This window comes from Psychrobium sp. MM17-31 (genome assembly GCF_022347785.1).
GTDB lineage: Bacteria > Pseudomonadota > Gammaproteobacteria > Enterobacterales > Psychrobiaceae > Psychrobium.
Map to the genome: position 1 here is coordinate 115,344 of NZ_JAKRGA010000006.1, position 86,661 is coordinate 202,004.

Here is an 86,661-nt window from a genome sequence, read left to right on the forward strand (position 1 = left end):
CAGCGATATGTCGTTAGGGCGTGGTGCCAATCTGCCATTACCAATGAGTGTTTATCAGCGATTGCAAAATGGTGATGAGTTAGGTCCTTTGATGGATGAATTGTTTAATACCAATAATATTAAACAAAAAGGTGGCGCGATTGGCTTGCTTACTAATGGCCATGCAACCCGTGAAGCGAATTACACTCATGCGGCCATATTAGCGATGGCTCGTTTTGCTCACGCAGAGTTTTACGCATAAATCGCCAGATAGAAAAATGCCACTCGTTGAGTGGCATTTTTAGTATTTAGCTTGTTTTATCTGTGTTAGAACAGGCGATTTAGTCCATTCATCGCAGCAACGCGATAGGCTTCTGCCATTGTTGGGTAGTTAAAGGTGGTATTAACAAAATACTCAATATTATTACCTTCGCCTTTTTGTTCCATAATTGCTTGGCCGATGTGTACGATCTCCGAGCTGCGCTCACCAAAACAGTGAATGCCTAATAGCTCTTTGGTCTCTCGATGGAATAGTAATTTCAAGAATCCGACATTGATACCACCAATTTGGGCGCGAGCTAGGTGCTTAAACTGTGCACGACCAACTTCGTAAGGCACTTTCTTCTCTGTGAGTTCTTGCTCGGTTTTACCAACAGAGCTGATTTCTGGGATGGTGTAGATGCCTGTTGGAATGTCGTGAATTAATTCCCCTTCATTATTACCGCTAATCATTGCTTTAGCAGCAATACGCCCTTGATCATAAGCAGCACTTGCCAGTGATGGATAACCGATTACATCACCAACCGCATAAACGTTTTCAACTGCTGTTTGGTAGTGCTCATTCACTTTTAATTGGCCACGTGAATCAGTTTCAATTCCGATCTTATCTAGGCCTAAATCGTGCGTATTACCGGTTCTGCCGTTAGCGAATAGTAAGCAATCGGCGCGCATTTTTTTACCAGACTCTAAATGCAGAACAACGCCGTTGTCTGTCTCTTCGATTTTTTCGTAAGACTCACTGTGGCGAATAACTACGCCGCTGTTCCAAAAGTGATAAGACAGTGATTCACTCACTTCGGTATCGAGGAATGAGAGTAAACGGTCACGTGTGTTAATAAGGTCAACACGTACGCCTAATCCGCGGAAAATCGAGGCGTATTCTGAACCGATAACGCCGGCACCATAGATGATGATGCTTTTAGGATCTTTATCGAGTGAAAGAATGGTGTCGCTATCAAAAATATAAGGACTGTTAAAATCGACATCGGCTGGACGATAAGGACGCGAACCGGTAGCGATAACGATTTTTTCTGCGCTTAAGTATTCTTTCTCGCCGCCTTCTTTTGTTATTTCAATGACATTGGCTGTCATAAATTGTGCGTGACCAGTGTAGATAGGACAGTCGTTGCGCATGTAAAAACCCTGACGCAACTGCACTTGATCGTTAATTACCCGTTCGGTGTGTTTTAAAATCGACTTAAACGAAAACTGCTTACTAAAGTCACCTTCAACGTCATAGCCACTGCGACGAAATTCAACAATGCGCGAAACAGAGTGACGTAGTGCTTTTGATGGAATAGTTCCCCAGTGAGTACAGCCGCCGCCAACACGTGGCGCACGCTCAATGACTGCAACAGACTTGCCTTGCTTGGCTAAGCCCATAGCGGCACCTTCTCCGCCTGGTCCGGTACCTATTACGATGGCGTCGTAATGATTAGAAATATTAAATTGCTCGCTCTTGGCTACTGGCGACGATTTCTTGGCTTTCGGCACGTGTCGATCCTTATTATTAGAGTATTTGGCTACAAATATTAACGTTTGTAGATGCAAATCGCTACGCCTAAAGCTGGCTCTTTAGTCGAACGTTAGTTCGCATCTGGCGGAATAAGCGCTTGACATCATCGCGTGATGTTATAACATCTTTTGCGTTATGTTGTAACGTTACAATTTTGGAAACCACAATGAATACTAAAAAAACGCTACTTGCGACACTCATTTGTATGTCGTGTGTACCTGCTTATGCTAACGAGAAGGCTCCGCAAAAGGCTGATAAAAAAGAAAAAGCTGAAACAATCACTGTCCGCGGTGATATTCACTTATTGCGTAGCGATCTTGATTCGTTAATTTCTTCAACCTTAATTGAGCGCGAGCAGCTCGATATGATGCAGGGCAGCAGTTTAGGTGAAACATTAAAGTTTACACCGGGTATTCACGCCAACTATTACGGACCGAGCTCTTCGCGTCCTGTAATCCGCGGCTTAGATGGTCCGCGCGTTAAAATTCTACAAAATGGTCTATCGGCAGGCGATGCTTCTGCTAGTGCGCCAGATCATCAAGTAAGTAGCGAAGTGAGCACGGCCAGCCAAATCGAAATTTTACGCGGCCCTGCAACATTGCTTCATGGTAGTGGTGCAATCGGTGGTGTTGTTAACGTGATTGATGAGCGCATTCCAAGCAAACTATCTGATGAAATCTCTGGTGAGGTTGTTGGCGCGTTTTCGACAGTCGACGACGCAAAAGACGCTGCTTTCTCGGTTACGGGTTCTAAAGGCAATTGGGCGTTCTATGCCGATGGTTTTGCTAAAGATGCCAATGAAACCAATATTCCAGTGTACGCCATGCATGATGATCACGACGAACATGAAGAAGAGCATGAGGAGCACGAAGAGGAAGGCCATGAAGAAGGTCATGAGGAAGAAGGCCACGACGAGCACGAAGCCTCTAAGCGTAAAGTGATTGAAAATAGCCAAAATCGCAGTGATGGTTTCACTCTTGGTACTAGCTATATTACCGATAGCTTTATGATGGGTATCGCTTATGGCTCTACCAGCTCGAAATATGGCTTAGTTGGTCACTCTCATGAAGCGCATGGCGAACATGAAGGTGAAGAGCACGAGGAACATGAAGAAGAAGGTCATGATGAAGAACACGAAGAACATGCACACGAAGCTATGCCTTTCGTTCTTACAGAACAAGACCGCACTCAGTTTAATGCCAAGTGGTTTGATTTAGGTAACGGCATCGACACCATTTCACTTAAAGCGGTGCATGTTGATTACAAACTGCAAGAAGTTGAAGAAGGCGCTGTTGGCACGCAAATCACTAATAAAACTGACGAAGTTAAGCTGCAGCTGCATCACAATTGGATTGAACAATGGCAAGGTATTGTTGGTGTTCATGTGCAAAATGACTCAACTACGCCTGTAGGCGCAGAAGCGAATTCGCCAGCGACTAAAACGGATGCAACTGCAATTTATGCAACGCAGCGCCGTCAAACTGGCAATGCCGAATGGCATTTAGGTGCGCGCATCGAAAAAGTTAAAATCAATCCAACGCTAACGCAAAATAATGCGTTATCTAGCATCGATTTTACCCCAGTGAGTTGGGCTGCAGGTGTTGATTGGAAAGTGAGTGATAACCAGCAACTATTATTGAATTTGAGCCACAGTCAACGCGCGTTGAGTGCAAGTGAGTTATTTGCCTTTGGTGAGCATTTAGGTACTCAGACTTTTGATGTTGGCGCCTATTTCAATATGGAAGTGGTTGAAGGTAAAGCGACTCATCAACCAACAGCGCAGTTTAATAAATTAGAAACTGAAGATGCCAATACATTGGATATCGGCTGGCGCGTTGAAGGTAACGATTATGTATTCGCCGCATCGGCGTTTTATAGCCGTGTGAATAATTATGCTTATCGCGAGCGCGTTGTGGAAGATAGCGGTGAACTACCGGTTTATCAATATCGTCAAAACGATGCCAAATTATACGGTGGTGAAGTGCAATTGAGTTACTTCATTAACGACCAACTAACGTTTAGCTCTTTTGTTGATTACTCACGCGTTCAATTAACTTCTGGCGAAGATCTGCCACGTATTCCGCCTTTGCGTATTAAAAACACGCTTAATTGGGAACACATGGACTGGCATTACAACCTAGGTGTTACTACCTACGCTAAACAAGATAAAGTGGGTCAGTTTGAAGAAGAAACTGATGGTTACACATTGGTAGATGTTGGCGTTTACAAACACCAGAAAGTGTCTTTTGGCGATATTAAATATTTCTTAAAAGTGAATAATTTATTCGACAAAGAAGCACGAGTTCACAGCTCATTCTTGAAAGAGCAAGCGCCATTACCTGGCGTCAATGTGAAACTGGGCGTGCGCTGGACGTTCTAATAAATCGCTAGAATGAAAAAGGCCAACTTCGTTTTCAAGTTGGCCTTTTTTGTGATGGGTAGTTAGGAACTAGTTAACAGTGACTACCGTCAGATCTTTTGTCTCGGATTTTCCGACGTATGCATAGTCAGTAATTGTGATGTTTCCACGTCTAAAGCGGTTAATGTGCTTGGCGGTTTTATCTGCGCCGTATTTCGCTGCGAAGTTAGCAATATTTTCCCCGTTGCATTGTGTATTTTTAGCAACATGGCGATCGCTAAGACCTGAGCTATCAACCCGCTGGTTGTAATTCATTAGATTATTGTTGGCTGCGGCGACGCAAAATTGTGTGTAGGGACTATCGTTGCCAGCAACGAATTTAAATTGACCTGCGTGTGCTGCTGTAGAAGTTAATAATAGGCCTGATGCTAAGGTAAGTAATAAGGTTTTCATGGTGTTCTCCAGATTTATTCATCATGTTATTCGATAGAACCATCACCAATTAATGAGAGAGCTCGGTAATCTTGTCCTGTCATCTTATTAAGTGCCCATACCGACTTGTTTCTTACAGCATGTTTTTTCTCCAAATGTAAATGAATGTATTTCGAAACATTTGTTAATTACCTCATTACATTCTCGCTAATAATTTGTTTTTAAAGTTATTTAAGCGTATGGCTTATTATTCTTAATACCAACGAATGCTTAATTTTGGAAATGCCTTGTAACATGGTGCCAACTCTCTTGACGGAGATTTACACTTTTTCGTGCAATAGTGGATTTATTGTAAGTAGGAGATGGAATTATGAAACGAGCAAGTAGAGACACTCATCAATTGGCTACTTTGTGTAACAGCATTGGTTGTGGAGATCGCACGGCGGAAGCGCAGTTAACGGCGATATTGTTACCTTTTATAGCTATGCACATTAGCAAGAAAGTCGATGCGCATAGAGCTGCAGATATCGCGCAGGAAACGCTGATCGCGGTCATTGTTAATCTGCGAGTTGGATTAATAAATAATCCAATGACGATAAGGCAATACGCATTATCCATCGCCAATCGCCATCTGATAAATCACTTTAAACAATGCAAAAGATGGCAACAAAGTGAGCTGTCTTGTGAAGAGATCACAGCGGATGAAATGTCTTCCCAAGCGGCGCTCGAATTACAGCGAAATAAGTTAAAACTGGTGCAAGCAATAGCAGCACTGCCACAGCTGCGTGATCGCATGGTTCTGACCTCCCTGCTTAATTCACAAGACAAACAAAGCGCATGTCAGCAACTGTCAATCAAGCCGGATGATTTCGATCGCATTGTTTGCCGAGCCAAAACGCGGCTGGCGAAAAGTGTAAGCCGTTAGCTTTGCCAGTATTTAGCAAATAAGTTTGGATAACTGGTCTTTAAATACTTATTGGTGTCTTTAAAGCGCTTGCCAAATGGCTGGCTTTGTCCTGAGGGCACATATGGCAATTCGTGTTCGTTACGTGCTTCAAACAGCTGTCCTGCAATAAGATCATACTCTTCAAGATAAGGTAAGGGATCGCCTTCATCATCTTTTAAAACATCGAGTTCAGCGAGGGTGTCAGGCTTTTTTAGGGCTTGCTCGAAAATGTCTTGGCCACGAGATATTAACCAACAGCGAAACTCCGCAAATGCATATTCACTATTACAGCCACCGATAATATAGGCGGCCCCCCACAGACGCCAGGTGTAGCTGTCGCGCATTTTGAGGCTAAAGTGCTTATCAAAAGCTGCTAGTTGCTCATCGGTCAGTGGATTGAGTTTATCGGTCAGTTGTTGCGCTAGTTCGTCGGAAGTAGCGAGGGGGTCTTGGGCAGTTACGAGCTGCCAAAATTCTGTTTCTGTCATGAAATGTAGCGCCAAATTATCTTGGCGCTAATGTTACCCTAGTTCGCCTTAACATTCATGTGCAGCTTCTAGTACCTTTTGTCTAAACCAAATATGACTGGCGTCATGATGAAGCAATGGTGACCAAATCATTTTTAGCTCAATTTTCGGAATTTCAAATGGCGGATCAAGCAGTGTAAAACGCGGCGCATTAACAAAGCGCGCTGCCGCTTTACTTGGTAAGGTCGCGATTAATTGGTCTTCCAACGCTAATTGAATGGCCACATTGTAATTACGTGTGAATACGCGAATATCGCGTTTTTCGCCAATTTTCGCGAGTGCTTCATCCACCCAACCGAGTTTTTGTACGTCTTTGGGATCCATACCGACACCAACGCCAAAGCCTGTTTTTGAAACCCAAATGTGTTTGCCGCGTAAGTAGCTCTGTAGGCCAAAACGCTTGCTGGTTGGATTATCTGACGCCATCAAACAGGTAAAACTGTCGTGCCACAGTGTTTTTTGATGGAAGGATTGCGGTAACTCTTCAAAGCGATTAATCGCCATATCCACTTTGCCTGCTTCCACGTCGTGAAAGTTAATATCACTTGGCGTCATAATATCGATGCTGACGTTTGGCGCTATCTTACTGAGATTGCTCAGCAGTTTAGGAACCAATGTTGAAGCAGCGTAGTCGCTGGCCATTAACCTAAATACACGGTCACTGGTTGCAGGGTTAAAGTTATCTTCACTTTGCAGGGCTTCTTCTAACTCCAATAAAATTTTGCGAATGACAGGTGCCAGCGCTTGTGATCGCTCAGTTGGCACCATGCCATCTGAAGTACGAACTAGTATTGGATCATTAAACAGATTTCTCAGACGTTTAAGGCCGTTACTCATCGCCGGTTGAGTAATGTTGAGCTGATTTGCCGCTCGCGTTACGTTCTTTTCGCGTAACAATACGTCGAGGTAAATCAGCAAATTAAGGTCGATTTTATTAATATTCATATGACTAATGCTCGCGATAAAATTTATAAACTACCTTAATAATCATTCAGTGAAAAGCTAAATTTTCAAATGGTTGTTTAAAAATAATTTTAATTTAGACGAAAGTATAACCATATGGAATTTAACTTAATGTCTGGGCTATTCAAATAAGAAACAGTCTAAAAGACCATGCTACCAAAGGATATTTTGAGGAAAGTATCTTGATGAAGAGTGTTATTAACTTACTAGACGTTTAATAGTTAAATACACCGTGTGAATGTTCGTAATAATAATTATAAAGTATTTTTATGTTTGTGTGCTCGGCTAGTATTTAATCAAACGGCGCTACTTATACGTCGATGATAAAAACTCTAGATACGAAGGAAGAATGCTATGTCTACTTACAATACTGAAATCGATAAAGCTGCTAACTTATGCGGACAACAAGGCGAAGCATGGAGTGCAATCAATCCTGAATCTGTTGCACGCATGAAATTGCAAAATCAATTTAAAACGGGTTTGGATATCGCGCGTTACACCGCTGGCATCATGCGCCGCGACATGGAAAACTACGATAAAGATCCAAGTAAGTACACTCAATCTCTAGGTTGTTGGCACGGTTTTATCGGTCAACAAAAAATGATCTCAATTAAAAAGCATTTCGAAAACACCGACCGTCGTTATCTATACCTATCTGGTTGGATGGTTGCAGCACTGCGCTCAGACTTTGGTCCATTACCAGATCAATCAATGCACGAGAAAACCTCTGTTGCTAGCCTAATCGAAGAGTTATACACCTTCCTACGTCAAGCAGATGCTCGTGAACTAGGTGGCTACTTCCGCGAACTAGATGCTGCACGTGAAGCTGGCGATGAAGTTGAAGCTCAACGTGTTCAAGCTAAAATCGACGGTCACGTTACTCACATCGTTCCTATTATTGCTGATATCGATGCTGGTTTTGGTAACGCAGAAGCAACTTACCTACTTGCTAAGAAAATGATTGAAGCTGGAGCATGTTGTATCCAACTAGAAAACCAAGTATCTGACGAAAAACAATGTGGTCACCAAGACGGTAAAGTAACAGTGCCTCATTCTGATTTCCTAGCGAAAATCAACGCTGTACGTTACGCATTCTTAGAGCTTGGTGTTGATGACGGTGTTATCGTTGCTCGTACTGACTCACTAGGTGCTGGCCTCACGAAACAAATCGCGGTAACTAACGAGCCTGGTGATCTAGGTGACCAATATAACTCATTCCTAGACGTTGAAGAAATTGAAGCGGCGGATGTACAAAACGGCGATGTGGTATTAAATCGCAATGGTAAACTAGTTCGTCCTAAGCGTTTAGCGAGTAACTTATTCCAATTTAGACAAGGTACGGGTGAAGAGCGTTGTGTACTTGACTGTATTACATCTCTACAAAACGGTGCTGACTTACTGTGGATTGAAACAGAGAAGCCACACGTTGCGCAAATCGGCGGCATGGTAAACGAAATCCGTAAAGTAATTCCAAACGCTAAGCTGGTTTACAACAACTCACCATCGTTTAACTGGACGCTAAACTTCCGCCAACAAGTATTCGATGCCATGGTTGAAGCGGGTGAAGATGTAAGTGCCTACGATCGCGACAAGTTAATGAGTGTTGATTACGATGAGACTGAACTAGCAACACGCGCCGATGAAAAAATCCGTACCTTCCAAGCTGACGCTGCACGTGAAGCGGGTATCTTCCATCACCTTATTACATTACCAACTTATCATACAGCTGCTCTTTCAACTGATAACTTGGCTAAAGAATACTTCGGTGACCAAGGTATGCTGGGCTACGTACAAGGTGTACAACGCAAGGAAATCCGTCAAGGTATCGCTTGTGTGAAACACCAAAACATGGCGGGTTCAGACATGGGTGATGATCACAAAGAATACTTCGCTGGCGACGCAGCACTAAAAGCTGCTGGTAAAGACAACACCATGAATCAGTTCGCTTAATTAGCAACTTGATTTAGCAAAAGCCTCGAGGAAACTCGGGGCTTTTTTATGTCTATAGAAGTGCTATGCTAATGCCATTAATTTCAAGCACTTTGATTAATCCATGTCTGCATCTCAAAACATAAAACCACAAATCTTAGTTGTCGAAGACGAGCAATCTATCGCCGATACTGTTATTCACGTATTAAAGAATGAAGGCTTTGCCGTTGATTGGGTTTCCTTAGGTAGTGAGGCAATAGCAAGACTTGAGCAAACAGCGTATTCATTGATGATTTTAGATGTTGGATTGCCAGATATCACAGGCTTTGATGTTTGTAAAAAAATCAGGCTCTCGCATGATTTGCCAATAATATTTCTAACTGCACGCAGTGAGGAAATCGATCGCGTGGTGGGTCTTGAAATCGGTGGTGATGATTATGTGACTAAGCCTTTTAGTCCACGTGAACTCGCGGCTAGGGTTAAAGTCATTCTTAAGCGTATTGCTAAGCCTGCGGTGAATGAGCAACCTTTATTGCAATTACAACCTGCTGCTTGTGGTTGTGATTTTGTCCTAAATAGTAGGGCATTAGCTCTGACTTCCATTGAATTTAAATTGCTTGAACACATGAACCGTCATATTGGCAAGGTGATGAGTCGCGAGCAGCTGCTCGATGCTGGTGGTTTTTCGCTAGATGCTGGTTATGAGCGAAATATTGATAATCATATTAAATCGTTGCGCGCCAAGTTGAGAGTGGTTGATCCCGATACCCAATACATCAAAACACATCGCGGTTTTGGATATTCACTGCAAGGTCAATAATCATGCTTAACTGGCCAAAAATTCCTTTTGGATTGCGGATGTTTCTGCTTTATGCAGTATTTGTCGGCTTTTGTGCCTATTTGGTACTGCGAACATTAACAGCCGAGATTAAGCCAGGAGTTAGGCAAACCATGGAGGAGACATTAGTGGATATGTCTAATTTTATTGCGCTGGTAGTGGCGGATGATGTTAGGCATGGCACGTTGCAACAGAGTCGTTACCCGCAATTGTTTCGGCGCTTTGGCGAGCATGAATCGCAAGCATCAATTTGGGGGATGGAAAAGCTTAATGCTGCTAAACGGATTTATATTACCGATGCTAACGGCATCGTTATTTTGGACTCTGATGGCACCGATGTCGGTAAAGATTATTCTCGTTGGAATGATGTTTATTTAACATTGCGCGGACAGTACGGCGCTCGCTCTACCAAGCTTGATGATAATGATGAGTCATCGACGGTTATGTATATTGCCGCGCCGATAAAGGATGGCGATGAGATTATTGGCTCGGTAACCGTCGCTAAGGCAAACAGCGCCATGCAGCCGTTTATCGAGCGGGCTAAAAGTCGATTAATCATGTGGGGAATAGCGCTGGGGCTGTTGGCTCTTTTAATTGGCGCGTTAATTTCATGGCGTATTACCAAGGCGCTAGATCGCTTAACGGACTATGCGGAGCGTGCAATAGACGGTGATAAAGTCGCGCCGCCGCAGTTTCGAGTCTTTTATGAATATGGCGATTTAGCACAAGTTATTGATCGGATGCGCCATCAGCTTGAAGGTAAAAACTATGCCGAGCGTTATGTGCAAAGTCTGACTCACGAGTTAAAAAGTCCGATTGCTGCCATTCGCGGTGCCAGCGAGATTTTGCAGACTAAACCCAAACCGGATAGTCAGCAACGTTTTTTAGCGAACATCGAGCACGAAACTACGCGATTACATTTACTCATCGAGCGAATGTTAAATCTGTCGGCAGTTGAAAAGCAGCAGGTCATCGAAAACAGTCAGTTGTTTTCAATGAATGATGCCTGCAAACAAGCGCTACGGGTGTTTGAAGGTGAATGCATAAAACGAAATATCGCATTGACCGCTGAACTAGCTACTAGCTATCAAATACGCGGCGATGAACTCTTGATGCAACAAGCCATTATTAATTTGCTGCAAAACGCCATCGAGTTTTCAGAAGAAGGCGGGGAAATTTCCTTGTCTTGTGAGGCCATGGATAACAAGTTAGCGGTTAAAGTATTTAATCGCGGCGCTGCCATTCCGGAATTTGCACTAGATAAACTTAATCAGCGTTTCTTCTCTTTGCCAAGGCCAAGCACAGGTAAAAAGAGCACAGGATTAGGACTTAACTTTGTGAATGAAGTCGCTCAGTTACACGGCGCAACGCTTGATATTGCTAATTTTAATGACGGCGTGTTGGCAACAATTCTGCTTAGCAAATTACATACAAAAAACACTTAATCTACACATAAGTCCTACATCAGCTTCATAAACTAGTTGTCATAATTAAATGGAGAACTAGTTATGCAACTTAAATTTAAATTACTCGCCATCGGCATACTGATTTTAGTGCTTACCATAGCGCTTATGATGATCAACGGTTTGGTGAGTGAACGTCAATCACTACAGCATGAAGTGCAGCAAGAAATAGCTCGCAGTAGCAGTGGCCCGCAACAAATTATTGGCCCTTTTTTAGTGGCGAAATTTAAAAGAGAGGTATTAGAAACAACTGCTGATGGTAAAGCACAGCGGCTAGTAACTCGTTATAGCTATAAAAACTTGTTGCCTAAAAAATATAATTTTAACGGTAACTTAGATACGCAGTATCGTGCATTAGGCATTTATAAAGCGCTGCTTTATCAGGCCAGTAATGATATTCAAGGTGAGTTTATCGTGCCGCCTAACTGGGCTGAGAAGGAAGATGCTACTTTGATGAATATTGTTATGGTAACTGCCATTAGTGATGTACGAGGCATCCAAAACGGATTGGCTTTAACGTTAAATGACAAGGCATTTGAACTGTTGCCAAGTACAGGTAATAAGCGCTTTAAAAATGGTGTGCACAGTGCGATAGATCCTCAATGGCTTACACAGCAGCACAAGCTGAAATTTAAGCTTACCCTCAACCTACTTGGTATGGAGTCGCTAGATATTGCGCCAATTGGCCAAGAGACTACAGTGAACCTTGCTGCGTCGTGGCCGCACCCGAGTTTTATCGGTAACTATCTGCCTATCGAATCAACCATTGATGAAAATTCTTTTACGGCGCATTGGCAAACGACCTTTTTTGCTACCAACATGGCAAAGAAAATGAATAGCTGTATAACTAGTGCTGTCTGTGACGACATCTACCATTCCGTACTTGGTGTATCGTTAGTAGATCCTGTAAATCAATATCTAAAAACCGATCGCGCAATTAAATACGCGGAGCTATTTATCTTGCTAATACTCTTTGGCTTTATGGCATTTGAAATTTTTAAAGGGTATTCGGTACATCCAGTGCAATATACTTTGGTGGGTGTTGCTATGGCTCTGTTCTATTTATTGCTGTTGTCTTTATCTGAGCACATTGATTTTAATACCGCTTATATCATTGCTAGCGTCAGCTGCGCTGCTGTACTGGGAATTTATATCTCAGGTGTATTAGGAGAGATTAAGCACGGCTTGTTATTTAGCGCTGGTGTTTTAGTGTTGTATGCCATTTTATTTGGTCTACTGGCGGCAGAAGATTTTGCGCTACTAATGGGGTCGATTTTCGTATTCGCACTGGTTGGCACAGTGATGATAGTGACGCGCCATGTTGATTGGTATCAATTGGGAAAATCTAAAGCTAGCGATGAGTCGACTGAGATTGCTCAATGCGATTGATGATATGGCTGATGCGATAGGCAAGAATGCCGAGCCAACCAATGAGTGCGAGGAGTAGGGCGATGGTAATCAGGATAACAGCACCGTAACCCTGCCATGAATCTTCACTGGGGTTGTGCCAAAGAATTGCTAGTCCCGCACCAAACAACACAAGGCCACTAAAAAACAAAGCGACGCTCTGTTTTATATAGTGGCCTAGCGGATATAAAAAGCGTTTAAGGCGCTCTTTCATTATCTAATACCAAATATGATTTAGTAGTAAGAGTGGTCGCCCGCTTGGTGTTCTGTCATATCTTTCACGCCGTTTAATTCACCAGCGAAGATTTCTAACATCTCTTTCTCGATGCCTTCTTTTAACGTCACATCAACCATTGAACAACCGTTACAACCACCGCCAAATTGCAGTACAGCGATGCCATCATCGGTGATTTCCATTAGCGTTACTTGGCCGCCGTGGCTGGCAAGTTTTGGATTGATTTCAGATTGGATAAAGTAATCAACACGGTCGACTAATGGTGCGTCATCGCTCACTTTACGCATTTTCGCATTTGGTGCTTTTAGTGTTAATTGCGAGCCCATTTTGTCGGTCACGTAATCGATTTCAGCTTCTTCAAGATAAGGAATGCTTTGTTCGTCAACGACGGCAGAAAAACCGTTGTATTCAAATTTTTTGTCGCTTTCTTCTAACGCTTCTGGTGGGCAATAAGATACGCCACATTCTGCGTTTGGAGTGCCAGGGTTAACAACGAATACGCGAATGGCAGTATTCTCTGGCTGATTGCTTAACAGTTCGCTGAAGTGCGCCTGTGCTGGATCTGAAATTGAAATCATTGCTACCTCGACCTTTGAGCTCTATTTGCTACAGAGTTTAATTCTGACTAATTTAGTCAGGTTTATTGTGTATTGTATCTTGTTAATGGGGATGCTGGTAGGGAAATTAAATAGCTGTGATGGATAAATTATATCAATCAGTGATCAGTGTCCGCGCAATAGCCCAGTGTTGAATTTCGATATCTTGTTGAGTGAGTATCGTCGCGCTGATTTCGCGCATGGTGGCGCCTGTGGTGTACACATCATCGACTAGTGCAATAGAGTCATAGGGAATTTCATGCTTTAGCGCAAAGGCATTATCGAGGTTGTGCTGGCGTTCTTTGGCATCGAGCTGTGCTTGAGATTGTGTTGAGCGTTGTCTTTTAAGATGGTCGATTACAGGAATATGCAGATATAAACTTAATTCATTGGCAATGAGCAATGCTTGATTAAAACCACGTTTATTTTGGCGCAGCCAATGTAGTGGCACGGGCTGAATTGCTTGCGGCATTTCAATAATGCCTTGGTTAATGAGCTTATAAATTCTGCGGGCTAGGAAATGGGCTAACTCGCGAGCCAATTGAATTTGATGCTTGTATTTAAAGTCACTTAATAATTGTTTTACAGGTGTTCGATAATAGCTAGCTGTGACTAGCGCAAACTCTGGTATTGACTGTTGACACTGCCCGCACCAACTCACCACTGCATTTAGTTGCTTCGAGCAGCCAATACACAGCTGGTCGGGAAAAGGTAAATCACTGCGACAAGTCTCGCAAAGACGGTTGCGATAATTAGCGGTTTCTTCATGGCACAGGTGACAACCGTGGGGTAACGCATTGCGAAATTCACGCAGCGATTGGGTTATCCACCGAGTAAATTTGAATGATACAATGCGAATTCGACTAGTCATAATATTGAGTATAGGCATTTCAAATTGATTCACGTAGAAAAGAGCGGTAACGGACCAGCGTTAGTATTAGTTCATGGTTGGGGCTTAAACAGTGGTGTTTGGGCGCAAGTTGTCGAACCTTTATCAGCTAACTTTACGATCTATCGCGTTGATTTACCTGGCTTTGGATTTAGCGAACGCTGCTCTGAGTCTAATGTTGAGGCATGGGCAAAAATGGTTGTAGATGCGGTAGATGAACCTGCGGTATGGCTTGGCTGGTCATTAGGTGGATTAGTGGCCACGCAAATTGCGATTGATTATCCAGAAAAAGTTAATGGGTTGATAACTGTTGCTAGCTCGCCGTCATTTGCTGAAAGTGAAGAGTGGCCAGGGATCAAATCAAATGTGATGAATATGTTTACCCAGCAACTTTCCCACGACTTTGCGCTGACATTAGAGCGATTTTTGGCTATTCAAGCTATGGGAAGTGATAGCGCCAAGCGCGATATAAAAGCACTAAAAGCAGTGCTCGAACAACGCCCTTTACCCAATAAGCAATCATTGCACGATGGTTTACAGCTCCTTAACGATGTGGACTTACGCACAAAGTTACATCAAATTGAGCAACCATTTTTGCGAATTTACGGCCGCTTAGATTCGTTGGTGCCACAAAAAGTCATTACCTTAGTTGATGATTTAACACCGAAAAGTAGCAAGGTTATTTTTGCAAAGGCTTCACACGCTCCATTTATTTCTCACACTGAGGAATTTATCTCGGTAATCCGAGAGTTTTTAGAGTCTGTGAAAGCGTAAATATCCCTTTCAATTTACGGCGGTTTGGTTAATAATTGAACTAACCGCCAGCAAAAATAGAGGGCTGTAAAATGAATATACAATCAGCATTTGATTCCGGCGTAGCAGGTTTTAATAAAGCAAATGAACGAGCTGCCGAAGCGGCTCGTGAAATTAACCAGCAACAAGTGACGCCAGTGCAGGGCCAACCCGAGGTGCAACAAGCTGAATCACAAGAAGCAGTTGAGCCAAATACGCCAATCACAGAGAGTTTGATTAATCTGCGCCTCGCTGAAAATCAGGCGCAAGCGTCTGCAAAAGTAATAGAAACTGCCGACAATATGTTGGGCAGCTTAATCGACACCAAGGTATAGCGAATACTCATGAACGTAATAACTAACTATCCTCATGTTAGCTTAGTTACCACCAATCCGGCGACGGATAGGCTGGCGCGTGATAACGCGTTGCGTCCAGTTGTCCCCCCTGTTACTCAACCAAATAGTGCTTCCGCAGAGCCGGCTGTGGCAGGCGATAAAGAAAAAGCACAACCAAACCTTTCAAGTGCGCCGAATAATAATCCTACTTACGAGCACCTTCAGCACAACACTGCTCAACAAGAAGAGTTAAGTGACAAGCAAGATCAATCAGGTCAGCAACAAGATAAAGAAGGTGAGAAAAATCAAAGTGGCGATGAGCGCTTTACTGAACAAGAACAAGCAAAAATAGAAGAGCTTAAAGAACGTGATCGCGAAGTTGTCGCACACGAATTAGCTCATGCTAATGCTGGTGGTCAATATGCTGGTTCGCCAAGCTATACTTATGAGACTGGCCCTGATGGCGTTAAATATGCGGTGGCAGGCGAAGTACCTATCGATACTTCTAAAGTGGCTGGTGATCCACAAGCGACCATAGCGAAAGCTGCACAAATTAAACGTGCTGCACTAGCGCCCGCAGAGCCTTCTGGCCAAGATCGCAAGGTTGCTGCGCAGGCAGATCGCATGGCTGCTGAAGCGCGTCAGGAGTTATTGAAAGAAGCTGGCCCAGCAGGTTCTGAAAATGACGAAGAGCAAAGTGATTATCGCGTTAACAATGCCGTTGAATCAGATGCTTTCAACAAACGAGCGACCTTAGCGCAGGACGAAGACTTTCAGCAAACAATCGCCAACAGAAGTTTGCATATTAACGCGTTCTATCAACAATCTAGTCAAGCCGCAAATAGTCAATTCCATTCGCAGGCTTAGCCCATTAATCCCGACTTTAATTACTGATTTTTAATTCTTACGTGCCGACTTAAAGGCATCTGCCATTGAGCCATGCCGTTGTTGCGATTTGACTGGCTGTTTAGTCTTTACTGTATGGTTATTACCACTCTTCATTGTTAGCGCGATGCGTTTACGGGCTACGTCGACTTCAGTGACTTTCACCTTAACCACTTGCCCAACTTTCACGATTTTACGCGGATCGCTAACAAAGCTATCACTAAGTTGGGAGATATGAACTAAACCATCTTGATGGACACCGATATCGACAAAGGCACCGAAGTTAGCGACATTGGTTACTGTGCCTTCAAGCTCCATATCGATTTCAAGATCGTTAATGGTGTCTATACCGTCAAGTAACTTCGCGGCTTTAAAGTCACCACGTGGATCGCGTGCTGGGCGCTTGAGTTCATTAATAACGTCAATCACCGTTGGTAGACCAACTTGTGCGTTAGTGAAATCATGGGCATTGAGATTATTGAGCTTAGCTTCGTTGCCCATCAATTCAGTGATTGACTCACCACAATACTTAACGATGTTATTGGCTAGCGAATAAGATTCTGGATGCACAGCACTGGCATCGAGTGGCTCTTGGCCATCGCGAATACGCAAGAATCCGGCGGCTTGTTCGAACGCCTTAGGACCTAGTCTTGGCACCTTTAACAACTGTTTGCGATTACTAAATTTTCCTATGCTTTCACGATAGCTAACGATATTGGCGGCTAATGTGCTATTGAGGCCACTAACGCGTTGCAGTAGCGGAGCAGAAGCCGTATTTAGTTCAACGCCAACACCATTTACACAATCTTCGACGATTTCATCGAGTCGCGTATTAAGTTGGGATTCGTTAACATCGTGCTGATACTGGCCAACACCGATAGCTTTAGGCTCAATTTTTACTAGCTCTGCTAATGGATCTTGCAGACGACGGGCGATAGATACCGCGCCGCGAAGCGATACGTCTAGCGTTGGAAATTCATGGGCAGCCAACTCAGATGCCGAATAGACAGAAGCGCCAGCTTCACTAACGATGATGGTCGTAATGGCAAGTTGATGCTGTTTTTTACAATCGAGCACCAGTTTTTCTGTTTCACGCGAGCCTGTGCCATTACCGATACTTACCAAGGTTATATGGTGGCGCTTAATTAGAGTTGCTAAGGTATCGATGGATTGTTGCCATTGACTACGCGGCGCATGTGGATAAATGGTATCTGTGATGAGTAGCTTACTTTGTTGATCGACCACCGCGACTTTAACGCCTGTGCGAATACCGGGATCTAAGCCCAACGTCACCTGATTACCAGCTGGCGCCGCCATCAATAAATCCGATAGATTGTTGGCAAAGACTTCGATGGCTTGTGTTTCTGCACTTTCTTTGGCTTTGCTAATTAGCTCATTGCTCACACTAGGTAAGACCTTCAATTTCCAGCACTGCTGGGCAACATCCGACAGCCAAGTGGCAAGCTCTCTATTACGCTGGTTAATTTTAAGCGATTGGTTAATCAGCTCTAAACACGGATGAACAACAGGCTCATGGGCAAGCCCTAAATTCACTTGTAGTGCGCCAGCGTTCTTACCACGCAATAGTGCCATCATACGGTGTGATGGGATCTTATTAATCGGCTCTTGATGAGAAAAATAATCGCTAAACTTGGCGATGATTTGTGGATCTACTGGCGGTGTTTTCTTGCGGGCTTGTTTGGCGCTAATCACGCCCTGACGCCACATCAACTGGCGAATATTGGCAATAAGCTCGATATCTTGCGGGATTTGTTCGCTAATGATAGCCGCTGCACCTTCTAGCGCCTGCGTTGAGTTTTTAATATCGCCGTTGATAAATTTGGCGGCTAGTTGTTGAGGACTTGCGTTATTGGCTGATAACAATTGTTGGGCAAGCGGTGCTAATCCTGCTTCGATAGATTGCTGCCCTTTGGTTTTGCGGCTGCTTTTAAACGGCTTATAAATCTCTTCTAATTCCGTTTTACTTTGACAGTGCTCAATGGACTTTTTAAGTGCTGCATTTAATTTACCGCTTTCCGATAGCGTCGTGAGAATACTGTTTTTTCGATCGGTAAGCTCTCTGGTATAGGTGAGTTCACGCGCCAGCTGTCTAAGTTGTGTATCGTCGAGTCCCTTTGTCGCTTCTTTGCGATAGCGCGCAATAAAGGGGACTGTGGCGCCTTCGTCTAACAGAGTGATTGCGGCATTGGCTTGTTCGGAAGAGATGCTTATTTTTTTGGCGATTATTGAGGAAAGTTTATTCACGAATATCTCGAAACAATATCTAACAAGTTGTTGGAATGAAAAGTTTTCTATCTAGTGAGAATATACTATAGTGCGGTCGAGGTGAATAAATATAATTCAAATTAAATACAAGGAATTAATCATGAGAATGCTAACTAAGAGTTTGATTACTCTTATTTTGTTAATGGGAGTTTGGACGCAGGTGTATGCTGCGAATAAGCAAATTCCTGTTAAGGATTTTTTTAAGAATCCTGGATATAGTCAGTTACAACTATCACCCGATGGTAAATATTTGGCTGCGTTAATTGATGTATTAGATCGTCGAAATCTAATGGTAATGGAAACAGCTGATCTGTCAAAATTCGAAGTATTGACTGGTTTTAAAAAGCAAGACATCGCAAGCTTTTTTTGGGCAAACAATAAGCGACTTGTTTTTACAATGGATACCAGTAATGGTATGGAAGCGCTAAGTATTTTTACAGTTGAGCGCGGTGAGAAAAAACCAAAAATTGTAAAACTTTTAGGTGCTGAACCGACTACTCGCGGCGTTGTGACGGCAAGTATCGTATCGACATTACCAGATGACCCGGAGCATATTATTGTTTCATATAACAGACGTTATATTAAAGCTCCAGATTTGTATAAAGTTGCTGTAGATAGTAAATGGAATGGCAGAAAGAAGCGTAATCATTCAATGAAGTTGATTGCTGAGAATCCTGGTAACGTAGAGGGATGGATTGTTGATCACGATGGTGATGTTCGAGGTGCTATCTCCGTTGATGAGCTAACGGGTAAATTCTTATATAAAGATAAAGGCGCCAAAGAATTTAAAACATTGGCTACTTATAACATTTTTGATGAACATATTATTCCACTTGGATTCGCGTTTGATAATCAGAAAATGTATGTCGGTTCGAATATTGGACGTGATAGGTTTGCTATTTTTGAGTATGACCCACAGTCGGCCAAGCTAGGAAAAATGATTTTCGAACATGATGAAGTTGATGTTACTGGCCTTATGATGTCAAGACACAAAAAGAAAATCATAGGTGTTGCGTATAATGCAGACTACCCAGAGCGTGTCTATTTTGATGCTAAGGAGAAGCAATTTAACGACTCTTTAGTGAAAATTTTTAAGGGCAAAAAGGTCAATATTGTAAGCCAAACAGATGATGAAAAAATAAAAGTTATTATCGCGCATGATGATAATGATCCTGGCTCATACTTTCTTTATGATGGAGTCAAAAATAAGCTAAGTTTTTTAGCTAAAGTTATGGATTGGATAGATCCAAATCAATTGTCAAAAATGAAGCCATTTCGTTTTAAGAGTCGTGATGGATTGACCATGCGCGGTTATCTCACGGTACCGAAGGGAAGCGATGGTAAAAATTTACCATTGATCATCAATCCACATGGTGGTCCATTTGGAGTGCGTGACAGCTGGGGCTATAACCCTGAAGTACAGTTCTTAGCAAACCGCGGCTATGCTGTGGCACAAGTGAATTTCCGCGGTTCAGGTGGCTATGGCCGAGAATTTGAACAAGCAGGTTACGGCGGTAAATGGGGGGCAGAGATGCAGCACGATATTACTGATACCGTTAAGTATCTCGTAGATCAAGGGATAGCAAATCCTGATCGTGTATGTATCTATGGGGCAAGTTATGGCGGCTACGCAACTATGGCTGGTTTAACCTTTACTCCAGAATTATACAAATGTGGTATTAATAATGTTGGTGTAACTGACGTAGGTTTGTTATTTGATACTTTACCAAAGCATTGGGAAAATGGACGCAAAGCATTGGAGCACCGAGTTGGTGATCCTAAAGATGCAAAACTAATGGAGCGTATGTCTCCTTTAGCGCATGTTAAAAATATTAAAGCACCCGTATTCATTATTCATGGTCGCCGTGATATCCGCGTTAAAATGAAGCATGCAGACTTACTAAAAGCTGAGCTTGATGAACTAGGTAAACCATATGAATGGCTTGTGAAAAACAAAGAAGGTCATGGTTTTAGAAAAGTTGAAAACAAAGTAGAAATGTATGAAAAAGTCGAGAAGTTCTTAAAACAACATCTCTAGAACTTAATCACCGATAGGCCAGTGAAATCACTGGCCTTTTTTATTTCTACTTACCAAATACCGCATTTTCGTGCGCTAGTTGTGCAATCACCTCAGGGCGCTGCATAAAGCTTTCTTTAAACTGAGCTAAGGCTGGCCAGCGCGTTGAATCAACATCAAATTTGGTGTGATGCAGACTAAGCATGTGGCTACCGATGGCTAAATCGGCAACGCTAAATTGATTGCCGACGAACAAAGTGTTGCCCGCTAGTTGTGCTTCTAGGTAATTTAGTTGTTCTGGAATTAGGTTGTTAACTAAGTCATCAACACGGGCTTGATCGGTTTCTTGTTGGAAGAACATCGGGCCGATAATGCGCTGGAAATATAGCGCTGAGACTACTTCTGAGAATTTAGTATCGCTGTATTCTTCTAACCACAGGGCGCGTGCGTAGTCTACGGCATCTTCAGGATACAGTGGGTTGGTGCTATTAGTGCGTTCAAGGTAGGCAATAATCACAGAAGAATCGGCAAAGGCGGTGTTGTCGTCGATGCGATAGCCAGGGATCTTACCTAGCGGTGATGCGGCGCGAAACTCGCTATCATCGCTACCAGGCATCGTTGGTTTTAATTCCGCGCTAATGCCTTTAATTGCGTGTGCTAGCAGTGTTTTACGTACGTAAGGTGATGGTGGAACACCATAGATAATAGCCATATTATTTTTCCTTATATTGGACCAATTGGTCTGTTTTTAATTGTGCCAAACCTGATCAAAGATTTGCCTTTAAGTCAGCAATTGGCGTGTAAATTTATGCCAGCGATTGAGAGAATCGCCATTATTAAGTGCTTTCATGCGCAAAATAGCACCTTCCCAGCTTTCGACAATGAAATTAGCTGTTTGCTCGGTATCGATATCAGGGTTAATTTCACCAGTCTTTTGCCCTTGTTTTATCACTTCAGCAAAGGCTAGCGACATGCTGTTGAGGCTAGTGTTGAGTTTTGCAGCAAACACTGGGCAAAGATCGGTCAATTCTTGTGTCAGGTTGCCGATAGGGCAGCCAAATGCAAAATTTGCATTCTCGAACTGTTGATAATAAAAATGGTGAAAGGCGCTAATTTTATCCAAACTACCCAACGTTGGATGCTGCAAATGCAATGGCAGGCTTTGCTTGAACTGTTGTCGATAATGATCAACCACGGCATGACCCAATTCATCCTTATCTTTAAAATGAAAATAGAATGAGCCTTTGGATACGCCAGCAGTTTTTAAAACTTGGGCCATCCCTGTGTGATTAAAGCCTTGTTGATAGATGAGCTTCGCCGCAGCTTGAATAATCTGCAACTTGGTTTGCTCGCCTTTTGATAGTGTGGTTTTGTTCATAATTGCGATAGTAGACCGATTGGTTTGTTATCGCAATTATTATTTTAGTCGAACTAAGATTATATAAATGACGTTTATTGTGCCTGTAACCACCAGCTTTGTTGATACTGCTGTGCGTTATCAAGACTTAAATCATCAAAACTGATGGCTTGACCAAAGATTGGCGAGAGCATTTTTGTATTGTGTTGAATGCTGGCACTTAGCGCTCGCTCTAGTGGTTCGAACCAGTCGTGCAGTGCTAAATCGAATGTCGAGTTGTGGATAGGCAGCATGTATTTTCCTTGCAAATCGACATGCGCTTGCACACTTTCTTCTGGGCTCATGTGAATTTCGCTCCATAAGTCATTGTAAGCACCAGTCTCTACCATGGTGATATCAAATGGTCCGTAGCGATCGCCAATTTGTTTAAAGCCTGGGAAGTAGCCGGAATCGCCACTGAAAAATACTTTGCGTTGCTTGCTGTTTATTACCCAGCTTGCCCATAGCGTTTCATCACGATCGAATAATCCTCGTCCCGAAAAGTGTTGCGCTGGCGTAGCGACATATTCGATGTCATCCAGCACTATGGATTGCCACCAATCACGTTCAATGATTTTTTCGTTATCTACGATGTCGCTAAGGTGCTTGCTCAGTCCTAGTGGAACGACAAAGTAGCTGGTTTTTTCATTTAATGCTTCAAGCGTTTGGCGGTCGAGATGGTCGTAATGATCGTGGCTTAATACGACGGCGCTAATTTTTGGTAAAGCGTCTAATGTTAATGGCATTGGATGGAACCGCTTCGGGCCTGCCCACTGCACTAGTGACGCTCTTTCGCTGAAAACAGGATCGGTTAATACGTATTTGCCGTCGAGACGCAGCAGTTGTGAAGAATGGCCTAGGCGAAATATTGCATCGTGAGTCTGTGCCAATACGTCGCTCGTAATATCAGTCATTGGAATGTGACGTGGCGTGGCCGCAAGACGCTTGGTGGTTGCATACGCTTTGGTAATGTCCCAAATATTTCCCATGCTAGTGGAATAGGTGATGTATTGATTGAGGTATTTACCATCCGCTTTACGTGATGTATCAAAGGCTGGTTGTTGGGCAATGGCACTACAATTCATAACGACTCCGACTAAGGTGGTTAAACAACTTAATAACAAGGTTTGGGCTTTCATTTTTGCGTCTCAAAATGTAAACTGTACGGTGTAGTTTATTTTTTGTTTGTTGATATGTAAACGCCATCAGTTAAAATAATCGAAAATTTGTGACGCAAGTAGATCGGTATGACAGAAACAAAACAGACAAGAAGCGAGTTGAAACGCAGCGCTATTTTAAGTGCGGCGAATATTGCGTTTCGACAAGATGGTGTAAAAGCCACTAGCATGGACAAAATTGCAGAGTTAGCTCAGGTGTCCAAGCGTACCGTTTATAATCACTTTGCCACCAAAGAAACATTGGTGTTTCATCTCATTTCTCAATTATGGGATGACGCAGTAATGACGACGGGGTTGTCATACCAAGCAGATTTGCCAATTAAGCAGCAGCTTACCGATATTTTACTCACCGAAATGAAAACCATGGCGAGCGAAGGATACATCGAACTAGTGCGTGTTGCCTTGGGGCACTTTTTGTTTGAAGCCTCAGATTTACAAGAAGAAATGTGTAAAATTCACAACACTGAAACAGATTTAGAACGCTGGTTAAAAAGTGCTGTTGCCGATGAAAAACTGCGTATCGATGATGTAAAAATCGCGATGGAACAGTTACACAGCTTGCTAAAAGGGGTTTGTTTTTGGCCGCAGCTTATCCGTGTTTGCGATGTATTGACGGAAGCTGAAAGCGAAGCTTTAGTGAATCGCAGTGTCGATATGTTCCTCAATCAGTATGCCGTTAATGAAGAAAACTAATTTAGTCACACCCGGCGGCTGGAATAAGCTCGATCAAGAATTAAAATATTTGTGGAAAGAAAAGCGGCCACAGGTTACGCGTGCGGTTTCTGAGGCTGCGGCCTTAGGTGATCGTAGTGAGAATGCGGAATATAAAGAGGGCAAGCGAGAGCTACGCTCCATCGATCGCAGGCTACGATTTTTAATGAAGCGTTTAGAAGAGTTAGAAATCGTTCATTACGCGCCATCACAAGAAGGCAAGGTTTACTTTGGGGCTTATGTCGAGCTTGAAAATGACAATGAAGAGCAAGCCACTTACCGCGTGGTTGGCCCCGATGAAATTGACGTTGAAAATAATCATATCACCATAGATTCACCGATGGCGCGCGCCTTAATCGGCAAAGAAATCGATGACGAAGTGGTGGTAAAAACACCTTCTGGCGATAAGATTTGGTATATCAATAATATCTTTTATAAGAAATAGCCTTCCCTCATCATTAACACTTTAAGTCACTAAAACATACTTTGTAACAAAGCTCGGACAAAATACACATTTGAGCTTTTGCTTTACGGGCACTTAGATTTTATATTAGTGTTTAATTGCTAACGACTTTCCAGAGATTCAATCATGAGTAATGAAACCACCAAGATTTTAGTTGTCGATGACGATGCTCGTCTGCGTAGCTTGTTAGAGCGCTATTTAGTCGAACAAGGGTTTCAGGTGCGTACCGCCAACGACGGTGAGCAAATGGACCGCCTAATGGAGCGCGAAAACTTCCACATGATGGTGTTAGATCTCATGTTACCGGGTGAAGATGGCTTGACGATTTGTCAGCGCCTACGCAAGAAAAATAACGACATCCCTATTTTAATGCTGACGGCAAAAGGCGATGAAGTTGACCGCATTATCGGCTTAGAGCTCGGTGCTGATGATTACCTGCCTAAGCCATTTAACCCACGTGAATTACTGGCCCGAGTTAATGCCGTTCTGCGTCGTCGCAGTAGCGAAGTGCCGGGCGCACCGTCGCAAAATGAAGAAGAAATTACCTTTGGTGACTTCAAGCTCAATTTGGCAACCCGTGAAATGCATCATGGCGATGAAGTGACTTCACTCACCTCTGGTGAATTTGCGGTGCTTAAATCACTAGTGACCCACCCTCGCGAACCGCTGTCACGCGATAAGCTAATGAATATGGCACGTGGCCGCGATTACAGCGCGCTAGAGCGCAGTATCGATGTTCAAGTTTCACGTCTGCGCCGAATGATTGAAGAAGATCCAACTAATCCGCGTTACATCCAAACAGTTTGGGGCTTAGGCTATGTCTTCGTTCCTGATGGCCGCGCCCACTAATGAAGCGCTGGTTTCCTAAGAGCGCCTTTGGTCAAACGGCGCTCTTAATTGGTTTTTTATTACTGATCAATCAAGTGGTGTCATACACCATAGTCACAAAACACTACGTTGAACCAAGCCTAAGGCAAATTACTAATTTACTCGCTAAGCAAGTAAAGCTGGTATTTATGAATATGCCAGAGCAAGGGCGTGAACAGCTTCCCACCGATGAAATTCTTACCGAGCAGTTTAAAGAAGTCACTGGGCTACGAGTGTACCCCGCTTATTTAGCGTCTCGCTATGGCCTTGATGAGACGATTCCATATCGCTATATCTCCGAACAAATGAGTGAGCAGTTAGGTGGGGAAACCGAAGTTAGAGTCGCCAAAGGCGAATTGTTTATGGTGTGGATCCGTCCGCCACAAGACCCCTATGTCTGGATAAAAATCCCGCTGGAAAAGTTCGATGATAGCGAGTTTTCGCCGCTGACGTTTTACTTGATTGTCATAGGCAGTTTATCGATTGTTGGTGGTTGGTTATTTGCGCGACATCTCACCAAGCCACTGCGAAATTTACAGCTCGCTGCTAATCAAGTGGCAAAAGGTGAATATCCTGAGCGCTTAAAATTCGAAGGCTCTTCTGAGGTGATTGATTTAACCCGTGCCTTTAACTCGATGGCATCGGGCATCAAGCAGCTTGAGGATGATCGCGCGCTACTAATGGCGGGTATTTCTCATGATTTACGCACGCCTCTCACCCGAATTCGATTGGCCACTGAAATGCTTGATGACAAAGAAGCGTTTTTTAAAGAGGGTATCGAGCAAGATATCGATGATATGAATGAAATCATCGATCAGTTTATTACCTACATTAAGCTAGATCGCGAAGAAGTGGCAGAGCTTAATGATCTCAACGAGATTATTAGCCAAGAAGTGAAAGCTGAAGCTAATCGCGGACGAAATATTACTGCTAATCTTGGCAAGCTCCCGCCGATGATGTTGCGTACCCATGCCTTAAAACGAGTGCTCGCCAATTTAATTAGTAATGCTATTCGCTACGGTGGCGGTCAAATTGAAATTCATTCTGGCATGTCTGGGCGTGGTGTCGCTTATTTCAAGGTAGAAGATAACGGCCCGGGAATTCCGAGCGATAAAATTAAGCAGCTATTTAAGCCTTTTGTGCAAGGGGATAACGCGCGAGGTGGTCAAGGCAGTGGCTTGGGATTGGCAATAGTGCATCGCTTTGTGAATAATCACGGTGGGCGAGTCCTAATTACAAACCGCGAGCAGGGCGGTTTGTGCGTCCGCATCGAATTGCCAGTTTATAAGTAACTATTGATTTTTTGAATTCGATAGTTATAACCTATCGCTGTAATTGATAGTTTCGCTTGGCAAATGACATCGATTTTCTTCATACTGGTTTTATACCAAGTCAGCAATGACGTATAAAATCACTATGGAGAAGATCATGTTAGAGAACAAAGAAGGCCAAGCAATTCCAAATGTTACTTTTAGAACCCGCGCAAATAATGAATGGGTTGATGTAACTACACAATCGCTTTTTGAAAACAAAACCGTGGTTGTATTTTCACTGCCGGGTGCTTTTACCCCAACGTGTTCTTCTACTCACCTTCCGCGTTTTAATGAACTTGCTGGCGTATTTAAAGACAACGGTGTTGATGACATCATTTGTATGTCAGTTAACGATACCTTTGTTATGAATGCATGGTTGGCAGATCAAGACGCTGAAAATATCACAGTTATTCCTGACGGCAACGGTGAATTCACCGAAGGCATGGGCATGCTTGTTGACAAGCAAGATTTAGGTTTTGGTAAACGCAGCTGGCGTTATTCTATGCTGGTTAAAAATGGCGTTATCGAAAAAATGTTTATTGAGCCGAACAAGCCAGGCGACCCGTTTGAAGTTTCTGACGCAGATACTATGCTTAACTATATAAACAGTGACGCGAAAGCACCACTTGATGTGGCATTATTTAGTAAAGCAGGTTGCCCACATTGCGCTCGAGCCAAAGAGTTGTTAACTAGCAAGGGAATGGCATTTGAAGAAATTGTGATTGGTTCAGACGCGAGTTTATTGTCATTGCGTGCAATGACAGGAAGAACCACAGTACCACAAGTATTTATCGCCGGAGAACACATCGGCGGCGCCGACGAGTTAACTGCTCACTTGGCTTAACCATAAACTTGGAACAATGAGGACGAGACCATGATTGATTTGAAAGTGAAGGATTTTATTACCCAAAACGCTCCTGTGATTACGTCTTCGACATTGTTGTCTGATGCCGTTGACCAAATTGAAAAAAGCCCCCAAGACAGTGCTGTGGTGGTTGAAAATGAGCGTGTAGTTGGCATTTTAAGTGAACGAGATTGTTTACGCACGCTGGTATCTAGCAGCTATTACTGTGATGGTGCGCCTACAGTTAGCGATATTATTAAAACCAATGTAGTGACTATTGATGCCGAAGATAATATTCACGATGTCGCATCGAAAGTTATTTCAGATACTGCGGGATTTTGCGATCAGACGTGTTTTCCGGTGATGCAAAATAACGTTTATGTCGGGCTTATCGGTGTTAAAGGATTGGTTGAAGCTTTAAATCAACACTTTAAATCTTGTCAGACTCATTAGTCTCCGGTTCGTTTAGTAAAAAGCCAATATCGATTGATATTGGCTTTTTTGTTATTTAGTGATGCAAACCCATTAAAACCGTAGGTCTATTGGCTGGCTTGCTGTACACTAGCCCGCTTTTTGAGCTTGCGACTTTTTTAAGCCGCCCAACAATGAGTCTAGCTATGAAATTTACTGAATTGGGTTTATGCCCTGAGATCCTTGAAGCTGTTGCTAATCAAGGTTATGAAACACCTTCTCCGATTCAGGCGCAGGCGATCCCTGCTGTGTTAGCTGGTAAAGATGTCATGGCTGCAGCGCAAACTGGTACAGGTAAAACGGCAGGCTTTACCTTGCCTATTTTAGAACGTCTTCGCACGGGTAAACCAGCTCGCGGTAACCAAGTTCGAGCATTAGTGCTAACGCCAACACGTGAGTTAGCGGCACAAGTGGCGGAAAACGTAACAACCTACAGTCGCAAGCTACCACTAAAATCTACTGTTGTTTTCGGCGGTGTAAAGATTAATCCGCAGATGCAGCGTTTACGTGGCGGTACCGATATCTTGGTGGCTACACCGGGACGTTTGTTAGATTTATACAGTCAAAATGCGGTGCGTTTTGACCATCTAGAAACCTTGGTGCTTGATGAAGCCGATCGCATGTTAGACATGGGCTTTATTCACGATATTAAGCGCATCATTAAGTTGTTGCCTAAGAAACGTCAGAATTTATTATTCTCGGCAACTTTCTCGCCGGAGATTCGTCAATTGGCCAAAGGCTTAATTCACGATCCTGTTGAAATCTCAGTAACGCCAGAAAACTCTACTGTAGATCGCATCGACCAATGGTTATGTCCGCTCGATAAAAGCCGTAAGACAGCCGCATTAATTTTCTTAATTGAAGACAATGATTGGCAACAGGTGTTGGTCTTTTCACGTACTAAGCACGGCGCAAATCGCATTGCCAAGCAATTAGAGTCTAAAGGTCATAGCGCAGCAGCAATTCATGGTAATAAGAGTCAAGGCGCTAGAACACGTGCGTTAGCAGGTTTTAAGAGCGGTGAAATTAAAGTGTTAGTTGCAACCGATATTGCAGCACGTGGGCTGGATATTGAACAATTACCACAGGTAGTGAATTTTGATTTGCCAAATGTGGCGGAAGATTACGTTCACCGTATTGGTCGTACCGCACGTGCTGGTGCGACAGGCGAGGCGGTATCTCTTGTGAGTAATGATGAGATGCAGCAACTTAAAGACGTTGAGCGCTTAATTCAAATGCTGATCCCGCGTAAAGAAATTCCAGGCTTTGAAGCGGTTCATCGCGTGCCTGAGACAGAATTGGACACACGTCCGATTAAGCCGAAAAAACCTAAAAAGCCAAAGAAACCAAAACCGCGCTCGGAGCATAAAGACGGTCAGCGCTCAGGTGAAAATGCTCGCGGACACAAGCCAAAGAGTGCTAATCCACGTCATAAACAGGGCAACAATGGTAATCGTCGTAAGCAAGAAGGTAGTGGTCAAAAGAAACCTGCGAACACTGATCGTCGAACAGGACGTTCACGTCCACAGGTCTAGTTAGGATTAAGCCGGAGGAGCTAACAACTGAATAATTGAGAAAGTTGCTCCTTGCGGATCGTTGATCACCGAGAAGCGCCCAACATCGGGAATATCAGTTGGCGGTACACAAATCATCGCGCCTAACTCTTGTGCTTTATTGGCCATAGCTTCGCAGTCATCAACTGCAAAATAATTCATCCAATGGGGCGGGGTGTCTCCCCATTCTTCGGTCATTTCCATCATGCCGCCTTCTTGATGATTCCCAGCTTTTAACTCCGTGTAAGTTAAACCCATCATGTCTTTATCGTCATACTCCCAGCCCAGAATTTGGTGGTAAAAGGCTTTGCTGTCTTCGCGATTAAGCGTGGCTAATTCGCTCCAACACAATGTCCCTTCGCAGTCTCGAAGTTCGATACCTGCATGTTGATTAGCTTGCCAAATCGCAAATACAGCGCCGTTTGGCTCTTGTAATATCGCCATGCGCCCAGCGTCCATGACATTATGAGGACCTGCGATAACTGCAGCGCCAAGCGGCTCTGCAATGGCAAGGGTTGCATCGACATCATCGACGGCGATATAAGTTAGCCAGTTGGTCATCACGCCGTTGGCTTCTTGTTCTGGCATCCGTTGAAACATGGCTGCGACGACTTTATCGTCAACCGTCATCTTGGTGTAATACATGCCATCGCCAATGTCTTCGTCATCGGCGTGCCAGCCAAAGAGATCACAATAAAAAGTTTTCGCTACTTGCCAGTCTTGAGCCGTCAATTCTAGCCAGCAGAATTGTCCCTGTTGTTTTTTAGTCATTGTATTATCACTCGTTGCGAAAGGGTTTAATTAACCTAACGCTAATCATCAAGGATTACAAATTAAGCCAGCTCAACGGGAAAAGAGATACTAAACACTGTTCCTTGGTTCAGCTCACTCGCGCAGTTAATACTGCCATCGAGTTGATTAGTGACTATGTTATATACAATGTTGAGCCCTAGTCCACTGCCGCCATTGTCGCGGTTGGTAGTGTAAAAGGGTTCAAATATCTTGCTGAGGTTTTCTTGCTTAATGCCTATACCATCATCCATCACCATTAAATTGAGATGTTCGCCTTGTTCATTGACTTTAATGGTTATGACACCTTGTTTGTTAGGGAAAGCGTGAATGCTGGCATTGAGCACTAAATTTGAAATGATTTGTGAAAATGTACCCGGACAGCCGTTGATAGACAGTGTTGGCTCACATTCAACCTCAATAGTGATTTGCGTGTGTTTGATAACATGGTGAATGCTGGTAAGAATTTCTTCGATGTATTCTGCAATATTAAACACGCGTGATTGTGACGAGCTTTGGTCAACTGAAACTTGCTTAAAACTGCGTACTAGCTCGGCAGTACGTTCTAGGTTGCGCATTAATAATTCAGCAATTTCCTTAGATGCACCTAAGTAACTATCGAAGTCGCTTTTTTTCATTTTTTGCGCGACGTATTTCTCTTCGATTGACTGATTGAGCTCTAAAAAGTGAGTGGCCGCGGTTAATCCTATGCCTACTGGCGTGTTGATTTCATGGGCGACGCCGGCAACAAGGCCCCCAAGACTCGCCATTTTTTCCGATTCGATAAGTTGTTGCTGAGCATCTTTGAGATCTTTTAGCGATTGCTCTAAATCTCTATTAGCATCGATCAGTTGGGCGTTGTGATTAATTTGCGCCTGCTCTAATGCTTTTTTATCGCTGATATCGCGCCATACAACGTGCACCGTATTCTCATTGTTTCTGACGATTTCAGTCAATACGATCTCTACCCAAAATTCTTGACCATCGACTTTTTGAAATACCCACTCGAAACGTTGGGTGCCATCGCTGGCGCAGCGTTGGTCTATTTCTTCTCGCTGTTGTGCTGAAAGTTGGCCATCGGGTTGTTTGGATGGTGAAATATCGACAGGCGTTAAGCCGATGATTTGCTGTTTATCGGTCATTCCTAACATCTTTAAAGCGGCATTATTGCAATCGGTATAGATGCCATCTTTCATTAATAACAGCCCATCTGAGGTGTCGTAAAACAGCGTTTCAAAAATTTCCTTTTGCTCGTTGAGGGCAGCCATGCTTTTGGACAGCTCTTTGTGAGATCGTGATACTTGGCGTTGGGCAGATTTAACGCGACGAAAGCTCACTATGAAAACGATAGAAATGATGCTAAAGCAGAAAAGTATCCAATAAATTATCTCGTAATCTACTGCGGTGCTGACGTTGCGTTGCACCCAACGTTGGCGAATTTCCCGATGGGTAGCGTCGTCGATCGAAGCCAGTACTTTGTTGATGATAGACAATAATATTTGTTGATCGTCATGCACCATGATGCGATGAGAGAAGCCGGCATCAAGTTGCCCGACAATTTTTAAGCGTCGATAGCGGGTTTCTAACTGATAAATGGCAACTGCCATGTGGCCAATGTATGCGTCGGCCTTTTGATTTTCCACCAGCTCTAAAGCCTTTTCCATTGATGAGGTTTCGATTATCTTGGCGTCAGGATATTGTTTTTTAATAAAATAAAAAACGGGATCGCCTTTGGGAAGGGCAATTGTTTTGCCTTGTAAATCACTTAAGGTATCGACAAATGAAGCATTTTCGTCCATCACAATGCCAAAATGAAAAAACGAAAACTCTTCGGAAATGATGCCAGAAGTAGCGTTTTGCTCAATGTCTGTTATCCCAGGAATAAGGTCGATACGATGTTCTTCGAAGGCTTGAATCACACCCGGCCAAGTGCTTTCTTTGATCAGTGTAAATTCAATGCCTGTTTTAGCGCTAATGATGTCGAGATAATCCGCCATTAAGCCACTGAATTTACCATCCTCGACTATCGACAGAGGTCGCCAATCAACTTCAGAAAAGCGAATGACGGGGTGTGAGTCCAAGTAACGTTGCTCTTGATTAGTGAACGCCAATTCGTTGTTTTGATAGTTCAATCGATGATAAATAGCTGAGATATAGCTAAAGCGAGGTTGGCTCTTAAAGTGTTGAATGTCGGGGATTAAGCTAGTTCCCTTAAGGTGATTGGCAATGTAATTATCATCAAAATAGATATTGAGATAGCCCTGCGGTGAAGCGACTTTATCGAAGATATTAATGATGTCTTGTTGATTAAAATATTTGTTGCTGCTGCTCTGTTCGATAGCTTGCTCGATGAGATTTTGTTGGTTATCAAAGACGTCCACTCTTTCTATGTAGGGTAAAGAAATCAGCGCGTTAAGTAGGTTCTTTAACGGCGTAGTATCCGTTGAATACATGTGATTGGCGATTATGGCGGAAAATAATTGTGCCGCTTCAATTTTGTGCTGCATTACATTGTTGGTGTATTGCTTGATGATGTAATCGTATTCGCCGCTGTTTTTGATATTAACGAGGCCTTGGTTAAAACGATCGCGTAAATATTTGTCTCTAAAACCGACCATAGTGGCATTTTTTTGAGAAAACGGCGTATGGTAGGTGAAGTCATTTACCTCGTGACTTGGCGTGTGATTGACCTGCCATTCGAATATATTCTTATCGATGACTAGAACATCGCCCTCGCCACGCAGAAAAGACACCACTTGTTGTTGCTGAAACTTATATTCGCGATAGTCTTTGGGTCTCGTTTGCGGATTAAATAACCCATAATAATCGTCGCCGAGATATTTATAGGCGTCGGTAAAAGCCAAAGTGGTTAATCCTGCGAGGTCGCTGGCCGTCGTTATCTTTCGATTGTCTTTCGCTCTAGAGATAACGATGTTTTCGAAATTAATAAAAGGTCGAGAATAAAAGTAGCCATCATCTTTGGGATTTACGGCTACCTTAGCATCGATATTTGAATTGCTGGCTAAGGCTTGATGAAGCAGTGGCGTCGACAAGTTAACCGAGCTGTATATTTCCATGCCTTGATTGCGTAGCGCGCGATACATTAAATCGTATTCAATGCCGCGGATCTTCGGGTGATCTAAGGTAAATGGCTCTTTGCCAAGCCCAAAGGCGAGATTGAGTCCTGTTTTATGATGTTGAGCGCTAAGCCAATCGTTGGTAATTATCTTTTTACGCGACTGGCTTATTAGCATCAATGATTTACTCAGAATGCTCTTAAGCAACGGCTGATCGTCTTGTATGCGCATTACGAGTTGTTGAGCTACATCACTGTGCAGTGGCAGTGATCGTATGCCGTGAATGAAATTACTCTCTATAAATTGTGATACTGAATAGCTATCTCCCCATATAGCGTCAGCACCGTTGGTATTAATTAGTTCAAGTGCCGTTGCGTAGTTATCGACTTTGGTGACTGAAATACCGCGCTGCAAGCTGTTGATAAGATCGTGGTGACGTGAACCTTGAATAACGACTAGTGTTTTGCCGACTAAGTCGCTTAAGCCACTGATATCGTGACGAGTCTCTTCAATGAATAGTGAAGAAGTCAGAGAGAGATAGTCCACCGAAGCATTGTCATGGTTATTAAGGGATGCGTGAAAAGAGGCAGGCATAATATCAATTACACCTTGTTTGAACTGTTGCTCTAATTGCTGCTTATGGCCAGTGACTGCTTGAAATGAAAACCCCGATGTTTTGGCAACATCGGCCAAAATGTCTCCGACAATGCCATTAATTGCGTGTTGTTGGTTGGAAAATAGATAGGGTTTCCATTCGTCTACGCCGACATTGAGCACGGGATTCTGTTTGATATAGTCCAACTCTTCATCGGTGAATAATCTATTATCTTTGGCCATGTTGAACCATTTGTCAGTTAGATCTGCCAACTGTTGCTTGGATATTGAAGCCACGCCCTTACTGAGGATTTTCGTGAGTAATGGCTGGCTCTTATGCGTTGCAATAGCGAGATTGCCGGTGTCGTTGATTAGTGCCGCTGCTATCTTAAGCCCCATTTCTTTAACTTTATTGCCATTGGCATGTGTAATTACAGCGGCGTCTACTTGGCCAGAAGCTACGCTTTCAAGTCCTTCTAATGTTGATTCAATATAATGAATTTTCGACGGTGCAACCTGCTGCTTAATATAGTCACCGATAATGTGATTTTTGAATATCGCAATGCGCTTGCCAGTGAGATCTTCTAATTTTTCGATATCGTTGCGATTGTTACGGGTCAGAATGTGTTGCGCGGTAAAGTAGTAAACTGGTGAAAAAGACAGAAGTTGTTTACGAGCTTCTGTCGGAGTGACAGATGTTAGTGCCCAGATTTTTCCATCGATGAGTTTGTCATAGGCTGCTGCCCAAGAGTGATCGCGTTTTAAAGTGAATTCGGTGCTGAGGTTGTGATTAATGAGCGCAATTAAATCTTTATTAAAACCATCGACTTGCCCTTGTTGGTTGATGAAAACAAAGGGATACCAATTTTGATCGGTAGTTATTTCAATATGTGGATTGGCTTCTAACCACTGCTTTTCTTTGAGGGTAAGTAGGTGAGGGCTACTTAGGGCAGAGTTTTGGTTGTCGCTTAATACAAAAGCGTTGGCATGCATGCAGCACGCGACAATCAATAATAGAAACGCCGAAAAGGAAGTTTTCATGGACAGCCTAAAAAGGTTAACGACAGTACGGGGTAGATTTAAGTATAGTCGTTAACCAGTTTTACGCTGTTTAGTCGCGAAATTTTAATCCATTAAATGTTCTAAACCGTAAACAAGTTGCTGACGTTCAACAACTTTTTTACAGGCTAAAACTACGCCCGGCATGAAAGACTCACGGTGCTGTGAGTTGTGCTCGATCTTTAGGGTTTCGCTCAAACCGCCAAAGAATACAGTTTGTTGTGCAACAACACCCGGTAGACGAATTGAGTGTAGTTTGACGCCGTGCAGCTCTGCACCGCGAGCGCCTTCAATAAGCTCTTTATCGCTGGTGGTTTGCGGCGCGGCAGTGCGAGCGGCACTAATCATTTCTGCGGTGCGTAAACCAGTACCCGACGGGCTTTCTTCTTTCTGTGGGCTATGGGCTTCAATCACTTCAACGTCTGGCAGGTATTTAGCAGCTTCGGCTGAGAACTTCATCATTAACACCGCGCCTACGCTAAAGTTAGGGGCGATCAAGCCACCTAAGCCTTTTTCTTGCGACAGTGCTTGCAGCTCTTGCACTTGCGATTCTACAAAACCACTGGTGCCAATTACTGGGCGAGCGCCGTGCTCAAGAATAGTTTTGGTATTGTTGAAACCCGCTGATGCAGCGGTAAAATCTACTACCACATCAGGTTTTAAGCTATCGATAGTGGCTGCTAAATCGTCTTGGTAGTCAATTTCGCCGACTAGATTTAGCGCGTCATCGTTGTTAATCGCGTTAACCGCTTCTTTTCCCATGCGCCCGTTGGCGCCGTTAACTAATACGTTAATCATTGTTGTGTTATTTACCTAATGCAGATTTTAGCGCGGCTAAACACAGGGCAACGTTTTCGTTGCGCGCTGCATAGCCCATGAGACCGATGCGCCACGCTTTGCCCGCGAGTGCGCCTAAGCCTGCGCCAATTTCTAAGTTGTAATCGTTTAATAAAGTGCTGCGAATGGCAGCGTCGTCAGCCCCAGCAGGGATTACGACAGTGTTAAGTTGCGGCAGGCGATGCGCTTCATCGACAATAAATTCGATGCCAAGCTCGGTTAAGCCTGCCTTGAGTTTTTCGTGCTGCGTGCGGTGACGTGCCCAAGCATTTTCTAAGCCTTCTTCTTGCAGCATGACTAGTGACTCGTGCAGTGCGTACAGCGAATTAACTGGCGCCGTGTGGTGGTAGCTACGCTTGCCTTTACCGCTCCAGTAACTCATAACCAATGTTTGATCTAAGAACCAGCTTGGCACCTTGCCGTGACGTTGCTCCAGTTTAGCGATGGCGCGTGGGCCAAAGCTCACAGGAGAAATCCCCGGTACACAAGATAAACATTTTTGACTACCTGAATAAATGGCATCGATGCCCCATTCATCAACGCGCAATTCAACGCCGCCAAGCGAGGTTACGGCATCGACAATAGTTAACGCGTCGTGCTGCTGTGCTAGTGCACACAGCGCTTTGGCGTCAGATAATGCACCTGTTGAAGTTTCGGCGTGGACAAAAGCGAGGAACTTGGCATCGGTGTGTTCGTTTAGCGCTTGTTCTACCTTATCTAAAGAAACTGGTTTACCCCATTCATCTTCGACAACAATCGCGGTAGCGCCAAGGCGTTCAACGTTTTCCACCATGCGAGTACCAAAGACACCGTTAACACAAACGATCACTTTGTCTTGTGGTTCAACGAGATTAACGAAACAAGTTTCCATGCCTGCACTGCCAGGAGCGGATACCGCAATGGTGAACTCATTTTTAGTTTGAAAGGCATATTGTAGTAGGCTTTTAACTTCGTCCATCATACCAACGAATTCAGGATCTAAATGACCAATTGTCGGGCGACCTAGGGCTTGCAAGACACGTGGTGAAACATCGCTTGGGCCCGGACCCATCAAAGTGCGCGGTGTTGGATGAAATGAAGTAATAGCCATGAATAAAATCCTTTAATGAGTTAAAAATAAGCTGTAAACAGGGTTGTCACTCTCGTCTTTGTATTGATAGCCAAGTTGTTCTAGGTGATGAACAAAGTCATCATAACCGTCTTCACTTAGCTCAAATCCCGCCAGCACGCGACCGAAGGCCGCGCCGTGGTTACGATAATGGAATAGGGTAATATTCCAGCTTTCTCCCAAGGTTGCCAAGAAGTTGGTTAGTGCACCTGGGCACTCAGGAAACTCAAAACTAAACAGTTTTTCGTTAACCGCTTCTTGTGGGCGGCCGCCCACCATATAACGAACGTGAAGCTTTGCCAATTCATTTTGTGACAAGTCTTGGGCTGGATAATCGTGTTGCTGCAGGTGTTCAATCATTGAGTTGAGTTCTGTTTCACCGTTGGCAAGACGCAGTCCCACGAAAATACTGGCACAATCGCGATTGGCAAAACGGTAGTTAAACTCGGTAATGGCGCGCCCACCGATTAATTGACAGAAACGGCGGAAACTGCCTTTTCTTTCAGGAATAGTTACTGCCATGACGCCTTCTTTCTGCTCGCCGAGTTCACAGCGCTCAGAGACGTAACGGAGGCCGTGAAAATTAACATTGGCGCCGGATAGCACAGCAATTAAGTGTTCATTCTCTAATCGATGTTCGCTGCTGTATTTCTTTAGCCCCGCCAGCGCCAATGCGCCAGAAGGTTCAGCAATGGCGCGGGTATCTTCGAAAATATCTTTAACCGCTGCACAAATCTCATCGCTTGATACCGTTACCATGGCATCGACATAATCTTTGGCGAGGCGAAATGGCTCTTCGCCAATGCGTTTTACCGCAACGCCGTCGGCAAACAAACCTACGCGATCTAAATCGACTGGCTCACCAGCTTCAAGGGCGGCGCATAAACAAGCTGAGTCTTTCGATTCGACACCGATGATTTCAATATCAGGGCGTACCATTTTCAAATACACCGCCATTCCAGCAATCAGGCCACCACCACCGACAGGGACAAAGACTTTGTTGATTTTGCGATGTTGTTGCAGCAGCTCCATCGCGACTGTGCCTTGACCTGCAATGACTTCTTCATCGTCAAATGGCGGAATAAACTCCATGCCTTTTTCGTGCGAGAGTGATTTAGCATGGGCATTGGCTTGATCGAAATTATCGCCGTGCAGTACCACATTACCGCCGTGCAATCGTACCGATTCCACTTTGATATCTGGCGTGGTGCGCGGCATAACAATAGTTGCCGTGGTGCGTTTGCGTTTGGCTGACATGGCCACGCCTTGGGCGTGATTACCTGCCGAGGCGGTAACGACGCCACGGGCGAGTTGCTCGTCGCTTAGGCTGGCTATCTTGTTGTAAGCGCCGCGTAGTTTAAAACTAAACACTGGCTGCTTGTCTTCACGCTTGAGTAATACGGTGTTATTCAAGCGCGCCGACATTTTATTTAGTGGGTCGAGTGGCGTCACTATCGCGGCGTCATAGACTGGTGCCTGCAATATTTTGGTGAGGTAATCGAGACCGCTTAGCTGAGTGCTCATTAATCTTCCTTGTTGAGCAGGGCGACATTGCGCACTGCGCCTTTGTCGGCACTGGTGGCTAACATAGCGTAAGCTTTTAACGCCGTTGAAATATGACGCTCGCGATCGGCTGGCTGCCAAGCATTTTTACCTTTGGCGTCCATCGCGCTGCGGCGTTGAGCAAGTTCTTCATCGCTAATTCGAATGCTAATGGCGCGTTTAGGAATATCGATATCGATGATGTCGCCTTCTTCCACTAAACCAATAGCGCCGCCGTTAGCGGCTTCTGGCGAAACGTGACCGATAGACAAGCCCGAGGTACCGCCAGAGAAGCGACCATCGGTAATTAGTGCACACTCTTTGCCTAGGCCCATCGATTTAAGATAGGTGGTTGGATAGAGCATTTCCTGCATACCCGGACCACCTTTAGGACCTTCATAGCGAATAATAACCACATCACCTTTAACAATTTTGCCGCCTAAGATACCTTCAACCGCATCGTCTTGGCTTTCGAAAATACGCGCCGGGCCGGTGAAGGTAAGGTTATCGTCATCAACACCTGCGGTTTTTACGATACAGCCATCGAGTGCCATATTACCCGATAACACAGCAAGGCCACCTTCAAGACTAAAGGCGTTGTCGATACTACGGATACAGCCGTTTTCGCGATCGTCATCTAACGTATCCCAGCGACACGATTGGCTAAAGGCTTTGGTGGTGCGAATGCCAGCTGGGCCTGCGCGATAAAATTCTTTTACCGCTTGATTGTCGGTCACCTTAACGTCGTATTGCTCGATAATCTCGCTTAGCGATAAGCCGAGCATGCTGCGCACATCGGTGTGTAGTAAGCCTGCACGCGCTAGCTCGCCTAAGATGCCGACGATGCCGCCAGCGCGATGCACATCTTCCATGTGATAGTCAGGAGTTGATGGCGCGACTTTACACAGTTGCGGTACTTGACGTGATAAACGATCGATATCGTCCATCGTGAAATCGACACCGCCTTCTTGAGCGATGGCCAGTAGATGCAATACGGTATTGGTTGAGCCGCCCATGGCGATATCTAGCGTCATGGCGTTTTCAAAGGCTTGCTTGGTGGCGATGCCACGAGGCAGAGCTAGAGGATCGTCGTTTTTATAGTAGGCTTCACACATCTCCATGATGCGCTTACCGGCGTTAAGGAACAATTGTTCGCGATCGCTATGTGTTGCGAGCAGTGAACCATTACCCGGTTGCGCTAAGCCTAGCGCTTCAGCTAAACAGTTCATGGAATTTGCGGTAAACATGCCTGAACAGGAACCACAAGTTGGACAGGCGCTGCGCTCGATTTGATCGCTTTGCTTATCAGATACCGTAGGGTCGGCGCCTTGAATCATCGCATCAACTAAATCGAGTTTAATGATTTGTTCTGAAAGCTTGGTTTTACCCGCTTCCATCGGCCCACCAGACACAAAAATTACCGGAATATTAAGGCGCATCGCTGCCATTAACATGCCCGGAGTGATTTTGTCACAGTTAGAAATACACACTAGCGCATCAGCACAATGGGCATTTACCATGTATTCCACAGAATCAGCAATTAGCTCGCGCGATGGCAAGCTGTAAAGCATGCCTGAGTGGCCCATGGCGATACCGTCATCAACGGCAATGGTATTAAACTCTTTGGCCACACCGCCTGCTTGTTCGATAGCACCAGCCACTAGTTGTCCCATGTCTTTAAGATGAACATGACCGGGTACAAATTGGGTAAAGGAGTTGGCAACCGCGATAATAGGCTTGCCAAAATCGTTATCTGTCATCCCCGTTGCTCGCCACAGAGCGCGGGCTCCAGCCATATTACGCCCTTGAGTACTGGTTGCTGATCTTAATTTTGGCATGCTCGTTCCTTTCTATTCTTTCGCTTGTTCTGATTACTATTGTTCTGATTACTAATGTTGTGAGTGTTAGGCTGATTTACTTGCTTGAGTCGCGCTGAGTTCGACAATTTCTTTTACATCAACCAACTTAGCTAATTGGTTAATGAGCAAGAAAATAGCGCGCTGGCTCGATACGGTGAGTAATAGTTCACCCGATTCGTGTTGCCAATCGAGTTGCTCTACTTTGAAACCACGATGGCGAGCGACGCGCAATACGCGCTCTAATACTTCGGGTGATTGATTGAGTGTTAACTTTAATTGTTGATTGCTTGATGACATTACACTTTCTCCATCATATCGGCGTTAGACGCGCCTGGTGGTACTAGCGGCCATACATTGTCTGCTTCGTTGATGCGCACGTGTAGTAAAAATGCGCCATTGCTGTTAATCATTTCATCGAGCGCTCCTTCAACATCCGCCTGCATGGTAATGGTGCGCGCTTGAATATTGAATGCTGAAGCAAGCGTGACGAAATCAGGGTTATCCGTCAGTATAGTCTCACTGTAGCGCTCTTCGAAGAATAGCTGTTGCCACTGACGTACCATGCCTAAGCGCTGATTATCGATGAGGACGATTTTCACGTTTAACTGTTCACGTTTGATGGTTCCTAGCTCTTGTACGTTCATCATGAATGAACCATCACCTGATACCACGACGATAGGATCTTGGCGACCACGGGCATAGCGAGCGCCGATGCCTGTTGGTAAACCAAAGCCCATAGTGCCTAAACCGGCACTGGATAAATGATTTTCTGGACGGGTGAAGTTCATGTGCTGTGCCACCCACATTTGGTGCTGGCCAACATCACAGGTAACAACTGCGTTTTCTGGTAATTTTTGCGATAGTGAATTCAATAGCTTTGGCGCGTAGATGCTGCGATACGGTGCGTCGTAATTCCAGCTGTATTGCACCTTTAAATCGCGACAGTTTTGTTGCCAAGGTGCGATGTTCATTTGGGTGTGAAGTGCAGGCAAGATATCTTTTAAATCACCGCACAGCGAAACATCAGATTGGCGTAGTTTGTTGATTTCAGCAGGATCGATGTCGATGTGTAACACGCGGGCATTGGAAGCAAAGCTCTCAAGACGACCTGTTACTCGATCGTCGAAGCGTGCACCAATTACAACGAGTAAATCACAATCGTGAACACATAAATTGGCTGCTTTGGTGCCATGCATGCCTAGCATACCCAAATGATATGGCTTGGTACTAGGAATAGCGCCGATGCCTTTAAGGGTTGTTACCGATGGAATACCTGTCGCGTCAACAAAGCTTTGTAGTTCATCAACCGCATTAGCCATTCCGACCCCGCCACCAACGTAAAGAATTGGCTGCTTGGCGTTGGCGAGTAATTGCTGAGCAGCGGCAAGACGCTCACTGTCGTATTCAACGATAGGATCTTTTTGTGATTTTCCGAGTACTGCTTCTACTTCGGCTAATTGAATGTCTTTAGGAATATCAACAAGAACGGGGCCAGGGCGACCCGATTTTGCGACGGTGAATGCTTGTTGCAGTACATCAGCGAGTTCGTCTTTGTGCTGCACCATAAAGCTGTGTTTAGTACAGGCAAGCGATAAACCTAGCACGTCCATTTCTTGGAAAGCGTCAGTACCGATAACCGCGCTGGTTACCTGACCTGTAATAGCAACGATAGGCACTGAGTCCATGTAAGCGTCAGCAAGGCCGGTGATAAGGTTAGTCGCTCCTGGGCCTGAGGTAGCGATACACACACCAACTTTGCCACTAGCACGAGCATAGCCGACTGCTGCGAAGGCCGCGCCTTGCTCGTGGCGACATAAGACGTGTTTTAGACCGCCGTCATAGAGTGCATCGTAAACGGGCATAATGGCGCCGCCGGGATAACCAAATACGGTGTTTACCCCTTCTTGTTTCAAATAACTAACTAATAAATCCGCACCGCGCATCTTATGTCATCCATTGCTATTGATATAAAAAAACCCCCGAAACTTTCGCATCGGGGGTTTTATGTAATTTGCTTTGCTTTGTTTAAGCACTAGCACCCCGACGCTGTGGCTTAATCACCACGACGATAATGTTAATAATCAGGACTAGTTTGCTTAATAAGCTCATTTGTAAACTTTCTCTTACGGCCAAGTATTGGCTTGTTACAAGGTTAAGTGTTGACAAGTTGTATCACGGAGGATTTGTAAACACAACCGCCCAACCGCAACTATTTTTTAACACAGGTAAGTTGGCGTAAGCTTATGTCCAGCTAATGCTTATTAAACAAAGATATAGCTAATAAATATACTTTGGTATTGATGTTATTTATTTTGATTATGAGCTATTACAAAAAGGGCGAAAGCATAGCTGATGTTCTATTCTTGTTACTTATCAGGTTACAAAGGATGGTCAAAATGTCGCTAGCCGTTGTTTTCAGTCGTGCCAAGGTGGGGGTTGAAGCGCCATTAGTTAATGTTGAGGTTCATTTAAGCAATGGGTTGCCTGCATTTTCTATCGTCGGACTTCCGGAGGCGTCGGTGCGTGAATCCCGCGATCGGGTGCGCAGCGCGTTAATTAACGCTGGATTTGAGTTTCCTGATAAACGGATAACGGTAAATCTCGCCCCCGCGGATCTTCCCAAAGAGGGTGGCCGATTTGATTTGGCTATTGCTATAGGTATTTTAGCTGCTAGTGAACAAGTACCATCGCAGCACATTGCAAGCTATGAATTTTATGGCGAACTCGCGCTTTCGGGAGCAATGCGACGTGTGCTTGGCATCTTACCGGCAGCGCTCGCTGCCAATAAAGTGAATCGTTTGGTTATTGCGGCTGCGCAAAATCAACATGAGTTGGCGTTACTGGAGAATCCCGACAATAAAATTGCCAGTCAGCTTTTGGAAGTAACGGCCTTTTTACATGGTCAGCACGCGCTAGAAATTCCGCAGCCAATGACTGAGCAAGCTGTGCAGGAGTCATTAGATCTACAAGATGTCGTGGGGCAATCATTTGCCAAGCGCGCGTTAGAAATAGCGGCGGCAGGCGGGCATAATTTGTTATTTGTTGGGCCTCCTGGCACTGGCAAAACCATGTTGGCGAGCCGCTTGCCGACGATTTTGCCGCAATTAACCATGACCGAGGCGTTAGAAGTTGCGGCAGTGCATTCTACCTGTGGCATGACTGTTTCCATTCAAGATTGGCGCACGCCACCGTATAGAGCCCCGCACCATTCGAGTTCGTCTGTTGCATTAGTAGGAGGCGGCAGTAATCCGCGTCCTGGTGATATTTCATTGGCGCATCGCGGAGTGTTGTTTCTAGACGAAATGACGGAATTTGAGCGCAAGGTGCTCGACTCGCTACGTGAGCCTATGGAGTCCGGCAATATTTCTATTTCTCGGGCTGCGGGCAAAGTAACTTTTCCCGCCAATTTTCAATTAGTAGGGGCGCTAAATCCTAGCCCTTGCGGAGAAGTCGGTGAGCACAGCCGTAGTACGCCAGATCAAATCTTAAAGTATTTATCAAAAGTTTCAGGACCTTTTCTCGATCGCTTTGATTTAACCATCGATGTGCCTAGATTGCCGCAGGGGGAAATGTCACAAGGAGAGCGCGGTGAGTCTAGCGATGTGGTGAGAGAGCGAGTTAATCGAGCGCGCGCTGTTATGCAGCAGCGACAGCAATGTCCTAATGCTCAACTTAGTGGCAAGCTGTTATCAAAATATTGTGGTTTATCGGCGTCTGATAATGCGTTTTTGGAATCGGCAATTGAAAAGCTTCATTTATCGATGCGCGCTTATCACCGAATTTTAAAAGTGGCGCGCACTATTGCCGATCTTGCTGGCTGTGAAGTAGTCAACCGACAACATATCGCTGAAGCACTGGGCTATCGAGCAATGGACAAACTGTTAAATAATCTGCGGCATTAAAGCGCTATTTATTGTTACACTAAGCTCAATCTAACTTTTTAGGACCAATTATGATTGAGCGTATTGAAACTAAACAACGCATGAGCCGTATTGTAAAACACAACGGGACCATCTATTTATGCGGCCAAGTCTGTGCCGATGCCACCCAAGATATCACTCATCAAACGCAAACCATGTTAGACAAGGTCGATGAACTGCTATTTAAAGCTGGCAGTGACCGCCACCATATTCTATCTGCCACTATTTATATCAAAGATATGAAAGATTTCGCTGCCATGAACGACGTGTGGGATGCTTGGCTACCAGAAGGTTCTGCTCCAGCACGTGCTTGTGTACAAGCGAGCATGGCACGCGAAGCATTGCTCGTTGAAATCTCGGTTGTTGCTGCTGAAATTCAATAGGTGGTTTGATGATTACTGATAGTAAGATGCTCGATGGCGTAGTGATTTTTTCGCAAGTCGTTAGCAATGGCAGTTTTACCAAAACGGCTGATAAGACGGGGCATTCGACGTCTTACATCAGTAAGGAAGTCAATAAACTGGAATCGCGGTTGGGGGTTCGTTTACTTAATCGTACTACTCGCACCTTAAAACTTACGCCAGAGGGTGAGCTGTATTATCAGCAATGTTTACGGGTGTTGGAAGATTTATCTGATGTCGAGCAAGCATTAGATGGCGCGAAGAAAGAGCCGCAAGGAACGTTAAAGATTAGCTGCCCCGTGAGTTTTGGTGCGTCGAAATTCGGTCCTATTTTCACTCAGTTTTTGTTGAAGTATCCGCAAGTTAATTTAGATATTGAACTCTCTGACACCAAGGTTGATGTAATTGAAGATGGTTATGACTTGGTGATTCGCGCTTCTGGTAGCCTCGAAGATTCTAATTTGATTTGTAAGCGAGTGATGAGCTCTACCGATATTACTATCGCCTCCCCTGAGTATATCAAGCGCAGAGGGATGCCCAAGCACCCTAGCGAATTAGTCGATCACGAGATTATCGGTTATAAGAACGCGCCACAGCCGAAGGTGTGGGATTATGTTGGGCTCGACGGTGAGAAAATCGTGGTTAAGCTAGAGCCTCGCATTTTGTCTAACTTGTCGGAGATGAAAACGACTTTTTGTTTAGCGGGTTTAGGCATTACTCGTTTACCGATAATCAATGTTACCGAAGAGCTAGCAAGTGGTCGTTTGGTGGAAGTATTTCCCGATTATGAAAACTATAAAATAGACTGTTTTCTGGTGTATCCAAGCCGCAAATATATGTCGGCCAAGGTGCGTTGTTTTATCGACTTTTTCACAGAATCCTTACAGGAATAAACAGTTGTTTGATTACAGGTGAATCGGTATATTAGCCATCTTCAATTAAGGAGCTAATATGTCGTTTATCAATGGAGTTCTGTCTGGACTCGGTTATGTGGTTAACACTATTTTTTGGTTTGTCCCTATTTTCATTTTAGGACTGTTAAAACTCATTCCGGTTAAGCCACTACAGCAACTGCTGAGTTATTTGATCGACGGCTGTGCTAGCGGTTGGATTAAAGTTAACAGCTTTAATCAAATGCTGTTTAGTCGTACTAAAATGAACACCAATACGCTGCCTCAGCTGTCGACTAAACAATGGTATATGGTGATCGCCAATCATCAATCGTGGGTCGATATTTTAGTATTGCAGCGTGTGCTTGACGGTAAGGTTCCTTTTTTAAAATTTTTCTTAAAACAACAACTCATCTTTGTGCCGGTGATTGGTTTGGCATGGTGGGCGTTGGACTTTCCATTTATGAAGCGCTATAGCCGCTCGTTTCTCTTAAAGAACCCTCATTTGCGTGGTAAAGATGTTGAAGCGACAAAACGCTCGTGTGAAAAATTTCAGCTTAAGCCAGTTAGTGTAGTGAACTTTGTTGAAGGAACCCGTTTTACCAATGAGAAGAGTGAGCAACAAGGGAAGCCATTTCCATCGTTGTTGCGACCTAAAGCTGGCGGCATGGCTTTCGCGCTGGATGCAATGTCTGGACGCTTAAATCAGCTGGTGGACGTTACTATTTCTTATCCCCATGGCATTCCTTCGTTTTGGGACTTTGTCTGCGGGCGAGTGAAACAAGTCGATATCAATATCGAGCTATCTGATATTGCGCCTGAATTGATTGGCGACTATCAGAATGACAAACAGTACAAATCGCGATTTCAGCAGTGGCTCAATGGCAAGTGGCAAGCGAAACAAGACAGATTAGAAGAGATGAAAAAAAACGCTCCGTAATGGAGCGTTTTTTAAATGTGAGGAGAAATTTAGTCTTTCTTCTGAACTAGGAAGTTAACCAGTTCGTTGAACTTTTGCTCGCTATCGATAGCTTTGTTATTTACTTGGTATTTACCGTTGATGATAAATGTAGGTACACCAGTAATGCGGAATTGTTTAGTGTTTTGACGCATTTGCTGAGCAACGCGTTTTAACTTAAAGCTTTTAGTACCTGAGTTGAATTTCTTTTCGCTAACACCTGCGTCCATGAATAGTGGCTTGATGTCGTCCATTGAAGCGATTGGCATACGCGTAACGTGCACAGCTTGGAAGATTTTTGGCACCATTACATCTTCGTTTTTCAATAGTTTTGATAAACCGTAGGCCTTAGCCATCACAACACCAACGTTGCCGCCAAGTGTTTCGGTGTGGTTCTTACGAAAATCAACGTCTGTTGGTAGCGTTTTCTTTAGGTTATCTACTAAAGGTTCAAAGCGGTAACAGGCTGGACATAAAAATGAAAAGTATTCGACAACTTCCGGCTTTTTAGAAGCAACCTTACTTACTACAAAATAATCAGTGCCTTCTTTAAAGTCAGCTGCGTGAGCAAAGGTGCTCATGACAAAGGTAAAACATAATAGTGCGAATTTTTTCATTGTATTTAATTCCTAAAAATTTTTGCGATAGGTTATCACTTACCCAATAAATTACCACTGATGTTAGTGATAAGTTATGTATCAAAGATTAACAAACTAGGTTTTAGTTCCATCTTTTGACCACGGTTAGTAGTTAAAGCTTGGCAATGTCAGCGGTGGCTCTTGCAACTGCGCTATTTGTTCTTTGATGGCTAATACTTGCTGTTCCCAATATTGCGGGGTGTTAAACCACGGGAAATTGTGCGGAAATGCGGGATCGTCCCAACGTTTCGCCAGCCAGTACATGTAGTTAACCATTCTCATCGCCCGCAGTGGTTCTATAAGCTTGAGCTCATTGGTATCAAACTCGCAAAACTCGCCATAGCCTTCTAACAACACCTCTAATTGCATCATTTGCGCGTTGCGATCGCCGCTAAGCATCATCCATAAATCTTGAATTGCTGGGCCGTTGACGCTGTCGTCGAGATCGACAAAATGTGGCCCATCATCTGTCCACAAAATATTACCGGGATGACAGTCACCAAACAGACGCTGTTGCGCCACTGTACCTATGTCTGATAATTGTTGTTGAGTAAGTTCCACCAGCATATTCAATGCGGTATCAAAGGCTTGGCGCAAATAATCTGGTACTTCAGCGTATTGTAGTAAGAATTGCTGCGGTTTGACTAAGTAGTTATCGCTGTTGAGTGTTAGGCGATGTGTAAACTTCTTGGCTTGACCGACTTTGTGAATGCGCCCCATAAAGCGGCCAACCCACTCTAGGTGATCAAGGTTGTCAACTTCAAACTGACGCCCGCCGCGACATTCAAAAAGCGCGAATAGAAAGCCGTTGTATTGATGTAGTGTTTGCCCATCCAATACAAGCGGCGGAATAACAGGGATCTCTGCCTGAGCCAACTCAATGCTAAATTGATGTTCTTCGATAATTTGCTCGGTGGTCCAGCGCGCAGGGCGATAGAATTTGACGACATATCGGAGCTCGTCATCGGCGGTAAATTGATACACTCTATTTTCGTAGCTATTGAGGGCCATTAATCCAGAAGTAGGATAGATGCCGATAGATTCAATAGCGTCGAGCATAAAATCTGGTGTTAGATTGGCGTAGTCCGCCACTATTTGGTTAGGCATAAGTTTGTAATAATTGGCCAATAAAGGTTAATACTTCGGTGTCATCGTTGTTATCGAGCTCTATCCAAATGCTACTACTGTTTTCTTCAAAGGTGATAAACAGACGAGTTCCTTCGAATTCAAAAGAGACTTTGTGGAGATCTGCCCCTAAATCATGGCTGTTGAATTGTCCATCAATAGTTTGAATAAGCCATTGAGAAAATGACAAAAAATTGTCCCAATCGACATTGGGTTTGATTGTTTCAATGTTCAGTTGCACCTGTGCTTGCGCTACTGTAGAGTTAATTTTAAAGGAAAATTTATTTGCTGGCATGGACGGCTTAACACGTGAATAATGAGTGGAATATGGTAGCAATTACCACTCAACCCTGTCTATGGATGCAAACTTATAACGCTGTAGCTAGTTTGGAAATTGCCTAAATAATGAATGAAAATATTTTGAATGAACTGCCATTGGGAGCGGGCGGTGACACTGACGTATTGAAACAATTGTTGTCGTTGAACGAAGCTGTATTAGACAGCCAACTCGTTATTCATCACGCATCAGAATCCTTTTCGGCAATTTTAAATGGTTCGGCAAATGATGTCATTGGTCGCGGGCTTGGTGAGTTTATCGATGCTACCGATAGCGAATATCTACTCGCTTTAATGTCCAATGGCCAGTCACAAACGATTAAAGTTAATTTTTCATTTTCCCAAGGTAACCATCCAAATACCTTGTTTTTACTTAGCTTTGAACAAATAGTTATCAACAATCAAACTTGGGTTTTACTGCGCAGCGTTAAAAAAGAGCTCGACAGCAATAGGCAACACAATGCATTTTTCGATCACTCGGTGTTGCCACAATTGGTTGTTGATCCTGCTTCTTTGACTATTCTCAAACAAAATCACGCCGCAGAAAAGTCGTTCTCTTATGTAGATTTAGCTTCACTGCCTTTATTGTCGCAGATTATTAACTTGCCCAATGCGCCGTTAGTGGCGTTGTTTGATCAGGTGGGTAACGAAGGTAGTGTTTTATCGGTGCCGGTTTTAACAGAGAGCGGTACAACAGAGCATATTAATGTCCAGCTCAATCGTTTCGAGTATCGCGGTCAGATTGCTTGGTTAATTCAATTTATTAAAGACTTGGGCCATGAGGATATGGCTCAGCAGTTTAGCGCTAGCAGAGAATTAACCGATGCATTGTTTGAAACTAAAGATTATGCGCTGTTGATGATGGATAGCTTTGGCGTTATCAGTCAAATCAATCAACCTATGTGCGATTTGTTGCACCTCGATCGCAATCAGGTAATAGGTCAGCGTGCAAAATTAGTATTGCCGCAACAAGTGAGTACTTTGATTTCTACGTCTGAAAACTCACAGCACAAAGTGTCATTAAATTCTCCTTCTCAGACTTTCAAACTTAAACAACAGCCATTACGTAACGACAAAGGTTATGTCTTGGGCTTGTTATTAGAATTAAAGTCAGAAACAGAAGACGAGCAAGGACTGATTTCTCGCGCCTATGAAGCAGCAAACAACGCGGGTAATCACGCGGTATTTATCACCGATAAAGATGGTTTTATCGTATATGTAAATACGATGTTTGAGCACCAGACGGGTTATCGTCGCGATAGCATTATCGGTGAGAGTTTTTCTATTTTAAAAGGTGATGATAGCAACGAAGATGTTATCCAAAACTTGTGGCGCACTATAAAGAACAAAGATACTTGGCGTGGTGTACTCAAACACCAACGTCAATCTGGCGCTAGTTACTGGAGCGACTTAACCATTAAGCCGTTGGTGGATCGCGAAGGTAATATCGAGTGTTTTGTTGGCTTAAGCCACGATATAACACTGCAAAAAGAAATGCAGAAGTCCGGCACTTATCTCGCCAACTACGACGTTAAAACTGGCTTGGCTAACAGTATTCTTGCCAAAGATCGCTTAGAAGGCATGATTGGTCGTGCTAGACGTCGTAAATTAATAGTGGCGGTGGTTTATCTCGATATTACTCAAATCAACGATTTAGCTAAACAGTACGGTGGTGAGTTAGCCGATAGCGTGCTGCTTATTTATTGTAATAACCTGCAACGGGCATTGCGCTCGGAAGATGCGGTGGCGCGAATGTCTAATGAGCGGTTAGCGATTTTCTTGCCTGACTTGCCTAATGTTGAATCACTTGATGTCGTTTCGGCGAAAATCGATCGCGTTAATCAACAGGCTATATCTGTTGGTGATAACAGCTTTAAGTTCGATATTCGCCAAGGGGTTTCTTATTACCCAGAGCAAGGACTCGATTGCGAATCATTACTTAAAAATGCAGAGGCATCGATTATTAAAGCGTGGTCAACGGGCGCGCCAATCGGCTGTTTCTCACAAGGACAAAATGAAAATGCGCTAATGCATTTCCAAATGCGTCGCGAAATCGATCAAATGATTCAAAACAAGGCGTTTAATCTTGTTTACCAACCAATTATTAATTTAGAAGATGACTCGCTCTACGGCTTAGAAGCTAAAATTCAGTGGCAACATCCACAATTTGGTACGATAAAAAACGATGATGTTTATGCGGTGGCTGAGGCGTCAGGCTGTGCGCAAGAGCTTGGTTTATTGGTATTAGAACAAGTGTGTATCGATGCGAATTTCTGGCAGCAGCTTCAGATAAAGCCGATGATGCTGTCGGTCAATTTGTCACACGGTCAGTTGCGTGACAATCAAATCGCCGACAAGTTTACTGACATATTAGGACGTTATAATGTCGATAATCATCGCTTATCATTGGAATTGCCATTGAGCTATATTGCGACGCAATGGCTCAAACTCGATGAAATCCTACAGCAGCTATCATTACTTGGTTTCACCTTGGAATACGACAAATTTGGCGATCGCGGCGCTTATATTTCAGATTTAAGAAATTTCCCATTTAGCGGTATTAAATTAACCGAGGATTATGTTTCTCACATCGATGAAGATGCCAGTACGGCAAGTTTAGTCGAAGGCATAGTTTCTATGGCTTCGTCGCTAAATTTAGAGGCAACGGCTGTTGGTGTGAATGAGTTTTCGCAGGTCTTGCAGCTGCAGGAAATGGGCTGTCGTCGTGCGCAAGGTGATTTCTTAGGTGGTTATACTGATCGCGATGGTGTGGTGAAATTTATAGAGCAGGGAATGGCCATTTAATTAGGGCCTGTTGATCTTTGGTGAAGGTTTTTGCAGCGAATTGTTCGGGTTTTATACAAGGCAGAGCCTGTGACGCTTAGTGGGCTAAGCTAGCAGGCGATAACGCAGTAGAAATCACGAACAAACGCTGTCCTTCGGATGCAATGACAAGACATTTTCGCGGCGTTTCTCGTCGCTCGCCTAGGTAAACTAGGCGTCGCTCCTCATGCCTTGCGAAAAAGCCTTGTCAATTGCACAAAATTCATCCTCGAAAGATCAACAGGCCCTAAGCCATTCCCTATTTTTTGAAAACTAACGACGCCAAGCTGGAATGCTGGTTTCGTATTCTTCAATTTGCTTGAGATGTTGCAGCGTCCAACCGATAGAGTCTAGTCCTTTAAGTAAGCACTCACGCTGAAAATCACTGATGTGAAACTCATAACGCTCGCCGTTTGGCGCAATAACTTGCTGTGCTTCTAAATCTACCGTTAGCTCAACACCATCACCCATTTGTTGGAATAATGATTCAACTTCGGCTTCGGTTAACTTCACTGGTACCATGCCGTTGTTAATGGCATTGCCATAGAAGATATCGGCAAAGCTTGAAGCGATAACCACGCGGAAACCAAAATCATCTAACGCCCATGGTGCGTGTTCGCGGCTCGAACCGCAGCCAAAGTTTTCACGCGTCAACAAGATGCTGCCACCTTGGTATTGCGGTTTGTTGAGATTGAACTCAGGGTTTGGCTCATTACCTGCTTCGTCTAGGTAGCGCCAGTCGTGAAATAGGTGCTGACCGAAACCTTCGCGAGTTACTTTCGATAGAAACTGCTTTGGAATAATTTGGTCGGTATCAATGTTGGCAATATCCAGTGGAATAACAATGCCAGTGTGTTGGGTAAATTCTTTCATGATTATTCCTTACTGATTGCGGATATCGACAAAGTGACCGGCACAAGCAGCAGCTGCGGCCATCGCTGGGCTCACTAAGTGAGTACGGCTCAAGCGACCTTGGCGACCAACGAAGTTTCGATTACTGGTTGATGCACAGCGCTCGTATGGCTCTAGGCGATCGTCATTCATCGCAAGACACATCGAACAACCCGGTAAACGCCATTCAAAACCTGCGTCGAGGAAAATCTTATCTAATCCTTCTTTCTCCGCCTGCGCTTTGACAAGGCCTGAGCCCGGCACGACGATAGCAACTACGTTGTCTGCGACTTTTTTGCCATCGGCAATCTTAGCAGCGGCGCGCAAATCTTCGATACGGCTGTTAGTACAAGAGCCAATAAATACCTTATCGACACTAACATCTGTTAGTGATTGGCCTGCTTCTAGCGCCATGTAATCAAGGGCTTGTTGTGCGCTGTCGGATTCAACGGCATCACTAAAGCTATCAGGTGAAGGTACAACTTCATCAATAGCAACAACTTGTCCCGGGTTGGTGCCCCAAGTAAGCTGCGGCGCAATATCTTCACCGCGTAAAGTCACTACTGCGTCAAATACGGCATCATCGTCAGACTTTAAGGTTTTCCAATAAGCGACGGCGTCTTCCCAATCTTTCCCTTTAGGGGCGTGTGGGCGACCTTCTAAGTAGTCGAAGGTTGTTTGATCTGGCGCTACCATACCTGCCTTAGCGCCACACTCGATACTCATGTTACAGATGGTCATGCGGGCTTCCATTGATAATTGCTCAATGGCTGTGCCGCAATACTCGATGATGTAACCAGTGCCGCCAGCAGCACCAGTTTTGCCGATAATGGCTAGAATAATGTCTTTCGCGCTAATGCCTTCGTTAATGGTGCCTGTAATTTCTACCTTCATTGACTTAGCTTTGTTTTGCTTAAGCGTTTGGGTCGCCATTACGTGTTCAACTTCTGAGGTGCCGATTCCAAAAGCCAATGCGCCGAATGCGCCGTGTGTGGCGGTGTGTGAATCACCACAAACGATAGTCGTGCCCGGCAATGTCATGCCTTGCTCTGGTCCCATGACGTGAACAATCCCTTGGTTAATATTGTGAATGTCATACAGTTGCACGCCGTATTTATCACAGTTATCCGTTAAGGTTTGAATTTGAATGCGCGCTTGATCGCTACAGGCATCTAGCGAGCGTGACTTCGTTGATGTGTTGTGATCCATAGTGGCAAAGGTTTTACCCACGTGACGCAGTGGTCTATCGTGGGCAGTTAAGCCTGAGAAGGCCTGTGGTGAAGTCACCTCATGCACCAAATGGCGGTCGATATAAATTAACGGCGTTTCGTTAGGCTCTTGGCGAACAATGTGATCGGCCCAGATTTTGTCGTATAGCGTGCTAGCCATTAGTTGTTCTCCAAAATTGATTGCGCGATAAAGTCGCCCATTTCACTCGTTGATTTGGCTTGTGCAGGATCGCTAGCAAGCTCACGCGTTAGGTAGTTGTTATCTAAAGCATCGATAATCGCCGCTTCGATGGCGCTAGCGGCTGATTCTTGGCCAAGGCTAAAGCGTAATAACATGGCTGCTGATAAGATTTGTGCGATAGGGTTGGCAATGTTTTGGCCAGCGATATCAGGGGCGCTGCCGCCTGCTGGTTCGTACATACCAAAACCATCTTCGTTGGTACTCGCTGATGGTAATAAGCCCATCGAACCAGTAATCATCGCACATTCATCAGATAGAATATCACCCATTAAGTTTGAACAAAGTAGCACGTCAAATTGCGATGGATCGCGGATCATCTGCATTGCCGCGTTGTCGATATAGATGTGCTCTAATTCGATTTCTGGGTAGTCTTTAGCAACTTCTTCCACCACTTCACGCCACAACACAGAACAAGCTAACACGTTTGCTTTATCAACCGAGGTGACTTTTTTACGACGCGTTTTAGCCGACTCAAAGGCGATTTTAGCGATGCGTAAAATTTCTTGGCGCGAGTAACGCATGGTGTCATAGGCGGCAACGTTTTCGCCTTCACCTTCACGGCCTTTAGGCTTGCCAAAGTAGATGCCGCCAGTGAGTTCACGCACACAAAGAATGTCAAAACCACGGGCTGAAATATCGGCGCGCAGTGGCGATAGTGCTGCTAGTTGGCTGTAGATACGAGCAGGACGTAGGTTACAGAATAGTTTGAAATGACCGCGTAACGGTAATAATGCACCGCGCTCTGGCTGCTCATCTGGCGGTAAATTTTCCCATTTTGGACCACCGACAGAGCCGAAAAGAATAGCATCTGACTCTTCACAACCTTTTAAAGTGTGAGGCGGTAATGGCTCGCCGCAGGTATCGATAGCATAGCCACCGACAGGTAATTCGTTGTAATTCAGGGTGAAACCAAATTTCTGTTGCACCGCCGCCAAAACTTTTTTAGCTTGCTCCATCACTTCGGGGCCGATGCCATCGCCGGCTAAAACCGCGATGTTATACTCGTTGTTACTCATTCCTATTGCTCTACCTTGTTATTTTAAATTTATAAATTGTCTTAAACACCAGCGATTTGTTGCTTAAATTCTTGTCGTTTGTCTGCTACCAAATCGGCGCGATGTACTAGGTTTAGTACGTGTAACATCGCGCGCACCGAGGCATGAACCACATCGGTTGCTAAGCCCATGCCATGGAAGTTTTGGCCGTTATAGGCGGCGACGATGTCCACTTGTCCTAAGGCGTTTTCGCCTTCACCTTTTGCCTTAAGCGAATAATCAATCATCTCGATATCGACGTTGGTAATTTGATTGATGGCGTTAAAGGCGGCTTCTACAGGACCATTACCTGTTGCCGCTTCGATAAACTCTTTATCATCGATTAGTAATTTAACGCTAGCTGTCGACATCATGCCTGAGCCAGAATGGGCGCTTAGATACGCTAGTTTGTAGAAATCGTTGTCGTCTTTTTGTTGATTAAAGAACAACAAAGCTTCTAAATCGTAATCGAATACCTGACCTTTCTTGTCTGCAAGTTTTAAGAATGATTCGTAGAGATCATCCAAGTTAAACTCATCATCTTGATAACCTAACTCGTTCATGCGGTGTTTAATCACATGACGACCAGAACGGGATGTCATGTTTAACGCTTTTTCCGGCTGGCCAATTGACGCTGCAGTCATGATTTCATAAGTATTTTGCGACTTAAGCATGCCGTCTTGGTGGATACCAGATGAATGAGAGAAGGCGTTGCTACCGACAATAGCTTTGTTTGGCTGCACCACCATATTACAAAGGTTACTCACTAACTGAGAGGTGCGGTAAATCTCTGTGGTATTGATGTTGGTATTAACGCCAAGAATGTCTTTGCGTAAGTTTAAGATCATGGCGATTTCTTCAAGCGATGCATTACCAGCACGCTCGCCGATACCATTGATGGTACATTCCACCTGACGAGCACCCGCTTCAACGGCGCTGATAGAGTTGGCGACTGACATGCCTAAATCATTATGACAATGTACCGAAATAATCGCTTGATCGATGTTCGGAACGCGCTCGTATAAGGTTCTGATAATGCCGCCGAATTCGCTTGGTACCGTGTAACCAACAGTATCGGGAATATTAATAGTACTAGCGCCTGCTTTAATCGCTGCTTCCACCATGCGACATAGGTTATCAATTGGTGTGCGGCCAGCGTCTTCACATGAAAACTCGACGTCATCGGTAAAGTTACGGGCGTATTTAACCGCGCCAACGGCCATATCTAATACGTCGTCGAACGATTTTTTTAACTTGCTCTCAACGTGAATGTCTGAGGTGGAAATAAAGGTGTGAATACGAAACTGCTCGGCGACTTTTAATGCATTAGTACAGGCATCGATATCTGCCTTAACAGCGCGTGATAAACCGGCACAGACGCTATTTTTAACGGTCTTTGCAATGGTTTGTACTGACTCGAAGTCACCCGGCGATGATACAGGGAAACCGACTTCCATCACATCGACGCCTAGGCGCTCGAGTGCCAGTGCGATCTGCAGCTTTTCTTTTACTGTTAAGCTGGCTGATAATGCTTGTTCACCGTCGCGCAAAGTGGTGTCGAAGATGATGACTTGATCTGACATGTCGATTTCCTTTTGGTTAAATACAAAAAAACCCGCTGGTTGAGCGGGTTTCTAGTGGTAAGCTTTATTTCACTAATGCACTAAGAGCCCGCGGAGTTAACCAGCAGGAGTAGAAGAATGTTTAGTGCGCGAGTGTGAATATTCAAGCTTATTTTCTCCGAGTGTTAATCACTCGTAATGAAACTGTTTAAAAGTGGTATATTTTTAACCCGTGTCGACTGGGCAAGTCAACAAATTTTTACGAGTGTAATTAAAATAATACATTCGATTTAATTCTATCGCTTACACTAGAGCAAAATTAGGAGTGCGGGCAATTAGCCTTAAGTAGAAATTATGAAAGATAACGCATACTGGCGCGAAAAATTAACTGATGAGCAATATTACGTTTGCCGAGAAAAGGGGACTGAACGACCTTTTACTGGCAAGTGGTTGGTAAAACAAGAGCAAGGGCAGTTTAACTGTATTTGCTGTGGCAATGTATTGTTTGAAGCAAGCGCGCAGTTTGATAGTGGCTGTGGGTGGCCGAGTTTTGATGATGTAGTGGCTAAAGACCAAGTAACCTTAGTGCGCGATACCAGTCATGGTATGGAGCGTGTAGAGGTGTGCTGTGCTAAATGCGACGCTCATTTAGGTCATGTATTTCCAGATGGCCCGACACCAACTGGTTTGCGTTATTGCATCAACTCGGTGGCTATCGATCATCAGTCTGACGCGTCTTAACTTCTTTCTGGCTACTTTTGTAGGCAAGCTGCTGCGAATAGTTGCCGTTTAAGTTAGGTTTTTTTGGCACTATGATGGGATTGAGGTTGTTGACCTTTTTCTTTACCAGCTTGGGTTTAGCTTGTGGCTTAATAGCATTAGCTGCAGCAGCCTGTTGGTAGCTGTTTGATTTATTAAGTTTTATTGTGTTTGCTTGTACTAACGGGCCTATTAGTAGAGTGACAATAAAAGCAATTGCTAGACGCATATAAATTCTCGTCGATAGAAAGAGTTGAGTTTTATAAGCGGGATTTGTGCCAAGACTGACTAGAATAAAAAAAGGCCGAGATATCATATCTCGGCCTTTCTTATTTGATGATGTGCGATGAATTATTTTTTAGGCTTAGCCTGTTTCATCGAATCGAAGAACTCATCGTTAGTCTTAGTCATGGCTAGACGGTCGATTAAGAACTCTGCCGCATCAACTTCACCCATAGGATGAACAATCTTACGTAGGATCCAGTTCTTCTGAAGTTCTGCAGAGCCAGTAAGTAGCTCTTCACGACGAGTACCAGAGCGCGTGATATCGATAGCTGGGTAAACGCGTTTTTCAGAAATCTTACGGCTTAGGTGCAGTTCCATGTTGCCTGTACCTTTAAATTCTTCGTAGATAACTTCATCCATCTTAGAACCTGTATCAACAAGTGCTGTCGCGATGATAGTTAAGCTGCCGCCTTCTTCGATGTTACGTGCTGCACCGAAGAAACGCTTTGGACGGTGGAGTGCGTTAGCGTCAACACCACCAGTTAATACTTTACCTGATGATGGAATAACAGTGTTGTAAGCTCGGGCTAGACGAGTGATTGAGTCTAATAAGATAACCACGTCTTTTTTGTGCTCGGCGATGCTTTTCGCTTTTTCGATAACCATTTCAGCTACCTGTACGTGACGGCTTGCTGGCTCGTCGAACGTCGATGCAACTACTTCACCGTTTACTAGGCGACGCATCTCGGTAACTTCTTCTGGACGCTCATCAATCAGTAGAACCATTAGGTGAGCTTCTGGGTTGTTAGTCGCAATCGATTGAGCAATCGATTGTAGTAACATGGTTTTACCCGCTTTTGGCGGAGCTACGATGAGGCCACGTTGACCTTTACCGATTGGCGCTGCTAAATCGATAATACGCGCTGTTAAATCTTCGGTACTGCCGTTACCGCGTTCTAGGCGGAAACGCTCAGATGGATGAACAGCCGTTAAGTTTTCGAATAAGATTTTGTTGCGAGAATTTTCTGGGGTGTCGAAGTTAACTTCTTTAACTTTCAATAATGCAAAGTAACGCTCACCGTCTTTTGGCGGACGGATTTTACCAGAGATGGTGTCACCAGTACGCAAGCTAAAGCGACGAATTTGACTCGGAGAAACGTAAATGTCGTCAGGACCTGCTAAGTATGAAGCGTCTGCGCTACGCAAGAAGCCAAAGCCATCTTGTAGAATTTCTAGAACACCGTCACCAAAGATGTCTTCACCGCCTTTGGCGTGAGATTTTAAAATGGCAAAAATGATGTCTTGTTTACGTGCACGGGCGATGTGATCGATGCCCATAGATTGTGCGATTTCGAAAAGCTCAGGAATTGACTTTTGCTTTAATTCAGTAAGATTCATAGTTGAGGGGTCTGTAGTAGTAAGTCGTTAAACTTTGTTTGTGTTAGTTGAAATATAAAGTGCGTAAAAATAGGGATTTTTCGACAGGTGCGATAATAAATCGCTCAATAAATTAGCACTAAAACTAAGTAGGGTAAAGCACAAAAGGCATATTTAGTTAAAAATACGCCTTTTGTTGGGGGTTACACGCATTATTGTGATGCGGTGCAGTTTAGCTGTTGCTGTCGATGAACTCAGTTAGTTGAGTTTTAGATAGCGCGCCAACTTTAGTTGCAACAACGTTACCGTCTTTAAATAGTAATAGTGTTGGAATACCACGGATACCGTATTTAGGCGCTGTTTCTGTATTTTGGTCAACGTTTAGCTTACCAATAGTTACTTTTTCGCCGTATTCAGCTGCAACTTCTTCAAGGATTGGCGCAATCATTTTACAAGGTCCGCACCATTCAGCCCAAAAATCAACAAGTACAGGACGATCTGCGTTGATTACTTCTTGCTCGAAATTAGCATCTGTTAGCTGAATAATAGTGTCGCTCATGGTTTTCTCCGTAGAATTTATCAGATGGGGACTGTCCCCTTAGTTGCAAATATGAGGGTATTGATTTGAGACTTCAACCCCTATTGTTATTTTTTTACGATCAGGACGTTTTTTTGCCAAGCATAACTGATATGCTAGCGTCATGAAAAATACACACTTAACAGAAACTAAGTTTGCCGAGTTTAATCTCGAGCAATCACTTCAAGCTGCACTTGACGATGTGGGTTATACGCAATGTACGCCAATTCAAGCCAAGTCGTTGCCGGTTTTAATGACAGGGAAAGATATCGCGGGACAAGCCCAGACTGGTACAGGTAAAACCCTTGCCTTCCTCGTTGCCACTTTCAATCACCTTCTAAAAAATCCTGAAGATGAGTCTCGCAAGCCGAGTCAGATCCGTGCCTTGATTCTCGCGCCGACTCGCGAGCTGGCGGTGCAAATTTATAATGATGCCAAGCCGCTAACTAAAAAGACCAAGCTCAAAATGGCCTTGGTTTACGGTGGTGATGGTTATGACAAGCAAATCGAGTCATTAGAAAAAGGTGCCGATATTGTTATTGCAACCACTGGTCGTCTTATTGATTTTATGAAGCAAGGTCATATCGATTTGCGCTACGTGCAAGCCTCTGTGCTTGATGAAGCAGACCGAATGTTTGATTTGGGCTTCATTAAAGACATTCGTTATATCTTCAGACGTATGCCAGAGGCAAGCTCTAGACTCAATATGCTGTTCTCAGCAACTTTGTCGTTTAAAGTACGCGAACTCGCTTATGACAATATGAATGATCCTGAGCATGTAGAAATTGAACCAGCTCAGAAAACGTCGAACAATGTGCAAGAAGAGCTTTTCTATCCATCGAATGAAGACAAGATTCCATTGTTGTTAACGCTAATGGAAGAAGAGTGGCCAGACAAAGCCATTGTCTTTGCCAATATGAAGCACAAGTGTGAAGAAGTTTGGGGTTATTTGGTGGCCGACGGTCATCGCGCTGGTTTATTGACTGGTGATGTGCCGCAGAAAAAACGCTTAAAAATTCTAGAGCAGTTCACTAAAGGTGACATCGATATCCTTGTTGCAACAGATGTTGCGGCACGTGGTTTACATATTTCTGATGTAACTTACGTCTTTAACTTTGATTTACCTGATGATGCACAAGATTATGTACACCGTATTGGTCGTACTGGCCGTGCAGGGGCAACAGGCCATTCAATTAGTTTTGCTTGTGAGCAATTCGCGCTAAACCTACCGGCAATTGAAGAGTATATTGCTCATCAAATTCCCGTGAGCAAATATGATCAAGATGCGTTATTAACTGATATTGCGCCACCAAAACGCATTCCGCGTAAACCGCGTGATGAAGGCAATAAAGGTTACACCAAGCGTCACAGTGGACCGAATAAACAACACGGTAACGATAGACATCGTCATCGTTAATTATCGTTGATAGGTAACTAAAAAGGGTCGTTATGCGGCCCTTTTCGCTAATAAAAATATAAGAAGGACTTTCCTTGCCAGTGTTAAATAATACATACGCCGTCATTGATTTAGGCTCAAATAGTTTTCACATGAAGATTGTTGAAATGGTTGCGGGAGAGCCTCGTGTCATTTCGAAAGTAAAACGCAAAGTGCGCTTGGCTTCAGGGCTAGATAACAACAATGTGTTAAGTCTTGAAGCGATGGAGCGTGGTTGGGAGTGTTTGGCATGGTTTGGCGAGCATTTATCTGAACTCGAATTATCACGTGTTAAAGTCGTGGCGACTGCGACCTTGCGTTTAGCAGTTAATGCCGATGAATTTACTGCTCGTGGTAATGAACTATTGGGTGTGCCAATTAACATCATTAGCGGTGAACGTGAAGCTGCCTTGATTTATCACGGGATGGCGGTAACGAGTAATGGTTGTGGTAAGCGACTAATTATAGATATCGGTGGTGCCAGTACCGAACTGATTTTGGGGGATGGCGTTACGCCAATTGTCCTTAATAGCTTAAATATGGGTTGCGTAACTTGGCTTGAACGCTACTTTGGCAATGGCTTGTTAACAGACAATAACTTTGATGCAGCCATTGCTGGTGCGAAAGAAGTATTAGCACCTGTGCAAGCTGATTATCTCGCTCATTCGTGGCAACTGACACTAGGCGCGTCAGGCTCTGTACAAGCTGTGCAAGAGGTATTAGTGGCACAAGGCCTTAATGAAGAAGTGACCTTGGCAAAGCTGCAACAGTTGAAAAGCCAGTGTATTGAATGTGGCTCACAAGATAGTCTGCTTATCGAAGGGCTTAAGCCCGAGCGCAGAGTGGTGTTTGTCAGTGGCTTATGCATCTTAATTGCATTGTTCGAAGAGTTGGCTATTACGACTATGCTGGCATCGGGTGGTGCGCTGCGCGAAGGGGTTATTAATCAATTAAGCGGCGGAGAACAACAAGAAGATATTTGTCTTGCCAGCTGTCAATCGGTCGCACAGCGTTTTCAGCTTAATTCACTACAATCACAGCAGGTTGCCCAAGTAGCCCTAAAATTTGCTAGTGACATTGAGCTCGCTGATACGTTATTACCCATGCTGAAATACAGCGCACTGTTGCATGAGGTTGGTGTTAGCGTTGATTATGCACAAGCGCCCAAACACGCTCGTTATTTATTATCTCATTTGCCACTTGCAGGCTTTAGTAAACAGCAACGACTTTTATTAGTCGCCTTGGTGGGAAACTATCGCGGCAATATCGATGTCGAGTTACTCAAAGCACAAGGCTGTTGCAGCTTTGATGAAGCCAATAAACTCTTGTTGTGCCTACGTCTTGCGGTTATTTGCGTTGGTCGTTATCAGGGCCAACGCTGTCAGCAATTGAAGCTTGCTCCAACTGAGCAAGGCTTTGTACTTGAGCAAACTTCGCAATTATTTGAACAAGCGCCGTTATTAAAAACGATGCTCAATCAAGAAATAGCTGATAATCCATTAATGATTAGTTAACCACTTCAGTAAGTCTGGATATTGGTAATGGTATTGCAAACGGTCAGCACTTAGCTGGCCGTTTATGGTTTTAGCAGCTTGATCCTGATTTGAAAATTGCGGTGGCGTTAATCCGAGAGTTTGAGCGGCGGTAGAATAAAACTCTTGGCGAGTCGGATGGGTTGGCGCACAAGCAATAAAGCTTTGTTGCCAACATGCTTGGCTGATGATCTGACTGATGATACCAATAACATCTTCTTTCGCGACTAAGTTTACTGGTGCATTTGGGTTGGCGACATCGCTTTTCCCCGCTAAAAATCGACCTGGATTGCGGTCATTACCAATCAGCCCCGCAAGATGAATAGTTGTTGCTTTGAACGCTGGCTCTAGTTGCAATGCTGTTTCAAACTTGACCATTGCTTGCGCCGATTGAGTCACTGGTTGACGCGGCGTATTTTCATCAACAATACCTTCATAATTTCCCCACACTGATGTTGAGCTGGTAAACAGCAATTTGGTTATTCCCTTTGTAATTGCCAATTGCTGCAAAGTGATTAGCTGCGGCAAATAATTTTCCGGTGCTTTGCGGTTTGGTGGGATTGTAATAATCATGACATCAAAATCATCACCAATACTGGCTAAACTTTCGTTATCGTCGGTGTTAAGCAATTGCATAGGCACTTCTGAAGAACCAATTTTTTCACAATTGGTCGTCGTTGCTGTCACTTTATGCCCTTGCTGTATCAGGCTTTTTGCTAATGGTAATCCGAGCCATCCACTGCCGATAATTAAAATGTTATGAGTCATTAGATTTTTCTCTAAAAATATTTATGCAGTAAAGTTGCATAAATATTTTGCTTGGTTATACTGAATGTGTTGGCAATATTGCCTTAATGAACGATGAAAGACTGGCAATGAACCAATATATCTCTCAAATGAAGTATACCCTTAACCGACGACGATAAGCAGCTTTGTTTTTCTCGTCGGTCTTTTCTGCTGACTCCCCGTTTTTACACAATCTAAATTTCGAACTTAAGTGAATCTATTGATATGATTAATATAGCAATTATTGGTGCTAGTGGTTATACAGGCGCCCAAATGTGTCAGCTTATTGCTGAACACCCGTCGTTAAACCTCACAGGCCTTTATGTGTCTGAAAATAGCTTGGACAAGGGCAAGCGCATCGATGAGTTGTATCCTCACTTGAGTCATTGCGTTAGTGAATCGCTCACCGCGCTAACTCAACAAGCATTTGAAGATATTTATGCAAATAATGATGCTGTCGCATTGGCGACTAGCCATGAAGTCAGCCACGATATTGCCGCACAGTTATTAAATGCAGGCCTTAGTGTGTTTGATTTATCTGGCGCGTTTCGTTTTAAAGAAGGTAAATACATCAACCAGTATTACGGTTTTGAACATCAATTCCCTGACCTACTGCAACAAGCAGAATATGGTCTTGCAGAATGGAACGCCTCTGCCATTAAATCATCGAAATTAATCGCGGTTCCCGGCTGTTATCCAACAGCGTCTTTATTGGCGCTAAAACCACTGCAAAGCAATAACTTTTTAGATGAACGTCAATGGCCAGTGATTAACGCGGCTAGTGGTGTTACTGGCGCTGGCCGTAAAGCAACAATGACCAATAGTTTTTGCGAAGTTAGCCTAACTCCATACGGGGTATTAGGTCATCGTCATCAGCCGGAAATTGCAACCCAACTTGGTGCTCAGGTTATCTTTACGCCGCATTTGGGGAATTTTAAGCGTGGTATTCTGGCCACTATCACTGCGAAATTAAAAGTAGGTGTCACAGAGCGTGATATAGCCGCTGCATTTGATTGCTATAAAGATGCAACTCACGTCAGATTGCGCGGCAATGTTTGGCCCAAGATTGATGACGTTGCTAATACGCCATTTTGCGACATTGCATGGAAATATGATCCTGCCAGTGGCCATATTGTGGTTGCTAGCGCTATTGATAACTTACTTAAAGGCGCCGCAGGACAGGGTCTACAATGTATAGAAATTCACTTTGGATTGGGAGCCTAATTTAAATGCAACCTTTGGTGATCAAAGTCGGTGGTGCGCTACTTGATTCCGTGGTCGAAAAAGCTAAGTTATTCGAGACTATTGCTACATTGGCTAAGCAAGATATTGCGGTAATTCTAGTGCACGGCGGCGGCTGTTTAGTCGATGAATGGATTAATGCCGTGGGATTGGAAAATCAAAAGCTGGATGGTTTAAGAGTCACGCCAAAGTCACAAATTGGTTTGGTGTCAGGCGCCTTAGCTGGCGCGGCAAATAAACAATTAGTCGCTAATGCGAAATTGGCGGCTGTCAATGCCGTTGGCCTGAGTTTATGTGATGGTAACAGCGTGAAAGCCAGTTATCTCGACCCGCAATTAGGCCAAGTTGGAACTTGCGAAATTGGTGATGCTGCACTGGTTAACACGCTATTAGCGACTGGCTTTACGCCTTTTATCGCTTCTATTGCCGATGATGGCGAAGGTCGACTACTTAACGTTAACGCCGATCAAGCGGCGCAAGTTATTGCGCAACTGGTGGGTGGCAAGCTTATTTTATTATCTGATGTGCCGGGGGTTTTGGACGCGGATAAGCAGCTGATTAAACAGCTAACGCCAACACATGCTAACGCATTGATAGCGCAAGGCGTTATTGCTGGCGGCATGAAGGTGAAAGTAGCAACAGCTTTTGAAACAGCGAAAGCTTTAGATGGCTCTATTGTGATTGCTAGCTGGAAACAACCTGATGATTTACTCGCTTTTGCCACTGGCGGCACTTGCGGCACAACGATTGAACCCTGAAATAGGACTTCGAACAAATGAACAAATTAGAACACTTTTTAACTATTAAAGATTTAACGCAGTCGCAATTTTTGGCGCTAATTGATTTGGCCAAAGATGTTAAAGCTAATCCTGCTAAATATTCACAGACGTTGGCGGGTAAAAGCATTGTTACCTTGTACGAGAAGCAAAGCCTGCGTACACGAGTGACTTTTGATATTGGTATTGCAAAGTTAGGTGGCCATAGCGTTTATTTAGATCAGAATAATGGCGCATTAGGTAAACGTGAATCTGTAGCCGATTTTGCTAAGAATATTTCGTGCTGGGCTGATGGCATTGTAGCTCGTACCTTTAGCCATCAAACTTGTGAAGAACTAGCACAGGCGGGCACTGTTCCTGTGGTTAATTCACTTAGTGATATGTATCACCCGTGCCAAGGTATGGCGGACTTTTTAAGTTTGGCAGAAAAGTTTGATGACTTGAGCAAAATCAAACTCGCTTATATCGGAGACGGTAATAATGTCACGCATTCGTTGATGTTTGCAGCGGCGTTGTGTGGCAGTGATATGGTTGTGGTTTGTCCACAAGGCTGCTTCCCAGATGGTCAAGTTGTATTAGAAGCGCAGGCCATCGCTGAGCAACATGGTGGTACGCTAACGCTGAGTTGCGATCCGCAAGCGGCAAAAGGTGCAGATGCTATCTATACTGATACCTGGATTTCGATGGGAGATGATGTAAGTTATGACGATATCAAAGATAAATTCGCGCCATATCAGGTTAATGAATCAATGATGAGCGATTTAGGTATTGGTTACTTTATGCATTGTCAGCCTGCGCATATCGATCAAGAAGTTACCCAAGCGGTATTTGATGGCGAGCAGTCTCTGGTGTTGAGACAAGCGGAAAATCGCATGCACGCACAAAACGCAGTGTTAATTACTTTACTCGGCTAACTCAACGACAACAATTATTATTTGAGAGGACTATTCATGGCGGCATTATGGGGTGGCAGATTCACCGAAGCGGCAGATGACAGATTTAAGAAGTTTAATGACTCACTACGCTTTGATTATCGCTTAGCAAAACAAGATATTATTGGCTCAATCAGCTGGTCGCGTGCCTTGGCACAAGTTGATGTATTAACGACGCAGGAGCAACAATCGCTTGAGGCGGCGTTAAACGAACTCGCTGAAGAGGTTGCTAAAGATCCCGAACAGATATTGCAAAGTGACGCCGAAGATATTCACAGTTTTGTTGAATCTAAGCTAATTGAAAAAGTCGGTGATTTAGGCAAAAAGCTGCACACAGGGCGCAGCCGTAACGACCAAGTAGCCACCGATTTAAAACTGTGGTGTAAAGAGCAGTCTATTGAACTCTGTGAATTGATTGTTCGCTTGCAACAAGCGTTGTTAGATTTAGCACAACGTGAACAGTCGACAGTTATGCCGGGTTATACCCACCTACAACGCGCGCAACCAATTAGTTTTGGTCATTGGTGCCTCGCTTACGTTGAAATGTTTGATCGCGATTTAAGCCGCTTACGCGATACGACCGAGCGCTTCGACCGTTGTCCACTAGGCTCTGGCGCTCTCGCAGGTACTGCTTATCCAATTGATCGTCATGCGCTGGCACGTGATTTAGGCTTCAAACAAGCCACTCAAAACAGCCTTGATGCGGTATCTGATCGCGACCACGTGGTTGAGCTTTTATCGGATGCCAGTATGTCGATGATGCATTTATCGCGCATGGCAGAAGATTTAATTTTCTATAACTCAGGTGAAGCGGGCTTTATTGAACTAGCAGATAATGTGACTTCTGGTTCATCGTTAATGCCACAAAAGAAAAATCCCGATGCGCTAGAGTTAATCCGCGGTAAAACAGGCCGTGTATTTGGTGCATTAAGTGGCATCATGATGACCTTAAAAGCCTTGCCGCTTGCATACAACAAAGACATGCAGGAAGACAAAGAAGGCATTTTCGACGCGCTGGATAACTGGGGCGATTGTCTGGAAATGATGGCAATGGTACTGCAAGGTCTTAAAACGAATAAGCCTCGCATGTTGGCCGCAGCGCAACAAGGTTATGCCAATGCCACAGAGCTCGCGGATTATTTGGTATCGAAAGATATTCCGTTTAGGGAAGCGCATCATATCGTCGGTGAAGTTGTTGTGTCGGCTATTTCTCGTCAGCTAGCGCTGGAAGATTTCACGCTTGAGCAGTTAAAAGAGTTTTCTGATGTTATTGAGTCAGATGTCTATCAGCATCTCACCATTGATGCTTGTTTGGCTAAGCGCGAAGTGCTTGGTGGTACTTCATTAGCCAGCGTAATGTCTGCTCTTGAAGAGCAACAAACTGACCTATCTGAAGGGGCTATTGCCGCCGAGGTTGTGGGTAGTACTAGTGGTGAGCAGGTGCAAAACGCAATGGGTACGGTGCAGTTGCGTATTAATGCGCATAAAGCTGAATTGCGTAATGTCCGCCCAGCGAAATTATCAGATGTTGACGATATTACTCGTATTGTTAATTACTGGGCTGAGCAAGGCGATAGTTTACCGCGTTCGCGTTTCGATGTGCTTAACAGCATTTTAGACTTCTCAGTGGTAAGTAATGAAGACAGTGTTGTCGGTTGTGCTTCACTTTATATTTACGGTACAGGCTTAGCAGAAATTCGCTCGACGGGTATCGATAAGGAACATCAAGGTAGTGGCTATGGCCGTGCATTAGTCGATCACATGCTATTACGCGCTCAAGAATTGGATTTAGAGCGAGTTATCGTGTTGACCCGTGTTCCAGAGTTCTTTGCTAAACATGGTTTTGCACAAATCGATAAAGAGAGCTTACCTGAAAAAGTCATTAAGGATGGTGAAGGATACTTGGTTGCTGAACCTAGCGATGAGGTGGCGATGGAGTTTCGCGGTAGCTAACCCTAGTTACGGTTAAAAATGAAAAGGCGCTATTTCACAGTTTGAAATAGCGCCTTTCTTTTTTTGAGAGATGATATTTAGAAAATATCGTCTTCGAACTGCTCTTCCACCGTGTCTTTGGTGGCTGTTGGCGATTGGGTGCTATCGATAAAGGTTGTTGGTTCAGTGCCATCGATAAAGTATTCAAAACGCGATGTATAATCTGTTTTAGTTGTCAGTAATCCAGTTGCCATATCAATACGTATTGTTTTGATATTCGCCGGAATAACCTTGCGCTGTTGCGGTTTGTCTTTAAGTGCAAAGTTCATGAAATCAACCCATGTCGGCATTGCACTTTTAGCACCAGATTCTGCGCCTTTTATTTGCTCTTTGCCTAGATTGCTATTGGTTCTTGTACGACCAAGTGCACGTGATGGATTGTCGAAACCGATCCAAGTGCTAGTAACAAAATACGGACTGATGCCAGAAAACCATGCATCTTTAGAGTCGTTGGTGGTTCCTGTTTTACCGCCTATATCCTTGCGTTTGATTGTGTTAGCAATACGCCAACCCGTTCCTGACCAGCCATTGCCATTGGCCCAGCTACCACCACCGGTGATAACACTACGCAGCATTTCACGCACTAGAAATGCGTTTTGCGCGCTTATAACTCGTGGCGCTAATTGAGTCTCGTCGGTCATACATTGATCGCTAAGTGCAAGACTGTCGACTGTATTGAATTCGTCAATAATCAGTTTTGTTGCATTTTCACAAGCTTCACAAGCTATTTTCGGTGTCGCAACTTCAACAGTGGCTTCGGTAGAATCTGTCACACGCTCGATAAAATATGGTGTAACCAGAAAGCCGCCATTGGCAAATGCGGCGTAGGCTGTCGCTGCTTCCATCGGTGTAACTGATGCTGAGCCGAGCGCCAGCGATTCACCGATAGGGAGATCATCTTTTTGGAAACCAAATTTAGTCATGTAATTGATACTGTCTCTGATCCCTAGTTTTTGAATCAATTTCACTGACATGACGTTTTTAGATTGCGATAAACCTAATCGTAATCGAGTTGGTCCATTGTAGATCGGCGGCGAATTTTTTGGACGCCAAGCTGAGCCCTGTGAGCGATCCCATTGGGTAATAGGTACGTCATTAATGATACTCGCCAGCGTGAAATTACGCTCTAACGCGTATGAGTATAATAGCGGTTTGATATTTGAACCAATTTGACGCTTAGCTTGGGTTACGCGGTTGAACTGACTTTTGTTGAAATCAAAGCCGCCAATAATAGCGCGAATGGCACCGTCATAAGGATCGAGAGAAACAAGCGCGCTGCTCACCTCTGGAATTTGCGAAAGGTGCCATGTATCACCGCGCTTAAATACGCGGATCAGATCACCAAGGGCAACGATATCGGCGCTAGTTTTAGGAGCCGCCCCTTGATTGCTATCGTCGACAAAGGCGCGTGCCCATTTCATTTGATCCCAGTTAACGGTAATCACTTCACCGGTTTTTAATACTGCTGTAAAAGCTTGCTCTTCAATTGTGTTAACAACAGCAGGCTGAAGAATTCTAATATCACGGGTGTTTTTTATTAATTCACTGATTTTTTGCTCGTTAGAGAGGGGTTGCTCTTCGGTATTTTCTGCGGTGGTGGTAAGTACTTCTTCTAAATTAAATTGTTGTTCTGCACCGCGATAACCATGGCGTAAATCGTAATTTAGAATATTAGTAGCGACTGCGTTTTGCGCAGCAATTTGCAGATCTGAAGGTACAGTGGTGTAGACATTAAAACCGTTTGAGTACGCTGCTTCTCGACCATAGGTTTCAACCATATATGAACGAACCATTTCTCCTAGATATGGCGCATACAATTCGATTTTTGCCCCGTGACGCTTGGCGGTAATTGGAGCGTTTTTAGCTTCTTGGTATTGCGCGTCGTCGATGAACTTTAAATCGTGCATCCGTTTAAGGACTAGATTACGCCGCGCCTTAGCACGCGATGGCGAACGAATTGGATTTAATGTCGATGGCGCCTTTGGCAGACCTGCGATCACAGCCACTTGAGCAAGGTTTAACTCATCAATGGTTTTTCCGTAATAAACCTGTGCCGCAGCGCCGACGCCAAACGAGCGATGGCCCAGTGGAATCTTGTTGAGATAGGCGAGTAAGATTTCGTCTTTAGTTAGCTCTTGTTCAATATTCCACGCTAAAAATACTTCGCGAATTTTTCGAATATAAGTTTTTTCTCGAGTTAGGAAGTAGTTACGAGCAACTTGCTGGGTAATAGTACTAGCGCCTTGGCCCTTTTTTCCGGTGACTGCGAGATTAATTGCAGCGCGCACAATGCCGATTGGATCTATGCCGGGATGCTGATAAAAACGTGAATCTTCAATAGCCAGAAAAGCTTGGCGCATTTGTAATGGCACTTCGTCGAAGGTTAATGGAATGCGCTTTTTTTCACCGTATTGAGAAATAAGCTTGCCGTCTTGTGAATAGACTTTAAGTGGTGTTTGTAATTTGAATTCTTTGAGCTTTTTGGCATCGGGTAAATCGGGCGATAAATACATGTATAAACCGATTAGCGAGACGATACCAAGGAGGCCTCCGATCAGGCCAGTGATTAGCGTCCATTTCAAAAATTTTAACATCGTTGTCTTATTCATCTATTAGCTGGGTAGAAATCATGCGATATTATATGATTAAAACTAACGAATAGTTAGCTAATCGCAGGTAAACGCGTAAAATATAATGAGTATATATTAGTTAAGTTAACGTTCAATTAACCAAAAACTATATATTTGTACTGTTTGTTGCTATAACTAATCTTAATGTATTAACAAATTCGACGGCGCGATTTTTATGTTAAAGGGATTATTAAAACCTAAAACAACCAAAATGATTGGGATAGATATTGGATCTAGTGCCGTCAAAGCCGTGTTGTTTTCAAAATCTAATAATGGATTTAAAGTAGAAAATATCGCGAGTTTTCCCCTTAAGCGTGGTTATGTCGTTGATAATGCTATTACCGATTTGCAAGGCGTCGGCGAAGTCATTAAGAAAGTGAAGAAAAAGTTCGCTAAATCTGGCGCTGAACACGCGTCAGCAGCGGTATCAGGTTCTGGCGTTATAATAAAAACTATTTATATGAATGCTGTTCGCAATGATGAAGAGCTGGAATCACAAATAGAAATAGAAGCCGAAAATCTTATTCCCTATCCGCTTGATGAAGTTAGTCTCGATTTTGAAGTTATTCGTGAAAATGCAGTAAATAGTGAAAAAGTCGATGTGTTATTGGTTGCCGCTCGAACAGAGTTGGTGCAGGCAAGGGCGCAAGCGTTAGAGTTTGGAAAACTACAGGCTAAAGTTATTGATGTTGAAGGCTATGCTTTAGGACGCGCGTATAAGTTAATTGAACATCAATTGTCAGAGGACGAGCAGTCAAAACCTGTCGCATTAGTGGATGTTGGTGCCTCGATGTTGACAGTGGCTGTTGTCCATAAAAAAGAGACGGTGTTTATTAAAGAGCAAGCTTTTGGTGGTGAACAATATACGCAGTCGATTGTTGCCTATTACGGAATGGATAACTATGAGGCAGAGCAAGCTAAGCTCAATGGCGAATTACCAAGAAACTATGTATTTGAAGTACTAGCACCTTTCCAGACCGCTTTGACCCAACAAATTAAACGAATTTTGCAAATGTATAGCAGTGCTAATGACAATAACCAGGTTGGAAAAATTATATTATCTGGCGGCTGTACTAATATCGAGGGACTTGATGTGGCTATTAATGAAGAAATTGGTATTTCGTGTGTGCTAGCACAGCCATTTCTTCATTGCGAAGTTCGAAAATCGATAGATTTTGATCAATTAAACAAGGAAGCCAGTCAGTACATGATGGCAAGTGGTTTGGCGTTGAGGAATTTTAAGTAATGGCTAATATTAACTTACTGCCATGGCGAGAAGAGGCTAAGGTAAAACGCCAGCACGAATTTAATATGTTTGCTGGCTTGGCTTGTTTGGTTGGCATATTCTGTACCATAGTGCTGTCGACATTACTTGATGGTGAACTTGAATTACAAGCTCGTAAAAACGCCTATTTAAAGAGTGAAATCGCTATTATCGATGGACAAATCTCGGAAATTCGCGAATTGAGAAAAACCAAAGCGGATCTCAAAAAACGGATGGACTTGATTGAACGGTTGCAAAATGCCCGTAGTCTTTCAACTCATTTGCTCGATTCTTTGGCTAAATTAATGGTGCCAGGCGTTTATTTAGAACAGGTAGAGAGAAAGGGTAATACGCTGTGGATTGAAGGGCTCACAGAATCTAATAATCATTTGGCTAACTTGTTACGTAATTTTGAAAACTCTCAATGGTATAAAGATCCATTGGTTAAGCAAATTGATTTACAGGAAGGCAGCTTGCGCCAATTGAATAAGTTTTCACTGCGCGTGGATGTTAACGCTAATATTCAGCAAGGAACTAAATAGTGAAATTGGATTTATCGGAATTACAAAATGTCGATTTAGATCTTAAGTATTCAGGGTCCTGGCCACCGCTGGTCAAAGGGATAGCTTACGTTTTCGTATTTCTAATGACGTTGATGTTGGCCTATTTTGTGGTGATTAGTGACCAATTATCCGATTTGTCGAATGGTGCCGAGCAAGATGAAAAGCTTCGTTATGATTACGAATCAAAATATCGCTTGGCTTATAATCTTGACGCTTATCAGCAACAGATGGTCGAGCTAGAAGTTCAATTGGCAGAGATGCTAAAGAAATTGCCAGCTACTCATGAAACGCCGGGAATGCTCGATGATATTACCTTTATTGCGACATCAGCTGGATTGCGTATCTCAACCATTAAATGGGGAAATGAAGTAGAGCAAGAGTTTTATACTGAATTACCCTTATATATTGATGTAACAGGCGACTATCACCAGTTTGGTAAGTTTGTCAGCGACGTAGCTAAGTTGCCACGAATTGTTAGTTTGCATGAGTTTTCCATAAAGAAAGGGACGGAAGGTCAGTTGGTGTTTCATATCGTTGCGAAAACCTACCGTTACAAGGGGAAATAATGTATCGAGTATTTGGACTTCTTATTGTGCTAATGGGTTTGCAAGGTTGCGAATCTTCAATGCAGGACGCTCAAAATTTTGTTGCCAAGGTCAAACAGTCTAAAGGGATTGCGATAGAGCCTTTGCCTGAGCCACTCACCTATCAGCATTATGAGTATAGTGCTAGTTTCAATCGCAGTCCTTTTGAGGCGCCTCAACAGGAATTGACTATCGATGTGATTAGTAAAAGTCGTGATTGCTTGCAGCCAGATGTAAACCGCCGTAAGTCATTACTTGAAGCGAATGCTCTAGACAACTTAGTGATGCGTGGCACCCTGGGTACTCCAGATGAACTCTGGGCCTTGATTCAAACAAACGATGGTGATGTGTATAAAGTGAAAAAAGGCAATTATATTGGCTTATTTCACGGTAAGATCACCCAAGTTACTGAACAACAAATAGAATTAACAGAAATTGTGCCAGATGGTTCTGGTTGTTGGGTTGAACGCCCGAATTCTTTATCATTACACAGCGATAGTTAATGTTGAGTCCGTTATCGCTTTTTATCACTGTCGCCAAGGAGAATTGTGGTGAACATTAACCAAATGTTTAGACGTGGTTTATTTTTATTGATGGCTATGCCGAGCTTAGCGTTTGCTAAGGACTTGGTCGATGTACAATACAGCGAATTACCCACCAAACAAATTAAGATCGATTTTATATTTGATGAGCAAATGTCATCTAAAAATGTACAGCTGGTTGCTCAAGATAAACAGATATTCTTAGATTTTGGCAGTGTTGATAACAAACTCGAGCTTGATTTAGTGCCTGACAATGCCCTTGGCGTGAATGGTATTAAAGCGATGTTTGAAAGTGGCCGCTTACAAGTTATGCTCTCTTTGACTGCTCCTGTAACACATCAAGTTAATGCACAAGATAAAACTTATTCAATTCTCCTTGATAAATCTGTCGCGATGCCGGTTGCAGCGATAAATACGCCTAAAGTTACGCCTGTTAAAGATAACCCGACTCCAATCGTTTCTTCATTCAATGCTGTTGATTCTCTTGATTTTAAACTAGACCAAAAAGAGCGCGGCGAGCTTATCGTGCGTCTTAAAGATCAATCTGTCACTTCGATGGTGACTCAAAACGGCAGCAGAATTGAGATTAAGCTTAAAGGCGCAACTATTGGCGAAGACAATCTTTATACAATGGATGTATTAGACTTTGCGACGCCAGTGCGCAGTTTCGAAACATTCCGCGAAGAAGATGGCGTGTTAGTGGTTGTGCAGACTCACAAAGAGTTTGAGTATGAACACAAACAAATTGGCAACGACTTTGTATTGACAGTTTTTGAACCTGTCAAAGAAACCTTTGTAGAAAAAGAGCAGAAAAAAGTTGTTTATACCGGCAAAAAATTCTCCCTTAATTTCCAAAAAGTAGCCGTGAGAACTGCGTTACAAATCATCGCGGATTTCAACAACTTCAACTTGGTTACCGGCGACAGTGTAACAGGTGATATAACGCTTCGTTTGGAAGACGTACCTTGGGATCAAGCGTTAGATATGATCCTTAAATTTAAGGGCTTAGGAAAGCGAATTGAAGGTAACATTTTGTTAGTCGCACCTGCTGAAGAATTGGCGACGCGCGAAGCTACCGAGCTTAAATCAAATCAAGAAGTTGAAAAGCTCGTACCTCTATACACTGAATTCTTACAAATCAATTACGCAAAGGCCAAGGAGATCGCTACGTTACTTGATAGTGGTAGTTCAAAGATTCTGTCTGGTAGAGGAAGTGTTGCTGTAGATGAGAGAACGAATACGTTGCTTATTCAAGACACCGCGAAGAAATTAGATGATATTAGACGACTTGTAGAAATATTAGATGTAGCTGTCAAACAAGTGGTAATTGAAGCCCGTATTGTGACTGTTACAGATAATATAAATGAAGAATTTGGTATCAAGTGGGGCGTTACAGATACTCTAAGCGATGGTGCAACCTCAGGATCTTTAGTAGGCGCGAATACTGCGAGTGGTGGCATAGTGCCTGCGCTTGATGATCGTTTAAATGTAAATTTACCGATTGCAGACTCGGCAGGAACAATTGCATTTCAAGTATCAAAACTCGCAGATGGCACTATTTTAGATTTAGAGCTTTCAGCCTTAGAGCGTGAGAATAAAGGTGAGATTATTGCGCGCCCAAGTATTACAACCGCTAATCAGAGTCCTGCGTTTATCGAACAAGGTACTGAAATTCCATATGTTTCAGCTGCTTCAAGTGGTGCAACTACAGTAACTTTTAAACCAGCGGTATTATCATTAAAAGTGACACCGCATATCACGCCAGATAATCGCGTTATTTTAGATCTCAATATCACACAAGACACTCGTGGTGATACTGTTAAAACTGCTATTGGTGAAGCTGTTGCCATTAATACTCAGCGTATTGGCACGCAAGTGTTAGTTAGCAATGGTGAAACTATTGTGTTAGGTGGAATTTATCAACAGCAGCTAATTTATGGCGTCAGTAAAGTACCTGTACTCGGTGATATCCCATTACTAGGGTGGATGTTCAGAACTTCTAAAGACTTTACCGAACGTCGCGAACTACTTATATTCGTGACCCCACGAATCGTTACCGAAGCGCAAGAACGTTAATCCTCATTTAGTACCTCGCTCAAATGTCTTTGAGTGAGGTTTTTCTATTTCCGGCGTTAGTTAATTGCGATTAATAATTCGTGATATATCTGCCAAATTATCCGATAAAACTTATTTGTTAATGCTTGCCTTTTTCTCGTGGTTATTGAGATAATGCACGGCTAAATTTGCCCCTAATTTATTGCAATTACCGATAAGACTCACGGCTTAATATTAATAATAATGTCGTTAGTGCCTTTACTGTCGGTCTTTGGATGTGGGCATCAGTGGTAGGGTGAACCTACTTTGGCTTGATTTAATTGAATGTAGTGATAATGGCTGAAAAACGAAATATATATATTGTGGGCCCTATGGGTGCTGGTAAAAGTACGATTGGACGACAAATTGCGCAGCAATTACATCTTGAGTTTGTTGATTCAGATGCAGAAATTGAGCGCCGTACTGGTGCTGAAATCGCATGGGTATTTGACGTTGAAGGTGAAGAAGGTTTCCGCAAGCGCGAAGCTGACGTCATTAGCGATTTAACTGAGCAACAGGGTGTTGTTCTGGCCACCGGTGGTGGTTCAATTATTACCAAGGAAGTTCGCAACAAATTATCTGCACGCGGTTTAGTTGTTTACTTAGAAACGACTATCGACAAGCAAGTTGCACGTACACAGCGTGATAAGCGTCGTCCGTTATTGCGTTCAGAAAATCCACGTCAAGTGTTAGAAGACTTAGCGCAAGTACGTAATCCACTATATGAAGAAATTGCTGATTTGACTGTGCAAACAGATGATCAGAGCGCAAAATTAGTGGCAAAAGAAATCATTGAAAAACTAGGTTTTTAATTAAATGAAATTGCTCAACGTACAACTGGGAGAGCGCAGCTATCCAATTTATATCGGGCAGCGCTTGCTCGCGGATAGCAACTTGATGTGTCAACACATCACCGGTAACAAAGTAATGATAGTTACTAATACTGTGGTTGCGCCATTGTACCTTGAGCAAGTTGAAGCTTCGTTAACGGCAGGAGGTAAACAAGTTGATGTTGTCACCTTGCCCGATGGCGAATCACATAAAAACTTAGTTACCCTCAATCTAATTTTTGATGAATTACTCGCGGGAAAACACGGCAGAGATACTAGCATTGTTGCATTAGGTGGCGGTGTAATTGGTGACATGGCGGGGTTTGCCGCCTCATGTTATCAACGCGGTGTCGAGTTCATTCAAATACCAACGACTGTCCTTTCTCAAGTCGATTCTAGTGTTGGTGGCAAAACCGCTGTTAACCATCCGCTTGGCAAAAATATGATTGGCGCGTTTTATCAACCTAAGGCAGTTGTTATTGATATTGACTGTCTTAACACTTTGCCGCAGCGCGAATTTGCAGCGGGGATGGCTGAGGTAATAAAATACGGCATTATTTGGGATAAGCAATTCTATCAGTGGCTCATCGAGCATAAAGCGGATATTTCGTCGTTGAATCCCGAGCATCTAATCACGATGATTGAGCGATGCTGCGCAATCAAAGCTGAAGTTGTTGCTGAAGACGAACAAGAGCGCGGTGTTCGTGCGTTACTCAATCTTGGTCATACTTTTGGCCATGCCATTGAAGCTGAACAAGGCTACGGTCAGTGGCTTCACGGCGAAGCTGTTGCAGCAGGTACAGTGATCGCAGCTAAGACTGCATTGTCTATGGATCGCTTGTCAGTGGCTGAATTTGAAAGCATTAAAAACATCTTTGAAAGCTACGATTTGCCGATCCGCAAACCTGCTGATATGACTGTTGAGCAATTTATGCAGCACATGGCTGTAGATAAGAAAGTATTGGCCGGTCAATTGCGATTCATTATTCCTCAAGGCATTGGCCACGCAGACGTTGTATCAGGCATCGATAACGGCACGTTAGCCGATGCGATTGAAAATCACTAGAACAGGAATTGATTTTTGATGGTTGATACGCCTATTAATCGTCAGGGAAGTATGGATGTTGTTCTTGATGTTCAAGAGCAATTGATTTCACGTATCGCCCTTGCCATGAAAGACAGCAACAAGCTGTCTTTTATCCACGGTCCAATTGGTGTCGGTAAATCTCATATAGCTAATCGCTTGCAGAATTTACTGTCTGCAACAACATTTACGATTAAACTATCTCCTAAGAGTGCATTAGAGCCAGAGCAACTGAAACAGCAATTAGTGTGTGAATTGGCGATTGATGAGCTTACTGATCTCAATCAGCCAATAGCGACTGCTGTATTACAAGCGGTTAATCATCATCACCAATCTATTGTGGTGTTGATTGATAATGCGGAATTAGTTGCTAACCAAGGATTAAGTGCTATTTGGCAGGCATTGCACGAGTTTTCTCGCGCCAATCAAACGGCATTTACTTTCAATGTCTTACTTATTGGCGATAGTAAATGGGCTAAACCTTTTCATCATGGTTTAAAAAGCAAGTCAGATAGTAGGGTGGCGGAGTTTTTTGTAAACACTCTTTCTAAAAAGCAAGCTGTGGACTTTATGATGAGGGTGCATGCCGATTGGTCTGATCAAAAAATTCAGCAGTTTGTAAACAAAGTCCCCGCACAATACTTAATTCCCAAGCAACTAATTTACGCTCAATTGCCACAACGCAGCAGTGCTGGGGTTAAAGCAATATTGTGGTTGAGTGTTTTAGTCGCTGTTATTTTGGTTGCTTCAGTCGGTATCGCTTATTACTTGCAATCGACCACTGAAGAAAGTGTAACCACCGACATTCCTAGTGTTATTGCAACATCTCCAACGGAAACTGCCGTTTTGGTTAATCCACCAAAGGAAACGAAAAAAGCGGATGATGAAGATATGTTGGTACAGGGTGAGGGCATAACTGAATCTGTATTGAATGATGATGTCGAGGTTCTGGATGACATATCAATCAAAGAATCTGAGACTGCTGTAATAGAACAACCAGCTAAGATTGTTGAAGAAGATTCGGTTAATCCGGTGTTGGCTTCACCTCAATCTGAGGTTGCTGATATCGAACAAGATACTCAACAGGCACCAGCTGAGGAGCAAGCACCCGTCGAAGAAGTTAGTGAAGTTGGTACAACAAAAGCGACCGCTGATAATGTGGTGCCAGCGTATAACTTTGATGAAGAGCACTTAATGACTGTTGATGCCAAGAAGTTTGCATTGATGCTCGGTGGATTTAGTCAGCGTCAAAGTTTGCAGCGAGTCCAATCGCAATTAGCTACAACAGATGATTTAAAAGTTTATCAAACAATTAGAGATAATAAGCCTTGGTATGTGTTACTTTATGGTGATTTTGAAACACGCGCTGCTGCTAATGAATTCGCAGTAAACAATCGCCAACAGTTTATCGGGATCACTCCTTGGGCTAAACCGTTTCAGTCTATTCAATCTGAAATAATTAAAAATACACGACAATTAGAAAATAACGATAATGACAGTAATTAAAAACCGAGCCTTTTTGAAATGGGCAGGTGGAAAATATGGACTAATTGAAGATATTAATCGTGTGTTGCCTCAAACACGTCGTCTAATTGAACCTTTCGTTGGTGCGGGCTCGGTGTTTCTTAATTCGGATTATGATGAATATCTCCTCAACGATGTTAATGCTGACCTAATCAATCTCTATAAGCTGCTGCAGAGCGAGCCTGACGAATATATCAAACAAGCAGGCGAGCTGTTCGTTCCCCAATATAACGACAAAGATAGATACTACGATATTCGTGCAAAATTTAATGAATCTACTGACACCTTTGAGCGTGCAGTTTATTTTCTTTATATGAATCGACATGGTTACAACGGCCTGTGTAGATATAACCTAAAAGGGGGCTATAACGTTCCTTTTGGTCGCTATAAAAAGCCTTATTTTCCAGAAAAAGAGTTATGGCTATTTGCCGAAAAGTCTCAAAAGGCGACTTTTACTAATTTGTGTTTTCGAGAAATTTTTAAACAGGCAAAATCTGGTGATGTAGTTTATTGTGATCCGCCTTATGCACCTCTTTCACCAACGGCGAGTTTTACGAGTTATTCAGGTCAAGGTTTCAAGCTTAAAGATCAGCAAGATCTTGCTTTAATGGCAGAACAAACCAGCCAATCAGGAATACCTGTGGTAATTAGTAACCACGATTTAGCACTTACCAGAGAACTGTATCAACAAGCTAAGTTAGAAGAAATTAAGGTAAAGCGCACAATAAGCCAGAAGGCAGGCAAGCGAACTAAGGTTGGAGAGCTGTTAGCGCTCTATTAAATACATCGATTTTATCGAGCTGAAATTAACTCGAGTAAATCAATAAAATGGAACTGCGCAGAAGAGCTACCTGATAACCAATCACTCCAGTTCAGAGACTTAGCAATGACTTGGCAAGTTGGTTGTTGATAACAAGATTGCAATAACGTATCTTGCTCGACGACTGAGCTAGTCGCTAGACCGGAAAGTAACACAAGAGAAGCAGCGTAAAACAATCGTTTTTGGCGACGACGTATCATATCTATTTCTCCTTTAGTCTAAGATGGCTCAACAGTATAAACAATCGACTGTACTTTGACTAGTCATTTATTGTCGAAAAAACGCACACAATAAAATCAAAAATATATAGGAAACACGTTATGAAAGCATCGGTAACTTGGGTAGAAAAAGAAACGTTTTTAGGTGAATCAGAATCTGGTCATCAGATCATTATGGATGCCAATGGCAGTGATTCAAAAGCGCCGAGCCCAATGGAAATGGTGTTGATGTCTGTTGGTGGTTGTAGCTCTGTCGATGTCGTTAGTATATTGAAGAAAGCGAAGCAGAACGTTAGTGGTGTGAAAGTTGAATTAACATCAGTTCGCCGCGAAGAAGCGCCGCGTTATTTTACATCGATTAACTTACACTTTATTGCAACGGGTAAGGGCATTAAAGAAAAACACCTAGAGCGTGCAGTTGCACTGTCGGCTGAAAAATACTGCTCAGTGGCACTGATGTTAGAAAAGGGGGTTGAAATTACCCATACTCACGAAGTTGTAGAATTGGAAGATTAATCCAATTCAGATAGCTGACAGGGAAGTTGGTTGTTATTAATAGTTTCAACTAAGTAAACTTAAAATTTCCAAGCATCAGCTATTTATTCTTTAGAAAATAATTTAGCTCAAAAGCGATCGTCGCTTGCGAAGCAAGTGCAATATAGTTTATTTGATTGATGATGCTAAGAGGAAGTGGTCGGTGATCGAAAGTTTAAATCTCTGACTCGCTGGTTCTCAGATCTCTGGAATGAGTAGATGCGCTAATCGAGTATTAAAATAGATATTTTTTAAGAGATTAAAAATAAAATTTGGAAATTCAGAGAAGAAGTGGTCGGTGATAGAGGATTCGAACCTCTGACCCTCTGGTCCCAAACCAGATGCGCTACCAGGCTGCGCTAATCACCGACATATTTATCTACTAGAGTAGAATTTGCGAGGAACCGTTATGCCAGTGGCATAAGGAAGTTCGAAGCAAAAAAATGGGGTGACTAATGGGGCTCGAACCCACGACAACCGGAATCACAATCCGGGGCTCTACCAACTGAGCTATAGTCACCACTGATTTTACTACTGCACTATTTGTCCGGATAAAAATGGCGCGCCCAAGAAGATTCGAACTCCTGGCCTCACCCTCCGGAGGGGTACGCTCTATCCAGCTGAGCTATGGGCGCATTCCCTAGTGCGGGTGCATATATTAAGGATTTTATTATTGGTCGTCTATAAAAAAATTAAAAAAAAGTGTTAACTGGTGCAAAAGTCGTCAGTATTAATGCTTTTAATGGTGTAAATCAATAAAACAACCCTATATTAGTGTTTCCATCTGAACAGAACCGTTTATAATATCGCAAAAATAAATCAATATTATTAGTCAGGGGTTCCTCCACATGAATGCAGGTGTATCAAAAGTAATGATGACACTAGGTGTCGCACTTACTATGTCATTAAGCGTTAATGCTACAGATTTGTCTGAAGATGCTGTGAACAAACGCATTGCGCCAATAGGCAAAGTTTATCTAGCGGGCGCACAACCTGCAGCTCCGGCAAAACCAGCTGGTCCTCGCACCGCCGCAGATATCTACCAAACAACGTGTTTTGCTTGTCACGGTACTGGTGCAGCTGGCGCTCCTAAAAAAGGTGATAAAGCTGCTTGGGCACCTCGTGTAGCTCAAGGTATCGACAAAATGTTCGATCACGCTTGGAAAGGCTTTACAGGTAGCACAGGTGTAATGCCAGCTAAAGGTACTTGTATGAACTGTAGCGAAGATGAAATCAAAGCAACAATTAAATTCATGACTGAAGGCATGTAATTTAAAGCGTTGTGAAAAAAGGCCACATATGTGGCCTTTTTTATTGCTTGTGATTCGACGGCGAATTACTTCTTCAGCATGTCGCGCAAGTTTGCGATAGCAGAAGTAGCTGTTTGCTTCTTTTCAGCGGCGGTTTTTGGCGGGCGCTGTGATTCCCACTCAATATCATCTTGCGGTAATTCATCTAAGAAACGACTAGCGGTTGGCTTGATGATTTCACCATACTGACGGCGCTCTTTCGCTTGTGTCATGATAAGCTCGCGTTGCGCGCGGGTAATACCTACGTAAGCTAAGCGGCGTTCTTCTTCTATATTGTCTTCATCGATACTTGTTTGATGCGGTAGCAAACCTTCTTCCATACCCACCATAAATACAATTGGGAATTCGAGACCTTTTGAGGCGTGAAGCGTCATTAGTTGCACTTGATCCGCTTGCTCTTCTTCTTCGCCACGCTCCATCATATCCCTTAGCGTTAAGCGAGTAACAACCTCTGGCAGCGTCATTGGCTCATCGAGATCGTCGCCATCAAGCATGCCACTAACCCAAGTAAATAGCGTACTGACATTTTTCATACGCATTTCGGCAGCTTTGCCACTTGGACTGGTTTCATAGAGCCAATCCTCGTAGTTAATATCGCGAATAATCTGGCGCACAGCTTCAAGCGGGTCCCCACGACGAGCTTGATCATCCAGTTCCACTAACCAACGGGTAAATTGACGCAAGATCTGCAATTTCTCGCCTTGTAATGTTTGCTCGAGCCCTAACTCAAAGCTTGCAGCAAACAAACTTTGCTGGCGCATATTGGCGTAAGTACCTAACTTCTCAAGTGTTGCTGGACCAATACCGCGTTTAGGCGTATTTACGACGCGTAGAAATGATGTGTCATCATCAGGGTTAACTAGCAGTTTGAGATAAGCCATGACATCTTTGATTTCACTGCGTGAGAAGAACGACGTGCCACCGCTTATCTTATAAGGGATGCGGTTAGTCATTAATGCTTTCTCAAATACCCGCGACTGGAAATTACCGCGATACAAAATTGCAAAGTCACTGTAAGCGGTTTTGTTTAAGAAGCGATGGCGTACAATCTCTGCAACTACACGTTCGGCTTCGTGTTCTTCATTTTTACCGTAAATAACCCGCAGCATTGGGCCATCGGCCAGCTCACTAAACAACGCCTTGTCATAAACATGGGGATTGTTGGCGATCAGGATATTGGCACAACGCAGAATTCGAGAGCTCGAACGGTAATTTTGTTCAAGTTTGATCAAGCGTAGACTCGGAAAGTCTTCTTTTAATAGCACCAAGTTTTGTGGACGAGCACCACGCCATGAATAAATCGATTGGTCATCGTCACCAACCACTGTGAAGCGACCGCGAATGCCTGTTAATAGTTTTACTAATTCATACTGGCTGGTATTGGTATCTTGATACTCATCCACTAATAAATAGTGGAAACGATTCTGCCAGCGCTCGCGTGCTTCCGCGTTATGCTTTAATAACAGAGTCGGCACCATAATGAGATCGTCAAAGTCCAACGCGTTATAAGCGCGCAATTGATTCTGATAGCGCTCATATAATTGGGCAAACAACATTTCTTGACCGGATTGGGCAACCTTTAACGCTTGCGCGGGCGTCATTAAATCGTTTTTAAAATTCGAAATGATGTTTTGCAGTAAATTAAGTTTGTCTTTATCGCCTTCGAGCTCTTTTTCGGTAAGCTCTTTGAGTAGTTCAAGCGTGTCGCCGCCGTCAAACAAGGTAAAACCTGGTTTAATACCAATGTTTTTAGCTTCCCGCTTAATAATAGTCAGGCCCAAGGTATGAAAGGTCGATACTGTTAAACCGCGAGTTTCTTTACGGCCTAACTCTAAACTCAAGCGCTCTTTCATTTCGCGAGCGGCTTTATTAGTAAAGGTTACCGCCGCGATATTGCGCGGACTATGACCACAACTCTGAATGAGGTAAGAAATTTTATTGATAATTACCCGTGTTTTACCACTGCCAGCACCAGCGAGTACTAGGCAAGGGCCATCAATATAATGGACTGCATCATTTTGTTGTGGATTTAGTTTCATTTTTACCGCTCGAACAGATTAACTAGCGAATTTTACCCGATTTATAGTTACAATGGGCGCAATAAATTTAAAAATGACGGACAGTTAAAATGATTAACGGCAAAAAGTTAGAAGAAATCGCTCAGCAAGTCGCAAACGCTTTACCACCAGGTCTAAAAAGCGTCGCTGATGAAGTAGAAAATAAAACCAAGCAAGTACTTCAAGGCCAACTTAACAAGCTTGACGTTGTCACTCGTGAAGAATTTGATGTACAGACTCAAGTACTACTTAAGACACGCGAAAAACTTGTTGCTCTAGAACAACAAGTTGCAGAATTATCTGCATTACTAAATGACAAGCAATCAGACGGCAAAAGCGAATAAGGTTTAACAGTGGATAAATACTTAGTCATCGGCAATCCAATTGCTCATAGTAAGTCGCCATATATTCATCAGAGCTTTGCTAAGGAAACTCAGCAGACGATGGATTATCAAAAAGCGCTCGTTGAAATTGATGACTTTGAAGCATTTATCCAACAGTTTCAGGCGCAAGGCGGTCGAGGTTGTAATATTACCGTACCTTTCAAAGAAAGAGCATTTGAGTTAGCGGGACAATTAACGCCAAGAGCTAAAGCAGCAGGTGCGGTAAATACCCTAATCTTTCAAAACGATGGCATTATTCTAGGCGACAACACAGACGGCCAAGGGTTAGTCGGTGATCTTCTCAATCAAGGTGTTGAACTTAAGAGTAAGCGTATCTTAATTATCGGCGCTGGCGGTGCCGCTCGAGGCTGCATTTTACCGCTACTCGAACAAGCACCTACTTCTATTACTATTACTAATAGAACTTATAGTAAAGCACAGCAGCTGGAAAGCGAGTTTGAGCATTCGGCACTAAATAGTGTGCCTCTATCTGAGTTAAAGGCAGAGTTCGATGTGATTATCAATTCCACTTCGGCGAGCTTATCTAATCGATTACCTGAAGTCGAAGAATCTGTCATTGCTACTGCTCATTGTTGTTATGACATGGCTTATGGCAATGAGCCGACGTGTTTTCTGACTTGGGCAAAAGATCTTGGTGTTGCTCAAACAGTTGATGGTCTAGGCATGCTAGTGGGACAGGCTGCTGAAAGCTTTCGATTATGGCGCGGCGTCACACCTCAGACATCAAAGGTATTAGCTACACTTCGCGAGCAACTATCATGAACCAAGCGATTCTATTTAACGATGATCTGCAATGGCATTGTGCATCTGAGCAATTAACACAAAGCGCTTTATATAGCGGTGCCATTATCCGGTGCGTCATTCATTTGAGTTATCTAAAAAGCAAAGGCTTTGATGGGGACTTGGACGAAAACGTAATCCATGACTTTTGCGCGCTTATATCTTTTGACATAGAAGAAGACGCGCAACAAGCCATAGAAGATGAACTAATCTCTGATGAGGGAGTTATTGAGCTCAATTAATCCAGCTGAGCAAGATAATCATCTTTCAACGTCACGTAATTAACCGCAGACTGAGCAAGAAAAGCCATCTCATCATCTGTAAGAGGGCGGGCTTTCTTCATTGGGTTACCAACATATAGATAGCCAGACTCTAACGTCTTATTTGGTGGTACTAAAGTTCCTGCGCCAATAAACACATTATCTTGCACAATAGCACCATCCATAATAATAGCTCCCATACCTACGAGAATACGTGAACCTAAGGTACAGCCATGCAACATTACCTTGTGGCCGATAGTGACATCATCGCCAATAATTAACGGATTACCTGTTGGATTCTTTTCGCTGATACGAGTTACGTGCAACACACTACCATCTTGTATATTAGAACGATCACCAATGCGGATATAATTCACATCGCCGCGAATCGCCACAAATGGCCAAACGCTACAATCATCTCCTAATACGACATCGCCGCAAATTACCGTATTGTTATCTATATAGTTACGCTTACCTAAGGTTGGAAATACACCTTTAAAAGCAGTTAAGTTCGTTGACATAATTTATCGTTTTCCATTCTTTTAGTCTTAATAAGCCGATAATAGCCTAAAAATGACTAATAATCTTACGAATTGTACGAAGTATATTCATCTAAACAGAAAGTTATAAAAAGTTATTGCGCTTAAAATTATTCACCCTATAATGCGCACCTCCTCAAGACGACAGCGCGGTAAAACGTCGCAAAGTATTATTGAGGAAGGGTTTTAAAGAGTAAGTTAAACGTTAGCATGACTTGTTAACTCATTTAATCAATTTAGATTAATGGTTAATTTTATCGCTTTATCTCAAAGTTGTTATCAACTAGTTAAATTTAACAAGCTTACTTTTAGTTTTGATGAGAAATAGCAAAACTTAATTTATTAAAATGAAAATAAATTAAAACTTTTTCTTGACTATCAAAATTAAAGGCGTAATATACGCAGCCCTAACGCAACGAAGTACAGTGCTTTGAAGCGGTTCTCTCACCAAAGGGTGGTTGAGATAAACGTTCTTTAAAAAATAGTATTCAAATAAACTGTGTGGGCATTTGAAGTTAAGAATCACTTAAGCATTTATTGCTTTGGAACTTAATGACAATGCCTATGCAAATAGACAGAATTCATTGAGAACCTAAATCAAATTTTAAT

At 43.5% G+C, this 86,661-nt stretch carries 77 protein-coding genes, 3 tRNA genes and 1 pseudogene (1 of these 81 cut by a window edge); 44 read left to right on the forward strand and 37 right to left on the reverse strand.

Features of this window, described 5'->3' with window-relative positions; all coding sequences use genetic code 11:
* A protein-coding gene (yjjX, locus tag MHM98_RS16990) for an inosine/xanthosine triphosphatase (RefSeq protein WP_239440561.1) crosses the window boundary here: on the forward strand, positions 1-241 show its 3' portion. The gene continues 299 nt to the left of window position 1, outside the view; 241 of the gene's 540 nt are visible here — the last part of the coding sequence; the start codon falls outside the window, past its left edge; the stop codon is at positions 239-241.
* Positions 242-306: 65 nt separating this feature from the next.
* Here yjjX and sthA read toward each other — a convergent pair whose 3' ends face one another.
* A complete protein-coding gene (sthA, locus tag MHM98_RS16995; protein WP_239440667.1) occupies positions 307-1,701 on the reverse strand; it encodes a Si-specific NAD(P)(+) transhydrogenase in 1,395 nt (464 codons plus the stop codon).
* Between the two features lie 239 nt (positions 1,702-1,940).
* Between sthA and MHM98_RS17000 the strand changes: the two genes are divergently transcribed.
* Positions 1,941-4,154 carry a TonB-dependent receptor gene (locus MHM98_RS17000; protein ID WP_239440562.1) on the forward strand — a complete coding sequence of 738 codons (2,214 nt, stop codon included), beginning with the start codon at positions 1,941-1,943 and terminating at the stop codon, positions 4,152-4,154.
* Positions 4,155-4,223: 69 nt separating this feature from the next.
* Here the strand turns inward: MHM98_RS17000 and MHM98_RS17005 are convergent, their stop codons facing one another.
* Positions 4,224-4,586 carry a DUF3718 domain-containing protein gene (locus MHM98_RS17005; RefSeq protein ID WP_239440563.1) on the reverse strand — a complete coding sequence of 121 codons (363 nt, stop codon included), beginning with the start codon at positions 4,584-4,586 and terminating at the stop codon, positions 4,224-4,226.
* Between the two features lie 349 nt (positions 4,587-4,935).
* Here MHM98_RS17005 and MHM98_RS17010 point away from each other — a divergent pair, with 349 nt between their 5' ends.
* Positions 4,936-5,490, forward strand: coding sequence for a hypothetical protein (locus MHM98_RS17010; protein WP_239440564.1), 555 nt, complete (start codon positions 4,936-4,938; stop codon positions 5,488-5,490).
* Here the strand turns inward: MHM98_RS17010 and MHM98_RS17015 are convergent.
* Both MHM98_RS17015 and MHM98_RS17020 read right to left on the reverse strand, forming a co-directional pair.
* Positions 5,487-5,999: a DUF4240 domain-containing protein gene (locus tag MHM98_RS17015; protein ID WP_239440565.1), complete on the reverse strand. Its 513-nt coding sequence runs from the start codon at positions 5,997-5,999 to the stop codon at positions 5,487-5,489. The genes MHM98_RS17010 and MHM98_RS17015 overlap by 4 nt on opposite strands.
* Before the next feature lie 48 nt (positions 6,000-6,047).
* A complete protein-coding gene (locus tag MHM98_RS17020; protein WP_239440566.1) occupies positions 6,048-6,983 on the reverse strand; it encodes a LysR family transcriptional regulator in 936 nt (311 codons plus the stop codon).
* Positions 6,984-7,355: 372 nt separating this feature from the next.
* Between MHM98_RS17020 and MHM98_RS17025 the strand changes: the two genes are divergently transcribed.
* The 4 genes from MHM98_RS17025 to creD all read left to right on the forward strand — a co-directional run bounded on the left by MHM98_RS17025 (position 7,356) and on the right by creD (position 12,620).
* Entirely contained in the window at positions 7,356-8,951 is a 1,596-nt protein-coding gene (locus tag MHM98_RS17025; RefSeq protein ID WP_239440568.1) for an isocitrate lyase, read from the forward strand.
* A 103-nt stretch (positions 8,952-9,054) separates the two neighbouring features.
* Positions 9,055-9,750, forward strand: coding sequence for a two-component system response regulator CreB (gene creB, locus MHM98_RS17030; protein WP_239440570.1), 696 nt, complete (start codon positions 9,055-9,057; stop codon positions 9,748-9,750).
* 38 nt (positions 9,751-9,788) lie between these two features.
* Positions 9,789-11,213: a two-component system sensor histidine kinase CreC gene (gene creC / locus MHM98_RS17035; RefSeq protein WP_239440668.1), complete on the forward strand. Its 1,425-nt coding sequence runs from the start codon at positions 9,789-9,791 to the stop codon at positions 11,211-11,213.
* A gap of 63 nt (positions 11,214-11,276) precedes the next feature.
* On the forward strand, positions 11,277-12,620 hold the full coding sequence (creD, locus tag MHM98_RS17040) for a cell envelope integrity protein CreD (RefSeq protein WP_239440571.1): 1,344 nt from the start codon (positions 11,277-11,279) through the stop codon (positions 12,618-12,620).
* Here creD and MHM98_RS17045 read toward each other — a convergent pair.
* The 3 genes from MHM98_RS17045 to MHM98_RS17055 all read right to left on the reverse strand — a co-directional run bounded on the left by MHM98_RS17045 (position 12,583) and on the right by MHM98_RS17055 (position 14,358).
* The gene (locus MHM98_RS17045; protein WP_239440573.1) at positions 12,583-12,852 is read right to left on the reverse strand and encodes a hypothetical protein; all 270 of its coding nucleotides are present in this window, start codon (positions 12,850-12,852) and stop codon (positions 12,583-12,585) included. The two genes, creD and MHM98_RS17045, sit on opposite strands and share 38 nt — an antisense overlap.
* A 20-nt stretch (positions 12,853-12,872) precedes the next feature.
* A complete protein-coding gene (gene nfuA, locus MHM98_RS17050) occupies positions 12,873-13,451 on the reverse strand; it encodes a Fe-S biogenesis protein NfuA (RefSeq protein ID WP_239440575.1) in 579 nt (192 codons plus the stop codon).
* 133 nt (positions 13,452-13,584) lie between these two features.
* Complete coding sequence (locus tag MHM98_RS17055; protein ID WP_239440576.1) at positions 13,585-14,358, reverse strand: ComF family protein; 774 nt, start codon at positions 14,356-14,358, stop codon at positions 13,585-13,587.
* Between the two features lie 6 nt (positions 14,359-14,364).
* Here MHM98_RS17055 and bioH point away from each other — a divergent pair, with 6 nt between their 5' ends.
* The 3 genes from bioH (at position 14,365) to MHM98_RS17070 (ending at position 16,352) form a co-directional block, all read left to right on the forward strand.
* A complete protein-coding gene (gene bioH, locus MHM98_RS17060) occupies positions 14,365-15,132 on the forward strand; it encodes a pimeloyl-ACP methyl ester esterase BioH (RefSeq protein WP_239440585.1) in 768 nt (255 codons plus the stop codon).
* Positions 15,133-15,203: 71 nt separating this feature from the next.
* Positions 15,204-15,485 (forward strand): hypothetical protein, encoded by a 282-nt coding sequence (locus tag MHM98_RS17065; protein ID WP_239440587.1) that lies wholly within the window; start codon positions 15,204-15,206, stop codon positions 15,483-15,485.
* A gap of 9 nt (positions 15,486-15,494) precedes the next feature.
* Positions 15,495-16,352 (forward strand): putative metalloprotease CJM1_0395 family protein, encoded by an 858-nt coding sequence (locus MHM98_RS17070; RefSeq protein WP_239440589.1) that lies wholly within the window; start codon positions 15,495-15,497, stop codon positions 16,350-16,352.
* A 30-nt stretch (positions 16,353-16,382) separates the two neighbouring features.
* Here MHM98_RS17070 and MHM98_RS18980 read toward each other — a convergent pair whose 3' ends face one another.
* Positions 16,383-18,635, reverse strand: coding sequence for a Tex family protein (locus MHM98_RS18980; protein ID WP_239440590.1), 2,253 nt, complete (start codon positions 18,633-18,635; stop codon positions 16,383-16,385).
* 121 nt (positions 18,636-18,756) lie between these two features.
* On the opposite strand from MHM98_RS18980, the gene MHM98_RS17080 reads away from it, so the two are divergent.
* The gene (locus MHM98_RS17080) at positions 18,757-20,694 is read left to right on the forward strand and encodes a S9 family peptidase (RefSeq protein ID WP_239440592.1); all 1,938 of its coding nucleotides are present in this window, start codon (positions 18,757-18,759) and stop codon (positions 20,692-20,694) included.
* Between the two features lie 46 nt (positions 20,695-20,740).
* On the opposite strand, the gene MHM98_RS17085 is transcribed toward MHM98_RS17080, so the two are convergent.
* The 3 genes from MHM98_RS17085 to MHM98_RS17095 all read right to left on the reverse strand — a co-directional run bounded on the left by MHM98_RS17085 (position 20,741) and on the right by MHM98_RS17095 (position 23,154).
* Complete coding sequence (locus MHM98_RS17085; protein ID WP_239440594.1) at positions 20,741-21,385, reverse strand: glutathione S-transferase family protein; 645 nt, start codon at positions 21,383-21,385, stop codon at positions 20,741-20,743.
* Between the two features lie 69 nt (positions 21,386-21,454).
* Complete coding sequence (locus MHM98_RS17090; RefSeq protein WP_239440596.1) at positions 21,455-22,051, reverse strand: TetR/AcrR family transcriptional regulator; 597 nt, start codon at positions 22,049-22,051, stop codon at positions 21,455-21,457.
* Positions 22,052-22,125: 74 nt separating this feature from the next.
* Positions 22,126-23,154 (reverse strand): MBL fold metallo-hydrolase, encoded by a 1,029-nt coding sequence (locus MHM98_RS17095; RefSeq protein WP_239440598.1) that lies wholly within the window; start codon positions 23,152-23,154, stop codon positions 22,126-22,128.
* Positions 23,155-23,316: 162 nt separating this feature from the next.
* On the opposite strand from MHM98_RS17095, the gene MHM98_RS17100 reads away from it, so the two are divergent.
* The 7 genes from MHM98_RS17100 to MHM98_RS17130 all read left to right on the forward strand — a co-directional run bounded on the left by MHM98_RS17100 (position 23,317) and on the right by MHM98_RS17130 (position 29,451).
* Positions 23,317-23,940, forward strand: a complete 624-nt coding sequence (locus MHM98_RS17100) for a TetR/AcrR family transcriptional regulator (protein ID WP_239440600.1) — start codon at positions 23,317-23,319, stop codon at positions 23,938-23,940.
* A complete protein-coding gene (gene greB, locus MHM98_RS17105) occupies positions 23,927-24,403 on the forward strand; it encodes a transcription elongation factor GreB (RefSeq protein ID WP_239440602.1) in 477 nt (158 codons plus the stop codon). Before MHM98_RS17100 ends, greB begins: the two co-directional genes overlap by 14 nt.
* A gap of 144 nt (positions 24,404-24,547) precedes the next feature.
* Positions 24,548-25,270, forward strand: coding sequence for a two-component system response regulator OmpR (gene ompR, locus MHM98_RS17110; RefSeq protein WP_239440610.1), 723 nt, complete (start codon positions 24,548-24,550; stop codon positions 25,268-25,270).
* A complete protein-coding gene (envZ, locus tag MHM98_RS17115) occupies positions 25,270-26,580 on the forward strand; it encodes a two-component system sensor histidine kinase EnvZ (protein WP_239440611.1) in 1,311 nt (436 codons plus the stop codon). The genes ompR and envZ overlap by 1 nt, the downstream gene beginning before the upstream one ends.
* 136 nt (positions 26,581-26,716) lie before the next feature.
* A complete protein-coding gene (locus tag MHM98_RS17120; protein ID WP_239440612.1) occupies positions 26,717-27,445 on the forward strand; it encodes a glutathione peroxidase in 729 nt (242 codons plus the stop codon).
* Positions 27,446-27,475: 30 nt separating this feature from the next.
* Positions 27,476-27,898, forward strand: a complete 423-nt coding sequence (locus MHM98_RS17125; protein ID WP_239440613.1) for a CBS domain-containing protein — start codon at positions 27,476-27,478, stop codon at positions 27,896-27,898.
* A gap of 164 nt (positions 27,899-28,062) precedes the next feature.
* The gene (locus MHM98_RS17130; RefSeq protein ID WP_239440614.1) at positions 28,063-29,451 is read left to right on the forward strand and encodes a DEAD/DEAH box helicase; all 1,389 of its coding nucleotides are present in this window, start codon (positions 28,063-28,065) and stop codon (positions 29,449-29,451) included.
* 6 nt (positions 29,452-29,457) lie between these two features.
* Here the strand turns inward: MHM98_RS17130 and MHM98_RS17135 are convergent, their stop codons facing one another.
* The 8 genes from MHM98_RS17135 to ilvG all read right to left on the reverse strand — a co-directional run bounded on the left by MHM98_RS17135 (position 29,458) and on the right by ilvG (position 42,277).
* Positions 29,458-30,240, reverse strand: coding sequence for a VOC family protein (locus tag MHM98_RS17135; RefSeq protein WP_239440615.1), 783 nt, complete (start codon positions 30,238-30,240; stop codon positions 29,458-29,460).
* A 62-nt stretch (positions 30,241-30,302) separates the two neighbouring features.
* Positions 30,303-34,970 carry a transporter substrate-binding domain-containing protein gene (locus MHM98_RS17140; protein ID WP_239440616.1) on the reverse strand — a complete coding sequence of 1,556 codons (4,668 nt, stop codon included), beginning with the start codon at positions 34,968-34,970 and terminating at the stop codon, positions 30,303-30,305.
* An 84-nt stretch (positions 34,971-35,054) separates the two neighbouring features.
* Positions 35,055-35,786, reverse strand: a complete 732-nt coding sequence (gene dapB / locus MHM98_RS17145) for a 4-hydroxy-tetrahydrodipicolinate reductase (protein ID WP_239440617.1) — start codon at positions 35,784-35,786, stop codon at positions 35,055-35,057.
* Between the two features lie 7 nt (positions 35,787-35,793).
* Positions 35,794-36,915 (reverse strand): alanine--glyoxylate aminotransferase family protein, encoded by a 1,122-nt coding sequence (locus MHM98_RS17150; RefSeq protein WP_239440618.1) that lies wholly within the window; start codon positions 36,913-36,915, stop codon positions 35,794-35,796.
* 12 nt (positions 36,916-36,927) lie between these two features.
* A complete protein-coding gene (ilvA, locus tag MHM98_RS17155; protein ID WP_239440619.1) occupies positions 36,928-38,457 on the reverse strand; it encodes a threonine ammonia-lyase, biosynthetic in 1,530 nt (509 codons plus the stop codon).
* Positions 38,457-40,313: a dihydroxy-acid dehydratase gene (gene ilvD / locus MHM98_RS17160; RefSeq protein WP_239440620.1), complete on the reverse strand. Its 1,857-nt coding sequence runs from the start codon at positions 40,311-40,313 to the stop codon at positions 38,457-38,459. The genes ilvA and ilvD overlap by 1 nt, the downstream gene beginning before the upstream one ends.
* Positions 40,314-40,379: 66 nt before the next feature.
* Positions 40,380-40,631: an acetolactate synthase 2 small subunit gene (gene ilvM / locus MHM98_RS17165; protein ID WP_239440621.1), complete on the reverse strand. Its 252-nt coding sequence runs from the start codon at positions 40,629-40,631 to the stop codon at positions 40,380-40,382.
* On the reverse strand, positions 40,631-42,277 hold the full coding sequence (ilvG, locus tag MHM98_RS17170; protein WP_239440622.1) for an acetolactate synthase 2 catalytic subunit: 1,647 nt from the start codon (positions 42,275-42,277) through the stop codon (positions 40,631-40,633). The genes ilvM and ilvG overlap by 1 nt, the downstream gene beginning before the upstream one ends.
* 453 nt (positions 42,278-42,730) lie before the next feature.
* Here ilvG and MHM98_RS17175 point away from each other — a divergent pair, with 453 nt between their 5' ends.
* The 4 genes from MHM98_RS17175 to MHM98_RS17190 are packed head-to-tail and all read left to right on the forward strand — an operon-like array spanning position 42,731 to position 46,485.
* Positions 42,731-44,236, forward strand: coding sequence for a YifB family Mg chelatase-like AAA ATPase (locus MHM98_RS17175; RefSeq protein WP_239440623.1), 1,506 nt, complete (start codon positions 42,731-42,733; stop codon positions 44,234-44,236).
* A 50-nt stretch (positions 44,237-44,286) separates the two neighbouring features.
* Entirely contained in the window at positions 44,287-44,637 is a 351-nt protein-coding gene (locus tag MHM98_RS17180; RefSeq protein ID WP_239440624.1) for a RidA family protein, read from the forward strand.
* Between the two features lie 8 nt (positions 44,638-44,645).
* Positions 44,646-45,548 carry a LysR family transcriptional regulator gene (locus MHM98_RS17185; protein WP_239440625.1) on the forward strand — a complete coding sequence of 301 codons (903 nt, stop codon included), beginning with the start codon at positions 44,646-44,648 and terminating at the stop codon, positions 45,546-45,548.
* Positions 45,549-45,606: 58 nt separating this feature from the next.
* Positions 45,607-46,485: an acyltransferase gene (locus MHM98_RS17190; RefSeq protein WP_239440626.1), complete on the forward strand. Its 879-nt coding sequence runs from the start codon at positions 45,607-45,609 to the stop codon at positions 46,483-46,485.
* Between the two features lie 29 nt (positions 46,486-46,514).
* Here the strand turns inward: MHM98_RS17190 and MHM98_RS17195 are convergent, their stop codons facing one another.
* From MHM98_RS17195 to MHM98_RS17205, 3 genes are all read right to left on the reverse strand, one after another.
* Positions 46,515-47,120 carry a thiol:disulfide interchange protein DsbA/DsbL gene (locus tag MHM98_RS17195; RefSeq protein WP_239440627.1) on the reverse strand — a complete coding sequence of 202 codons (606 nt, stop codon included), beginning with the start codon at positions 47,118-47,120 and terminating at the stop codon, positions 46,515-46,517.
* 126 nt (positions 47,121-47,246) lie between these two features.
* On the reverse strand, positions 47,247-48,248 hold the full coding sequence (locus MHM98_RS17200) for a serine/threonine protein kinase (RefSeq protein ID WP_239440628.1): 1,002 nt from the start codon (positions 48,246-48,248) through the stop codon (positions 47,247-47,249).
* A complete protein-coding gene (locus MHM98_RS17205) occupies positions 48,241-48,561 on the reverse strand; it encodes a DUF3630 family protein (protein ID WP_239440629.1) in 321 nt (106 codons plus the stop codon). Before MHM98_RS17205 ends, MHM98_RS17200 begins: the two co-directional genes overlap by 8 nt.
* A 110-nt stretch (positions 48,562-48,671) precedes the next feature.
* Between MHM98_RS17205 and MHM98_RS17210 the strand changes: the two genes are divergently transcribed.
* Complete coding sequence (locus MHM98_RS17210) at positions 48,672-51,407, forward strand: EAL domain-containing protein (protein WP_239440630.1); 2,736 nt, start codon at positions 48,672-48,674, stop codon at positions 51,405-51,407.
* 291 nt (positions 51,408-51,698) lie between these two features.
* Here MHM98_RS17210 and leuD read toward each other — a convergent pair whose 3' ends face one another.
* Genes leuD through leuA form a run of 4 tightly spaced genes read right to left on the reverse strand, consistent with a single transcriptional unit; the run spans position 51,699 to position 56,403 of the window.
* Positions 51,699-52,298: a 3-isopropylmalate dehydratase small subunit gene (gene leuD / locus MHM98_RS17215; RefSeq protein ID WP_239440631.1), complete on the reverse strand. Its 600-nt coding sequence runs from the start codon at positions 52,296-52,298 to the stop codon at positions 51,699-51,701.
* 9 nt (positions 52,299-52,307) lie between these two features.
* Positions 52,308-53,705, reverse strand: coding sequence for a 3-isopropylmalate dehydratase large subunit (gene leuC / locus MHM98_RS17220; protein WP_239440632.1), 1,398 nt, complete (start codon positions 53,703-53,705; stop codon positions 52,308-52,310).
* On the reverse strand, positions 53,705-54,802 hold the full coding sequence (gene leuB, locus MHM98_RS17225) for a 3-isopropylmalate dehydrogenase (protein ID WP_239440633.1): 1,098 nt from the start codon (positions 54,800-54,802) through the stop codon (positions 53,705-53,707). Before leuB ends, leuC begins: the two co-directional genes overlap by 1 nt.
* Positions 54,803-54,843: 41 nt before the next feature.
* Entirely contained in the window at positions 54,844-56,403 is a 1,560-nt protein-coding gene (leuA, locus tag MHM98_RS17230) for a 2-isopropylmalate synthase (RefSeq protein ID WP_239440634.1), read from the reverse strand.
* A gap of 333 nt (positions 56,404-56,736) precedes the next feature.
* Here leuA and msrB point away from each other — a divergent pair, with 333 nt between their 5' ends.
* Positions 56,737-57,123, forward strand: coding sequence for a peptide-methionine (R)-S-oxide reductase MsrB (gene msrB, locus MHM98_RS17235; RefSeq protein ID WP_239440635.1), 387 nt, complete (start codon positions 56,737-56,739; stop codon positions 57,121-57,123).
* Here msrB and MHM98_RS17240 read toward each other — a convergent pair.
* The 3 genes from MHM98_RS17240 to trxA all read right to left on the reverse strand — a co-directional run bounded on the left by MHM98_RS17240 (position 57,095) and on the right by trxA (position 59,302).
* Positions 57,095-57,370, reverse strand: a complete 276-nt coding sequence (locus MHM98_RS17240) for a hypothetical protein (RefSeq protein ID WP_239440636.1) — start codon at positions 57,368-57,370, stop codon at positions 57,095-57,097. The genes msrB and MHM98_RS17240 overlap by 29 nt on opposite strands.
* A gap of 122 nt (positions 57,371-57,492) precedes the next feature.
* Positions 57,493-58,764, reverse strand: a complete 1,272-nt coding sequence (gene rho, locus MHM98_RS17245) for a transcription termination factor Rho (protein ID WP_239440637.1) — start codon at positions 58,762-58,764, stop codon at positions 57,493-57,495.
* Positions 58,765-58,975: 211 nt separating this feature from the next.
* Positions 58,976-59,302, reverse strand: coding sequence for a thioredoxin TrxA (trxA, locus tag MHM98_RS17250; RefSeq protein ID WP_239440638.1), 327 nt, complete (start codon positions 59,300-59,302; stop codon positions 58,976-58,978).
* A 142-nt stretch (positions 59,303-59,444) separates the two neighbouring features.
* On the opposite strand from trxA, the pseudogene rhlB reads away from it, so the two are divergent.
* Both rhlB and MHM98_RS17260 read left to right on the forward strand, forming a co-directional pair.
* A pseudogene (rhlB, locus tag MHM98_RS17255) lies at positions 59,445-60,677 on the forward strand (ATP-dependent RNA helicase RhlB); the annotation flags it as partial.
* A 140-nt stretch (positions 60,678-60,817) separates the two neighbouring features.
* Positions 60,818-62,269, forward strand: a complete 1,452-nt coding sequence (locus tag MHM98_RS17260) for a guanosine-5'-triphosphate,3'-diphosphate pyrophosphatase (RefSeq protein WP_239440640.1) — start codon at positions 60,818-60,820, stop codon at positions 62,267-62,269.
* On the opposite strand, the gene MHM98_RS17265 is transcribed toward MHM98_RS17260, so the two are convergent.
* Positions 62,255-63,055 (reverse strand): NAD-dependent epimerase/dehydratase family protein, encoded by an 801-nt coding sequence (locus MHM98_RS17265; protein ID WP_239440641.1) that lies wholly within the window; start codon positions 63,053-63,055, stop codon positions 62,255-62,257. The two genes, MHM98_RS17260 and MHM98_RS17265, sit on opposite strands and share 15 nt — an antisense overlap.
* Positions 63,056-63,298: 243 nt before the next feature.
* Between MHM98_RS17265 and argC the strand changes: the two genes are divergently transcribed.
* Genes argC through argH form a run of 4 tightly spaced genes read left to right on the forward strand, consistent with a single transcriptional unit; the run spans position 63,299 to position 67,976 of the window.
* Positions 63,299-64,297, forward strand: a complete 999-nt coding sequence (gene argC, locus MHM98_RS17270; RefSeq protein ID WP_239440642.1) for an N-acetyl-gamma-glutamyl-phosphate reductase — start codon at positions 63,299-63,301, stop codon at positions 64,295-64,297.
* Positions 64,298-64,302: 5 nt separating this feature from the next.
* Entirely contained in the window at positions 64,303-65,073 is a 771-nt protein-coding gene (gene argB, locus MHM98_RS17275; RefSeq protein WP_239440643.1) for an acetylglutamate kinase, read from the forward strand.
* Between the two features lie 17 nt (positions 65,074-65,090).
* On the forward strand, positions 65,091-66,005 hold the full coding sequence (locus MHM98_RS17280) for an ornithine carbamoyltransferase (RefSeq protein ID WP_239440644.1): 915 nt from the start codon (positions 65,091-65,093) through the stop codon (positions 66,003-66,005).
* A 36-nt stretch (positions 66,006-66,041) separates the two neighbouring features.
* Complete coding sequence (argH, locus tag MHM98_RS17285) at positions 66,042-67,976, forward strand: argininosuccinate lyase (protein WP_239440645.1); 1,935 nt, start codon at positions 66,042-66,044, stop codon at positions 67,974-67,976.
* A gap of 77 nt (positions 67,977-68,053) precedes the next feature.
* Here argH and MHM98_RS17290 read toward each other — a convergent pair whose 3' ends face one another.
* Positions 68,054-70,609 carry a PBP1A family penicillin-binding protein gene (locus tag MHM98_RS17290; RefSeq protein ID WP_239440646.1) on the reverse strand — a complete coding sequence of 852 codons (2,556 nt, stop codon included), beginning with the start codon at positions 70,607-70,609 and terminating at the stop codon, positions 68,054-68,056.
* A gap of 211 nt (positions 70,610-70,820) precedes the next feature.
* Between MHM98_RS17290 and MHM98_RS17295 the strand changes: the two genes are divergently transcribed.
* The 9 genes from MHM98_RS17295 to MHM98_RS17335 all read left to right on the forward strand — a co-directional run bounded on the left by MHM98_RS17295 (position 70,821) and on the right by MHM98_RS17335 (position 79,911).
* On the forward strand, positions 70,821-71,891 hold the full coding sequence (locus MHM98_RS17295; RefSeq protein WP_239440647.1) for a pilus assembly protein PilM: 1,071 nt from the start codon (positions 70,821-70,823) through the stop codon (positions 71,889-71,891).
* Positions 71,891-72,451, forward strand: coding sequence for a PilN domain-containing protein (locus MHM98_RS17300; protein WP_239440648.1), 561 nt, complete (start codon positions 71,891-71,893; stop codon positions 72,449-72,451). The genes MHM98_RS17295 and MHM98_RS17300 overlap by 1 nt, the downstream gene beginning before the upstream one ends.
* The gene (locus MHM98_RS17305; RefSeq protein WP_239440649.1) at positions 72,451-73,038 is read left to right on the forward strand and encodes a type 4a pilus biogenesis protein PilO; all 588 of its coding nucleotides are present in this window, start codon (positions 72,451-72,453) and stop codon (positions 73,036-73,038) included. Before MHM98_RS17300 ends, MHM98_RS17305 begins: the two co-directional genes overlap by 1 nt.
* Positions 73,038-73,559, forward strand: coding sequence for a pilus assembly protein PilP (locus MHM98_RS17310; protein ID WP_239440650.1), 522 nt, complete (start codon positions 73,038-73,040; stop codon positions 73,557-73,559). The genes MHM98_RS17305 and MHM98_RS17310 overlap by 1 nt, the downstream gene beginning before the upstream one ends.
* A gap of 48 nt (positions 73,560-73,607) precedes the next feature.
* A complete protein-coding gene (locus tag MHM98_RS17315) occupies positions 73,608-75,674 on the forward strand; it encodes a type IV pilus secretin PilQ family protein (protein WP_239440651.1) in 2,067 nt (688 codons plus the stop codon).
* 314 nt (positions 75,675-75,988) lie between these two features.
* A complete protein-coding gene (gene aroK, locus MHM98_RS17320; protein ID WP_239440652.1) occupies positions 75,989-76,504 on the forward strand; it encodes a shikimate kinase AroK in 516 nt (171 codons plus the stop codon).
* Positions 76,505-76,508: 4 nt separating this feature from the next.
* Positions 76,509-77,588, forward strand: a complete 1,080-nt coding sequence (gene aroB / locus MHM98_RS17325) for a 3-dehydroquinate synthase (RefSeq protein ID WP_239440653.1) — start codon at positions 76,509-76,511, stop codon at positions 77,586-77,588.
* An 18-nt stretch (positions 77,589-77,606) separates the two neighbouring features.
* Positions 77,607-79,112, forward strand: a complete 1,506-nt coding sequence (locus MHM98_RS17330; protein WP_239440654.1) for an AAA family ATPase — start codon at positions 77,607-77,609, stop codon at positions 79,110-79,112.
* Complete coding sequence (locus MHM98_RS17335) at positions 79,099-79,911, forward strand: Dam family site-specific DNA-(adenine-N6)-methyltransferase (RefSeq protein ID WP_239440655.1); 813 nt, start codon at positions 79,099-79,101, stop codon at positions 79,909-79,911. Before MHM98_RS17330 ends, MHM98_RS17335 begins: the two co-directional genes overlap by 14 nt.
* 11 nt (positions 79,912-79,922) lie before the next feature.
* Here MHM98_RS17335 and MHM98_RS17340 read toward each other — a convergent pair whose 3' ends face one another.
* Positions 79,923-80,150 (reverse strand): hypothetical protein, encoded by a 228-nt coding sequence (locus MHM98_RS17340; protein ID WP_239440656.1) that lies wholly within the window; start codon positions 80,148-80,150, stop codon positions 79,923-79,925.
* A gap of 120 nt (positions 80,151-80,270) precedes the next feature.
* On the opposite strand from MHM98_RS17340, the gene MHM98_RS17345 reads away from it, so the two are divergent.
* Positions 80,271-80,684 (forward strand): OsmC family protein, encoded by a 414-nt coding sequence (locus MHM98_RS17345; protein WP_239440657.1) that lies wholly within the window; start codon positions 80,271-80,273, stop codon positions 80,682-80,684.
* Positions 80,685-80,994: 310 nt separating this feature from the next.
* Here the strand turns inward: MHM98_RS17345 and MHM98_RS17350 are convergent.
* The 3 genes from MHM98_RS17350 to MHM98_RS17360 form a co-directional block, all read right to left on the reverse strand.
* Positions 80,995-81,071: transfer RNA gene (locus tag MHM98_RS17350), tRNA-Pro, on the reverse strand.
* Between the two features lie 75 nt (positions 81,072-81,146).
* Positions 81,147-81,222: transfer RNA gene (locus tag MHM98_RS17355), tRNA-His, on the reverse strand.
* A 38-nt stretch (positions 81,223-81,260) separates the two neighbouring features.
* A tRNA-Arg gene (locus MHM98_RS17360) sits at positions 81,261-81,337 on the reverse strand.
* Between the two features lie 213 nt (positions 81,338-81,550).
* On the opposite strand from MHM98_RS17360, the gene MHM98_RS17365 reads away from it, so the two are divergent.
* Positions 81,551-81,973 (forward strand): c-type cytochrome, encoded by a 423-nt coding sequence (locus MHM98_RS17365; protein WP_343229221.1) that lies wholly within the window; start codon positions 81,551-81,553, stop codon positions 81,971-81,973.
* A gap of 65 nt (positions 81,974-82,038) precedes the next feature.
* Here MHM98_RS17365 and rep read toward each other — a convergent pair whose 3' ends face one another.
* A complete protein-coding gene (gene rep / locus MHM98_RS17370) occupies positions 82,039-84,051 on the reverse strand; it encodes a DNA helicase Rep (protein WP_239440658.1) in 2,013 nt (670 codons plus the stop codon).
* Positions 84,052-84,140: 89 nt separating this feature from the next.
* Here rep and MHM98_RS17375 point away from each other — a divergent pair, with 89 nt between their 5' ends.
* Genes MHM98_RS17375 through MHM98_RS17385 form a run of 3 tightly spaced genes read left to right on the forward strand, consistent with a single transcriptional unit; the run spans position 84,141 to position 85,495 of the window.
* On the forward strand, positions 84,141-84,413 hold the full coding sequence (locus MHM98_RS17375; protein ID WP_239440659.1) for an accessory factor UbiK family protein: 273 nt from the start codon (positions 84,141-84,143) through the stop codon (positions 84,411-84,413).
* Between the two features lie 9 nt (positions 84,414-84,422).
* Entirely contained in the window at positions 84,423-85,235 is an 813-nt protein-coding gene (aroE, locus tag MHM98_RS17380; protein ID WP_239440660.1) for a shikimate dehydrogenase, read from the forward strand.
* A complete protein-coding gene (locus tag MHM98_RS17385) occupies positions 85,232-85,495 on the forward strand; it encodes a DUF1488 family protein (RefSeq protein ID WP_239440661.1) in 264 nt (87 codons plus the stop codon). Before aroE ends, MHM98_RS17385 begins: the two co-directional genes overlap by 4 nt.
* On the opposite strand, the gene MHM98_RS17390 is transcribed toward MHM98_RS17385, so the two are convergent.
* Positions 85,492-86,034 (reverse strand): gamma carbonic anhydrase family protein, encoded by a 543-nt coding sequence (locus MHM98_RS17390; RefSeq protein WP_239440662.1) that lies wholly within the window; start codon positions 86,032-86,034, stop codon positions 85,492-85,494. The genes MHM98_RS17385 and MHM98_RS17390 overlap by 4 nt on opposite strands.
* Positions 86,035-86,661 lie beyond the last annotated feature (627 nt).

Excerpts from the sequence above, each read along its gene's own strand:
- MHM98_RS17000 (WP_239440562.1), top strand. The coding sequence starts at position 1,941 with ATGAATACTAAAAAAACGCTACTTGCGACACTCATTTGTATGTCGTGT.
- MHM98_RS17005 (WP_239440563.1), bottom strand. The coding sequence starts at position 4,586 with ATGAAAACCTTATTACTTACCTTAGCATCAGGCCTATTATTAACTTCT.
- MHM98_RS17010 (WP_239440564.1), top strand. The coding sequence starts at position 4,936 with ATGAAACGAGCAAGTAGAGACACTCATCAATTGGCTACTTTGTGTAAC.
- MHM98_RS17015 (WP_239440565.1), bottom strand. The coding sequence starts at position 5,999 with ATGACAGAAACAGAATTTTGGCAGCTCGTAACTGCCCAAGACCCCCTC.
- MHM98_RS17020 (WP_239440566.1), bottom strand. The coding sequence starts at position 6,983 with ATGAATATTAATAAAATCGACCTTAATTTGCTGATTTACCTCGACGTA.
- MHM98_RS17025 (WP_239440568.1), top strand. The coding sequence starts at position 7,356 with ATGTCTACTTACAATACTGAAATCGATAAAGCTGCTAACTTATGCGGA.
- creB (WP_239440570.1), top strand. The coding sequence starts at position 9,055 with ATGTCTGCATCTCAAAACATAAAACCACAAATCTTAGTTGTCGAAGAC.
- creC (WP_239440668.1), top strand. The coding sequence starts at position 9,789 with ATGTTTCTGCTTTATGCAGTATTTGTCGGCTTTTGTGCCTATTTGGTA.
- creD (WP_239440571.1), top strand. The coding sequence starts at position 11,277 with ATGCAACTTAAATTTAAATTACTCGCCATCGGCATACTGATTTTAGTG.
- MHM98_RS17045 (WP_239440573.1), bottom strand. The coding sequence starts at position 12,852 with ATGAAAGAGCGCCTTAAACGCTTTTTATATCCGCTAGGCCACTATATA.
- nfuA (WP_239440575.1), bottom strand. The coding sequence starts at position 13,451 with ATGATTTCAATTTCAGATCCAGCACAGGCGCACTTCAGCGAACTGTTA.
- MHM98_RS17055 (WP_239440576.1), bottom strand. The coding sequence starts at position 14,358 with ATGCCTATACTCAATATTATGACTAGTCGAATTCGCATTGTATCATTC.
- MHM98_RS17065 (WP_239440587.1), top strand. The coding sequence starts at position 15,204 with ATGAATATACAATCAGCATTTGATTCCGGCGTAGCAGGTTTTAATAAA.
- MHM98_RS17070 (WP_239440589.1), top strand. The coding sequence starts at position 15,495 with ATGAACGTAATAACTAACTATCCTCATGTTAGCTTAGTTACCACCAAT.
- MHM98_RS17080 (WP_239440592.1), top strand. The coding sequence starts at position 18,757 with ATGAGAATGCTAACTAAGAGTTTGATTACTCTTATTTTGTTAATGGGA.
- MHM98_RS17085 (WP_239440594.1), bottom strand. The coding sequence starts at position 21,385 with ATGGCTATTATCTATGGTGTTCCACCATCACCTTACGTACGTAAAACA.
- MHM98_RS17090 (WP_239440596.1), bottom strand. The coding sequence starts at position 22,051 with ATGAACAAAACCACACTATCAAAAGGCGAGCAAACCAAGTTGCAGATT.
- MHM98_RS17095 (WP_239440598.1), bottom strand. The coding sequence starts at position 23,154 with ATGAATTGTAGTGCCATTGCCCAACAACCAGCCTTTGATACATCACGT.
- MHM98_RS17100 (WP_239440600.1), top strand. The coding sequence starts at position 23,317 with ATGACAGAAACAAAACAGACAAGAAGCGAGTTGAAACGCAGCGCTATT.
- greB (WP_239440602.1), top strand. The coding sequence starts at position 23,927 with ATGAAGAAAACTAATTTAGTCACACCCGGCGGCTGGAATAAGCTCGAT.
- ompR (WP_239440610.1), top strand. The coding sequence starts at position 24,548 with ATGAGTAATGAAACCACCAAGATTTTAGTTGTCGATGACGATGCTCGT.
- envZ (WP_239440611.1), top strand. The coding sequence starts at position 25,270 with ATGAAGCGCTGGTTTCCTAAGAGCGCCTTTGGTCAAACGGCGCTCTTA.
- MHM98_RS17120 (WP_239440612.1), top strand. The coding sequence starts at position 26,717 with ATGTTAGAGAACAAAGAAGGCCAAGCAATTCCAAATGTTACTTTTAGA.
- MHM98_RS17125 (WP_239440613.1), top strand. The coding sequence starts at position 27,476 with ATGATTGATTTGAAAGTGAAGGATTTTATTACCCAAAACGCTCCTGTG.
- MHM98_RS17130 (WP_239440614.1), top strand. The coding sequence starts at position 28,063 with ATGAAATTTACTGAATTGGGTTTATGCCCTGAGATCCTTGAAGCTGTT.
- MHM98_RS17135 (WP_239440615.1), bottom strand. The coding sequence starts at position 30,240 with ATGACTAAAAAACAACAGGGACAATTCTGCTGGCTAGAATTGACGGCT.
- MHM98_RS17140 (WP_239440616.1), bottom strand. The coding sequence starts at position 34,970 with ATGAAAACTTCCTTTTCGGCGTTTCTATTATTGATTGTCGCGTGCTGC.
- dapB (WP_239440617.1), bottom strand. The coding sequence starts at position 35,786 with ATGATTAACGTATTAGTTAACGGCGCCAACGGGCGCATGGGAAAAGAA.
- MHM98_RS17150 (WP_239440618.1), bottom strand. The coding sequence starts at position 36,915 with ATGGCTATTACTTCATTTCATCCAACACCGCGCACTTTGATGGGTCCG.
- ilvA (WP_239440619.1), bottom strand. The coding sequence starts at position 38,457 with ATGAGCACTCAGCTAAGCGGTCTCGATTACCTCACCAAAATATTGCAG.
- ilvD (WP_239440620.1), bottom strand. The coding sequence starts at position 40,313 with ATGCCAAAATTAAGATCAGCAACCAGTACTCAAGGGCGTAATATGGCT.
- ilvM (WP_239440621.1), bottom strand. The coding sequence starts at position 40,631 with ATGTCATCAAGCAATCAACAATTAAAGTTAACACTCAATCAATCACCC.
- ilvG (WP_239440622.1), bottom strand. The coding sequence starts at position 42,277 with ATGCGCGGTGCGGATTTATTAGTTAGTTATTTGAAACAAGAAGGGGTA.
- MHM98_RS17175 (WP_239440623.1), top strand. The coding sequence starts at position 42,731 with ATGTCGCTAGCCGTTGTTTTCAGTCGTGCCAAGGTGGGGGTTGAAGCG.
- MHM98_RS17180 (WP_239440624.1), top strand. The coding sequence starts at position 44,287 with ATGATTGAGCGTATTGAAACTAAACAACGCATGAGCCGTATTGTAAAA.
- MHM98_RS17185 (WP_239440625.1), top strand. The coding sequence starts at position 44,646 with ATGATTACTGATAGTAAGATGCTCGATGGCGTAGTGATTTTTTCGCAA.
- MHM98_RS17190 (WP_239440626.1), top strand. The coding sequence starts at position 45,607 with ATGTCGTTTATCAATGGAGTTCTGTCTGGACTCGGTTATGTGGTTAAC.
- MHM98_RS17195 (WP_239440627.1), bottom strand. The coding sequence starts at position 47,120 with ATGAAAAAATTCGCACTATTATGTTTTACCTTTGTCATGAGCACCTTT.
- MHM98_RS17200 (WP_239440628.1), bottom strand. The coding sequence starts at position 48,248 with ATGCCTAACCAAATAGTGGCGGACTACGCCAATCTAACACCAGATTTT.
- MHM98_RS17205 (WP_239440629.1), bottom strand. The coding sequence starts at position 48,561 with ATGCCAGCAAATAAATTTTCCTTTAAAATTAACTCTACAGTAGCGCAA.
- MHM98_RS17210 (WP_239440630.1), top strand. The coding sequence starts at position 48,672 with ATGAATGAAAATATTTTGAATGAACTGCCATTGGGAGCGGGCGGTGAC.
- leuD (WP_239440631.1), bottom strand. The coding sequence starts at position 52,298 with ATGAAAGAATTTACCCAACACACTGGCATTGTTATTCCACTGGATATT.
- leuC (WP_239440632.1), bottom strand. The coding sequence starts at position 53,705 with ATGGCTAGCACGCTATACGACAAAATCTGGGCCGATCACATTGTTCGC.
- leuB (WP_239440633.1), bottom strand. The coding sequence starts at position 54,802 with ATGAGTAACAACGAGTATAACATCGCGGTTTTAGCCGGCGATGGCATC.
- leuA (WP_239440634.1), bottom strand. The coding sequence starts at position 56,403 with ATGTCAGATCAAGTCATCATCTTCGACACCACTTTGCGCGACGGTGAA.
- msrB (WP_239440635.1), top strand. The coding sequence starts at position 56,737 with ATGAAAGATAACGCATACTGGCGCGAAAAATTAACTGATGAGCAATAT.
- MHM98_RS17240 (WP_239440636.1), bottom strand. The coding sequence starts at position 57,370 with ATGCGTCTAGCAATTGCTTTTATTGTCACTCTACTAATAGGCCCGTTA.
- rho (WP_239440637.1), bottom strand. The coding sequence starts at position 58,764 with ATGAATCTTACTGAATTAAAGCAAAAGTCAATTCCTGAGCTTTTCGAA.
- trxA (WP_239440638.1), bottom strand. The coding sequence starts at position 59,302 with ATGAGCGACACTATTATTCAGCTAACAGATGCTAATTTCGAGCAAGAA.
- MHM98_RS17265 (WP_239440641.1), bottom strand. The coding sequence starts at position 63,055 with ATGACTCATAACATTTTAATTATCGGCAGTGGATGGCTCGGATTACCA.
- argC (WP_239440642.1), top strand. The coding sequence starts at position 63,299 with ATGATTAATATAGCAATTATTGGTGCTAGTGGTTATACAGGCGCCCAA.
- argB (WP_239440643.1), top strand. The coding sequence starts at position 64,303 with ATGCAACCTTTGGTGATCAAAGTCGGTGGTGCGCTACTTGATTCCGTG.
- MHM98_RS17280 (WP_239440644.1), top strand. The coding sequence starts at position 65,091 with ATGAACAAATTAGAACACTTTTTAACTATTAAAGATTTAACGCAGTCG.
- argH (WP_239440645.1), top strand. The coding sequence starts at position 66,042 with ATGGCGGCATTATGGGGTGGCAGATTCACCGAAGCGGCAGATGACAGA.
- MHM98_RS17290 (WP_239440646.1), bottom strand. The coding sequence starts at position 70,609 with ATGTTAAAATTTTTGAAATGGACGCTAATCACTGGCCTGATCGGAGGC.
- MHM98_RS17295 (WP_239440647.1), top strand. The coding sequence starts at position 70,821 with ATGTTAAAGGGATTATTAAAACCTAAAACAACCAAAATGATTGGGATA.
- MHM98_RS17300 (WP_239440648.1), top strand. The coding sequence starts at position 71,891 with ATGGCTAATATTAACTTACTGCCATGGCGAGAAGAGGCTAAGGTAAAA.
- MHM98_RS17310 (WP_239440650.1), top strand. The coding sequence starts at position 73,038 with ATGTATCGAGTATTTGGACTTCTTATTGTGCTAATGGGTTTGCAAGGT.
- aroK (WP_239440652.1), top strand. The coding sequence starts at position 75,989 with ATGGCTGAAAAACGAAATATATATATTGTGGGCCCTATGGGTGCTGGT.
- aroB (WP_239440653.1), top strand. The coding sequence starts at position 76,509 with ATGAAATTGCTCAACGTACAACTGGGAGAGCGCAGCTATCCAATTTAT.
- MHM98_RS17330 (WP_239440654.1), top strand. The coding sequence starts at position 77,607 with ATGGTTGATACGCCTATTAATCGTCAGGGAAGTATGGATGTTGTTCTT.
- MHM98_RS17335 (WP_239440655.1), top strand. The coding sequence starts at position 79,099 with ATGACAGTAATTAAAAACCGAGCCTTTTTGAAATGGGCAGGTGGAAAA.
- MHM98_RS17340 (WP_239440656.1), bottom strand. The coding sequence starts at position 80,150 with ATGATACGTCGTCGCCAAAAACGATTGTTTTACGCTGCTTCTCTTGTG.
- MHM98_RS17345 (WP_239440657.1), top strand. The coding sequence starts at position 80,271 with ATGAAAGCATCGGTAACTTGGGTAGAAAAAGAAACGTTTTTAGGTGAA.
- MHM98_RS17365 (WP_343229221.1), top strand. The coding sequence starts at position 81,551 with ATGAATGCAGGTGTATCAAAAGTAATGATGACACTAGGTGTCGCACTT.
- rep (WP_239440658.1), bottom strand. The coding sequence starts at position 84,051 with ATGAAACTAAATCCACAACAAAATGATGCAGTCCATTATATTGATGGC.
- MHM98_RS17375 (WP_239440659.1), top strand. The coding sequence starts at position 84,141 with ATGATTAACGGCAAAAAGTTAGAAGAAATCGCTCAGCAAGTCGCAAAC.
- MHM98_RS17385 (WP_239440661.1), top strand. The coding sequence starts at position 85,232 with ATGAACCAAGCGATTCTATTTAACGATGATCTGCAATGGCATTGTGCA.
- MHM98_RS17390 (WP_239440662.1), bottom strand. The coding sequence starts at position 86,034 with ATGTCAACGAACTTAACTGCTTTTAAAGGTGTATTTCCAACCTTAGGT.